The organism is Streptomyces sp. SKN60 (assembly GCF_026236535.1).
Classification (GTDB): Bacteria; Actinomycetota; Actinomycetes; order Streptomycetales; family Streptomycetaceae; genus Streptomyces.
Genome location: NZ_JAHTMW010000005.1, coordinates 110,407 through 223,311, shown reverse-complemented (window position 1 = coordinate 223,311; position 112,905 = coordinate 110,407). Strand labels below are relative to the sequence as shown.

The following is a 112,905-nucleotide window of genomic DNA, read 5'->3' as shown; positions in this document are numbered from 1 at the left end:
GTATGTTCGTGATCAGTCGATACGACCAGGAGTAGGCGTTATGTCCCGAACGAAGCCGCGGATCCGTACCGACTTCCCTCACGAGACCCGGCACGAGGACCTCCGCATCCCTCTTCCGGACGGCACCCGGCTGTACGCGCGCGTCTGGCGGCCGGTCACCGACGACCCCGTACCGGCCCTGCTCGAATACCTTCCGGACCACCTCACCGACCGGACCGCGCCGCGCGACTGGCAGCGGCATCCCTGGTACGCGGGCCACGGCTACGCCTCCGTACGGGTGGACGTGCGCGGGCACGGCAACAGCGAGGGCCTGCCCGGCGACGCGTACGACGCGTACGACGCGGTCGAGCTCGCCGACGGCGTGGCCGTGGTGCGGTGGCTGGCCGAACAGCCCTGGTGCACGGGCAAGGTCGGGATGTTCGGGATCTCCCGGGGCGGCGCCGGCTGTCTGCAGGTCGCCGCGCTCGCGCCCGAGCCGCTGAAGGCGATCGTGACCGTCTGCGCGACCGACGACCCCTACGCCGGTGACGTGCACTACCGCGGCGGCTCGGTCCTCGCCGCCGGCCTGCCCGCCCGGGCGGCCGCCCTGCTCGCCGCCGTGTGCCGGCCGCCGGACCCGCGCTACGCCGACGACGCCGACGGCGACGGCGACGGCGACGGCGAGGAATGGCGCGAACTGTGGCTGCGACGCCTGGCGGCCGTGCGCCCGTTCGTGCACACCTGGCTGGCGCACCAGACCCGCGACGCGTACTGGCGGCACGGCAGCGTCCGCGAGAGCGTCCGCGAGGACCAGGGGGCGATCCGCGCCGCCGTGCTCGCCGTCGGCGGCTGGCACGACCCGCGCCGGGACACCGTGCTGCGGCTCGTCGAGCACCTGCCGCAGGACCGGGTGCGCGGCATCATCGGGCCCTGGTCGCACCAGTATCCGGACCGCTGCCTGCCGCCCGGGCCGGCGATCGGCTTCCTGCAGGAGACCCTGCGCTGGTGGGACCACCACCTCAAGGGCGTCGACAACGACGTGATGGCCGAGCCGCTGCTGCGCTCCTGGATCGGCGACTCGCACCCGCCGGCCACGGTGTACGAGGAGCTGCCGGGCCGCTGGGTCGCCGAACCGGCCTGGCCGTCGCCGAACGTCACCCCCGTGACGTACGCCTTCCAGGGCACCCCGGTCGTCGTGGACTCGCCACAGCGGACCGGGCTCGACGCCGGCCGCCTCGTGCCCCGCGGCGACGACGCGGACCTGCCGCCCGACCAGCGGGACGAGGACGCGTGCTCGGCCTGCTTCGACTTCCCGGTGCCGGAGGACGCGGACCCCGTCGAGATCCTGGGCCGGCCGGCGGCGCACCTCCGGCTGATGACGCCCGCGCCCACCGGCCAGGTCGTCGCCCGGCTCTGCGACGTCGCCCCGGACGGCTCCTCCACCCTGGTCACCCGGGGGATGCTGAACCTCTCCGCCCGTTACGGCGCGGACCGCGCGGTGGAGGCGCAGGTCGGCGAGTGGGAGTCGTACGTCGTCGAGCTCGACGGCATCGGCCACGCCTTCGCGCCCGGCCACCGGGTGCGGCTCGCCGTCTCCTCCACGTACTGGCCCTGGATCTGGCCCCAGCCGGACGCGGCGGGCTTCACCCTCGACCCGGCCGGCTCCGCCCTCACCCTCCCGGTCCGCGCCCGCACGGACGACGCGGTGGGCTTCGATGCGCCCGAGCAGTCCGAGCCCCTCGGCGTGAGCTACCCGCGCACGCTTGAGGAGCCGCGGCCGGCGCGGGTGGTGGTGCGGGACGTGGCCAAGGGCGAATGGCGCCTGGAGCTCGACCCGCGCCCCGGCGGCACCCGGGTCCATCCGGACGGCCTGGAGTACACGGAGGAGGCGACCGAGACGTACACGATCGCCGAGTCCGGCCCCCTGACCGCCCGCACCCGCGCCGACCGGACGATCCGGCTGCACCGCCCGGAGCTCGCGTGGGACGTGCGGATCGAGACCCGCTCGGAGGTCGCCTGCGACGCGGACGCCTTCCTCACCTCGGACGAGGTGATCTGCAAGGAGGGCGACGAGGTCGTCTTCCACCGCACCTGGGAGGAACGCATCCCCCGCACGTCCGGCTGACGACGACCCCGCCGCCCTGCCCCCTGCCCCTGACTCTGACGTGGTTACGCGCCGGCGCCGGCCTTCCGGCGCCGCATCACGACCACGGCCCCGGCCCCGAGCACCACGGCCGCGCCGCCCGCGAGGGCGATCGGCATGGTGGCGGAGCCCGCACCGGTGCTGGCGAGGTTCCCACCGGTGGAGCCGGCAGAGCCGGAGGTGCCGGAGGTGCTGCCGCTGCTCACGGCGGTGTCGGACTGGCCGCCCTGCTGGGAGGTGTTCCCGTTGCCACCGGTCGAGCCGCCGGTGGAACCGGAACCGGAGCCGCCGGTGGAGCCGCCGGGCTTGCCGCCCTTGCCCGCGTGGACGACGAAGGCCGCAACGTTCGGCTCGGGGTTGTAGCCGCACGAGCCGTCCGCGTTGTCGTACCCGGCGCCCAGAACGAACGCGCCCTCGCCGTCCGGCACGGTGGAGTCGACCGTCAGCCGCAGCTTGACGTCCTTGTGCGCCTTCGCCGGGATGGATCCGACGTACAGGTATCCGTCGTCGTCCAGGTTCTTCCAGGTGCCGTTCTCCGACCACTGGACCGACAGGTGCCCGCTGATGTCCTCGTGGTCCTTCGTGTCGAAGGCGACCGCATCCGCGAAGGTTCCGGCCTCGTCCACGGCGGTGGCACGGCCGTTGGTGATGCGGAGGGTGTAGACGTACGACTTGCCACCGTAGACGTCACCGGCCCCGGGGAGGACCTGCGAGTCGATCGCCCGGTCTATCTTGCAGGGGCTGCCGGCCTCGGCCGCCTTGAGGGCGTCCTTCGCCTTCTGCAGCTCACGCGCCGCCGCATCCGAGGCCGCGTTCGCCGCGTCGGAGTCCCGCTTGGCGGCGGTGATCGCGTCGGCGAGCTTCTGCTCGGCCTGCTTCTGCGCATCCTCGGCGGTCGTGAGGGCGCCGGCGGCGGTCGCCGCCTTCGTCTTCGCCTCGTCGAGGGCGAGCTGCGCGGCGGCCTTCTCCTCGTCCGTGGTGGCGGCGTCCAGCTTGGCCTGCGCGGCCGTCACGGCGTCGTCGGCCACGCGCTTCTCGGTGCGCGCGAGGTCCGCGGCCTCGGTCTTGGTCTTCACGGCCTCGTTGAGCGGGCCCTTGCCGGCCTCCAGGTCGTCGAGCACGGCCTGGGCCGCACGGGCGGCCTCCTCGGCGGCTTCGACGGCCATCTTGGCCTTGGTGACGGCCTCACGCAGCTTCTGCAGCTCGTCCTGCTGCTCCGCGCGGGCGGCGGGGCCGGACGGCTTGGTGTCGGCGAACGCGGGCGCGGCCGAGAGGAGCACGACCGGCGTGGTCACGGCGGCGGCCACGGCGGTCGCGAGGATGCGACGAATCTTCACAGTGGACCTTTTCTGGTCGAACGAGAAAAGCGAATGAAGTGTGTGTGGGGGTCGCGCGCCTGCGGCTACTTCACGCGGGCGCGACGCTGTTCCCGATCCTAGGCTCGAAAACGCCTCCGGCCAGCTGGAATTCACCGGGTCCCGGATGCCCTGACCGGCCGCCCGACCGGCAAGGCATGCGAATCCGGACAGTTGCCCACGAGGTCCGTACTTTGTCGGTGATTCATGTCACAGGATCCTCACAGCCATTCCCATGCACAGGAAAGGCCCGCATTCCGTGCGGAATGCGGGCCTCCCTCGCGAGCCGTGGAGCGTCAGGCGTCCGAACCGGCCTTACGGCGCCGGACGACGACCATCGCCCCGGCACCGAGCACCACGGCCGCACCGCCCGCGAGGGCGATCGGCATGGTGGCGGAGCCCGCACCGGTGGCGGCCAGCGTGCCGCCCGTGTGTGTCGTCACCGGAGTGGTGGACGAGCCGCCCTGCGCGGTGGTGTTGCCGTTGCCCTGGGCGGGCTTCGCGGGCTTGCCCGGCTTCGCGGCGCCCTTGGTGATCGTGAAGTCGGCCTCTCCTTCGCCGCCCCAGCCGCACGTGCCGTCCTCGGCGTCGTAGCCGACCGAGGCGGTAAGGGTCGCGAAAGCCTTCGGAGCCTTGGAGTTCACCGCCACGCGCACCTTGACGTCGGCCGTCGCGCCATTCTTGATCGGCTTCAGGAAGACGAGGCCGGAGTCCTCGTCCAGGTCCACCCACGGCGCACCGCCGACGGAGGCCTTGAGGTCGAACCACTCGTCGAGGTTGCCGCCCCCGGAGGCCACGTCGATCAGGTTGAGCAGGGCGTCCGGCTCCTCGACGGTGGCCCCGGTGCGGTTGGTGACGCGCAGCGAGAAGTCCCCGCTCGTGCCGGCGGCGATCTCCTTGGGACCGTCCAGATGGACGGTGAGCGTCTTGGAGACGTCCTCGCAGCCGTCGGGCTCCCCCGCCTCCTCGGCCTCCCTCAGCGCGTCCTTGGCCTCGTCGAGCTCCTTGGCAGCCTTCTTCTTGGCATCCTGGGCCTTCGTGAGCTCACCGAGGGCGGCCATCCGTGCGTCGTTCAGGGCCTTGAGCGCCTGCTTGGCGGCGGCGGCCTTGGTCTCGGCGGTGGTCTTGGCCGTGGCGGCCTCGGTCTCCGCGGCGGTGACGGCCTGGCGAGCGGCGGTCTTCTGCTCCTCCGTCGCTTCGGCGGGCAGGGCGGCCAGGTCCTTCTCGGCCTGCTCCAGCTTCGCGTCGGCGGCGGTCTTGGCGGCTGCGGCATCCTTGGAGGCCTTCTCGGCATCAGCGAAGGCGACCACCAGCGGGTGTTTGTCCCCGGCCAGTTCGTCAAGGGTGGCGGTGAGCTTGGCCGCGGCCACGACGGCGGCGTCGTACGCGGCCTGGGCCTTGGCCACCGCGAGCTTCAGCTTCTCGATATCCGTGTTCTGGTCCTGCGTCTGCGTGGCCGGCTTCTGGTCGGCGAAAGCCGGCGCTGCGGAAAGGAACACAACAGGCGTGGTGACTGCGGCGGCGACGGCCGTCGCCAGAATGCGGCGCAACTTCATGAGAGACCCCCGGGTCGAGCGATGAAGCGAACAAGGCGAAGAGAGTGCGGACGGGGCGCCTGCGGATACCTCACGCGGCGCGACATCGGCACGGTCGCATTGATCGTATGACCGTGAGAAAGCCCGGGAAGAGCCGGATTGGCAGGCGCACGACTGGCGCTATGTCGACACAGCGCCTTCACAGGCTCCATAAAGCACGCCAACCCGGACAGTTGCCCACGGAGGCCGCACTTTCTGTGTGACACATGTCATCAGCGCCTCGGCGCACGCCCCGTAACGTGTCCCCCACACACCTGGAAAGCGAGGCAAGCACCGATGCCCGAGCAGAGCCCGCTCGACCTGCCCGAGGGCGACCCCTTCGGCCCGCACAACCTTCCGTACGGCGTCTTCTCGACCGTCGACGAGCCGGACCGCCGGAGGGTCGGCGTCCGGATCGGCGGGTACGTGCTCGACGCCGGGGCCGCCGCGCACGCCCTCGGGTCGCCGTATGCCGCGCTGCTCGACCGGCCCAGCCTCAACCCGCTGCTCGCGGCCGGCCGCACCGCCTGGCGGGATGTGCGGCGGGCGCTCGTCGGGTGGGTCACCGTGCCGGCGCACCGGCCGGTCGTGGAGCCGCTGCTGCACCCGCTCGACGCGGTGACCCTGCACCTGCCGTACGAGGTTGCCGACTACGTCGACTTCTACGCGAGCGAGCACCACGCGACCAACGTCGGCAAGATGTTCCGCCCCGACGGCGACGCGCTCACCCCGAACTGGAAGCACCTGCCGATCGGCTACCACGGGCGCGCCGGCACCGTCGTCGTGTCGGGTACGGATGTCGTACGGCCCGCCGGGCAGCGCAAGACCCCGGCCGACCCGGCGCCCGTCTTCGGGCCCTCGGTGAAGCTGGACATCGAGGCGGAGGTCGGCTTCCTCGTCGGCACCCCGTCCACGCTCGGCACGCCCGTCCCGCTCGCCGAATTCCGCGAGCACGTCTTCGGCCTGACCCTGCTCAACGACTGGTCGGCGCGGGACATCCAGGCCTGGGAGTACGTGCCGCTCGGCCCGTTCCTCGGCAAGTCGTTCCAGACCTCGGTGTCGGCCTGGGTGACCCCCCTGGAGGCCCTGGACGCGGCCCGGGTCGCGCCGCCCGCGCGGGACTTCGCGCTCCAGCCGTACCTGGACGACTCCGCCGACGAGGAGCCGGGCGGCTTCGACCTGCGGATCAGCGTCGCCATCAACGGCGAGGTGGTGGCCGAGCCGCCGTTCGCCTCCATGTACTGGACGGCGGCCCAGCAGCTCGCCCACATGACCGTCAACGGCGCCTCGCTCCGTACCGGCGACCTCTACGGCTCCGGTACGGTCTCCGGCCCCGAGGTCGCCCAGCGCGGCTCGCTCCTCGAACTCACCTGGAACGGCCGCGACGCCCTCGACCTGCCCGACGGCAAGCGCACGTTCCTGGAGGACGGCGACGAGGTCACCCTGACCGCCTGGGCCCCCGGCCCGGACGGCACCCGCGTCGCCCTCGGCGAGGTCACCGGCCGGATCGTGCCGAACCCCGCCTAGGAAGCGGCTTCCGCCATGTGTGCCTCGCCCGTGAGGCACACATGGCACAGGCAGTGCTCCGGGTGCGGGCTGTACGGCGAGACGGCGGCCCGGTACCGGCGGGCGTACCGCTCCAGCGTCGCGGCCACCTCGCCCGCCGCCTCCGCCGTGCCGAAGCCGCCGCCGTACCGGTGCGCGGCGATGCGCTCAAGCACGCGCGGGCTGTGCACCTGCTTGGCCCGGAAGTCGAACAGATGGCGCGTCGCCAGATCGAGGACGATCCACCGGCTCGTGTGGCGCTCACGGCCGAGCGCCGTGAGCCGCTCGCCCCCGGGCCCCCAGTAGGCCCGGAGGACGTACACCTTCGCCCCGCCGCGGAACGCCTTCGTGCCGTTGCGCAGCTCCTGGCCGCCCTCGCCACACCGGCGCCAGGTCACCACGTTCGCGGCCACCAGCCACATCGGTTCCATCGTCATCCGCCCACCCCCTGTTCTCCGCGACAGCGTAGGGCGGACTCCCTGGACGTACGACGGGTTGACCGCGTCCCCTCACACCGCCCGCCACAGCGCCGGGACGGCCGGCGGCTCCCAGCCCGGCTGGGCCGTGTGCGCCTGGAGGCAGACATAGCCCCGCCCGGCGTACGTGACGGCGTCCCCGGCCCGGTACGCGGTGCCGACCGCCCACGTTCCGCCCGGGGCCGTCGAGGTCGGCGTGGGGGTCGGGGTGGGGCCCGGGTCCTGGGGGACGTCGAGGACGAAGTCGAAGGCCGCCTCCTTGCCGCCGCCGCCCGCGTCCCGCACGCTCATCAGGAGCCGCGCGTCGAAGATCGAGTCGGTGTTGTTGCGGGGCTCGCCCGGGAAGTACAGCTGGGTGGTGAGGATCGGGCGGCCCGGCGCCTGCACCTTGACGTGGATGTGCCGGGTGCGGCCGGGATAGAGGCCCGGCACGATCGTGGTGAGCGCGAAGGCGCCGTCCGCGCCGGTGAACTGGTGGCCGCGGAAGCGGAATCCGGTGTTGTCGTAGGCGCCGTTGGTGTCCGCCTGCCAGAAGTCGAGCAGCGCCCCGGAGATCGGCCGGCAGGCCCGCCCGAAGACATAGCCGCTGAGCGTGAGCCGCACGCCCGCCGTGCCCGGCTCCAACAGGCTCGTGCGCAGTGGGGAGTTGGGCTTGAAGTAGGGGCCCTCGATCTGCGCGACGGTCGGTTCGTCGCCGTCGTCGCACGCGGGCGTCAGCGGCACGGTGCCCGTGCCGTCGGTGAGCGTGCGGGCGAGCGCCGGGACGCCCATGAGCACCGCGGGCGCGGCCATGCCGGCGGCGAGTGCGGCGCGCAGCACGGTCTTGCGGGTGACGTGTCCGGTACTGGTCTCGCGGTCCATGCGGTCCACGCGGTCCTTGCGGTCCATGCCTGCTCCTCCTGTGGGGGGATCGAGCGGTCGACCAGAAACCTAGGCGCGGGACACGGGCCGCTTCGATGGACGGAGCGCGGTGGTCATGGTGCTTTCTTCCGGAAGTCGCCGGGGCTCATGCCGGTCTCCCGGCGGAAGAAGCGGCAGAAGTACGCGGGGTCCTCGAAGCCGGTCCGCGCCGCGATCTGCCGTACCGTCAGTTCGGTACGGGCGAGCAGGCGTTGGGCCTCCCGGGTGCGGGCCTCGCGGAGCAGCCCGGCCGGGGTGCGGCCGACGGCCGCCCGTACCGCCTCGGTGAGATAGCCGGGCGTGACGCCGATCCGCTCGGCGCAGTCCCGGACCGAGCGCGGTACGTCCGCCCCGCCGTCCTGTCCGGTACGGGCGATCAGCCGGGCGAACTCCTCGGCGACGGCCGCGGGCCGCCCGGGCGGGGCGGGCGCCGGCGGAGCGTCCACCGGGCCGCCGAGCCGGGCCGTGCGCACCAGCAGGACGTGGAGCAGCGAGCGCAGCACGGTCGCGAACCCGGCGTCCCCGTGCCCGTACTCCTCCCTCAGCTCGGCGATCAGGCGTCCGGTGCGGGTGTGCGCGGCCGGGTCGAGGCGGAGCCAGGGGCGTTCGCCGATGCGGCGCAGGAGGTCCCGGTCGCCGGGGTGGTCGACGAGGAACTCGGGGGTGAAGAGGACGACGGAGCCGTCGAGGCCGTGGACGTCCTCCCAGTGGTGCAGCTGCCCGGGCAGGATCAGGCCGAGCTGCGGCGGGCGGAGCTCCCAGCGGTTCAGGTCGACCACATGGGTGCCGGTGCCGTGGGTGACGTGCACGATCTCGTAGAAGGTGTGCCGGTGCGGGAACGCGGCCCGGGACATCGGGCCGATGGTGTCGAAGCTGCCGACGGCGAAGGGCACGTCCTCGGGCAGCCGCACCTCCAGCCGGTGCACGGGCGGTTCGCCGCGCCGGGACGCGGTGCAGGGGCTGTCGGGCAACGCGGTGGTGCCGCGCATCGTGCGGCCTCCCTCTCCTCGGCGGGGTCGAGTCGACGCGGTCGAGCAACAGAGCCGAGCCCAATGGTCGAGACCAATCCGGGCGGTTACTCACGATGACACGGTGACCCCCAATGGGTCACCCCCGCGTGCGGCCTCCCCGGCCCGCGGGTGAGGCTGCAGGGGACGGCGGGCGCCGGGGAGAGCAGCCCGCCCGCGTCAGGCGGCCCGATCGGGCACGCCCACCCCTCCCGAGGAGCAGACACACATGTCCGCACGACCCCGCCCCCTCATGGCCGCGCTCGCGCTGGCCGCCGCGACCTCGCTGGCCCTGGGGGCCGCCCCGGCCGTCTCGGCCGCCGCACCCGTGGCGAAGGCGAAGGACCCGAAGGGCCACGACTTCCCGCACCCGGACCTGAAGAAGACGTACGAGGCCACCAAGAAGTACAAGTCCGAGCAGGCCGCCATCGACGACGGCTACCTGCGCACCGACGACTGCGTGGAGGACCCGGAGCTCGGCGGCATGGGCTACCACTACGTGAAGCCCGCGAACCTCGGCTCCACCGACCCGACCCGGCCCGCCGCCATCCTGTACGCGCCGGACCACAAGACCGGCAAGCGCGAGCTGGTCGCCGTCGAGTGGGTCGTCCCCAACACGGGCCAGCCCGTGCCGCGGATCTTCGACCGGAACTTCGACGGGCCCTTCGACTTCCCGCCGGTCGGCCCCCACTACTCGCTGCACGCCTGGATCTTCAAGAAGAACCCGAAGGGCGTCTTCACCCCGTACAACCCGCGCGTGCACTGCACCCCGTGCACGGAGGACAAGCAGCAGTCCGAGCACAAGCAGAAGCCGTAGCGCGTACGCCGAAGGGCCCGGCCCCCACACGGGAGACCGGGCCCTTCGCCGTACCGATCAGCGCACGAACACGCTCGCCTGGCTCGCCAGGTCCAGGAAGTACTGCGGCGCGAAGCCGAGCACGAGCGTCACGACCACACCGGCCGCGATCGCCACCGAGGTGAGTCCGGAGGGCACGGCGACCGTGGGGCCGTCCGCCTTCGGCTCGCTGAAGAACATCAGCACGATCACCCGGATGTAGAAGAACGCGGCGACCGCCGAGGAGATCACACCGATCACGACGAGCCCGCCCGCGCCGCCGTCCGCCGCCGCCTTGAAGACCGCGAACTTGCCGGAGAAGCCGGAGGTCAGCGGGATGCCGGCGAAGGCGAGCAGGAAGACCGCGAAGACCGCGGCGACGAGCGGCGAACGGCGCCCGAGTCCGGCCCACTTGGACAGGTGGGTGGCCTCGCCGCCCGCGTCCCGCACCAGGGTGACGACGGCGAAGGCGCCGATCGTCACGAAGGTGTAGGCGCCCAGGTAGAACAGGACCGAGGAGACGCCGCTGGGCGTGGCCGCGATGACACCGGCCAGGAGGAAGCCGGCGTGCGCGATCGACGAGTAGGCGAGCAGCCGCTTGATGTCGGTCTGCGTGATGGCGACGATCGCACCGCCCAGCATGGTGACGATGGCGACGCCCCACATGACCGGCCGCCAGTCCCAGGTGAGGCCCGGCAGCACCACGTACAGCAGGCGCAGCAGCGCGCCGAACGCGGCGACCTTGGTGGCCGCGGCCATGAAGCCGGTGACCGGGGTCGGGGCGCCCTGGTAGACGTCCGGGGTCCACATGTGGAACGGGACGGCGCCGACCTTGAAGAGCAGGCCCATGAGCACCATGGCGAAGCCGATGAGCAGCAGCACGTCGTTGCCCATGGTGCCGGCGAGCGCCGGGTCGATCGCGGGGACGGCGCCGCTGACGACGTCCGCGATCGTGGCGTACGAGACGGAGCCCGCGTAGCCGTAGAGCAGGGCGATGCCGAACAGCAGGAACGCCGAGGAGAAGGCGCCGAGCAGGAAGTACTTGACCGCGGACTCCTGCGACATCAGCCGCTTGCGACGGGCGACGGCACACAGCAGGTAGAGCGGCAGCGAGAAGACTTCCAGGGCGATGAAGAGGGTCAGCAGGTCGTTGGCGGCCGGGAAGACCAGCATGCCGGTGACCGCGAACAGGAGCAGCGGGAAGACCTCGGTGGTGGTGAAGCCGGCCTTCACGGCCGCCTTCTCCTGCTCGCTGCCGGGTACGGCGGCGGCCTCGGCGGCGAAGGAGTCGACCCGGTGGCCGTGGTCGGCCGGATCGAGCCTGCGCTCGGCGAAGGTGAGCACCGCCAGGACGGCGGCGAGCAGGATGGTGCCCTGAAGGAACAGGGCGGGTCCGTCGACGGCGACGGCGCCCATGGCCGCGATGTGGGCCTTGGTGGAGCCGTAGCCGCCGGCGGCGAGGCCGACGACGGCCGCGAAGGCGGCGGCGAGCGCGAGGACGCTCAGGAACACCTGGGCGAAGTAGCGGCCCTTGCGCGGCACGAAGGCCTCGACGAGGACGCTGAGCACGGCGGCGCCGACCACGATGAGGACGGGTGCCAGCTGGGTGTACTCGATGTGGGGTGCCGGGATCTTGTCGATCGGCCCGGCGGCCGTCGTCCACAGGGTGTGGACAGCGGGTGCGACGGCGGATGCGCTCACTTGGCCGCCTCCACTTCAGGCTCGGGGTCCGTCTGCTGGACATCGGACATGGTGTGCTGGACCGCCGGGTTGACGACGTCCGTCAGCGGCTTGGGGAAGACCCCGAGGAAGATCAGCACCGCGATCAGCGGGGCGACCACCGCGAGCTCGCGGACCCGCAGGTCCGGCATGGACCGGGTCTCCTCCTTCACCGGGCCGGTCATCGTCCGCTGGTAGAGGACGAGGACGTAGAGCGCGGCGAGGACGATGCCGGTGGTGGCGATGATGCCGGCCACCGGGTAGCGGGAGTACGTGCCGACCAGGACCAGGAACTCGCTGACGAACGGGGCGAGTCCGGGCAGCGACAGGGTCGCCAGACCGCCGATCAGGAAGGTGCCGGCCAGGATCGGCGCGGCCTTCTGCACACCGCCGTAGTCGGCGATGAGCCGCGAGCCGCGCCGGGAGATCAGGAAGCCGGCGACCAGCATCAGGGCGGCGGTCGAGATGCCGTGGTTGACCATGTAGAGCGTGGCGCCGGACTGGCCCTGGCTGGTCATCGCGAAGATGCCCATGATGATGAAGCCGAAGTGGGAGATCGACGCGTAGGCCACCAGGCGCTTGATGTCACGCTGGCCGACGGCGAGCAGCGCCCCGTACACGATGCTGATCAGCGCCAGGGCGACGATCACCGGGGTGGCCCACTTCGACGCATCCGGGAAGAGCCCGAGGCAGTAGCGGAGCATCGCGAAGGTGCCGACCTTGTCGACCACCGCCGTGATGAGGACGGCGACCGGGGCGGTGGACTCCCCCATCGCGTTGGGCAGCCAGGTGTGCAGCGGCCACAGCGGCGCCTTCACCGCGAAGGCGAAGAAGAAGCCGAGGAACAGCCAGCGCTCGGTGCTGGTCGCCATCTCCAGGCTGCCGTTGGCGCGCGCCTCGGCGATCTCCGTGAGGGAGAAGTTGCCGGCGACGACGTAGAGCCCGATGACGGCGGCCAGCATGATGAGCCCGCCGACCAGGTTGTAGAGCAGGAACTTGACCGCCGCGTACGAGCGCTGGGCCGCCGCGTTCTCGTCGGTGCCGCTGTGCGCGCGGTCGCCGAAGCCGCCGATGAGGAAGTACATCGGGATGAGCATGGCTTCGAACAGGATGTAGAAGAGGAAGACGTCGGTGGCCTCGAAGGAGAGGATCACCATCGCCTCGACCATGAGGATCAGGGCGAAGAAGCCCTGGGTGGGCCGCCACCGCTTGGACGCGGTCTCCAGGGGGTCGGCGTCGTGCCAGCCGGCGAGCACGATGAACGGGATGAGCAGCGCGGTGAGCCCGATGAGGGCCACCCCGATGCCGTCCACGCCGAGCTCGTAGCGCACGCCGAAGTCCTTGATCCAGGCGTGCGACTCGACCAGCTGGTAGCGGTCGCCGCCCGGCTCGAAGCGGACGAAGACGACCGCGGCGAGCGCGAGGGTGACGAGCGAGATCAGCAGCGCCAGCCACTTGGCGGCGGTGCGGCGGGCCGCCGGGACGGCCGCGGTGAGCACCGCGCCGACCGCCGGCACGGCCGCCGTGACCGTCAGGAGCGGGAAGCCCGCGTTGACCACTTGGGACATGGCAGTCACACCGCCCTCATCAGCAGGGTCGCGGCGATGAGCACGGCCGTGCCTCCGAACATGGAGACCGCGTACGACCGGGCGTAGCCGTTCTGGAGTTTGCGCAGCCGGCCGGAGAGTCCGCCGACGGAGGCCGCGGTGCCGTTGACCACGCCGTCGACGAGGCTGTGGTCGACATAGACCAGGGAGCGGGTCAGGTGGGTGCCGCCGCGGACGAAGACGACGTGGTTGAAGTCGTCCTGGAGCAGGTCGCGGCGGGCGGCCCGGGTGAGCAGGGAGCCGCGCGGGGCGACGACCGGCACCGGGCGGCGCCCGTACTGCAGCCAGGCGAGTCCGACGCCGAGGAGCATGACGACGACGGTGGAGGCGGTGATCGCCCCGGCGCTGATCGGCGGGTGCCCGTGCTCGAAGGAGGTGACCGGCTCCAGCCAGGTGACGAAGCGGTCGCCGATGCCGAAGAAGCCGCCCGCGAACACCGAGCCGACGGCCAGCAGGATCATCGGGATCGTCATCACCTTGGGCGACTCGTGCGGGTGCGGCAGCTCGCCGTTGGCGTCGGGCTGCCAGCGCTTCTCGCCGAAGAAGGTCATCAGCATCACGCGGGTCATGTAGTACGCGGTGATGGCGGCGCCCAGGAGGGCGCAGGCGCCGAGGATCCAGCCCTCGGCGCCGCCCTTGGCGAAGGCCGCCTCGATGATCTTGTCCTTGGAGAAGAAGCCGGACAGGCCAGGGAAGCCGATGATCGCGAGGTAGCCGAGGCCGAAGGTGGCGAAGGTGACCGGCATGTACTTCCGCAGGCCGCCGTAGTGCCGCATGTCGACCTCGTCGTTCATGCCGTGCATGACCGAACCGGCGCCGAGGAACAGCCCGGCCTTGAAGAAGCCGTGGGTCACCAGGTGCATGATCGCGAAGGCGTAGCCGATGGGGCCGAGGCCGGCCGCCAGGACCATGTAGCCGATCTGCGACATCGTCGAGCCGGCCAGCGCCTTCTTGATGTCGTCCTTCGCGCAACCGACGATCGCACCGAAGAGGAGCGTGACGGCGCCGACGACGGTGACGACGAGCTGGGCGTCCGGCGCCGCGTTGAAGATGTCGGCGGAGCGGACGATCAGATAGACACCGGCGGTCACCATGGTCGCGGCGTGGATGAGGGCGGAGACCGGGGTCGGGCCCTCCATCGCGTCGCCGAGCCAGGACTGCAGCGGCACCTGGGCGGACTTGCCGCAGGCGGCGAGCAGCAGCATCAGCGCGACGGCGGTCAGCTTGCCCTCGCTCGCCCCGCCGTCGGCCGCGGACTGCAGGACCGGGCCGAAGGCGAAGGTGCCGAAGGTGGTGAACATCAGCATGATCGCGATCGACAGGCCCATGTCGCCGACCCGGTTGACCAGGAAGGCCTTCTTGGCGGCGGTGGCCGCGCTGGGCTTGTGCTGCCAGAAGCCGATCAGGAGGTACGAGGCGAGGCCGACGCCCTCCCAGCCGAAGTAGAGCAGCAGGTAGTTGTCGGCGAGGACCAGCAGCAGCATCGCCGCGACGAACAGGTTGAGGTAGCCGAAGAAGCGGCGCCGGCGCTCGTCGTGCTCCATGTACCCGACCGAGTACAGGTGGATGAGCGTGCCGACTCCGGTGATGAGCAGCACGAAGGTCATCGAGAGCTGGTCGAGCTGGAAGGCGATGTCCGCCTGGAAGCCCTCGACGGGGATCCAGGTGTACAGGTTCTGGTACAGGGTCCGGTCGTCGGCGCTCTTGGAGAGCATGTCGGCGAAGAGGACCAGGCCGATCACGAAGGACGCGCCGGCGAGCAGGGTGCCGAGCCAGTGCCCGGCCTTGTCGAGCCGCCGTCCGCCGCACAGCAGGACCGCCGCTCCGAGCAGGGGCGCCGCGACGAGCAGCGCGATGAGGTTGTCCACGGTCAGCCCCTCACAGCTTCATCAGACTGGCGTCGTCGACCGAGGCCGAGTGACGGGCACGGAAGACGGACACGATGATCGCGAGTCCGACGACGACCTCCGCGGCGGCCACGACCATCGTGAAGAAGGCGATGACCTGGCCGTCGAGGTTGCCGTGCATTCGGGAGAAGGTGACGAGCGCGAGGTTGCAGGCGTTGAGCATCAGCTCGACGCACATGAAGAGCACGATCGCGTTGCGCCGGATGAGCACCCCGGTGGCACCGATGGTGAACAGCAGTGCGGCGAGGTACAGGTAGTTGACGGGGTTCACCGCGAGGCCTCCTCTCCGTCACGGGCCTTCCGCCCCAGGCGCTCCGCGGAGCGCTGCTCCAGGGCCTTGAGGTCGGCGAGGGCCTCGCCGGACACGTCGCGGATCTGGCCCCGCTTGCGCAGGGTGGAGATCACGGTCAGCTCGGCGGGGGTGCCGTCGGGCAGCAGGCCGGCGATGTCCACCGCGTTGTGCCGGGCGTAGACGCCGGGTGCGGGGAGCGGCGGCAGGTGCTTGCCGTCCCGGACCCGCTGCTCGGCCAGCTCGCGCTGGGTGCGGGCGCGTTCGGTGCGCTCGCGGTGGGTGAGCACCATCGCGCCGACGGCGGCGGTGATGAGCAGGGCGCCGGTGATCTCGAAGGCGAAGACGTACTTGGTGAAGACGAGGGCGGCGAGACCCTCGACGTTTCCGCCGTAGGCCCCGTTGGCCGCGCCGAGCCCGTTGAACTCCTTCAGGGCGGCGTTGCCGATGCCGGCGGCCAGCAGGACGCCGAAGCCGAGGGCGCAGGCGGCGGCCCACCAGCGCTGTCCCTTGATGGTCTCCTTCACGGAGTCGGCGGCGGTGACGCCGACGAGCATGACCACGAAGAGGAACAGCATCATGATCGCGCCGGTGTAGACGACGATCTGCACGATGCCCAGGAAGTAGGCGCCGTTGGCTAGGTAGAACACCGCCAGGACGATCATGGTGCCGGCGAGGCAGAGCGCCGAGTGGACGGCCTTGCGCATCAGGATCGTGCACAGCGCGCCGATGACGGCGACGGCGCCGAGCACCCAGAACTGGAAGGCCTCGCCGGAGGACGTCGTGTAGGCGGCGAGGGTGTTCGCGGCGAGCGCGCTCATGCGTCCACCTCCTCCGGTTCGCCCTTCTCCCCCTTGGAGACGGCGACCTGACGGACGGTCCCGGGCGCGGCCTCGGTGACCAGGCCCCGGTAGTAGTCCTGCTCGTCGGTGCCGGGGTAGATGGCGTGCGGGCTGTCGACCATGCCCTCTTCCAGGCCCGCGAGGAGCTGCTCCTTGGTGAAGATCAGGTTCTCGCGGGAGGAGTCGGCCAGCTCGAACTCGTTGGTCATCGTGAGCGCCCGGGTGGGGCAGGCCTCGATGCAGAGTCCGCACAGGATGCAGCGGGCGTAGTTGATCTGGTACACCCGCCCGTACCGCTCGCCCGGCGAGTAGCGCTCCTCGTCGGTGTTGTCCGCGCCCTCCACGTAGATGGCGTCGGCCGGGCAGGCCCAGGCGCACAACTCGCAGCCGACGCACTTCTCCAGACCGTCGGGGTGACGGTTGAGCTGGTGCCGGCCGTGGAAGCGGGGCGCCGTCGTCTTCTGCTGCTCCGGGTACTGCTCGGTCAGCCGCTTCTTGAACATGGCCTTGAAGGTCACGCCGAAACCGGCCACCGGATTCTGGAAATCAGACACCGTCCGTCCCCCTTTCATCACTCTCGGTAGCAGTATCGGGGCCGCCACTGACAATCAGCTCCCGCTCGCCGCGGGACCGGCGCCGCGGTACGGGCGGCAGGGACTGTCCGGGCTTGGGCGGTACGGGGAAGCCGCCCGCCATCGGGTCGAACTCGCGGGCTTCGGCGGCCGAAGGGGCCTGCCCCTCGGCGCCCTTGGCGCCCTTGGCGCCCTTGCCCTTCCGGTCGCGGAACACGTCCGCCAGGAAGGACAGCAGCAGCACCGCGAGCACGGCTCCGGCGACGTACAGCACGATCGTCTGGAAGCCGTAGTTCTCGTTGCGCAGCGCCCGGACGGTGGCGACCAGCATCAGCCAGACCACCGAGACCGGGATGAGCACCTTCCAGCCGAGCTTCATCAGCTGGTCGTAGCGGACGCGGGGCAGCGTGCCGCGCAGCCAGATGAAGAAGAACAGCAGCAGCTGGACCTTGAGGACGAACCAGAGCATCGGCCACCAGCCGTGGTTGGCGCCCTCCCAGAATCCGGAGATCGGCCACGGGGCGCGCCAGCCGCCCAGGAAGAGGGTGGTGGAGACGGCGGAGACGGTCACCATGTTCACGTACTCGGCGAGCATGAACAGCGCGAACTTGATGGACGAGTACTCGGTGTTGAAGCCGCCGACGAGGTCGCCCTCGGACTCCGGCATGTCGAAGGGGGCGCGGTTGGTCTCGCCCACCATGGTGACGATGTAGATGATGAAGGAGACCGGCAGCAGGATGATGTACCAGCGGTCGGCCTGCGCCTCCACGATCGCCGAGGTCGACATGGACCCGGAGTAGAGGAAGACGGAGGCGAAGGCGGCGCCCATGGCGATCTCGTACGAGATCATCTGCGCGGCCGAGCGCAGTCCGCCGAGCAGCGGGTAGGTCGAGCCGGAGGACCAGCCGGCGAGCACGATGCCGTAGATGCCGACGGAGGCGACCGCGAGGACGTACAGCATCGCGATCGGCAGGTCGGTGAGCTGCATCGTGGTGCGCTGGCCGAAGATCGAGACCTCGTTGCCGGCCGGGCCGAACGGGATCACCGCGATCGCCATGAAGGCCGGGATGGCCGCGACGACCGGGGCGAGCACGTAGACGACCTTGTCGGCCCGCTTGACGATCACGTCCTCCTTCAGCATCAGCTTGACGCCGTCCGCGAGGGACTGGAGGAGGCCCCAGGGGCCGTGCCGGTTGGGGCCGATGCGCAGCTGCATCCAGGCGACGACCTTGCGCTCCCACACGATGGAGAAGAGCACCGTCACCATGAGGAACGCGAAGCAGAAGACTGCCTTGATCGCGACGAGCCACCAGGGGTCCGTGCCGAACAGGGAGAGGTCTTCCGCGGCGAGGACGCTGCGCTGTGCGTCCGCGAGTGGAGCGAGGGCGGTCATGCGCGCACCTCCCGTGCGGGGGCGGCCAGGGCGTCGCCCGGCCGGACGGGGTGGATTCGGGGACCCGGCCCCGCGGGCCACCGGCCCGCGACGGCCAGGGCTGCGCCCGGCCGGGCGAGGTGCGCGCTCATGACCGCACCTCCACCGCGTCCGTGGTGACCGCCGGGCCGATCCGGACCGGGTCGCCGGGGCGGGCGCCGGTGTCGGCGAGGACGCCGTGGCCCGTGGAGTTGAGCGGGAGCCAGACGACGCGGTCGGGCATCTCGGTGACGGCCAGCGGGAAGGTCACCGCGCCGGCCGGGCCGGTGACTTCGAGCTGGTCGCCGTCCTTGACGCCGGTGTCCTCGGCGGTCCGGGCGGAGAGCCGGGCGACGGCGGCGTGCCGGGTGGCGGCGAGGGCCTCGTCGCCCTCCTGGAGCCGGCCGAGGTCGAGCAGCAGCCGGTGGCCGGCGAGGACGGCCTCGCCGTCGCCGGGGCGGGCGGCGGCCTGGCCGGGCTCGGCGGGCTCGGTGGCCCGGTCGCCGGTCCAGCCGCCGAGCCGGTCCAGCTCGCCCCGGATCGACCGCAGGTCGGGCAGGCCCAGGTGGGCGTCCATGGCGTCGGCCAGCATGTGCAGGACCCGGGCGTCGGTCGGAGCCAGCGACCTGGTCATCTGCTCGGGCTTGAGCGCGGCCTCGAAGAGGCGGGCGCGGCCCTCCCAGTTGAGGAAGGTGCCGGGCTTCTCGGCGACCGCAGCGACCGGCAGGACCACGTCGGCCCGCTCGGTGACCGCGCCGGGGCGCAGCTCCAGGGAGACGACGAAGGCCGCGTCGAGCGCCTCACGCGCGCGTGCCGGGTCCGGCAGGTCGTCGACGTCGACGCCGCCGACGAGCAGTGCGGTGAGTTCGCCGGTGGCGGCGGCCTCGACGATCTGGCCGGTGTCGCGGCCGTAGCCGTGCGGGAGTTCGCGTACGCCCCAGACGGCGGCGACCTCCTCACGCGCGCGTGGATCGGTCGCGGGCCGTCCGCCGGGCAGCAGGGCCGGGATGGCGCCCGCCTCGACGGCGCCCCGCTCACCGGCCCGGCGCGGGATCCACACCAGCTCGGCGCCGGTGGCGGTGGCGGCCCGTACGGCCGCGGTGAGCGCGCCGGGCACTCCCGCGAGCCGCTCGCCGACGGCGATCACGGCGCCGTCCTCGCGCAGCGCCTCGGCGGCGGCCAGGCCGTCCTCGGAGAGGCCGACCCGGGAGGTGAGGGCGTCGAGCCACTCGGTCTCGGTGCCGGGCGCGGCCGGAAGGAGCGTGCCGCCCGCCTTCTCCAGGCCGCGGGTGGCGTGCGAGGCGACCGCGTAGGTCCGCTGGCCCTTCTTCCGCCAGGACTTGCGGAGCTTCAGGAAGACGCCGGGCGCCTCCTCCTCGGACTCCAGACCGACCAGGAGCACCGCCGGGGCGGCCTCCAGGGACCGGTACGTGACCCCGCTCCCGTCCAGGTCGCGGCCCCGCCCGGCGATGACGGAGGCCAGGAAGTCGGCCTCCTCGCCGGAGTGGACACGGGCCCGGAAGTCGACGTCGTTGGTGTCGAGGGCGACCCGGGCGAACTTGGCGTACGCGTAGGAGTCCTCGACCGTGAGCCGTCCGCCGCTCAGGACGCCGGTGCGCCCGCGGACGAGCCCGCGCGCGGCGGTCTCCAGGGCCTCGGGCCAGGACGCGGTCTCCAGCTGACCGGTCTCCGGGTTGCGGACCAGCGGCGTGCTGAGCCGGTCGCGCTGCTGCGCGTACCGGAACGCGAACCGCCCCTTGTCACAGATCCACTCCTCGTTGACCTCGGGGTCCTCGGCCGCGAGCCGCCGCATGACCTTGCCGCGCCGGTGGTCGGTGCGGGTCGCGCAGCCGCCCGCGCAGTGCTCGCAGACGCTCGGCGACGACACCAGGTCGAAGGGCCGGGAGCGGAAGCGGTACGCCGCCGACGTCAGGGCCCCGACGGGGCAGATCTGGATGGTGTTGCCGGAGAAGTACGACTCGAAGGGGTCGCTGTTGCCGATGCCGACCTGCTGGAGCGCACCTCGTTCGAGCAGCTCGATCATCGGGTCGCCGGCGACCTGCTGGGAGAAGCGGGTGCAGCGCGCGCACAGCACGCACCGCTCGCGGTCGAGCAGCACCTGCGGGGAGAGCGGGATCGGCTTCTCGAAGGTGCGCTTCTTGCCCTCGAAGCGGGTCTCGGCCTGCCCGTGGGACATGGCCTGGTTCTGCAGCGGGCACTCGCCGCCCTTGTCGCAGACCGGGCAGTCCAGCGGGTGGTTGATGAGCAGCAGCTCCATCACCCCGTGCTGGGCCTTCTCGGCGACCGGCGACGTCAGCTGCGACTTGACCACCATGCCGTCGGTGCAGGTGATGGTGCAGGAGGCCATCGGCTTGCGCTGGCCCTCGACCTCGACGATGCACTGGCGGCAGGCACCGGCCGGGTCGAGCAGCGGGTGGTCGCAGAAGCGCGGGATCTCGATGCCGAGCTGCTCGGCGGCCCGGATGACCAGCGTCCCCTTGGGGACGGAGATCTCGATGCCGTCGATGGTCAGCGTGACCGCATCCTGGTCTGTCATGCGTTCACCTCCCGGTGCTTGTCCGCCCAGGCGGTGGACTTGGCGGGGTCGAAGGGGCAGCCCTTGCCCGTGATGTGCTGCTCGTACTCCTCGCGGAAGTACTTGAGCGAGGAGAAGATCGGCGAGGCGGCGCCGTCGCCGAGGGCGCAGAAGGACTTGCCGTTGATGTTGTCGGCGATGTCGTTCAGCTTGTCGAGGTCGGCCATGACGCCCTTGCCGGCCTCGATGTCGCGGAGCAACTGGACCAGCCAGTAGGTGCCTTCGCGGCAGGGCGTGCACTTGCCGCAGGACTCGTGGGCGTAGAACTCGGTCCAGCGGGTGACGGCGCGGACCACGCAGGTGGTCTCGTCGAAGCACTGCAGCGCCTTGGTGCCGAGCATGGAGCCGGCGGCGCCGACGCCCTCGTAGTCGAGCGGGACGTCGAGGTGCTCGTCGGTGAACATCGGGGTGGACGAGCCGCCCGGGGTCCAGAACTTCAGCCGGTGCCCGGGCCGCATCCCGCCGCTCATGTCGAGCAGCTGGCGCAGGGTGATGCCGAGCGGGGCCTCGTACTGGCCGGGCGAGGCGACGTGCCCGCTGAGCGAGTAGAGCGTGAAGCCCGGGGACTTCTCGCTGCCCATCGAGGTGAACCAGTCCTTGCCGCGGTTCAGGATCGCGGGAACCGAGGCGATGGATTCGACGTTGTTCACCACAGTGGGGCACGCGTACAGACCGGCGACCGCGGGGAAGGGGGGTCGCAGCCGGGGCTGGCCGCGGCGCCCTTCGAGCGAGTCGAGCAGGGCGGTCTCCTCACCGCAGATGTACGCGCCGGCGCCCGCGTGCACGGTGAGCTCGACGTCCAGGCCGCTGCCCTGGATGTTCTTGCCGAGGTAGCCCGCCTCGTACGCCTCCCGCACGGCCTCGTGCAGGCGGCGCAGTACGGGGACGACCTCGCCGCGCAGATAGATGAAGGCGTGGCTGGAGCGGATCGCGTAGCAGGCGATCACGATGCCCTCGATGAGGGAGTGCGGGTTGGCGAAGAGCAGCGGGATGTCCTTGCAGGTGCCCGGCTCGGACTCGTCGGCGTTGACGACGAGGTAGTGCGGCTTGCCGTCGCCCTGCGGGATGAACTGCCACTTCATGCCCGTCGGGAAGCCGGCGCCGCCGCGTCCGCGCAGACCGGAGTCCTTCACGTACGCGATGAGGTCGTCGGGCGACATCGCCAGGGCCTTGCGCAGGCCCTCGTAGCCCTCGTGCCGGCGGTAGGTCTCCAGGGTCCAGGAGTTCGGCTGGTCCCAGAAGGCCGACAGGACGGGTGAGAGCAGTTTCTCGGGGCTGCTGTTGTTGATCTCGGCCGCCAAGGTCATCACTCCCCCTCCTCACTGGCTGCCTCGCCGCGCGGATGGACGATTCGGGTGTGCGGGGCCTCGCCCTTGGCGAGGCGGAGGCCGACCAGGGAGGCCGGTCCGGCGCCGCCGGAGGCCTCGACGGCGCCTTCGCGCTCGTCGGGGAAGCCGGCCAGGATGCGGGCGGTCTCCTTGAAGGTGCACAGGGGCGCGCCGCGGGTGGGCGAGACGGGCCGCCCGGCGACCAGGTCGTCGACGAGCCGCTTGGCGGACTCGGGCGTCTGGTTGTCGAAGAACTCCCAGTTGACCATCACGACGGGCGCGAAGTCGCAGGCCGCGTTGCACTCGATGTGTTCGAGGGTGACCTTGCCGTCCGCGGTCGTCTCGTCGTTGCCGACCCCGAGGTGCTCCTTGAGCTCCTCGAAGATGGCGTCGCCGCCCATGACCGCGCAGAGCGTGTTGGTGCAGACGCCGACCTGGTAGTCGCCGGACGGCTTGCGCCGGTACATGGTGTAGAAGGTGGCGACGGCGGTGACCTCGGCGGTGGTGAGGTCCAGCATGTCGGCGCAGAACCGCATGCCCGTACGGGTCACATGGCCCTCCTCCGACTGCACGAGGTGCAGCATCGGCAGGAGCGCGGAGCGGGACCCCGGGTAGCGGGCGATGATCGCCTTCGCGTCCTCCTCCAGGCGGGCGCGGACCTCGGCCGGGTACTCGGGGGCGGGCAGCTGGGGCATCCCGAGACTGACGTTCTCCGTCATCGGTCGACGCCTCCCATCACGGGGTCGATGGAGGCGACGGCGACGATGACGTCGGCGACCTGGCCGCCTTCGCACATCGCGGCCATGGCCTGCAGGTTGGTGAACGACGGATCGCGGAAGTGGACCCGGTACGGGCGGGTGCCGCCGTCGGAGACGACATGGACGCCGAGCTCGCCCTTGGGGGATTCGACGGCCGCGTAGGCCTGCCCGGCGGGGACCCGGAAGCCCTCGGTGACCAGCTTGAAGTGGTGGATCAGGGCCTCCATGGAGGTGCCCATGATCTTCTTGATGTGGTCGAGGGAGTTGCCGAGGCCGTCGGGGCCGAGGGCCAGCTGGGCGGGCCAGGCGATCTTCTTGTCGCCGACCATGACCGGGCCTGGCGCCAGGCGGTCCAGGCACTGCTCGACGATCCGCAGCGACTGGCGCATCTCCTCCAGGCGGACGAGGAAGCGCCCGTAGGCGTCGCAGCTGTCGGCGGTCGGGATCTCGAACTCGTAGTTCTCGTAGCCGCAGTACGGGTCGGTCTTGCGCAGGTCGTGCGGGAGGCCCGCGGAGCGCAGGATCGGCCCGGTGGCGCCGAGCGCCATGCAGCCGGTGAGGTCGAGGTAGCCGACGTCCTGCATGCGGGCCTTGAAGATGGGGTTGCCGGTGGCGAGCTTGTCGTACTCCGGCAGGTTCTTCTTCATAGTCTTCACGAACTCGCGCACGGCGTCGACGGCGCCCGGCGGGAGGTCCTGGGCGAGGCCGCCGGGGCGGATGAACGCGTGGTTCATGCGCAGGCCGGTGATCAGCTCGTACAGGTCCAGGATCATCTCGCGGTCCCGGAAGCCGTAGATCATGATCGTGGTGGCGCCGAGCTCCATGCCGCCGGTGGCGATGGCGACCAGGTGCGAGGAGAGCCGGTTGAGCTCCATGAGGAGCACCCGGATGACGCTCGCCCGGTCCGGGATGTCGTCGGTGATGCCGAGCAGCTTCTCCACGCCGAGGCAGTACGCCGTCTCGTTGTAGAACGAGGTGAGGTAGTCCATCCGCGTGACGAGGGTGGTGCCCTGCGTCCAGGTGCGGAACTCGGCGTTCTTCTCGATGCCGGTGTGGAGGTAGCCGATGCCGCAGCGGGCCTCGGTGACGGTCTCGCCGTCGATCTCCAGGATGAGCCGGAGCACGCCGTGGGTGGACGGGTGCTGGGGGCCCATGTTGACGACGATGCGCTCGTCGTCGGCCTTGGCGGCGGACCGGACCACCTCGTCCCAGTCGCCGCCGGTGACGGTGTAGACGCTGCCCTCGGTCGTTTCGCGGGGGTTCGATGCGGTGTTCACGAGTACGACCTCCGCTGGTCCGGAGCCGGGATCTGGGCGCCCTTGTACTCGACGGCGATGCCGCCGAGGGGGTAGTCCTTGCGCTGCGGGTGGCCCTGCCAGTCGTCCGGCATCATGATCCGGGTGAGGGCGGGGTGGCCGTCGAAGACGATGCCGAAGAAGTCGTACGTCTCGCGCTCGTGCCAGTCGTTGGTCGGATAGACCGGGACCAGCGACGGGATGCGCGGCTCGGCGTCGGGCGCCGAGACCTCCAGGCGGATCAGCCGGCCGTGGGTGAGCGAGCGCAGGTGGTAGACCGCGTGCAGCTCGCGGCCCTTGTCGCCCGGGTAGTGGACGCCGGAGACGCCGGTGCAGAGCTCGAAGCGCAGGGCGGGGTCGTCGCGCAGGGTGCGGGCGACCCGGACGAGGTGCTCGCGGGCGATGTGGAAGGTGAGCTCGCCGCGGTCGACGACGGTCTTCTCGATGGCGTTCCCGGGGACCAGACCCTGCTCCTCCAGGGCGCCCTCCAGCTCGTCGGCGACCTCGTCGAACCAGCCGCCGTACGGGCGGGTGGCCTCGCCGGGGAGCCGGATCGAGCGGACCAGGCCGCCGTAGCCGGAGGTGTCGCCGCCGTTGTTGGCGCCGAACATGCCGCGCTGGACGCGGACCTCCTCGCCGTGCTCCCCGCGCTGGCCCGGCAGGTTCTGGGCGCTGAGCTCCTTCTCGGGGTTCGGTGTCTCGTCGCTCACCGGAGCAGACCCTTCATCTCGATCGTGGGCAGCGCCTTGAGCGCCGCCTCCTCCGCCTCGCGGGCCGCTTCCTTCGCGTTCACGCCGAGCTTGGAGCCCTGGATCTTCTGGTGGAGCTTGAGGATCGCGTCCATCAGCATCTCGGGGCGGGGCGGACAACCGGGCAGATAGATGTCGACCGGGACGATGTGGTCCACACCCTGCACAATGGCGTAATTGTTGAACATTCCGCCCGACGAGGCGCAAACGCCCATCGAGATGACCCACTTGGGGTTCGGCATCTGGTCGTAGACCTGCCGCAGGACGGGCGCCATCTTCTGGCTCACCCGGCCGGCCACGATCATCAGATCGGCCTGGCGCGGCGAGCCGCGGAAGACCTCCATGCCGAACCGCGCCAGGTCGTAGCGGCCGGCGCCGGTCGTCATCATCTCGATGGCGCAGCAGGCGAGGCCGAAGGTCGCGGGGAAGACGGAGGCCTTCCGGACCCAGCCCGCGGCCTGTTCGACGGTCGTCAGCAGAAAGCCGCTCGGCAGCTTCTCTTCGAGTCCCATGGGTACCCCTCAGCCCCTCAGTCCCATTCCAGGCCGCCGCGCCGCCACACGTACGCGTAGGCGACGAAGACGGTGAGCACGAAGAGCAGCATCTCCACGAGCCCGAAAAGCCCCAGGGCGTCGAAGGTGACGGCCCAGGGGTAGAGGAAGACGATCTCGATGTCGAAGACGATGAAGAGCATCGCCGTCAGGTAGTACTTGATCGGGAAGCGACCGCCCCCGGCCGGCGTCGGGGTGGGCTCGATGCCGCACTCGTACGCCTCAAGTTTTGCCCGGTTGTACCTCTTTGGCCCGATAAGCGTGGCCATGACCACGGAGAAGATCGCAAACCCCGCTCCCAGGGCACCGAGCACGAGGATGGGCGCGTACGCATTCACGCTCCTCGCTCCTTCCAGTCGTCCTTGACCGTTGGACCGCACCGTCGGATCCGCGAGGCCCTCACCGAGTCGCTGAAGATCGCTCCCATGTGAGGCAGTTCACAAGCCCGACGTCCGCGTATCTTAAGCCCGCCTCTCTGTGATCTGCGACACGGGGTACGCCAAGGACTTTGTGATCTCCACCACCTGACGAACGATCATGAAGTCGGATGAGCGGTGATCTTGCCACTCGAAGCGCCCAGGTGATCACCAGATGTGACATCCACACCGGAAATCGCTGGTCGGAGGGGTGTTGCACTACCAAGCGTTGGGACCTACAAGCAAATTGGCGATGGAACGCGAGCGAGTGATAAAGGATCCGGCCGTCGCCCGGTCGAGGGGTCGCGCGGACACGGGTGGACACGTGCACGCGTTCACGAGCGGGACCGTGACCCGAATGTGACCTGTGCCACACCGTCCCGCCCGCCGGAAGAACAGGGCTTGGCCATGGACGTGAAGAGGTGGTAAGTGGCGGGCAATTCGGACCTTTCCTCGAAAACCCGTGATCAAGGCCCCAATGAGCTGCGCCCGATTTGCCCGTTACGGCGTCAATAAGGGCGCACAAGAAGCGGATTCGGCGGTTCCGAACGTAACTGTGGCGCAACCCACGTTTCTTGAAGGGAACCCTGAAGCCCTGATAGCGGTTGTTCCCATGTCCCAGACCGCTCCCATACGTAGCCACCGGAAGCCCCGCCAGAGCGCCTCGAAGCTCGCGCTCCGCGCCGGAGTTGCCGGTGGCGTCCTCAGCACCATCGCGGTGGCCGGCGCCGCCGGCCCCGCGAACGCCGAGCCGCTGACCGAGAAGACCCTCGAGATGCCCACCCTGGGCTCCCTCGACGCCGACCTCGCCAGCGCCGTCTCCGCCTCCGCCGAGGCGAGCCAGCAGGAGGCGCTGGACCAGAGCCTCGCGGCCCAGGAGGACGCGGCGCTGAAGAAGGCCGCCAAGGACGCCAAGAAGGCCAAGGCGGAGGCCGACCGCAAGGCCGAGGCGGAGAAGGCCGAGAAGGCCCGCGCCGAGGCCCAGGAGCGCGCTTCCCGCGCTTCGGCCCGAACCACGCTGTCGGCGAAGTCGTCGTCCTCCTCGGACTCCGTGGGCAGCTCCTCCAGCAGCTCGCAGGTCGCCACCGGCTCCGCCGCCGCGATCGTGGCCTTCGCCAAGGCCCAGGTCGGCGACGCCTACGTCTCCGGCGGCACCGGCCCCAACTCCTGGGACTGCTCCGGCCTCGTCCAGGCCGCCTACCGCCAGGCCGGCATCGACCTGCCGCGCATCTCGTACGACCAGTCGAGCATGGGCACGTCGGTCTCCCTGAGCAACCTGCAGCCGGGCGACATCCTCTACTGGGGCTCGCGCAGCGGCTCGTACCACGTCGCGATCTACGTCGGCGGCGGCAAGTACGTCGGCGCGCAGAACCCGTCGACCGGTGTCGTCGAGCGCGACCTGGACTGGGACCCGCCGTCGGGCGCCGTGCGCATCCTCTGATCGCACCCCGCGTACGCGGAAGGGCCGTCACTCCTCGGGGGAGCGACGGCCCTTCGCCGTTTGTACCGTATGGGCGTTCTTGAGGATTACTTCCGGAATGCCTCGATGATCCGGGCGTACGAGTCGGCGCCGTGTCCGGCCGCCACCGCCTCCTTCATCATCGCCAGGTGCAGTTCCGGCAGACGGTTGTCCACGCCGCGGGTCTCGGCCGCGTGGAGGAGGTGTCCGACGGCCGCGACCTGGATGTCGATGGTGGCGTCGTCGCCCGGGTACTCCCCCGTGTCGATCTGGCCGGCGTAGGCGCTGAGGAACCAGGCGACCGTGCGCAGCCAGCGCACCGCGATCGCCGTGAAGTCCTCGGCCCGCACCCCGTCGGCCCCGGTGAGCGCGGCGGCGTGGAGCCAGCCGCCGAAGACCGACCACATGAGGCCGAGCAGGCCCGCGTCGTACAGCGAGGCGAGCCCCGCGTCCGGGCCCAGGTCCACCGGGTCGCCGAGGACGGCGAGCGCCGGGCGGTGGGTGGCGAGGAGCTCCGGGGCGCCCGCGTAAAGGATCATGCTGGCGCTGTCGCCGATGCCGGGCGGGGTGGTCATGATGCCGCCGTCGAGGTAGCCGATGCCGTGCCCGGCGGCCCACTCGGCCTCGGCGCGGGCCTGCTCGGGCGAGCCCGAGGTGAGGTTGACCAGCGTCTTGCCGCGCAGGGCGGCGGCGACCGGGTCGAGCAGCTCGCGGACGGCGGGGTAGTCGAGGACGCAGACCACGACGAGCTCGCTCGCCGCGACCGCCTCGGCGACGGTCTCGGCGCGGCGGGCGCCGCGGGCGACGAGGGGTTCGGCCTTCCCGGGGCTGCGGTTGAAGACGGTGGTGGGGTGGCCGGCGTCGAGGAAGGCGGCGGCGAGGGCCGTGCCCATCCGGCCGAGCCCGATGACGGTGACGTTCTGCTTGTCGCCGGCGTTGCTGTGGGTGCTGTGGGTGCTGTGGGTGCTGTGGGTGCTGTGGGTGCCGTGGTTGCTGTGGGTGTTCGTGGTGGTCATGGCTCCACGCTCGCAGTGGCCGGATCCCGCCGACAGGAGCAGGACTGACGCCCGGCGCACGATTCCTGCCATAGGCTCGCGGCTATGAAGGCAACCGGCACCGGAGTCGTCGCCGTCGCCCTCGTACCCGACGAGCAGGGCCGCGTCTCCCCGTACGACCTGTACGAACTCTCCACCGTGGGCATGGTGTTCGGGATGCCGCACACCGATCTGGCCGACCCCTGGTACGAGCTCCGGGTCTGCGGCGGCCCGGCCCCGCACGCCACCCACGGCCTGGACGGCCTCTCGGGCGCGGACACCGTGATCGTGCCGTCGGTGCCGGACGCGGTGGTCGAGGGCCGCCAGGAGCTGTCCGCCGGGCTGCTCGGCGCGCTGAGCGCGGCGGCGGACGCCGGGGCGCGGATGGTGTCGATGTGCAGCGGCGCCTTCGCGCTGGCCGCGGCCGGGCTCCTGGACGGGCGCCGGGCCACCCTCCATCACGCGTATGGGGCCGAACTCGCCGCCCGGCACCCGCGGGTCACCGTCGACACCGACGTCCTCTTCACGGACGAGGGGACGGTGCTCACCGGCGCGGGCGCCGCTGCCGGCCTGGACCTGTGCCTGCATCTCGTACGGAAGGACCTGGGCGCGGCGGTCGCGGGCGCGCTCGCGAGCCGGCTCGTCGTCCCGGCGCAACGGGCGGGCGACCGGCCGCAGTTGGTCGAGGCGCCGCTGCCGGCGGAGCCGGCCGACCCGTTCGGGCCGGCGCTGCAGTGGGCCGTGGAGCACCTCCACGAGCCGCTGACGGTCGAGGAGTTGGCCCGCCGGGCGCGGATGAGCGCGCGCACCTTCCACCGCAGGGTGCGCGAGGCGCACGGCACCACGCCGCTGCGGTGGCTGCTCGACCAGCGGGTGGCGCGGGCGCAGACGCTCCTGGAGTCCACCGATCTGCCGGTGGAGCGGATCGGCGAGGCGAGCGGGCTCGGCTCGGCGGCGAACCTGCGCCGTCACTTCACCCGGGCGGTCGGGGTCTCCCCGACCGCCTACCGGACCGCCTACCGGGCCCGCTTCACCGGTGCGGCGCTCAGGCCTTCGGGGCCACCTTCGACAGGCCGTTGATGATCCGGTCCATGGCGTCGCCGCCCGTCGGGTCGGTGAGGTTGGCCAGCATCTTCAGGGTGAACTTCATGAGCAGCGGGTGGGTCAGACCGCGCTGCGTCGCGATCTTCATGATCTTCGGGTTGCCGATGAGCTTCACGAAGGCGCGGCCGAGGGTGTAGTAGCCGCCGTAGGTGTCCTTGAGGATCTGCGGGTAGTTCCGCAGGGCGAGTTCACGCTGGGCGGGGGTGGCGCGGGCGTGCGCCTGGACGATGACGTCGGCGGCGATCTGGCCGGATTCCATCGCGTAGGCGATGCCCTCGCCGTTGAACGGGTTGACCAGGCCGCCGGCGTCGCCGACGAGCAGCAGGCCCTTGGTGTAGTGCGGCTGCCGGTTGAAGGCCATCGGCAGGGCCGCGCCGCGGATCGGCGTGGTCATGTTGTCCGGCGTGAAGCCCCAGTCCTCCGGCATGGAGGCGCACCATGCCTTGAGGACCTCGCGCCAGTCCAGCTCGCGGAAGGCCTTCGAGGAGTCGAGGATGCCGAGGCCGACGTTGGAGGTGCCGTCGCCCATGCCGAAGATCCAGCCGTAGCCGGGCAGCAGCCGGTCCTGCGGGCCGCGCCGGTCCCACAGCTCCAGCCAGGACTCCAGGTAGTCGTCCTGGTGCCGCGGCGTCGTGAAGTACGTGCGGACGGCGACGCCCATCGGCCGGTCCTCGCGCCGGTGCAGGCCCATCGCGAGGGAGAGGCGGGTGGAGTTGCCGTCGGCGGCGACGACGAGCGGCGCGTGGAAGGTGACCTCGCGCTTCTCCTCGCCGAGCTTGGCGTGCACGCCGGTGATCCGGCCGGTGCGGTCGTCGATGACCGGCGCGCCGACGTTGCAGCGCTCGTAGAGCCGGGCGCCCGCCTTCTGCGCCTGGCGGGCCAGCATCTCGTCGAAGTCGTCGCGCTTGCGGACGAGTCCGTAGTCCGGGTAGGAGGCGAGATCCGGCCAGTCCAGCTGGAGCCGCACGCCGCCGCCGATGATCCGCAGGCCCTTGTTGCGCAGCCAGCCGGCCTCTTCGGAGATGTCGATGCCCATCGACACCAGCTGCTTGGTGGCCCGCGGGGTGAGCCCGTCGCCGCAGACCTTCTCGCGCGGGAACGCGGTCTTCTCCAGGAGCAGGACGTCGAGCCCGGCCTTGGCCAGGTAGTACGCGGTGGTCGAACCGGCCGGGCCGGCCCCGACGACGATCACGTCCGCGCTGTGCTCGGAGAGGGTCTGCTCGGTCACGGCGGGGTCTCCCGAAGACTCGACGGTAGGGGGGCGGTAGGACGTACCGGGGCAGTCTATGGGGGCCCGTAACCCGCTGTCGGGAGGGCCACCCCACCGGCACGACCGTGCGCACCCCGCCGACGGACACCGAGAACGGCGTGAAGGTGCACCGCAAGGTGGCCGACGCGGTGTACACGGGGGTCGGCGGCTACGGGATGTACATCAAGCCGTAAGCAGGGGGAAGCGCTAGGACTGCTTGAAACCCCGGTGCATCGCCACGATGCCGCCCGTCAGGTTCCGCCAGGCCACCCGCTCCCAGCCGGCCTTCCGCATCGTGGACGCGAGGGCCGGCTGGTCGGGCCAGGACTGGATGGACTCGGCGAGGTAGACGTACGCGTCGGGGTTGGACGACACCGCGCGCGCGATCGGCGGCAGCGCGCGCATCAGGTACTCCTCGTAGACCGTGCGGAACGGGCGCCAGGTGGCGTGCGAGAACTCGCAGATGACGACCCGGCCGCCGGGCTTCGTCACCCGGTACAGCTCGCGCAGCGCCTGGTCGGTGTCCTGGATGTTGCGCAGGCCGAAGGAGATGGTGACGGCGTCGAAGACGTCGTCCTTGAAGGGCAGCTTCGTGCCGTCGCCGGCCGTGAACGGCATCCACGGGTGGTTCTTCTTGCCGACCCGCAGCATGCCGAGCGAGAAGTCGCAGGGCACGACATAGGCCCCGGCGCGCGCGAAGGGCTGCGAGGAGGTGGCGGTGCCGGCGGCCAGGTCCAGGATCTTCTGCGCGGGGCGCGCGTCGACCGCCTTGGCGACCTCCTTGCGCCAGCGCCGGTCCTGGCCGAGCGACAGCACGTCGTTGGTGAGGTCGTAGTTCGCCGCGACGTCGTCGAACATCGAGGCGACCTCGTGCGGCTGCTTGTCCAGGGTTGCGCGGGTCACTGGCGTTCGCCTCACCTTGTGTCGTACGGCCGGAGCGCGCGGAGCGCGTCCGGATGACGTTACGCCCGCATTGTCGCAGGGCACTTCGGACGGAGGAGTCGGCGGGCCCGGTCAGCGGGCCCGGTACACGAGCCGTCCGCCCAGGACCGTCGCCACGCAGGTGGCCGGGCCCCGGCGGACCAGGTCCGCGCGGTCCCGCACGTCGAAGACGGCGAAGCGGGCGGGGCCGCCCGCCGCCAGGGCGGGAAGCAGCACGAGGGGGGCCGGCGTCAGGGACGGCGGGCCCGGGAGGTTCGGCGGGCGCTGCCCGACGGCGAGCCCGGCCCGCCGCACCGCGTCCTGGGCGGCCCGCCCGCGCAGCTCGCCGCCGATCGCGACGGTGCCGTGCGCGAGGAGCCGCTGCACCCCGCGCCGGGCGCTGGCGCCGAGCCGTACCGGGTCGGTGCGGAAGATCTCCCGCGCCCGCTCCCCGACGATCGGCTCGGTGCCGTACGTGTCGGCCTCGCGCGGATCCGGGTGGTAGGTCCCTTCGAGCAGCTCGGGGCCGTACGGGTTGAGCAGTCCGGGCGTCAGGATGCCGGGCCACAGGCGCAGCCGCGCGTCCTGGTGGGCGGCGGCCAGCTCCTCGTACGGGCCGACGGCCGCGAGGAGGGCCCCGTCGACGAGGACGGCGGTCTCGGGCGAGGCCTCGGCGGCGTGCAGGGTGAGCACGTGGGTCCCCAGGCCTCAGTTGGCGTCGAGGAGCTTCAGCTCCGGGTGCGCCGTGCCGCCCTCGATCGCGATCGAGGAGATGTGCGAGACCACCCGCTCGTCGACCGGGTCGTTCGCCGGGTCCTCGTGGACGACGAGGTGCTCGTAGGTCGTCGAGCGCTGCGCCGGCACCCGGCCCGCCTTGCGGATCAGGTCGATGATCTCCAGGCGGTTGGAGCGGTGCTTGGCGCCGGCCGAGGAGACCACGTTCTCCTCCAGCATGATCGAGCCGAGGTCGTCCGCGCCGTAGTGCAGCGACAGCTGGCCGACCTCCTTGCCGGTGGTGAGCCAGGAGCCCTGGATGTGCGCCACGTTGTCGAGGAAGAGGCGGGCGATCGCGATCATCCGCAGGTACTCGAAGAGGGTGGCCTGGGTCCGCCCCTTCAGGTGGTTGTTCTCCGGCTGGTACGTGTAGGGGATGAAGGCCCGGAAGCCGCCCGTCCGGTCCTGCACGTCACGGATCATCCGCAGGTGCTCGATGCGCTCGGCGTTGGTCTCGCCGGTGCCCATCAGCATGGTGGAGGTCGACTCGACGCCCAGGCCGTGGGCGATCTCCATGATCTCCAGCCAGCGCTCGCCGCTCTCCTTCAGCGGGGCGATCGCCTTGCGCGGCCGCTCCGGGAGCAGCTCGGCGCCGGCGCCCGCGAAGGAGTCCAGACCGGCCTGGTGGATCCGGGTGATGGCCTCCTCGACGGAGACCTTGGAGATCCGGGCCATGTGCTCGACCTCGGACGCGCCGAGGGAGTGGATGACCAGCTCCGGGAACTCCTTCTTGATGGCCGAGAAGTGTTCCTCGTAGTACTCCACGCCGTAGTCGGGGTGGTGGCCGCCCTGGAACATGATCTGGGTGCCGCCGAGCTCCACGGTCTCCGCGCAGCGGCGCAGGATGTCGTCGAGGTCGCGGGTCCAGCCCTTCTTGGTGTCCTTCGGCGCCGCGTAGAACGCGCAGAACTTGCACGCCGTCACACAGACGTTCGTGTAGTTGATGTTGCGCTCGATGATGTACGTCGCGATGTGCTCGGTCCCCGCGTAGCGCCGGCGGCGCACCGCGTCGGCGGCGGCGCCGAGCGCGTGCAGCGGCGCCGAGCGGTAGAGGTCGAGCGCCTCCTCGGGGGTGATCCGGCCACCCGCGGCGGCGCGGTCGAGAACGGCTGTGACATCAAAAGACGTGAGATCGGCCTTCTCGGTCACCGGGTGTGTCCCTTTCGGAGGGGGTTCGGACGCGTACTTCGGGCGTGCTGATCGGACCCGGCCAGCCTACGCCAGGGCCCTCCGGCGGATTCGTGCCGGTCCCGAGCCAACCGAACCGCCGCCGCGGCCCTCTCCTTCTCCGGAATCCTCCGTATCGCCCGAATCGCACCCGGAGCACGTCATGACACGTCGTCGCCGCCCGACCCGGACCCTCGCGGCCTTCGTCGCGCTCGGTTCCTCCCTCGCGCTGGTCACCGGCTGCGCCTCCTCCGACGAGGGCGATCCGGTCTCGTTCGACACGCCCCGGAGCACCCGTCATCCGCAGCAGCAGGCCGCCCAGCAGCAGCACGGGAAGGGCGGCGCGGGCCACGGGAAGGGCACCGGGCACGACGGCAAGGGCACGCCGACGGGGCACCCGGACAGCGGCGGCAAGCCGGGCGGGGGCGTGCCCGAGACCGTCTTCCCGACCGGCCCGAAGGCCTCCTTCACGGTCCAGCGCGACCTCGACGACGGCACCAAGATCGGGGTGACCGAACTCCAGGGCGAGAAGTCGGGATTCACCGGGCGGGTGTGGGTGTGGGCACCCAAACAGTATTTCGACCCGGCCTACGCGGAGACCGGCTTCCCGGTCCTCATCACCCTGCCCGGCGGAAAGGGCTACCCGACGAATTACTGGACGGGCAAGGGCATCGACTTGCCGGGCCACATCAACGAGTGGGTCGAGGAGGGAAAGAGCCTTCCGTTCATCGTCGTGATGCCCGTGCTCAACCCGGACGCCAACTTCTACTACGACGGAAGCGATATTCCGGGCCATCCGAAAATCGGCAGCTGGCTGACCGAGGACGTGCCGGATTTCGTCCGGGCCAATTTCCGCACCTTCGCCTCCCGGGACGGCTGGGCCTTCATGGGTTCGTCCTCGGGCGGCTTCGTCGGCCTCAAGTCGGTGCTGCAGAAGCCGGACCGGTTCAAGGCCGTGATCGCCTCCGGGCCGGACCTCGTGCCCGACTCGCCGCTGTGGAAGGGGCACGAGCGCGAGCGGCAGGCCAACAACCCGGAGCGGATGGCCGCCGCGCTCGGCCGGAAGCCCGACACGCCCGGCAACCAGGTGTACGTCGCCTTCCAGATCGGCACCAAGGAAGTGGGTGTGGCGAAGAAGGTGCGGGCCTTCATGCGCACGTACACCAAGGGCCCGCTCAAGACCCGGCTCCAGGTCATCCAGGACGGCGAGCACAACGCGCGCTCGTACATGCGGGGCATGGACGAGGGCACGATGGCGTGGCTGAGCGCGCACCTGCAGGGCCCGGTGCCGATGGAGACACCGGAATCCGCGTCGTAACGACTCCTGCAGAGGGGCTTACGCGCGCGGGGCGAGGAGCTCCACGCGTACGTCCGGCGGGAAGCCGGTCGTCGGACCGGTCCGGCGGGCGAACTCCCGCACGCCGGCGAGCTGCTCGGGCCCGAAGCGGAAGTCGAGCGTCCGGAAGTACCGCTCCAGCAGCTCCGCGTCGAAGGACTCCCAGCGCGCCGCCTGCTCGGCCACCTTGGTGACCTCCTCAAGCGACAGGTCGCGCGAGGCCAGGAACGCCCGGTGCACATCGCGGACGACCTCGGGCTCGCGGGCCAGGAAGTCCTTGCGGACCGCCCACACCGCGAAGACGAACGGCAGGCCCGTCCACTCCTTCCACATCAGGCCCAGGTCGTGGACCTGGAGCCCGAGCCGCGGCGCGTCGTGCAGCGAGGCCCGCAGCGCGGCGTCGCCGATCAGCACCGCCGCCTCCGCCTCCTGCATCATCAGCCCCAGGTCGGGCGGGCAGGTGAAGTAGTCGGGCGCCACTCCGTACGACTCCGCGAGCAGCAGCTGCGCCAGCCGCACGGAGGTGCGCGAGGTGGAGCCGAGCGCGACCCGCGCGCCGTCCAGCTCCGCCAGCGGCCGCTGGGAGACGATCACGCACGACATGACGGGCCCGTCGCAGCCGACGGCGATGTCCGGCAGCGCGACCAGCTCGTCCGCATGCCGGAGGTATTCGACGAGGGTGATCGGGCCGATGTCGAGGTCGCCGCGGACCAGCCGCTCGCTGAGCTTCTCCGGGGTGTCCTTCGTCAGCTCCAGGTCGAGCAGCGTTCCCGTGCGGGCCAGGCCCCAATAGAGGGGCAGGCAGTTCAGGAACTGGATGTGGCCGACCCGGGGCCGGCTCCGCTGGTGGTCATCGGTTGCATTGTCCACATCGCGAGGCTAGACCCGTCTCGTACGGTGGACATCGCCGGGGCCGGGCCGGGCGCGCCGCCCCGCCGTCAAACATGTGAGTGACGTGATCTTTCCCTCTACCGCTTCGCGCACGCTGCGTGCTACGCTCGACGCAAGTTGCAGTTTGGTTTCCCTTGCAGTACAGAGCCTGCGGAGCATGTGACCCGCAGGCTTTTGTAGTTTTCAGACTTGGTTGCAGGTTCTGGAGCAGGGCGACCCTTTGGCCCATAGGAGGGCTCATGGCTACCGGAACCGTGAAGTGGTTCAACGCTGAAAAGGGCTTCGGCTTCATTGCCCAGGAAGGCGGCGGCCCGGATGTCTTCGTCCACTACTCCGCGATCAACGCCTCTGGCTTCCGCTCCCTCGAGGAGAACCAGCAGGTGAACTTCGACGTCACGCAGGGCCCGAAGGGCCCGCAGGCGGAGAACGTCACCCCGGTCTAAGTGACCCCGGGGTCGACGATCGCGATCCTCTAGAGCTGTACCCAAGGAGCTCCGCTCCGTGCGCGCGACGCGCACGAGCGGGGCTCCTGCCCGTTTCCGGGTCGCACACCGGGTCGTACGCTGGACGCATGACCGAACGGAAACCGCCCGGAGTCAGCTTCGAGTCATTCGTCGACAAGCAGATCCGCGAGGCCGCCGAGCGCGGGGACTTCGCCCGCCTGGAGGGCTTCGGCAAGCCCCTCGGCGACGACACCGCGCCGTACGACGAGCTGTGGTGGATCAAGCGCAAGATGCACCGCGAGGGCATGGCCGCGCTGCCGCCCGCCCTGGCCCTGCGCAAGGAGGCCGAGGACGCGGCCGAGGCGGCCCGGGCCGCCGGCTCCGAGTCCCAGCTCCGCCGGATCCTCGGCGAGATCAACACCAAGATCGCCGAAGCCCTGTTCCGCCCGCCGGCCGGCCCGCCGCTGAACCTGCGCCCGTTCGACGTGGAGGCGGCGGTCGAGGAGTGGCGAAAAGCCCACCCCGAGCGAAAGGCGCACCCCGGGCGATAGCGGGACAGCGCCCGGCCGGCCCGTCCGGAACCGGCATCCCTTCCTCGTGAGCCCTCATCTACCCTGAGGCGCGTTCGACTTGACCATGCATCAGGTGTGACGACCAGGGGGACCGGACCGGCATGAGCGGCGAGAGCGAGCGCAAAAACGGGAGCGGGAGCGGGGACGCGGGCGGCAGCGGGATGGAGCCGCTGCGGGCCGGTGATCCGCGGGTCATCGGGCCGTACCGGCTGCTCGGGCGGCTCGGGTCCGGCGGGATGGGGCGGGTGTATCTGGCGCGCTCCGGGGGCGGGCGGACCGTCGCGGTCAAGGTCGTGCACGCCGAGCACGCGCAGGACCCGCAGTTCCGGGCCCGGTTCCGCCGGGAGATCGCGTCCGTACGGAAGGTCGGCGAGCACTACACCGCGCCCGTCCTGGACGCCGACCCCGAGGCGGACCGGCCCTGGGTGGCCACCGGCTTCGTGCCCGGGCCGTCCCTGGAGCAGGTGGTCCGGGAGCACGGGCCGCTGCCCGCCGACTCGGTCCTGGCGCTCGCGCTGGGCCTGCTGCGGGCCCTCCAGGGCATCCACGGCGCCGGGATCCTGCACCGGGACCTCAAGCCGTCCAACGTGATGCTCACCGTCGAGGGCCCCAAGGTGATCGACTTCGGCATCGCGCGGGCCCTGGAGCCCTCCGTCGAATCACTCCTGACCAGCACCGGCATGGTCGTCGGCTCGCCCGGCTTCATGGCCCCCGAGCAGGTCCGCGGCGAGTCCCTGGGCCCGGCGGCCGACGTCTTCGCGCTCGGCTGCGTGCTGATGTACGCGGTGACCGGGCGGCTGCCGTTCGGGCACGGCGCCAGCAACCAGCACGCGATCATGTTCCGGATCGTGGAGGCCGAGCCGGAGCTCGACCGGGTGGAGTCCGAGGCGCTGCGCGCCTTCCTCGCCCGCTGTCTGATCAAGGACCCCGCCGAGCGCCCCGGCATCGCCGCGCTCCTCGCCGACCCCGCCCTCCCGGGCGAGGAGTCCGGGCGCGGCCCGGTGGCGGGCGGGGCGTGGCTGCCGCCCGAGCTGGTGGCCCGGCTCGCCCGGCAGGCGGCCCGGCTGCTTGACGTCGAGGCGCTGTCGGAGGAGCTGGAGCGGGAGGCGGAGACCGAGGCGGAGACCACTGACACGGGGACGGTCGGGCTGCGCCCGAAGGCCCCGGGGGCCGGGGACACCCCGGACGCGGTGGGCGCGGTAGGCGCGACCCCGGTCACCGTGCGCCGCGAGCCGCGCCGTGCCTCCCGGATCTGGACGATCGTCGCGGCCGTCTTCGTCGTCCTGGGCATCAGCGGCACCGTCGTGAAGCTCATCGACGACAACGCCCGCCAGCGCGACCTCCAGGGCGCCCCCGCCCCCCCCGGCGGCAGCCCGGGCGCCCCGGGTACCTCGTCCGGCGCCCAGAGCTCCGCCCCGCCCGCGACCACGACCGCCGGCCCCACGTCCGCTCCCCCGCCCGGCACCGCCACCGTGCCCCCGGGCGGGCAGCAGCCGGGGCAGGTCCCGCCCCCGGCCGGTTCCTCCGGGGGCTCCTCCGGGGGCTCCGCCGGCGGGGGTACGCAGCCCAGGCCGCCCGCGACCACCACCACGGCCGCGCCGAAGCCCGCGCCGGCCCCGGCGCCCGCGAAGACCACCGCGCCGAGCAGCACCGGCCAGGTCCCGTCGGGCTTCGTCGGCACCTGGACGTACACGAGCGCGTACAACATCGGCCAGCCCAAGACCGTCTACCTGTACCGCGTCGCTCCCGGCCAGATCGCCGCCCGGATGATCACCGAGATCAACGGCGCCCACTGCGAGCACGTGGCCAAGCTGGTCTCGGTCACCGACGGCGGCAAGCGCGTCAACCTGGGCAGCGCCATCCTCGACCAGGCCAGGTCCAGCGGCTACCCGTCCTGCACGAACGGCGACGCGTCCGCGTTCGTCCTCGCCGTGCCGACCGGGCTCACCCACGACGTCGGCCCGGCCCACGGCGAGGGCTACCACTACGAGCGGGCCTGAGCGCGTACCGTGACGCCATGAAGAGCGCCGAGCTTCTGACCGATGCGTTCGGCCGGGTCCAGGAGGCCGTGCACCAGGCCGTCGAGGGACTGTCGGACGACGAGCTGACCGCCCGTGTCGACCCCGACGCCAACTCGATCGCCTGGCTGGTCTGGCATCTGACGCGGATTCAGGACGACCACGTGGCCGACGCGTTCGGCACGGAGCAGATCTGGACCTCGGACGGCTTCTCCGGCCGCTTCGGCCTCCCCTTCCCGGAGGACGCCACCGGCTTCGGCCACAGCAGCGCCCAGGTCGCCGCCGTCCGCGCCCCCGCCGACCTGCTCCTCGCCTACTACGACGCGGTGCACGCCCGCACCCTCTCCCACCTCGGCTCCCTCACCGACGCCGATCTCGACCGCGTGGTCGACACCCGCTGGACCCCGCACGTCACCCTCGGTGTCCGGCTCGTCAGCGTCATCGCCGAGGACAACCAGCACGCGGGGCAGGCGGCGTACGCACGGGGCGTCGTCGAGCGGACGGCGGGCTAGGGCCTGTCCGGTGGATCAGGGTCGGGCAGGCCCTGGACACCCCCCTGGGGGCGCGCCCGGGGCGCTCGGGCGGGCCGCGGGCGCCTCTCGCTCTCCTGCGGTAACGCTGCGTGACCGCCGGGCCGGCCGGGTCGTTCCCCGGGCATGAACCTCACCACCACGTCCCGCGGCCTCGTCGCCGCCCTCGCCCTGACCGCCGGGCTGCTCGCCTTCGGCGGCACGGCCACGGCGTACGCCGCCACCACCGCCACCGCCGTCGTCCTGGAGGACGGGCCGGAGCCCGTCGAGCTCAACGAGCTGGGCCTGCCGGACCTCCTGGACGACTGACGGGCGACTGACGGGCGACTGACGGGCGACCGACGGAACCAGCGCGAAACGGCCGGACACCACGAGGGCGGTGTCCGGCCGTTCTCGTATGTCCGAGGGGCTAGGCGTCGTCGGGGGCGCCGATGCGGCCGACCAGGGCCTGGACGGCCTCGACCGCGCTGCCGTCGTGGTCACTGCCGGCCGTGCCGCTGCTGCCGTACTGGACGTTGGCCGCGCGGTCGATCTCCACGAACGCGTCCGTCTCGTTCTGCGAGTGGGAGTTGTCGATCACGGTGACGAGGCTGCCGCTCGCGGCGGCGGGCGCCGCGCCGGCGGCCAGCAGGGCGGCCGCGAGCCCCAGGGCCTTCAGCCGGATCACGCGCCCACCCGCTCACGGTCCCCGTGGTGCTCGTGGTGGCGGGTGATGTTGCGCTCCAGGAGGCGGGTGGAGGCGGCCACGCCGACGCCGCGGTCCGGGTCGAAGGAGGGCAACCGGCCGTCCGCCGACCTGAGTTCGGCCAGCGCCGAGTCCATCGCCTGGTGCGCGGCGAAGAGACACGGCGTGCTGTAGATCGCCACGTCGACGCCGAGCTCGGAGAGTTCGGAGAGCGAGAGGCGCGGCGACTTGCCGCCCGCGATCTGGTTGAAGAGCAGCGGCTTGCCGTCGACCACGTCACGGATCCGCCGGATCCACTCGACGCTCCGCACCCCGTCCACGAGCACGACGTCGGCGTCCGTCGCCGCCAGGCACTTCGCGCGCCGCAGGATGTCGTCCTCGTCCGTCGCGTCCGTCCGCGCCACGACCACCATGTCCCGCCGGGTCTGCAGCACCATCTCCAGCTTCGCCAGGTACTCGTCGAGCGGCAGCACCTGCTTGCCGTCCGCGTGCCCGCACCGCCGCGGCCGCTTCTGGTCCTCCAGGATCACCCCGGAGGCCCCGATCCGCTCCAGGCCCTCCACGACGTGACAGGCGACCTCGGGGTCGACGTAGCCGTCGTCGATGTCCACCAGGAGGTGGTGCCGCGGGAACGCGCCGCGCAGCCGCTGCACGAAGGCGACCATGTCCGGCCATGCGATGAACCCGATGTCCGGAAGGCCGTAGTACGAGGCGGCGAAGCCGAAGCCGGACACGAACATGCCGTCGTAGTGCTCGGCCGCGACGGACGCCGAGTACATGTCGTAGACCCCGATGAGCGGGGTGGTGCCGGGCGCGGCGATCCGCGCCCTGAGCTCGTTGCCGTAACCGATGTGAACCACTGGCTGACTCCTCCGAAGCTTCTGACGTGTCGTCGACACGCTGGCTCTTTGCCAAAACCAGATGCTTTCGGGAGGAGCCGGAGAAAATCCCGTGAGGAGCGCTTTACTCACTCTCCAGGCGGACGGCTTTCACCTGCGGAATCGTCACCGCGTGCGTCCGGCCCGCCCGTCACAGGAACGACCGCACCACCGGCACGAGCAGCGGCGAGAACATCAGGTCGTAGTGCGTGGCCCCCGGGATCACGGCGAGGCGGGACGCGGGCCGGTCGGCGCCGTCCCAGCCCGGGTCCCTGTGGCCGCCGCCGAGCAGCCCGTAGAACTCCACCATGTGCACCGGGCTGATCCCGTCCGCGTCGGCGAAGACGAGCAGCACGGGTGCGGTGACCGCGCTCAGCTCCTCGGTCCAGTCGTAGTCGCGGCGGTTCATCGACGCGACCTTGTCGACGAACACCGGCCAGTCCTCCGGCCGCGGCGCGAGCCGCTCGTACAGCTCGTACATCGGCGACTGCTTCAGCGCGTCAGCCGCGCCCTCGTGCATCGCGTCCATCTGCGCCCGCACGCCCGGGAACCACCCCTCGCGCCGTGCCGGCATCGACACCAGCACCACCCGGTGCACCAGATCCGGGTGCTGCACCGCGAGCCGGGCGGCGGTCCCGGCCCCGAGGGAGTAGCCGAGGACGTCGACGGCGGGCAGCCCGAGCTCCTTCACGAGCCCGGCCACGTCGTCGGCCATCGCCTCCATCGACATCGGCCGGCCGACGACGTCCGGCGTCCGCCCGTGCGCCTGCAGATCGACGGTGATCACCCGGCGCCCCTCGCCGAGCCCGGCGGCCAGCAGCGGCTGGAACATCTCCCCGGCGCCGAAGCCGCCGTGGAGCAGGACGAGCGGCGGAACGGTGTCCTCGCTCGCGCCGTGCTCCTCGAAGTACAGGGACATTCCGTTGACTTCGGCGTAGGGCATCTCTTCGTCTCCTCCGTGCTGCTGCCGGCTTGGCTTGGCTTGGCTTGGCTTACGAGGGGTAGACGGCGGCGGCCCCGAAAACTCATCGGAGTACTCTCCCCGCGTGACAAGCGAGAACAACTTCGTCCTCTTCGACGTCGACGGCACCCTCATGGACGCCGTCGAGAACCAGCGGCGCGTCTGGCACGCGTGGGCCGGGCGGCACGGGCTCGACGGGGCCGAGGTGTACGCCGTCGCTTTGCGGACGCGGCCGGTGGAGACGTTCGCGGCCGTGGCGCCCGGGGCGGATCCGGCGGAGTGTCTGGCGCTGCTGCACGCGCTGGAGGACGAGGACGTGCGGACGGGGGTGTACGGGGCGTTCGCCGGGGCCGGCGAGCTGTTGAAGGCGCTGCCCGCCGGGCGGTGGGCGCTGGTGACGTCGAACTACGAGCACCGGGTGCGGGGGCGGTTCGAGCGGACCGGGCTGCCCGTGCCCGAGGTCGTGGTGGACGCGGCGTCGGTGGCGGAGGGCAAGCCGTCGCCCGTGCCGTATCTGCGCGCGGCGGAGATCCTCGGGGCGGACCCGGCTCGGTGTCTGGTGATCGAGGACGCGCCGACCGGCGTACGGGCGGGGCGGGCGGCCGGGATGACCGTCTGGACCGTCAACACGGCATCCCCGGCGGAAGGTTCGCAGCGGCACTTCGCGACGCTCGCGGAGGCGGCGCCGGAGATCCTGGCCTGGGTGTGAGCCGGCGCCCCTGACGCGCGCGGGCCCGGGGCGAGGCCGTGATCGCCTCGCCCCGGGCCCGGGAGTGGCAGCGTGGTGCGCGCGCCGCGGACTCAGCCGCCGATGGGCAGGCCACCGAGGACCGGGAGGTTCTTCACCGGCAGGTTGCCGAGGCCCGAGGTCGTCGCGCCGTCCAGCGGCAGGGTCTTGGCGACGTTGCCGACACCACCGACGCTGTCCGTCACCTGCGCGAGCGGCAGCGCCGACTCCGCGGCGCTCGCGGCGGGCGCGACGGCACCGGCGACGGCGAGGGAACCGAGTACGACGGCGGCGGCCTTCAGCTTCTTCATGGGGATCCTGCCTCTCTGGGGGACGACCGGGCGCGGGCCCGGCGATCGATACGCCGTGGATAACGACAAGGTCACGGCGCAGACACCCCCTCCCCTCCGGCTTTCTCCTGCGCGGCCATCACCTCGTCCCCGTGCTCGAAGGCCCACGCGCCGATCAGATCGATGGCGGGCAGCAGGGTCCGGCCCAGCGGGGTCAGGGCGTAGGCGACGTGCGGGGGCGAGGCCCCGGGCCGGGGGCGGCGGTCGATCAGGCCGTTGAACTGGAGGCGGCGGAGGGTCTCGTTGAGGACCTTGGAGCTGATCCCGCCGATGCGGTCGCGGAGTTCGACCGGGCGCAGGGGCACGTCACGGAGGGCCCAGAGGACCACCGCGTTCCAGGTGTTGGAAAGCAGGTCGAAGGCGAGGCGGGCGCGGCAGTCCGCGAGATAGGCGTCGGGCGTCACGTACCGAATGGTGCCCGAGCGGCTCTCTAGCGTCGGTGTCATCGGCTCGTCGGCCGACGGAGAGGCCGACGGAGAGAGGGGAACCATGATGCGGATCGGCGTACTGGGAACGGGCAACATGGCCGACGCGCTCGCCACGCAATGGGTGCGCGCCGGGCACGAAGTGACCATCGGCGGGCGGGACTTGGCGCGTGCGGCCGGGCTCGCCGCACGGCTCGGGGGCGGGGCGCGGGGCGGCGGGCTGCGGGCGGCCGCCGAGTTCGGTGAGGTGGTCCTGGCCGCCCTGCCGTACGGGGCGGGCGCCGGCGTCGTACGGGAGCTGCGCACCGCCCTCGCGGGCCGGACGCTCGTCGACTGCTCCAACCCCGTCGGGCCGGGCTTCCGGCTGCTGACGGAGGGCGGCCCGTCGGCCGCGCGGCAGCTGGCCGAGGCGGCACCGGAGGCGCGGGTCGTGAAGGCCTTCAACCTCTGCCACGAGGACGTCTGGCGGCTGCGCCCACCCGTCTTCGACGGGCGGCCCCTCGCCGTCCCGGTCTGCGGCGACGACGAGGCCGCCCTCGCCCGCGTCCAGGCCCTGGTCGCGGACCTCGGCTGCACCCCGCTCGCGGCCGGGGGCCTGGACCGGTCGGGCCTCCTGGAGGCCACGGCCGCGCTCTTCATCGCGCTCTGGGTCGGCGAGGGCGCCGACGTGCAGGCGATCGCCCCGCCGCTGGGCTAGCGCGAAGGCCCCGCCTCCCGCGCTCCCGCCTCCCGCGCGTCAAGGGCCTCGTCCAGCGTCGTCGCCGCCATGATCAGCGAGAGATGGGTGAACGCCTGCGGGAAGTTGCCGAGTTGCTCGCCGCTTGGCCCGATCTCCTCGGCGAAGAGGCCGACATGGTTGGCGTACGTGAGCATCTTCTCGAAGGTGAAACGGGCCTGCCGCACCCGGCCGGCCCGGGCGAGCGCGTCCACGTACAGGAAGGTGCACAGGCTGAAGGTGCCCTCGGCGCCGCGCAGGCCGTCCGGGGAGGCGGCGGGGTCGTAGCGGTGCACCAGGCTGTCCTGGACGAGGCTGCGCTCGATGGCGTCGAGGGTGCTCAGCCAGGCCGGGTCGGTGGGGCTGAGGAGGCCGGAGCGCGGGATGAGCAGCAGGGACGCGTCGAGGACGTCACCGCCGTAGTACTGGACGAGGGCCTGTCGGCTGTCGCTCCAGCCGCGCTGCATGACCTGGGCGTAGATCGCGTCGCGGGCCGTGCGCCAGGCGTCGAGGGCGGCGGGGCGGCCGAACTCCTCGGCGAGCCGCAGGCCGCGGTCGAAGGCGACCCACGACATCACCCGGCTGAAGGTGAAGTCGCGCTGCCCGCCCCGGGTCTCCCAGATGCCCTCGTCGGGTTCGTCCCAGGACTTCGCCAGCCAGTCGAGCAGCCCGGAGACCGCCCGCCAGCCCTCGTGGGTGGGCTGGGTGTCGAGGCCGCGGCCCTGGGCGAGGGCGTAGAGGGCCTCGCCGTAGATGTCGAGCTGGAGCTGGTCGGCGGCGCCGTTGCCGACGCGTACGGGCGCGGAGCCGCGGTAGCCCTCGAAGTCGGTCAGGATCTCCTCGGGCAGCCACGGGTCGCCGTCCACCCGGTACATGATCTGGAGCGGGCGTACGGCCTCCGCGCTCTCGGTGCGCTCCTTCACGCGGTCGGTCAGCCAGTCCGTGAACGCCGCCGCCTCGTCCACGAACCCGAGGTCGAGGAGGGCCCGGACGGCGAGCGAGCCGTCGCGGATCCAGGTGTAGCGGTAGTCCCAGTTGCGTTCGCCGCCGACGAGTTCGGGCAGGCCGAGGGTGCCGGCGGCGATCGGGGCGCCGCTGGGCAGATACGTGAGGAGCTTGAGGGTGATCGCGGAGCGGTGCACCATGTCGGGCCAGCGGCCCCGGTAGCGGGCCGTGCGCACCCAGCCCTGCCAGAAGTCGACGGCGTCCCACAGGGCCGCCTCGACCTCCTCGGGGCCGGGCAGCGGCGGGACGGGGTCCTGCGGGCCGGTCACCGTGAAGGCGGCGCCGGCGACGGCGCCCTCGGTGAGGGTGAGGCGGCCGCGTACGTCGAACTCGCCGTCCCGCTCCAGCGGGACGTTCGACTGGAGGTACGCGGCGACGCCGGGCGCGCGGAAGGCGGCGGTGGGGCCGTCGAGCGTGGTCTCGTGCGGGTCGCGGCCGAAGCCGAAGCGCGGCCGGCACTCCAGGGTGAAGGTGACGGTGCCGCGGGTGCAGCGCATCACACGCAGGATGGCGTGCCGGTCGGTGGCGCGACCGGTGCGGTCGGGCGGCATCCAGTCGATCAACTCGCCGACGCCGTCGGGGGACATGAAGCGGGTGACGAGCAGGGCGGTGTCGGGGTAGTAGAGCTGTTTCGTCGTCACCTCGCCGCCGTCCGCGGGGTCCACCGAGAGGCGGAACCAGCCGCCGCGGTCGTGGTCGAGGAGCGCGGAGAAGACGCCCGGGGAGTCGAAGCGCGGGACCGCGAACCAGTCGACGACGCCCTCGTCCGAGACGAGCGCGCACGTCTGCAGGTCGCCCACCAGGCCGTGCGCGGCGATGAGCGGATACCGCTTCACGCTTCCACTATCGGGCACAGCGCCGCGCACCGCACCGCGCCGCACACCGCACCGCGTCGGAACCCGATCGTTCCGGGCACGGATCGTCGGGTGCTGGGAGGGTGGGGGTTCCTACGGTGAAGACACCCCGGAAGAACCGGGGTGGAAGGAAAGGCGGAGGGGCTGACGTGCTGGAGGGGCTCAACCGGGCGCTGGACCATGTGGAGCGCCATCTCGCGGACCGCGAGGTGGACGTCGCCGAGGCCGCGCGGATCGCGGCGACCTCGGAGTACCACTTCCGGCGCCTGTTCTCGGCGCTCGCCGGGATGCCGCTCTCGGTGTACGTACGGCGCCGGCGCATGACCCTGGCCGGGGCCGAGGTGCTGTCCGGCGAGCGGACGCTCCTGGACGTGGCCGTGTCGTACGGCTACGGCTCGGGCGAGGCCTTCGCCCGCGCGTTCCGCTCCGTGCACGGCATCGGGCCGGGCGAGGCCCGGCGCGACGGCGCCGCGCTCGTCTCGCAGCCGCGGATGTCCTTCCGAGTCGTCATCGAAGGGAGCAGCAGCATGCGATACCGGATCGTCGAGCAGGACGCGTTCCGTCTGGTCGGGCGGAAGGCCCGGATCCCGCTCGTCCACGAGGGGGTGAACCCGGCGGGCGCCGCGTTCGTGGAGAGCCTGGGCGTGGAGACGATCGTACGGATGAAGGCGCTGTCCGACCGGGAGCCGGCGGGGGTCCTGTCGGCCGTGGAGCATCTGTCCGAGAGCCGTGAGGAGGGCGCCGAGGTGGACTACTGGATCGGCGTCGCGACCGGCCCCGAGGCGGAGCTGTCAGAAGATTCCGACGCGCTCGACGTCCTCGACGTGCCGGCCGGGACCTGGGCGGTCTTCGACGACCACGGCCCCTACCCGAGCGCGCTGCAGGAGCTGTGGCGGGACGTGTTCACGCAGTGGTTCCCGTCCAACCCGTACACGAGCCGGCCGGGTCCGGAGCTGCTGCGGACCCAGCCGGTGGAGATCGGCACGAACACGGACTCCCAGCTGTGGATCCCGGTCGAGCGGATCACGCGTTCAGAGGCCTGAAGACAGGCACCTGGAACTCGCCGTTCTCGCCCTCCGGCCTGAAGGCGAGTTCCAGGTCCATGCCGATCCGGAGCTCCACCTCCGGGCAGTCGACGATCTCGGTCATCATCCGGGGGCCCTCGGCGAGGTCGACGACGGCGGCGACGTACGGGACGCGGTCGCCGAACGGCGGGAGGTCGTTGCGGTGCACGACGGACCAGGTGTAGAGCACCGCGCGCCCTTCCGCCCGGCGCCATTCGACCTGCTCGCTCCAGCAGTGCGGGCAGAACTCGCGCGGGTAGTGGTGGGGCCGGTCGCAGACGGTGCAGTGGCGGATCAGGAGACGGCCCTCGGCGGCGGCGTCCCAGTACGGCCGGGTGAAGGCGTCGACTTCCGGCGTCGCTGTCATCGGAGGGGTCCCATCAGAAGAGTCCGATCGCATGGTCGAGGGACCAGGTCTGCCAGGACATCGCGAAGAGGGCGACGACCGATATCAGCGCCATCATCGCGTTCTGCCCCTGCTCGGCCCAGTCGTGGATCATCAGGACGAGGTAGAGGAGGTTGAGCAGCAGGCCGCCGACGAGGGCGACGGGGGTCAGCAGGCCGGTGATCAGGCCGAGGCCGAGGGCGAGTTCGGCGTACACGACCACGTACGCCATGAGCTTGGGGCGCGGGGTCACCACGCTCCGGAAGCCGGTGCGCACCGCCGCCCACTTGTGCTTGCCGGCGACGTCCGCCGCCCAGGCGATGCCCGTGCCGCGTTCGAACCAGCCCTTCTTGTCCTTGTGGCGCCAGCTCTCCAGCCACCACAGGCCGAGGCCGATGCGGAGGACGGCGAGCCATTCGGCGCCGGTGAGCCAGATCGTCTGCATGTGCCGTGCCTCCCCGAGCCCGGAACAACCAAAACTGACAGACCGTCAGTTCACCGGATCCCGACACATCTCCGCAAGACCTCTGTCGGACCCCTGCCAGACCTCTGCGCGCGTGATCGATTCGCAACCGAACTCCCTCTTGACCGAGACCCACGGCGTGTACGCGTCATTACGCTCAGCATTCATGACCGTCACCCCCCAGCCCCACCCCGTTTACGTCGTCGGCGCCGGCCCCGGCGGCCTCGCCGTCGCCGCCGCCCTGCGCGCGCGGGGCGTACGGGCCGTCGTCCTGGAGAAGTCGGACGCCGTCGGCGCCTCCTGGCGCCACCACTACGACCGGCTGCGGCTGCACACCACCCGGCGCCTCTCCTCGCTGCCCGGGCTTCGCATACCCCGCTCCTTCGGACGGTGGGTGGCCCGCGCGGACGTGGTGCGCTACCTGGAGAAGTACGCGGAGTTCCACGACCTGGAGATCGTGACGGGGGTGGAGGTGACCCGGATCGAGCAGGAGCAGGAGGAGTGGATCCTGCACGCGACGGGCGGGCGGCGGCTCGTCGGCTGCGCCGTCGTGGTCGCCACCGGCTTCAACCACACGCCCCGGCTGCCCGACTGGCCCGGCCTGGACGCGTACACGGCGAAGGCGGAGCTCGTCCACGCGAGCGCGTACCGCAACCCCACGCCGTACGAGGGCCGGGACGTCCTCGTCGTCGGCGCGGGCAACACCGGCGCGGAGATCGCGGCGGACCTGGCCGGCGGCGGCGCCGCGCGGGTCCGGCTCGCGGTGCGCACGCCCCCGTACATCGTGCGCCGCTCCACCCTCGGCTGGCCCACCCAGCGCAGCGGCATCCTGATCCGCCGGCTCCCGGTGGGCCTGGTCGACCGGCTGACCGGGCTGCTCGGGCGCTTCATGACCGCCGACCTCTCCGCGTACGGGCTGCCCCGGCCCACCGGCGGCCTCTACTCGCGCGTGCGCGCCGGGGCGATCCCGGTGCAGGACGTGGGCCTGGTCGCGGCCGTACGCGCCGGGAAGGTCGAGCCGGTGGCCGCCGTCGACTCCTTCGAGGGCGGCGAGGTCGTCCTCGCCGACGGCTCTCGCATCACCCCGGACGCGGTCATCGCGGCGACCGGCTACCGCCGCGCCCTGGAGCCGCTGCTCGGGCACCTCGGCGTGCTCGACGAGCGCGGGCGGCCGGTCACGGGCAAGGCCGGGAAGACAGGGAAGGGCGGCAAGGACGGGAAGGCGGCACTGCCGCAGGGGCTGTACTTCACCGGGTTCACCAATCCGATCAGCGGGATGTTCCGGGAGATGGCGCTCGACGCCGAGCGGATCGCGGGCCGGATCGCCCGGCGGCCGGCGAAACGCCGGGCGTAGCGGACGACTTGGCGCGCCCGGGCGCCGTAGGTTCGGAGCTGACCGGTCTCCGTTCGAAAGGCACCCGATCATGCGCCACACCCACCGTCGCAGCCGCCGGACCGTCCTCGCCGCCGGCGCCGGGGCGGCCCTCGCGGCCGCCCTGCCCGCCGCCTCCGCCCATGCCGCACCCCGCGAGGACGGCCGGGCCCGGCAGCGGTTACGCGCCCTGGAGCGGGAGCACGGGGCGCGCCTCGGGGCGTACGCGTACGACACCGGGAGCGGGCGCCTGGTGACGTACCGCGCGGACGAACTCTTCCCGATGTGCTCGACGTTCAAGACGCTCTGCGCGGCGGCGGTGCTGCGGGACCTCGACCGGGACGGCGAGTTCCTGGCCCGGCGCATCCGCTACACGCAGGAGGACGTGACGCGTTCGGGCTGGTCGCCGATCACGAAGGACCATGTCGGCGACGGGCTGACGGTCGCCGAGCTGTGCGAGTACTCCCTCACCCACAGCGACAACACGGCCGCCAACCTGCTGCTCCGCGAGCTGGGCGGCCCCACGGCGATCACCCGCTTCGCCCGCTCGGTCGGCGACCCGGTCACCCGCCTGGACCGCTGGGAGCCCGAGCTGAACTCGGCCGAGCCGTGGCGCACGACGGACACGACGAGCCCGCGCGCCCTGGGCCGTACGTACGGCCGGCTGGTCCTCGGTGACGCCCTCGCCCCGGCCGACCGGCGCCTGCTCACCGGCTGGCTGCTCGCCAACACGACCAGCGAGCAGCGCTTCCGCAAGGGCCTGCCGGCGGACTGGACCGTCGCCGACAAGACGGGCGGCGGGCGCTACGGCGGCAACAACGACGCGGGCGTCGCCTGGCCGCCCGGGCGCCCGCCGGTGGTCCTGACGGTCCTGACGACGAAGCCGGCCGAGGACGCGGCGGCCGACGACGTACTGGTGGCGCGGGCGGCGGAGGTCCTGGCGGACGCGGTGAGCGCGGGCTAGCCCCGATGCCGGTCAGGCGCCCAGCGCCGCCGCCGTCGCCCGTACGAAGGCCTCCGGGTTGTCGAGCATGATGTTGTGGCCGCAGTCCGGGACGGCGACGACCGAGACGCCCGCGTCGCGCAGTCCCTCCGCGCCGGCGGGCGGGCCGTCGACGGCGGGGTGCAGGAAGGTGCGCGGGATCGGCAGCGCCGTGAGCTGCGCGCGCAGCGTCGGCTCGGTGCCGCGGGCGAGGTGGACCCCGCTGCGGTGGAGCGCGGTCAGCCCGGCCAGGCGCATCGTGGACCACCAGTGCGGGCCGACCCGGTCGCGCACCTCCTGCCAGCCGCCACCGGAGAGGAACTCCGCCTCGGTGTAGCCCGCGATCCCGCTCCCGGCGCGGCGCCGCTCCGCGGGCACCGGGTCGAGGCCGGAGTCCACCAGGACCAGGCGGGCCACCAGGTCCGGGTGACGGCTCGCCAGCACGATGGCCACCGCTCCGCCCATGCTGTGCGCCACCACGTCCGCGGCCCGGACCCCGGCCGCCTCCAGCGCGGCGGCGACGGCGTCGGCGTGGGCCTCCATCGTGTAGGGGAAGTCCTCGGGGCGGTCGCTGATGCCGAATCCGAGCAGATCGATCAGCAGCGAGCGGTGCCCGCGCGCGGCCAGGGCGGGGTGGACGGCGGCCGCGGTGAAGTACGGCCCGGACGAGGCGCCGAGCCCGTGCAGATAGACGCGGGTGCGGCCGTCCGGCCCGCCCTCCCCCGGTAGCTCGACCCAACGGATTCGTGCCCCCTGTGGCGTCACCTGGGCGTCGCGCATGTCGGTCCCCTCCCCGATCGATCCTCCATACAACGCTGAGACTATACCTCGACGACGATGTATAGCGAGCGTGAGGGATTGAGGGATACTGCTGCGATGCTGGAATTGGCGATCCTGGGTTTCCTCTACGAGCAGCCGTTGCACGGCTACGAGCTCAAGCGGCGCGTCGCGCACCTGACCGGCCACGTCCGGCCGATCGCCGACGGCACGCTCTATCCCGCGATCAAGCGCCTTGAGCGGTCCGGCTGGCTGACCCGCCAGACGGAGCCCGGCACCCGGGCCGCACCGCGGCACGTCCTGATCCTGACCGAGGAGGGCCGCGAGGAGCTGCGCCGCCGGCTGCGGGAGGCCGACGGCGTGGAGATCAGCGACGAGAACCACTGGTTCACCGTGCTGGCCTTCCTGCGGCACCTGGGCGACGCCGGGCAGCAGGCGGCGGTGCTGCGGCGGCGCCTGGCCTTCCTGAGCACGCCCAGCAGCTTCTTCTACGACGGCGAACGCCCGCTCGGCGCCGAGGAGTTCGACGACCCCTTCCGCCGCGGCCTGCTCGCGGTGGCCCGCGCGACCAGCACCGCCGAGCTGCACTGGCTCGACGCCACACTCCGACGACTGGACGCTGACACGGACGCTGACGCGGACACGGACGCCTCGGCCGGGTAATCCGAACGACCCCGGCCCGCACCTATTCCTGACTGACCGTCAGTTGAGTAATCTGACTCATCGTCAGATCAAAGCCGGGACACGGCTCGGCTCCGGTCTTCGGGATGGGCGGTGCGGACGACGATGCTGGGATCGACTCACGGGACCTTCACCACCGACCTCCGGGCGCGGGTCGTCGCCTGCGGGGAGCAGCCCGACCGGACCGTCGTGCACGGCGTCACCGCCGTCGAGGGCGACACGGACGTCAGCGGGCGCCCGCTGTACGCGCCGGTGCCCGAGCTCGACCGGTTCTTCCGGCCCGAGGTGGTGGCGGTGGTCGGGGCCTCGGACACCGAGGGGCGGCCCAACACCGGGATCACCAGGCAGCTGCTCGACTGGGCCGGGCGGGTCGGGGCGCGGGTGGTGCCCGTGCACCCGACCCGTACCGCCGTGTTCGGGATCGACTGCGTGCCGTCGGTGGCCGAGCTCGACGAGCTCGGGGTGCCCGTCGACCTGGCCGTGCTGCTCGTCGGCGATCCGCTCCCGGTGATCGAGCAACTCGCCGAGTCCAAGGTGAAGTTCGCCGTCGCCTTCGCCTCCGGCTTCGCCGAGACCGGGGAGGCGGGCGCCCGCGCCCAGGAGCGGCTCGCGGCGGCCGTCGAGCGCTCCGGGATCCGGCTCCTCGGCCCCAACACCAACCTCAACGCCTTCGAGCGCTTCCGCGACGACCTCGAAGGCCCGGCGGTCGCGCTGATCACCCAGTCCGGGCACCAGGGCCGGCCCGTGTTCACCCTCCAGGAACTGGGCGTCCGGCTCTCGCACTGGGCGCCCACCGGCAACGAGGCCGACCTGGAGACCGCCGACTTCATCTCGTACTTCGCGCACCGGCCCGAGGTCGGCGCCATCGCCTGTTACGTGGAGGGGCTGAAGGACGGCCGGTCGTTCCTGCTCGCCGCCGACCAGGCCGCGCGCAACCAGGTGCCCGTCGTCGCCGTGAAGGTCGGCCGCACCGAGGCCGGCGCGCGGATGGCCGCCTCGCACACCGGGAAGCTCACCGGGGCGGACCAGGTCGTCGACGCGGCCATGCGCCAGTTCGGGGTGATCCGGGTCGACGGGCTCGACCAGCTCCAGGACACCGCCGCGCTGCTCGCCCGGGCCCGCAGGCCGGTCGCGGACGGGGTCGTCGTCTACTCCATCTCCGGCGGCACCGGCGCCCACTTCTCCGACCTGGCCACGGCCGCCGGCCTGAGCCTGCCGAGGCTCTCCGACGCCAAGCAGGACGAGCTGCACCAGTGGATCCCGGAGTACCTGAGCGTGGCCAACCCGGTCGACAACGGCGGGCACCCGGTGGGCGACTGGCGCGGCCGGAAGATCATCGACGCGATCCTCGCCGACCCGTCGGTCGGGGTGCTGATCTGTCCGATCACCGGCCCCTTCCCGCCCATGAGCGACAAGCTCGCGCAGGACCTGGTCGACGCGGCCGAGCGGACGGACAAGCTGGTGTGCGTGGTGTGGGGCTCGCCGGTCGGGACCGAGGACGCCTACCGCACCACCCTCCTCGGCTCCTCCCGTGTCGCCACCTTCCGCACCTTCGGCAACTGCATCGGCGCGGTCAAGGCCTACCTCGACCACCACCGCTTCACCACCGGCTACCGCTCCCCCTTCGACGAGGCCCCGCGCACCCCGTCCCCGTCCCTGCGCAAGGCGCGGGCCCTGCTGCGGCCCGGCCACCGGCTCAGCGAGCACGCGGCGAAGCAGCTCCTTCGCGCATACGGGGTACGGGTGCCCCGCGAGCAGCTGGTGACCAGCGCCGCGGCGGCGGTACGGGCGGCCGGGCTCGTCGGCTACCCGGTCGTGATGAAGGCCTCCGGCCCGCAGCTCGCGCACAAGACGGAGCTCGGCCTGGTGAAGGTCGGGCTGACCTCGGCGAGCCAGATCCGGGACGCCTACCGGGAGTTGACCGACATCGCCCGTTACGAGGGCATCGACCTGGACGGCATCCTGGTGTGCCAGATGGTCGGGCGCGGGGTCGAGATGGTGGTGGGCGTGACGCACGACGCGCTCTTCGGGCCCACGGTCACGGTGGGCCTGGGCGGGGTCCTGGTGGAGGTACTGAACGACGCCGCCGTGCGCGTACCGCCGTTCGGCGAGCGCGAGGCCCGCGACATGCTCGGCGAGCTGCGCGGCCGGGCGCTGCTCGACGGGGTGCGGGGGGCGCCGCCGGCGGACGTGGACGCGCTGGTGAAGGTGGTCCTGCGGGTGCAGCGCATGGCGCTCGAACTCGACGGGGACCTGGCCGAGTTGGACATCAATCCGCTGATGGTGCTGCCGCGGGGGCAGGGGGCGGTGGCCCTGGACGCGCTCGCGGTCTGCCGGTAGTCGAAGGGGCTCGCGTGTCGGACGTTCTGCACTCCGCCGAGAACGGCGTCTCATGGATCACGCTCAACCGCCCGGAGGCGATGAACGCGGTCACCTGGGACCAGCGGGAGCGGATCATCGCGCTCCTCGCCGAGGCCTCCGCCGATCCGGCGGTCCGGGCGGTGGTGATCACGGCCACCGGCCGGGGCTTCTGCGCGGGCGCGGACCTGCGGGGCGGGCCGCCGGCCGGCGCGGAGCGGGTGCAGGGCGACGTGGCCCGGATGATCCGGCAGGGCGCGCAGCGCTTCATCGCCGCCGTCCTGGACTGCGAGAAGCCGGTGATCGCGGCGGTGAACGGCACGGCGGCCGGGATCGGGGCGCATCTGGCCTTCGCGTGCGACCTGGTGCTCGCCGCCGAGTCCGCGAAGTTCGTGGAGGTGTTCGTACGGCGCGGGATCGTGCCCGACGGCGGCGGGGCGTATCTGCTGCCGCGGCTGATCGGCCCGCAGCGGGCGAAGGAGCTGATGTTCTTCGGCGACGCGCTGCCGGCGGCGGAGGCGCGGGCGATGGGCCTGGTGAACCGGGTGGTCCCGGCCGAGGAGCTGGCGAAGACGGCCCGCGAGTGGGCCGAACGTCTCGCCCAGGGCCCCACCCGGGCCCTCGCCCTCACCAAGCACCTGGTCAACGCCTCCCTGTCCACCGACCGCGCCACCGCCTTCGCGGCGGAGGCGACGGCGCAGGAGCTGTGCATGACGACGCGGGACGCGCAGGAGGGGGTGGCGGCGTTCGTGGAGCGGCGGACGCCGTCGTACGAGGGCAGGTAGCCGCCGTCACGCCCTTCTCTTCTGACGGTCCGTCAGCTTCAATGAGGGACATGATGGGACACGCTGGGATGGCGGCCACCGCCGTCCGATACCTCAGGTCGGCCGGGGCGCCCACGGCCGTGGATCCGCTCCCCCGCCCGGCGCTCCGGGCGGTGCGGGACGACGAGCGGATGCCCGTCGATCCGGGGGAGTTCCGCCGCGTCCTCGGCCACTTCGCGAGCGGCGTCACGATCGTCACGGCGGTCGACGAGACCGGCCCGACGGGCTTCGCCTGCCAGTCCTTCGCCTCGCTCTCCCTCGACCCGCCCCTGGTCGTCTTCATGGTCGCCCGTACGTCGACCACCTGGCCCCGCATCGCCCGCGCGGGCCGCTTCTGCGTGAACATCCTCGGCGCGGACCAGGGCCCGCTCTGCCGCGCCTTCGCGGTCAGCGGCGCGGACAAGTTCGCGGGCGTGCCCTGGACCCCCGCCCCGACCACCGGCTCCCCGCGCCTGCCGGGCGCCCCGGCCTGGGTGGACTGCGAGATCGCCGCGGTCCACACGGGCGGCGACCACCTGATCGTGGTGGGCCGCGTGGAGGCCCTGGGGGCGACGGACGAGACCGGCGACCCGCTGCTCTTCCACCGGGGCCGGTTCGGCCGCTTCGACGGCTAGGGCGCGTCAGGAGCCGACGACGCCCGCCCACAGGCCGAGCCCACCGAGGCCGAACACGGCGAGGAGCGTAAGCGTCCCCCACCCCAGCACCCGCACGAAGAGGCCCCGCCGCGCGTGCCGGGCCACGGCCCCCGCCACGCCCAGGCACGCCCAGGCCACCAGCCAGCCGCGCCACCCGGCGAGCGGCCACACGAGCACGCACGCGGCGCCCGCCAGGAGCAGCTGCCACCCGAGCGCCCGCCCCCCGAAACGGCCCCCGATCCGGCGCGCGGCAGCCTCGCCGAGCAGCACGGAGGGCGCCACCACCGCCGCCGACACGGCCGCCGTGGCCAGGAGTGCGAACACCGCGAAGAACGGCAGGAACACGAGCGTCAACGCGCTGATCGGCTCCTCCCCCGGCTCGGGCTCCCGGCTCTCGCCGAACACCACCCCGAGGATCAGGGCGAGCGCCGCCTCCAGGAACAGCACGAGCATCGAGACCCGGAGCATCCGCCAGAACGTGCGGTCTTCCGGCACTGTCCTCACACCGTGCCCAACGGCGCGGGCTCGTGGCCGGCCCCGGCCCACACGGCGAAGCCGGCGAGCGCGAACGCGGTGACGAGGGCGAGCGTTCCGTACAGCACCACCCAGCCGAACATCGCGCCGCCGGTGACGTACGGGCGGTCCGGAAGGAGCAGTCGGCGGGCGACCAGGCTCGGGACCGTGAGCGCCGCCGTGGTTCCGAGCCACCACACCGGGCTCCACAGCGGCCCGGCCCCCAGCGCCGCGGCCCCGCCGAGGACCGGCAGGAGGGTGACGACGGCCGTCACCGCCGGCACCCAGTACCAGGAGTCGCACCCGTCGATACGGCGGCCGGCCCAGCGGGCGAGCGCGAGCAGCGGCGCCACCACGGCGACCGACAGCAGAGCCCCGACGGCGGTGCCGGCCACCGCGGAGATCGGCACGAACAGCAGCAGGGCGAAGACCGTCCCCGGTGTGTAGGTCAGGCTCGGGATCCACACGGACAGCGCGGTCACGCCGATCACCGCCTCGATGCCGAGCACTGTCATCGACACGATGAGGATCGCGCCGAGCCGGTCCCGCACACCCAACAGCCGTTCTGAACGCATTCAAATCCCCTCCGCCCCGCATACTAGGCCACGGCGACCACCGGCTCCGGCTCCGGCTTCGGTTCCGGCTTCCGCCGGATCACCAGGGCCATCAGCGCCGCCGCCGCGCACAGCGCGCCCGAGGCGTACCAGACGAGGTCGTACGAGCCGAAGACGTCCCGCGCCAGGCCGCCCGCGAAGGCGATGACGGCGGCGCCGACCTGGTGGGAGGCGAGGACCCAGCCGAAGACGATGGCGCTGTCCTCGCCGTAGTGCTCGCGGCAGAGCGCGATGGTGGGCGGGACGGTGGCGACCCAGTCGAGGCCGTAGAAGACGATGAAGAACAGCATCGGCGGGTGCACGGCCGGCGCGAGCAGCATCGGCAGGAAGAGCAGCGAGATGCCGCGCAGCGCGTAGTAGACGGCGAGCAGGCGGCGCGCCTCGAAGCGGTCGGTGAACCAGCCGGAGGCGATCGTGCCGACGACGTCGAAGACGCCGATCACCGCGAGGAGCCCGGCGGCCGCCGTCACCGGCATGCCGTGGTCGTGGGCCGCGGGCACGAAGTGGGTCTTGACCAGGCCGTTCGTCGAGGCGCCGCAGATCGCGAAGGTGCCGGCGAGCAGCCAGAAGGGGCCGGTGCGGGCCGCGCGGAAGAGGACGGTGACGGCGCGGCGGGCGGCGCCGGTGACGGGCGCGGGCTTCGGCGCGTACTCCCCGCCGTACGGGGCGAGGCCGACGTCCGCCGGGTGGTCGCGGAGCAGCAGCCAGACGAACGGGACGACGGCGAGCGCGGCGAGCGCCACCGTCACGGCGGCCGGCTCCCAGCCGTGATGCTCGACCAGCCACGAGAGCAGCGGCAGGAAGACCAGCTGGCCCGAGGCACCGGCCGCGGTGAGGATGCCGGTGACCAGACCGCGCCGGGCGGTGAACCAGCGGTTGGTGACGGTCGCGGCGAAGGCCAGCGCCATGGAGCCGCTGCCGAGGCCGACGAGCACGCCCCAGTAGAGGACCAGCTGCCAGGCCGCCGTCATCCATACGGTGAGCAGCGAACCGGCCGCGATGACCGTGAGCGCCACGGCCACCACCCGGCGGATGCCGAACCGGTCCATGAGCGCGGCGGCGAACGGCGCCGTCAGGCCGTACAGCGCGAGGTTCACCGACACCGCGAAGCCGATCGTGCCCCGCGACCAGTGGAACTCCTCGTGCAGCGGCTCGATGAGCAGCCCGGGCAGCGAGGCGAAGGCGGCCGCGCCGATGATCGTGACGAAGGTGACGGCCGCGACGAACCACGCGCGGTGGATGCGAGGGGTACGGACGGGCGGGCGGGCTGTCGCGGCAAGGGGCTCGGTTGTCTGGGTCACGTCACTCAGCATCCCGAGCCGGCCGCACACTCACCATTGGCCCGAATGACAGCTTTCCAAAGGATCGGGCCACGCCCCTTGGCCGGGTCAGATGCGCGGCAGCGTCCTGATCGGGCGCACCACCAGCAACGCCCCCACCACAAGCACCGCGATCCCCGCCCCCACGAGCAGCACCCGCTCCGCCCCGACCACCACCGCCACCGGGCCCGAAAGCGCCCGCCCCACGCCCATCATCAGCAGCGATCCGGCCACGTCGTACGCGTGCATCCGGTTCAGCGCGTCCTGCGGGACGTGCGTCTGCACCGACGTCGACCACATCACCAGCCAGAACGCGAAGGCCGCCCCCGCCAGGAACGCGCCTGTGTGCAGCAGCGGCACCGGCGCCCCGGTCCCGAGCAGCAGCAGGTTCACCGGCAGGCCGAGCAGCGCCACCGCGCCGGCGGCGAGCGGGCGCACCGGGCGCAGCCGGAGCGCGAGGAGGCCGCCGACGGCGCTGCCCGCGCCGTTGACGGCCATCAGCACGCCGTACGTGGCCGAGCCGTACTCCTCGGTGATCAGGCTCGCGGTGAGCGGGACCATCGGCCCGGCGACCGTCAGGCCGTACACCGTCCAGATCGCGATGACCCCCCACAGCCAGCTGCGGGCCCGGAACTCCCGCCATCCCAGAGCCATTTCGGCGAGCAGCGAGCCGCGCGGGGCGTCGTCGGACGGCACCGGGGCCACGCGCAGCAGGGCGAAGCAGACGGCGCTGACGGCGAAGGTGGAGGCGTTGACGGCGAAGGCGGCGCCCGCGTTCCAGAGCGCGACCAGCAGACCGGCGAGGGCCGGGCCCGCCATGGTCATCAGCGCCTCGACGACCCGCAGCACGGCGTTGGCCCGCTGCACGTCGGGCGCGATGCGCGGAATGGTCGACGCGACGCCCGGCTGAAACAGCGCGGCGCCGACGCCGGCGACGGCGGACAGCACGTACACCGCCCACAGCGGCGGACTGCCGAGCGCGAAGGCGATCGCGAGGAGCAGCGCCCCGGGGAGGCGCAGCAGATCGGCGACGATCATCATCCGGCGGGCGGTGAAACGGTCCGCGAGGACCCCGCCGAACAGCACGAAGACGGCGAAGGCCGCCGTCCACAGGCCGAGCGCGTAGCCGACGGAGGAGCCGGAGTGGCCGGCGCCGATGAGGCCGGCCGCGAAGGCGACCGGGACCATGCCCTCGCCGAGGACGGCGACGGCGCGGGCGACGAAAAAGAGCCGGAAGTTGCGGTTCCAGAGCGCGGGCGGCGCGGATATCCGTTCGGGAATCCGCTCGGGAATCTGCTCGGCGGCCTCAGACTTGTACGTGTTGTCCGTCACGGACACACACGTACCAGCAAGGTGGTCTGGACCACCACTGCTTTACGCAACCGCTTTCCGAAGGGAGTCCAGCATGCGGGCGCACCGCGTCGCCGTCCTCGCCCTGCCCGGGCTGCTCCCCTTCGAACTGGGCATCCCGCACCGGATCTTCGGCCGCGCCAAGGACCCGGCGGGCCGGCCGCTGTACGAGATCGTGACCTGCGCCCCGGTCCCCGGCCCGGTCCAGACGGACGCCGACTTCGCCATCCACGTCGAGCACGGCCCGGAGGCGCTCGCCACCGCCGACACGGTGGTCGTGCCCGCCTCGTACGAGCTGGGGCCGGTGTACGAGGAGGGGCGGCTGACCGAGGAGCTGGCCGCCGCGCTCGCACGGATCCGGCCCGGCACGCGGCTGGTCTCCATCTGCACCGGCGGGTACGTGCTGGCCGCGGCCGGGTTCCTCGACGGGCGCCCGGCGACCACGCACTGGGCCTCCGCCGAGCACTTCCAGCGGGTCTTCCCAAAGGTGCGGGTCGACGCGGACGTGCTGTTCGTGGACGACGGGGACGTGCTGACCTCGGCCGGGGTGGCCGCCGGGATCGACCTGTGCCTGCACATCGTGCGCCGCGACCACGGCACGGCCGTCGCCAACGAGGTGGCCCGGCGCACGGTGGTGCCGCCGCACCGGGACGGCGGGCAGGCGCAGTACATCGCGCGGCCCGTGCCCGAGCCGGGGAGCTCGACCACGACCGCCGCCCGGGCCTGGGCGCTCGCCCACCTCCACGAGCCGATCCAGCTGCGCGACCTGGCCGTACGGGAGTCGATGAGCGTACGGACCTTCACCCGCCGGTTCCGCGACGAGGTCGGCGTCAGCCCCGGCCAGTGGCTCACCCAGCAGCGGGTGGAGCGCGCCCGGCACCTGCTCGAGTCCACGGACCTGCCGGTCGACCAGATCGCCCGCGACGCCGGCTTCGGCACCGCCCAGTCGCTGCGGACGCACCTCCAGGCGGCGATCGGGGTCACGCCGACGGCGTACCGGCGCACCTTCCGTACGGCGACGGCGGCGGGTGCGCCGGCAACGGGTGTCAGAACGTGAGCACGCCCCTCGCCACCTTCCCCTGCTCCGCGTCCTCCACGGCCCGCGCGAACTCCTCCACCGGGTAGGTGGCGGTGACCAGTTCGTCGAGCAGGAGGCGGCCCGAGCGGTACAGCTCCGCGTACAGCGCGATGTCCTTCTGCGGGCGCGAGGAGCCGTAGCGGCAGCCGAGGATCGACTTGTCCAGGAACATCGCGGCGGGCGGGAAGCTCGCCTCGGCGGTCGGCGCGGTCATCCCGAGCAGGATGGCCTGGCCGTGCCGGTCGAGCAGGTCGATCGCGGTGCGGACGAGTCCGGTGTGGCCGACGCACTCGAAGACGTGGTCGGCGCCGGTGGGCAGCACGTCCCGTACGGCGTCCGTGGACGTCAGGAAGTGCGTGGCGCCGAAGAGGCGGGCCGCGTCCTCCTTGGCCGGGTTGGTGTCGACGGCGACGATCGTGGGTGCGCCGGCGATCCGCGCGCCCTGGATCACGTTGAGGCCGATGCCGCCGGTGCCGATGACGACGACGGTCTCGCCGTGGGCGACCTTGGCGCGGTTGAGGACCGCGCCGACGCCGGTCAGGACGCCGCAGCCCATGAGGGCGGCGGAGGTGAGCGGGATGTCCTCCGGGATCTTCACCGCCTGGACGGCCTTGACGACGGTCCGCTCGGCGAAGGAGGAGTTGGACGCGAACTGGAACACCGGCGCCCCGGCGCGCGAGAACGGCCGGCCGGGCCTGCCGATGGCCTTGCGGCACATGGTGGGCCGGCCCCGGTCGCAGTCGGCGCAGGCGCCGCAGTTCGCGAGCGTGGACAGCGCGACGTGGTCGCCGGGCGCGACGTGCGTGACGCCGGGCCCGACGGCCTCGACGACCCCGGCGCCCTCGTGTCCGAGGACGACGGGCGCGGGGAACGGGATCGTCCCGTCCACGACGGACAGATCGCTGTGACACAGCCCCGCGGCCCTGATGCCGACGAGCACCTCGCCGGGCCCGGGCTCGCGCACCTCCAGGTCGTCGACGACCCGGACCTCCTTGCCGTCGAACACGACGCCTCTCATGCTGCATGCACCTCCGTCGTGGGCGGGGCCTGGGGATTTCCCCCACCCCACCCCTTCCCGAAACTCTGACGAGACTGCCGAGCCCTGCGGGCCCGGCGGGACCTGCGGCGCAGCCCCGGTCCGCGGGCACCCCGGGCGAACCGGGCACAGCCCGGGGCCCGCTCGGGCCCGGCTGACGCGGGTCAGGGCAGCCGCCCGCCGGGCCCGGCGGCGCGGGGCCGGCCCACGGCACGCCCCACCCCCTACGCGTTCGGGCGCGAGCCCCGGGCCGCCGCGCGGGCCATTTCCTCCAGTTGCTGGAGCATCGGCATGGGGTCGATGCCGACCGTGCCCGGGAGGAAGTCGGCTATGCGGTCCGGGGTCCAGGCGCCGGACTCGGCGTAGGCGGCGCGGAGTTCGCGGGGTTGGGACCAGACGGCGATCTTGGGGCCGGCGATCGTGTAGACCTGGCCGGTGATGCGCTCGGCCTTGGCGCGGTCGGACAGGAGGTAGACGACGAGGGCGGCGACGTCCTCGGGTTCACCGATCTCCTTGAGCTCCATGGGCACGTTGGCGGACATGCGGGTGCGGGCGACCGGGGCGACGGCGTTGGCCGTGACGCCGTACTTGTGCAGGCCGAGGGCGGCACTCCGCACGAGCGAGATGATGCCGCCCTTGGCGGCGGAGTAGTTGGCCTGGGCCACCGACCCCGCGTGGTTGCCGCTGGTGAAGCCGATGAGGGTGCCGGACCCCTGGCGGCGCATCACGGCGGAGGCGGCCCGGAAGACGGTGAAGGTGCCCTTGAGGTGGGTGGCCAGGACCGGATCCCACTCCTCCTCGGACATGTTGAAGAGCATCCGCTCGCGCAGGATGCCGGCCACGCACACCACCCCGTCGATCCGCCCGTACTCGGCGAGCGCCACGTCCACCAGGCGCTGCCCGCCCGCCATCGTCGAGATGTCGTCGGCGACGGCCACCGCCGCGCCGCCCGCCGCCTCGATCTCCTTCACCACCGCCTCGGCGACCGCGCTCGTCGGCTCGCCGCCCTCGATGGAGACCCCGTAGTCGTTGACGACGACCTTCGCGCCCTCGGCGGCGCAGGCGAGGGCGACCGCACGGCCGATCCCCCGCCCCGCGCCCGTGACGGCGACGACCTTCCCTGCCAAGAAGTTCCCCACGCCCGGCCCCTTCCCGCGGTTTCTGACGGTCCGTTAGATTCATTCGTCAGCGGGATTCTACGACCCGTCAGATACCGGAGAACAAGACCTCGGAGGCCCCGATGTCACTTCCCGTCGAGTTCCACGAGATCGCCAAACGCGTGAACAACTGGGGGCGTTGGGGGCGCGACGACGAGATCGGCACCCTCAACCTGATCACCGACGACGTCGTGCGCGCGGCCGCCGCGACCGTCCGGACCGGCCGCCGCGTCCCGCTCGCCGTCGACCTCAAGCAGGACGGCGTGCAGACCGACATGATCGCCGGCCGGGTCAACCCGCTGCACGTCATGGTGCAGATCAACCAGGAGCTCTTCGGCCCCGGCACGGTCGCCACCAGCGACGACGCGGTGACCATGGGCCTGCAGGCCGGCACCCACTGGGACGCCCTCACGCACGCCTCCCACTCGGGCCGGATCTACAACGGGCGCCCTGCCGCCACCGTCACCGCGCACGGGCGCTCCGAGTTCAGCGGCATCCACACCGCCCGGCACGTCGTGAGCCGCGGGGTGCTGCTCGACGTGGCGGCGGCCAAGGGGGTGGACCGGCTGCCCGGGGACCACGCGGTGACGCCCGAGGACCTCGACGAGGCCGCCGAGTTCGGCGGGGTGACCGTACGGTCCGGGGACGTCGTGCTCGTACGCACCGGGCAGATGCAGGTGTATCTGGCCGGCGACAAGCACGGCTACGCCTTCCCGTCGCCCGGCCTGTCCGTCCGTACGCCCGAGTGGTTCCACGCCCGGGACGTGGCGGCGGTCGCCGACGACACGCTCACCTTCGAGATCTTCCCGCCGGAGATCGAGAACCTGTGGATGCCCGTCCACGCCCTCGATCTGGTCGAGATGGGCATGCTGCAGGGCCAGAACTGGAATCTTGAGGAGTTGTCCACAGCCTGTGCACAGGAGCGGCGTTACGCGTTCCTGCTCTCCGCGATGCCCGAGCCCTTCGTCGGCGGCACGGGCACACCGGTGGCACCGGTGGCCGTTTTTTAGAAACCGGAAGCGAGGAGATCGCGGGTGGCGGCACACTCGCGCGCGCCCCGAGCACGGCACGATCGCCGCCACCCGTCACGACCCGCGCACGCCGAGGGGCATGGCGCGGCCCCTCGACTCCCCTCGCAGAACGAATCGCTCACCCAAGGGTGATCAATTCACCACGAACCGTCAACAGCGCACCCGTGAGGGTGACACCGCCGCGACGGACTCCCCCGCCGGTGCCCGGTCCACCTCGCACCAGATGCTCTTGCCCGCGCCCTCGCGCTGCCAGCCCCACCGGTCGGCGAGCCCGTCCACCAACTCCAGGCCGCGCCCGTTGGTGTCCTCGCCCTCCGCGTGCCGGGGCCGCGGCGGCCGGTCGCTCGTGTCGGCGACCTCGACCCGCACCCCGCCCCCGCCGAACAGCATCCGGAGCACCGCCGGACACCCCGTGTGGACCACGGCGTTGGTCACGAGCTCGGAGATGAGCAGCACCAGCGTCTCCGCCAGCGGCTCGTCCTCCCCTATGCCGGACCCGGCCATTCGCGAACGCGCCCAACGCCTGGCGCGCCCCACCTCCGCCGGGTCGGGCCCGACCTCCAACTGCACCTGAAGCACCTGCACCGTTCACACCATCCGAACCGGCGGACACACCTTTACGGAACGTGATTCCCTTGTGGGACAGCATGGTTGACGTACAGTCACGGCAACAAGCGCTTCGGGCATATTCCAGCGCGAAGGAGTACGCATGGTCCATACTGTGCGACGCACGCCCCGAGGAGTCGAACGCGGGGCGCGCCGGCCTGTCCGAGCGGCGGGCATTCCCGGCCGCGGAGCCACCGCATCGGCGGCACCGGCGCGGTCCGGGCCCACAAGCACTCGCATCCCACGGAGCGTACCGGAGCGGACCGCCGACTCCGGCGCGTGACGACCCCCGCGAAGGACACAACACGGTATCGACGCTGTGTGACCCGACGGGCACGACGCGGCACCGAGAGCGCACCCCTACAACCGGGCCGCGACCAGCTCCTCGGCCGCCGCCCCGCCGAGGCCGCGTTCGGCCCGTACCCAGGCCCGTTTCAGATGCAGATGCACATCGGCCTCCCAGGTGAAGCCCATTCCGCCGTGCACCTGGAGGCAGTCGCGGGCGCCGGCCACGGCGGCCTCGTCGGCGAGCAGCCGGGCCCCGGCGATCTCGGCGGGGTCGGCGGTGACGGCGGCGGCGTAGACGGCGGCGCGGGCGAGCTCGGTCCGTACGAGCATTCCGGCGCACAGGTGTTTCACGGCTTGGAATCCGCCCACGGGCTGTCCGAACTGTTCGCGGGTACGGGCGTGGGCGACGGCCAGTTCGGTGCTGCGGGCGGCGCTGCCGAGCTGCTCGGCGGCGGTGAGCAGGGAGACCAGGTCCGCGTCCAGCACGCCAATGGTCCCCGCGGGCACCCGGTGCAGCGGCGTCAACGGATCGACCGACCGGATCGGGACGGCGCCCTCGGCCGGACCCAGCACCACGTCCGCCGCGTCCAGCCATTCCACCACCGCGCTCCCACCGTCCACGCTCGTCACCACGAGCTCCCCCTCCGCGGCCCCCGGCACCTCGCCCGCCGCCAGGTGCGTGGCGATCAGCGGCCCGGGCAGCAGCGCCCGCCCGGCCTCCTCGAAGAGGAGCACCGCCTCGGGCAGTCCGAGCCCGACCCCGCCCGCTGCCTCCGGCAGCCGCAGCGCGAAGAACCCGGCCGCGCCGAGCTCCCGCCACAGCGCGCGGTCGAGCGCCCCGCCCGCGTCCACGGCCGCGCGGAGGGCCTCCCGCCCGAAGCGGGCGGCGAGCAGCTCCCGTACCCCCCGCTGGAGCGCCAGCTGGTCCTCGGTCAGTCGGAAGTCCACGGTGTCGGTCACCGGCCCTTCGGCAGGCCGAGGATGCGCTCGGCGACGATGTTCCGCTGGATCTGGGAGGTGCCCGCGGCGATCGTGTACGACAGCGAGGACAGCCGGTCCAGGTTCCAGTCGCGCCCGAGGTCGAGCGCGTCGGGTCCGAGGACGGCGGCGGCCGTGTCGTACAGCTCCTGACGGGCGTGCGAGTAGCGCAGCTTGAAGACGGAGCCGCCGACACCGGGGACGCCGCCGGTGGCCTGGGCCTCGCTGACGTTCCACTGCGTGAGCCGCCACAGGGCCTGGAACTCGGCGCCGAGCCTGCCGAGCCGGCGGCGCAGGACCGGGTCGTCCCAGCGTCCGTTCTTCCGGGCCTCGCGGGCGAGTTCGCCGAGGACGCGGCGGCAGGCGACGACCTCGCCGACGAAGGCGGTGCCGCGCTCGAAGGAGAGCGTCACCATGGTGACCCGCCAGCCGTCGTTCTCCTCCCCCACCCGGTTCGCCACCGGCACCCGCACCTCGTCGAGGAACATCTCGGCGAACTCGGTGGACCCGGCGAGGGTGCGCAGCGGCCGTACGGTGATCCCGGGGGCGTCCATCGGCATCGCGAGCCAGCTGATCCCGCGGTGTTTCGGGGCCTCGGGGTCGGTCCGTACGAGGAGTTCGCACCAGTCGGCGGCCTCGGCGTGCGAGGTCCAGATCTTCTGCCCGGTGACGACGTACGCGTCCCCGTCCCGTACGGCCCTGGTCCGCAGCGCGGCCAGGTCGGAGCCGGCCTCGGGCTCGCTGAAGCCCTGGCACCACACCTCGTCGCCGCGCAGCACCGGCTCCAGCCAGCGGGCCCGCTGCTCGGCCGTGCCCTCGGCGGCGATGGTCGGTCCCGCGTGGAGGAGGCCGACGAAGTTGGCGCCGACGTAGGGGGCCCCGGCCCGTTCGGTCTCCTCCAGGAAGATCAGCCGCTGGGTCGGGGAGGCGTCCCAGTGCACGTGCCCGTACCCGGCGTCGTACAGCCGGCGCTGCCAGCCGCAGTCGTAGGCGCGGCGGCCGGGCCAGTCGAGCGGATCGGGCTTCGCCGGCAGCTTCGGCAGCTCGGCGGCGAGCCACTCCCTGAGCCCCGCCCGGAACTCATCCTCCGCCTCCGAGTAGGTGAGCTCCATCAGACGATGCCCAGGCCCAGCATGCGGATGGCGTTGCCGCGCATCAGTTTGTAGACGGTCTCGTCGTCGAGTCCCTTGACGTGATCGAGGGCGACTTCCTTGGTGTGCGGGAAGGTGGAGTCGACATGCGGGTAGTCGGTCTCGAAGGTGGCGTTGTCGCGCCCGACGACGTCCAGGGACGCGATGCCGTGCTTGTCGCGGAAGAAGCAGCAGAAGATCTGCCGGTAGTAGTACGTGGACGGCGGCTCGGGGATCAGATCGCGCACCCCGCCCCAGGCCCGGTGCTCCTCCCACACGTCGTCGGCGCGCTCCAGGGCGTACGGGATCCACCCCATCTGCCCCTCGCTGTACGCCAACTTCAGTCGCGGGAACTTCACCAGGACCCCACTGAAGAGGAAGTCCATCATCGAGGCCATCGCGTTGTTGAAGCTGAGGCTGGCCTGGACGGCGGGCGGGGCGTCGGGGGACGCGGCGGGCATCTGGCTGCTGGAGCCGATGTGCATGTTGACGACGGTCCCGGTCTCCTGGCACACGGCGAAGAAGGGGTCCCAGTAGCCGGAGTGGATCGACGGCAGCCCGAGGTGGGTGGGGATCTCGGAGAAGGTGACGGCCCGGACCCCGCGCTCGGCGTTGCGCCGGATCTCGGCGACGGCCAGGTCGATGTCCCACAGCGGGATGATGCACAGCGGGATCAGCCGGCCGCCGCTGTCGCCGCACCACTCCTCGACCATCCAGTCGTTGTAGGCGCGGACGCAGGCCAGGGCGACCTCCTTGTCCTTGGCCTCGGCGAAGGTCTGCCCGCAGAAGCGCGGGAAGGTGGGGAAGCAGAGCGAGGCCTCGACATGGTTGAGGTCCATGTCGGCGAGCCGGGCCTCGGGGTCCCAGCAGCCGCGCCGCATCTCCTCCCGGGTGATCCCCTCCAGGGTCATGTCGTCCCGGTCGAAGCCGACGGCGGCGATGTTGCGCTTGTACGGGAACTTCAGGTCCTCGTAGATCCACCAGTCGGTGGGCGGCCCGTCGGGGTCCATGGTGATCTGGTACTTCCCGCCGACGTACGCGAGCTCCCCGATGCCGGCCGTGAGGGGCTGCGGCCCCCGGTCGCGGTACTTGGCGGGGAGCCAGGTCTCGAAGAGGTGCGCGGGCTCGATCACGTGGTCGTCGACGCTGATGATGCGGGGCAGTTCCGTCATGACCCCTCCGGTTTCCGATCCGGTTTCTGATGACCCGTCAGATACGGGCTCCGCATCAGGCTATCCCCGCACCCCTGGACCGACAAGGACCGGCCCTCTACGCTCCCCTCACGATCTGACGGACAGTCAGCTACCGGGAGTGGTCATGACCGAAACCGCACACGCCCTGGGTGCCTCCCGCACGCTCTGGGAGCTCGTCGCCCGCCGCGCCGCGCTCACCCCCGACCGGCCCGTCCTGCTCCAGGAGGACCGGGTGCTCACCTTCGGGGAGCTGCGCGAGCGGGCCGAGCGCTGTGCCGCCGGGCTGTACGGGAAGGGGGTGCGGGCCGGGAGCGTGGTGGCGTGGCAGCTGCCGACCCGGATCGAGACCGCGGTGCTGTCCTTCGCGCTGGCCCGGCTCGGGGCCGTACAGTCGCCGGTCATCCCGTTCTACCGGGACAAGGAGGTCGGCTTCGCGCTGCGCGCGTCCGGCGCCGAGTTCTTCGCCGTGCCCGGGGTGTGGCGGGGCTTCGACCACACGGAGATGGCGCGGCGGCTCGGTGCGCGCGGGGTCTTCGAGGCGTACGAGAGCCTCCCGGACAGCGACCCGGCGGTGCTGCCGCCTCCGCCCCCGCCCGCCTCCGGCACCGATGTGCGCTGGATCTACTGGACCTCCGGCACCACCTCCGACCCCAAGGGCGTGCTGCACACCGACCGCTCGCTGATCGCGGGCGGCTCGTGCCTGGCCCACGCGCTGCACCTGAGCGAGAGCGACGTCGGCTCGATGGCCTTCCCGTACGCGCACATCGCCGGCCCCGACTACACGGTCATGCTGCTGCTCTACGGCTTCCCGGCCGTCATGTTCGAGCAGTTCGCGCTGCCCGACGCGCTGGAGGAGTACCGCAAGCACGGCGTCACGGTGGCCGGCGGCTCCACCGCCTTCTACTCGATGTTCCTCGCCGAGCAGCGCAAACAGCCGGGCGAGCCGATCATCCCGACCCTGCGGCTGCTCGCGGGCGGCGGCGCGCCCAAGCCGCCGGAGGTCTACCACGCGGTGGTCCGCGAGCTGGGCTGCCAGCTCACCCACGGCTACGGCATGACCGAGGTCCCGATGATCACCATGGGCGACCCGGGCGACACCGCCGAGAACCTGGCGACGACGGAGGGCCGGCCGCCCGCCGGGATGGAGATACGGATCGCCGAGGGCGGCGAGGTCAGGCTGCGCGGCGAGGCGGTGTGCCGGGGCTATCTCGACCCGGCGCAGACCGCCGCCGCCTTCGACGAGGACGGCTTCCTCATCACCGGCGACGTCGGGCACCTCACCGCGGGCGGGCACCTCGTCCTGACCGGCCGGCTGAAGGACATCATCATCCGCAAGGGGGAGAACATCTCCGCCAAGGAGATCGAGGACCTGCTGCACGAACACCCGGGTGTCGGCGACGCCGCCGTCATCGGCCTCCCGGACGCCGAACGCGGCGAGCGGGTCTGCGCGGTGATCGAACAGCCGGCAGGCGCCGCCCCGCTCACGCTGGAGGAGCTCACCGCCTTCCTCCGCACGGCCGGCCTGTCCGTCTTCAAACTGCCGGAGCAGCTGGAGGTGGTGGACGCCCTGCCGCGCAACGAGACGCTGCGGAAGGTCCTCAAGTACAAGCTGAGGGAGCGGTACGCCTAGGGCGTCTCCTCGGGCGCCGGCTCCTCCTTGCGCTTGTCGCGGCGCCCTCGCCACCAGGCGACGAGCGCGACGATCCCCGCGAAGGCGGCCACCCCGCCCTTGATGCCGAGCTTCACCGCCAGGTAGCCGACGAACAGGTGCCTGGGCCAGTCGAGCGCCCAGAGGACCCCGACGATCAGCGCGGCGACGGCGACCGCGATCAGTACCCCGATGAGCGTGCGGGTCGCCTTCGTGGGCTCGCCCGCATCCGGCTCGCCCGGCTCCTTCTTCTCTATCCCCGTGTCATGCACAGATCTACGATCGGGCCGACTTTCCGTATTTCCGTACGACTTCAGGAGGATTCACGCCGACAGAGGCGCGGCCGTGTCGTCGAGGGCGGCGGGGACGTCCGCGTACACCTCGAAGAGGCGGCGGACGCCGAGCGCGGCGAGGACGCGGTTGACGTGGGCGCCGTCCTCCGCGCCGCGGGCGGGCAGGATCAGCCGGAGCCGGCCGCCGCAGGACCGCATCAGGCGGCGGGCGGCGACGAGCACGCCGACGCCGCTGGAGTCGCAGAAGCGGACCGCGGAGAGGTCGAGGACCACGTCGTGGCGGCCGCCCGCGACCGCCTCGTGGAGCCGTCTGCGGATCAGCGGCGAGGTCACGAGGTCGAGCTCCCCGCTGATCCGCAGCACGGTCCATGGTTCCTGCCGGTCCTCGTCGACCTGGATCGTCACGGGCGGCGCCTTTCAGACGTGGGGGGGGAATCACCGGAGCGATCACCGGTCTTCACCGAGGGCGATCAGAGGGCGATCAAACGGAGGGGTGCCTTCCTGTCTCCTCCCGCTGCCCCGACACACCGCTCCGAAACCCCCGGATCCAGGGTTGTCGCTTTCCTTACCATCCGCCGGGCCCGTCAAGAGGGCACTTGCCGCAAACCATCGTGCATGCGGTCTCCGCGCATTACTTTGGAGTTCTGAAGTCGGGTCGGGAAGGTGTCGGAGGATGGCGACGAAGGACACACCGCCGCGCTGGGACCGCAGGATGCAGCAGCGTCTTGCGCGCGGCGAGGCCGCGGCGCTCGGCGAGTTCTACGACCGCTTCGCCTCGCTCGTGCACAGCCTGGCCCACCGGGTCCTCGACGACGACGAGGCCGCCGACCAGGTCACCCGCGAGGTCTTCGGCTACATCTGGGAGAACCCGACGCCTACGACCCCAAGCAGGGCAACATGCGCGCCTGGGTCGCCCGGCTCGCCCAGCGGCAGGCCGTCCACCGGCTGCGCCAGGCCGAGGCGCTGGCCTTCGCGGAGAGCGGCGAGGGCACGGCGGAGGAGCTGGAGCAGAAGGTGCGGCGGGCCTCGGTCGCGGCCCGTGCCGACTACATCGTGACCTCGATGCCGACGCCGTTGCGGCAGGCGCTCGAACTGGCGTATTTCCAGCGCCGCGACTACCGGCAGACCGCGGCCGACCTCGGGGTCACCGAGGACGAGGCGCGCCGCCGGCTGCGGCTCGGGCTGCAGTTGCTCTCCACCGCCAACACCCGCCCGCTGGAGGGCTCGCCGCCCGGCGGCGGCGGTTACGGGCGGACGCCGTGAGCGGGGCGAACGACGACCCCGAGGAGGTCGCACGCGCTCCGTGGATACCGGGCCCGCGCCGGTCGGCGGACGACCACGCGGACCTGACGTCGCCGTTCGGCGGGGCGTACGAGGAGCCGGAGGTTCCGGAGCGGGAGCCGTACGGGGCGGAGCCCGAGCCCGAGCGGCAGGAGCCGCCGCGGGCCCCGGCACCCGCGCCCGAAGCCGAACCCGCCCCCGAGCCCGCGCTCGAACTGCCGCACCGCGTGCTGAAGTCGCTGCTCGGCGCGTGGGCGCTCTCCGCCTGCTCGGCCGCCGAGACCCGGGCCGTCGAGGACCACCTCACCGAGTGCGCCCCGTGCGCGGAGGAGGCGCTGCGGCTGCGCGACGCGGTCGGGCTGCTGCACGCCGAGCGCGATCTGGACCTCGACCCGCTGCTGCGCTCGCGGGTCCTGGAGAACTGTCTGGGCCGCCGCCCGGCCCGTATCCCCGTACCGGCGTGGGCGACTCCGTACGACGCGGAGACCGCCCGGCTCGACGCGCTGCTCCGCGACATCGGCGAGTCGGAGTGGCACGCGCCGGTGCGGCTGCGGTGGTTCGAGGGCGAGCGGGCGGTGAACCGGAAGACCACGGTGGCCGGGGTGATCGGGCACCTGCTCGCCGTGGACGGTCTGGTGGCGGCCTCGCTCGGCCTGGACGACCCGCTGGGGAAGGGGATCGGCGAGCTGGCGCCGGCCGAGCGGACGGAGACGTACTGGAAGACCGCGCACCTGCCGCCGACCCGCGCGATCCGCGAGCCGTGGCGGGAGCAGAGCCACACCCTGATCCGCACGGTGTCCTTCGCCGGGCGCGGGGTGGCGGACCTCACGGTCACCTACGGCGACTTCGCGCTGCCGCTGCAGGACTCGCTCCTGGAGCGGGCCTTCGAGTGCTGGCGGCACGCGGAGGACATCGCGAACGCGGTGGCCTATCCGTACGACCCGCCGAGCGGCAGCCATCTGCACGGCATGATCGACCTGGCCGCCCGGCTCCTCCCGGCGGCCCTCGCCGACCGCCGCCGCACCGGTCTCGCGGGCCCGCCCCGCGAACTCGTCACGGCCGGCGCTCCCGGCCGCTCGGTGCACCTGGAGATCGAGGGCGCGGGCGGCGGCCACTGGTACATCGCCCTGGACTCCCCCGCCGCCCTCGGCTCCCCGGACCACACGGTGGCCCAGGTCGCCATGGACGGCGTCGAGTTCTGCCAGCTCATCGCCGGCCAGGTCCCGCCCCAGGACGCGGCGGCGGGCCAGGACGGCGACCGCGAGGCGATCCGCGACGTCCTGTTCGCGGCGGCCTCGCTGAGCCGGATGTAGCTGTCGCAGCCCTCCGGGGGTTACGCGAAGACGACCGTCCGGCGCCCGTTCAGCAGGATCCGGCGCTCCGCGTGCCACTTCACGGCCCGCGCCAGCGCCTGGCACTCCACGTCGCGGCCGATCGCGACGAGCTGGTCGGGGGTCACCTCGTGGCCGACGCGCTCGACCTCCTGCTCGATGATCGGGCCCTCGTCGAGGTCGGCCGTCACGTAGTGCGCGGTGGCGCCGATGAGCTTCACGCCGCGCGCGTGCGCCTGGTGGTAGGGCTTGGCGCCCTTGAAGCTGGGGAGGAAGGAGTGGTGGATGTTGATGATCCGGCCGGAGAGCTGCTTGCACAGGTCGTCGGAGAGGACCTGCATGTAGCGGGCCAGGACGACCAGCTCCACGTTCTCCTCGCGGACCAGCTCCAGAAGCTCCGCCTCGGCCTCCGCCTTGGTGTCCTTGGTGACCGGAATGTGGCGGAACGGAATGTCGTACGAGCCCACCAGTTCGGCGAAGTCGGTGTGGTTGGACACCACCGCGACGATCTCGACCGGCAGCGCGCCGATCGAGGAGCGGAACAGCAGGTCGTTCAGGCAGTGGCCGAACTTCGACACCATCAGGACGACGCGCATCCGCTCGTCGGCCCGGTCGATGTGCCAGTCCATCCCGAAGGAGTCCCCCACGGCCGCGAAGCTCGCCCGCAGCTTGTCCACCGTGACCGGCGCCTCGGCGGAGAAGTGGACCCGCATGAAGAAGAGACCGGTGTCACGGTCTCCGAACTGCTGGCTGTCCTCGATGTTGCAGCCGGTGATGAAGAGGTAGCTCGACACGGCGTGCACGATGCCCTGTTTGTCGGGGCAGGAGAGGGTGAGGACGTACTGGTCGGTCATTCGCCTAGCCTGCCACACGCGCGCGTACGGGCCGGGCCACGTCCGTCAGCCGGACCGCCTCACGGACCGCCTCGCCCGGACCGCCTCACCCGGACCGGGTCACGCCGCCCGCGTGATGATCCGCAGCACTTCCAGCGAGCGCGGCGGCTCGTCCGGGTCCTCCCCGTCCGCCGTCGCCATCCGTACGTGCGCCTCGCGCGCCGCCCGGACCGCCTCCGGCCAGGCGTGGTGCTCCATGAACGCGGACACATGGGCGTCCGCGCCCACCTGGTGCATGATGCGCAGCACCCGCAGCACGGCCACGTCGACGAGGGCGGCCTCGCCGGAGTCGCGGAAGATCGTTCCCACGTACTTCTCTGCTGACCAGCTGTCCAGCCAGGTGTCCTCGACGAGGCGGTAGACGGCGTCGGTGACGTCGCCGTACCCGTCCTGGCCGGCCAGCCAGGTCGTCTCGTGGAAGCCCGGGTCCGAGAGCATGTGCAGCGCGGAGCGCACATTGGCGCGCCAGCGCCACCACGGCATGTCGTTGAGCGGCATGCCGCCCATGGTGGAGGAGCGACGGCCGCGACGGGAAGAGTTCATGGAAGGGGAGGTGCTAGCGGACACCGTTCGATCGTACGTTCCCGCAGATCCGGGATCGCGCGACCCCCGTAATTCACCTTCACGTCACCCCGCGTTGATTCTCGCTCACTGCCACGTTACCCGTGGGGCGGAATTGTGCATGCCCATGACCGGTAGGCGACTTACTTCCCTTCTCGCGTACGTCACGACAGCGGCGGCCGCAGCGTCGCTGCTCACCGGCTGCGGCGTACTCCCTGGAGCCACGGGGGGCTCCAGGGAGCCCGTCACCGTCATGACCTGGGCTCCCGACCAGACCCGCGCCACCAATATGCCCGGAATGCCCGCCATGGCCCAGGCCTACGCCCGCTGGGTCAACGCCAACGGCGGCCTCGACGGGCACGAACTCCGCGTCCTGACCTGCAACGATCAGAACACCAACGCGGGCGCCGCCGCCTGCGCCCGCCGCGCCGTCCACGAGGGCGCGGTCGCCGTCGTCGGCTCGTACAGCCAGTTCGGGCGGTCCTTCATGGCCCCGCTGGAGTCGGCGGGCATCCCGTACATCGGCGGCTACGGCATCTCCGAGGACGAGTTCACCAGCTCCCTCTCCTACCCCGTGAACGGCGGCCAGGCCTCGCTCCTCGCCGGGCACGGCATGCAGCTCGCCGAGAGCTGCCGCAAGGTCTCCCTCGTCCGCCCCGACAACATCGCCGGCGACCGGCTGCTCAACCTGCTGAACTCCGGCCTCCGCAAGGCCAGTCACCACGGCGCGGTGGACATCCCGGCGCGCGAGGACTCCGCCGAGTACACCGAGCCGGCCGCCCGCGCCCGTACCAGGGCCGGCTCCGACGAGGGCTGTGTCACCGCCGTCCTCGGCGAGCGCACCCAGACCTTCTTCGACTCGTTCCGCCGCCTGCCCGAGCCCTCCGCGAAGAAGGACGGCGACGCCACCGCCGTCCGGATCTCCTCGGTCCTCGGCAGCGTCGGACAGCCGCTCATCGACCGCTCGGGCGGCGCGCACAGCCCCTTCGAGGGCGCCTACGTCACCGGCTGGTACCCCTCGGCCGACAGCAAGGCCTGGGAGCCGATGCGGAAGGTGATCAAGGAGCACGCCTTCGTCGACAACCGGGTCGACCCGACGGACGCGGGCGTGCAGACCACCTGGATCGCGTACACCGTGCTCAAGCAGGTCGTCGAGTCGCTCGACAGCGACAAGATCACCTCGCTGCAGATCAGCCACGCCCTCAACCAGGGCGCGAAGATCGACACCGGCGGTCTCACCCCGCCGCTGCGCTGGCGCTACGACGACCTCCTCGGCGCCCGCGACTTCCCCCGGATCGTCAACCACGACGTGACCTTCCAGGTGGTACGGGAAGGTCAGCTGGTGGCCCAGAAGCCCGGCTTCGTCGACGTGGGCGAGACGGTCCTGGCCGCGCCGTGACGGTGACGGTGACGGTGACGGTGACGGTGACGGTGACGGCCAGGAGCCTCCCTCAGCTCGCCTACAGCTGGGTGTAGGTGCGCTTCGTCAGTCCGTACTTGTCGGCGGTCGGGTTCCAGAGCCCGGCCGCCTGCTTCTTGGCGGCCGTGGCCTCCTGGCTCTTCTTGTCGGCCTCGTTGGTCTGGCTGGTGTTGCGGGCGCGGTCGTCCTTGCAGACCTTCTTGTTGCTCTTCGCCTGGTCCGCCCACAGCGCGTAGTGGTCGTCGGCGGAGGCCGAGGCCTGCCAGGCCTTGACGAGCGCGGCGGACAGGGCCGCGTTGTTCGGCAGCTTGTCGATGGTCAGGCCCTGGAGGCGGGTGACCAGTTCGCGCCGCTGCTTGGCCGCGCCGCGCAGATCGCTCGCCGCCCCGTCGAGGTTCTCGCACTTCCGGATCGACGCGACAGCGCTGATCACCGCGTCACGGCTGTTGTTGCTGTCCGCGAGGAGCTTGTCGAGCTCCTCGGCCTGGCCCTTGGCCGGGTCGGCCGCCGGCTCGCCCGACGGCTGGCCGGACGGCGCGGCGGAGCTCGCGGCGACGTTCTGGTCGCCCTTCCCGGTCGCGTTGTCCTTCGTGTCGTCGTCCCCGCCGCTGAGCAGCATGCCCGCGCCGAGGCCGACCACCGCGCAGCCGATGACGACGGCGGCGATCAGCGCGACCGGCGACTTGCGGCGCGGCGGCTCGGGCTCGTCGTCGTAGTAGGCGTCCTGGTAGGCCTGCTGCTGGTACTGCTGCGGAGGCTGCTGGTAGCCGTACCCGGGCTGCTGCTGGTGCTGCGGCGCAGGCGGCTGGTGCGGGTAGCCGTACCCGGGCGCGGGGGCCGGGGCCTGCGGCGGGTTCGGGGTCTCGCTGCGGAAGAGGTTGTCGAAGTCGGCCAGCGGCGGCCGCTCACCCGGTACGGGCGCGATGTACTGGGTCGCGGCCTCCTGCGGGGCCTGCGGCATCGGCGGCTGCTGCGGCGGCGGCACCGGCGGCAGGTACTGCGTCGCCTGGTCCTGCTGGGGCTGCGGCGGCACCGGCGCGATGTACTGCGTCGCCTGCGCGTCCGGCCCCGGGTACCCGTACCCCGGCTGGGGCTGGGGCTGAGGCTGGGGGTACCCGTACGCGGGCTGTCCCCCTGGGCCTTGCGGCCCGGGAGGTGCCCCCAGCGGCGGGACCGGCGGCAGGTACTGCGTGGCCTGGGCGTCCGAGGGGCCACCAGGGGTCACCTCAGGGGGGAGGGGCTGAGCGGCCGGATAGTGCTGCTCCGGCCCCTGTCCGCTGTGCGTCACCGGGACTCCTACTGATGGACCTACGAAATCGTCGGTTCACGCTACCGGGTGCGCCAAGGCGTCCGCACACACGTGTGACAGAGGTGTGACGTTCACCGCTCCGCCATCCCGCCGCCCCCGCCGGCCCTCACGCCGCGTGCAGATCGAGCCGCGCACCGAACTCGCGGACCGCCGCCTCCGCCGCGTACGGCTCAAGGCGGTCGCGGAGGTCGCCGAGGTACTCGACGCCCCGGCTGGACCGCAGGGTTCCGAGGAGTTCCAGGGCCCGGGTACCGGTCTGGCAGGCCTCCTCGACCTCGCGCTGCTGGACCTGGGCGGCGGCGAGCAGGGCGAGCCCGATCGCCCGGCGGCGGGCCCGCGACGCGGGGTGCCCGGCGAGCGAGCGCTCGGCCGCGCGGGCCGCCTCGTGCGCCTGCCCCAGGTCGCGGTGGCAGTGCGCCAGCTCGTCCGCCAGATAGGCCTCGTCGAAGTGGGCGATCCAGACCGGGTCGTCGCCCGACTCCGGGTCCGCCCGGTCCAGGGCCTCCTCGGCGCGCGCCGCGACGTGCGCGAAGGAGCGGGCGTCGCCGAGCAGCGCGTGCCCGCGCGCCTCCGCCGCCAGGAACATCGCCTCCGCGCGCGGCGGCACCTGCCCCCGGGCGCCCTCCTGCGCGGCCCGGGCGAGCTGCGCGATCTCGCGCGGGTTGCCGAGCTGGGCGGCGAGGTGGCTCATGGACGCGGCGAGCACGTAACCGCCGTACGCCCGGTCACCGGCGGCCTGCGCGAGCCGCAGGGCCTGGATGTAGTAGCGCTGGGCGAGCCCGGCCTGCCCGGTGTCCACGGCCATGTAGCCGGCCAGCTCGGTCAGCCGCGCGGCCGCCGCGAACAACTCGCGCCCCACCGCCTCCCGGTAGGAGCCGGACAGCATCCCGGACACCACGCTGTTGAGGTAGTGGACGAGCACCGGCCGCACGTGCCCGCTGCCGAACTGCCGGTCCAGCTCGACCAGCGCACCGGTCATCGCCCGGACCGCCGCGACGTCCGAGGCGCCGACCCGCGCCCCGGCGTGCCGCGCGACCTGCGGGTCGGCGCCGGTGATCAGCCAGTCGCGGCTGGGCTCGACGAGCGCGGACGCGGCGACCGTGGACCCGGACAGGAAGTCCCGCCGCCCGACGTCGCTCCGCCACAGCTCGCAGACCTGCTCGATCGCCCCGAGCACGGTCGGCGCGAACTGCAGACCGACCCCCGAGGCGAGATTGCGCCCGTTGGCCATCCCCACCTCGTCGATGGTGACCGTCCGCCCGAGCTTGCGCCCGAGGGCCTCGGCGATGATGCCGGGCGCCCGGCCGCGCGGCTGCTGCCCGCGCAGCCAGCGCGCCACGGACGTCTTGTCGTACCGCAGGTCGAGGCCGCGCTCCGCGCCGACCATGTTGACCCTGCGGGCGAGGCCGGCGTTGGAGCACCCGGCCTCCTGGATGAGCGCCTGCAGCCGTTCGTTGGGCTGGCGGGCGACGAGTGGCCTGGCTGCCATGGTGAACCCCCTGAGGCCGGTGCGGTGATCGGCTCCGGCCCTTGAGCGCGGTGACGGAACGGCTGATCACTGCCCGGCGGATATCCGGTCAATGCCGATGTGAACACGCGAAACCGGACACGCCGGTCGACACGACCGCACAGCGGCCCGGCGCCGACGCCCCCCGTCCCCTTCCGTACCCGCCCGCCGCTCCCCGGTCCCCCGCGCGCCCCCGCCCGTGCACCTGTGCGCCCCACATGCAGGATCGATGCGCCACACCGCTGTCCACGACGCCCGTAACCCCAGGTGACGTGGGGAGTTGTCTTCGACGTGGAAGAGACCATGGGAGTCACGGAAGCCGCACAGATCCCCAAGCAGCGGGGCGAGCTGCTGCTGGACAACGCGGTGCGGTACGCGGAAGAGCGGCACTGGGACGTGTTCCCCGGGACCTGGCTGGAGGCGGTCGAGGGCAGGGAGCGCTGCTCCTGCGGCGCCGAGGACTGCCCGGCGCCCGGCGCGCACGCGGCCCGTCCCGACTGGTCGACGCAGGCGACGGGCAGCGCCGTGGGGGCGCGGCGGATGTGGTCGAAGCAGCCGAAGGCGTCGATCCTGCTGCCCACCGGCCGTACCTTCGACGCGATCGAGGTCCCCGAGTCGGCCGGCTTCCTCGCCCTGGCCCGGATGGAGCGGATGGAGCTGACGCTCGGCCCGGTGACCTGCACGCCGGACCGCCGGATGTACTTCTTCGTGCTGCCGGGCGCCGCGGTGAAGGTGCCGGACCTGGTGCGGAAGCTGGGCTGGGTGCCGTCGTCGATCGATCTCACCACCCGCGGCGAGGGTTTCTACGTGGCCGCCCCGCCCACCCGCGTCGGCGGGTCGGGCGCGGTGCAGTGGGCCCGCAAGCCCACGCCGGCCAACCGCTGGCTGCCGGACGCGGAGGAGCTGATCAGCCCGCTCGCGTACGCGTGCGGCCGAGAGGCCGCGGACACCCGGACGCGCCGGTCCTAGAGCCGGGCGCGCCGGTCCTGGAGCCGTTCGCGCCGGTCCCGGAGTCGGTCCCGGGACCGGAGGCGTCCGGACGGACCTCGGTGGGCGGTCCGTTGCCCGGTTCCGGCAATGTCCGGGGGCGGGTCGTGGCCGTGTCCTGGCCATGTGGCGCGATCACGTTCAGCCGTAAGGTGGTTTCCGACTACACGGGGACAACCGAAGGGTTGACGCAGCATGGTGCCTGACCAGGCATTCGAGGGAGAGTTCGCGGCGGCGGGCGGTGCACCGGAACACGGTGCGCCGCCCGCTGTACATGTCGAGGGGCTCTGGAAGCGTTTCGGACAGCAGATCGCGGTCAACGGCATCGATCTCGTCCTGCCGGCAGGCAAGTTCATCGGTCTCGTCGGCCCGAACGGCGCCGGCAAGACCACCACCCTGTCGATGATCACCGGTCTGCTGCGGCCCGACGCCGGACGCATCCGGGTGGCCGGCCACGACGTGTGGGCCGACCCCGAGTCCGTCGCCCAGGTGAAGGCCCGGATCGGCATCCTGCCCGAGGGCCTGCGGCTCTTCGAGCGCCTCTCGGGCCGTGAACTCCTCGCGTACAGCGGCCGGCTGCGGGGGCTGCCGGGTGCCGAGGTCGACAAGCGGGCGACGCAGCTGCTCGACGTGCTCGACCTGGCCGGCGCGCAGCACAAGCTGGTCGTGGACTACTCGACCGGCATGCGCAAGAAGATCGGTCTCGCGGCGGCGCTGCTCCACAACCCGGAAGTGCTGTTCCTGGACGAGCCGTTCGAGGGCGTCGACCCGGTGTCGGCGCAGACCATCCGCGGTGTCCTGGAGCGCTACACCTCCTCCGGCGCCACCGTCGTCTTCTCCAGCCACGTCATGGAGCTGGTGGAGTCGCTGTGCGACTGGGTGGCCGTGATGGCCGCCGGCCAGATCCGCGCGCAGGGCCCGCTGGAGCGGGTACGGGGCGAGGCGCCGTCGCTGCAGGCCGCGTTCCTCGAACTGGTCGGCGCGAACGGGCGGGACGCCGGCGAGTCGCTGGACTGGCTGGGCGGCGGTTCGGCCCGATGAGCACCACCACGACTTCCGTGGCAGTACCGTCCCTGACCTCGGTCTTCGTACGGCTCAAGCTGTCGCTCCTGAAGAACGGCCTGAAGCAGTCGGGCGGTCGGACCGCCGCCTATGTCGCGTCGATCGTCGTGTCGGCGCTCTTCGCCGCCGGTATGACGCTCGCCTTCCTGCTGCTGCGCGGCAGCGCCGACGCCGCCCTCGTGACGGTCCTGATCGCGGGCGTGCTCGCGCTGTCCTGGACGTTCATGCCGCTGTTCGTGCCGAGCGGCGACGAGACCCTCGACCCGTCGCGCCTGACGATGCTGCCGCTGCGGCCGCAGCCGCTCGTCCGCGCGCTGCTCGTGGCCTCGCTGGTCGGCGTCGGCCCGGTCCTCACGCTGTGCCTCGCGGTCGGCTCGGCCCTCGCGCTCGCGCACGGCCCGGCCGGCGTGATCGTCGCCGTGCTCGCCGTACCGCTGCTCGTCCTCGGCTGCGTGGCGCTCTCGCGGTCCGTGGCAGCCGCGAACGTACGCCTCCTCACCTCCCGCAAGGGCCGCGACCTGGCCGTGCTCTCCGGCCTGGTCATCGCGGTCGGCATGCAGCTGGTCAACTTCGGCGCCCAGCGGCTCAGCCGGGCGGGCGGCCTCTCCAGCCTCGAACCGGCCGCCGAGTTCGTCGGCTGGCTGCCGCCCGCGTCCGCGATCTCCGCGATCGACGCGGCGAGCACCGGCGACTACGCGGTCGCCGCCGCCAAGCTGCTGCTCTCGGCCGCGGCCCTGGCCGGCCTCGTGTACTGGTGGCAGCGCTCGCTGGTCCGCCTGATGGTCGAGCCGGACGGCTCCACCATCGGCGCCGCCGCCGACTCCGCCGCCAAGGACAAGTCGGCCTCATCCGGCCTCCTCGGCCGCATCCTGCCCGGCGGGCGCACCGGCACGGTCATGGAGCGCAGCCTGCGCTACATCTGGCGCGACCCGAAGACCAAGGGCGCGTGGGTGACCTCGCTGGCGATCGGCCTGATCGTCCCGCTCTTCAACGCGATGCAGGGCACCGGCTCGCTGTACTTCGCCTGCTTCGCCACCGGCATGCTCGGCGTGCAGATGTACAACCAGTTCGGCCAGGACACCTCCGCCTTCTGGATGGTCGCCCAGACCATCTCGACGCCCGCCGACGCGTACGCCGAACTCCGCGCCCGCGCCCTGGCCATACTGATGGTCACCCTGCCGTACACGCTCCTCGTGGTCGTCGCCACCGCCGCCGTCCTCGGCGACTGGGGATCCTTCCCCGAGGCGCTCGGCACGGCGCTCGCGCTGCTCGGCGCGATGATGGCGACGGGCGCGTTCGCCTCGGCGAACTTCCCGTACTCGATCCCCCAGGACAGCGCGTACAAGAACGTCGCGCCCGGGCAGGGCGGCCTCGCCTGGATCTCCATCTTCGGCGGCATGATCGCGGGCGCGATGCTCTGCGCCCCGGTCATCGTCGCCAACGTCGTCCTCCACCTCACGGACCAGGAGTCCCTCCTCTGGCTCCTCCTCCCGGGCGGCCTGCTGTACGGCGCGCTCCTCGTCTGGGGCGGCCTGAAGCTGGCGGCCCCGCGGGTGGCGAGCCGGCTGCCGGAGATCCTGGCGGCGGTGAGCAAGGGCTGAGCCCGTAGCTGGAGCCGTCTGTACGTCGTGGGGCCCGGTCCGGGGATGCGGACCGGGCCCCACGGCGTTCCGTGGCCCTCCGCGACCTCCCGAGGGCGGCGGTTCCGGACGATCATGGAAACGACCGTTTCGGAATCGTCGCAGGTCAGACGATTGTTTCGGCTTGTACGGCCCTGGCGCGCGACCCGTCCGGAGAGCGGAACACCGCCTCCCAACTGCCCGAACGACCAGTCGGTCGCAAGGCGGGGCGACTCGCACACGCGTGCGGCCGGATCCTTGCGACCGGATGTGCGATCACGTTCCGCGTCGACAAGACTCCGGACCGCAGTCGACGGACGCCGCGCCTGACCATCGCGGCCGAGCCGTCGACCCGCATCCCCCGATACCCCGTGAAGGGACAGCCCCGTGCGTTACTTCCGTACCCTCGGCGCGACCGCGTTCGCCACCGCGACCGGCCTCGCCCTGCTCAGCACCGCGTTCACCGGCTCGGCCACCGCCGAACCCGTCTCCGCGGACTCCGCCACGACGCCCGGCCTGTACGCGCCGACGGCCCTGGTCCTCACCGTCGGCCAGGGCGAACACCGCAGCTCCGCCACGATCGTCCGCGCGGTCACCCTCGCCTGCTCCCCGACCCCCTCCGGCACCCACCCGGCCCCGGTCGAGGCCTGCCGCGAACTCACCGAGGCGAAGGGCGACTTCACCCGCCTGGGTACGGATTCGGGCTCGCGCCACCGCCCCTGTACGCGCGAGTGGGAACCGGTCACGGTCACCGGCGACGGCGTCTGGCAGGGCAAGCGGGTCCGCTGGACGGCGACGTACGGCAACGGCTGCGAGCTGCGCGCGGCGACGGGCGAGGGCACGGTCTTCGCGTTCTGATCCGGCGGCCGTCCGCGCCCTCGCCCTACGCGAGCGCGCGGACGGCCATCTCGCACAGCAACCCCGGCTCCACGAACGGCTCCTCCTCGGTCGGCCGCGACCGCCACCCGAGCGGCCACGTCACCCCGTACAGCGCCGGAATCCCGACAAAGGCCTCCCCGCCGCCGGCGCCCCCGCTCCGGCCCAACGCCCGGGCCGGAGCGGGCCACGCGTGCCCGGCGGCCGCGCCTGGCGGGAGCAGAAAGTAGTGGTACTGCGGCCCCGTCTCGGCGCGCACGATGGGCCCGGCACGGAAGTCCGTGAACTCCATGAGCCGGTACGCCACGTCCTCCCCGAGGAACCCGGCGATGCGGACGGCGTCGAAGTGGACGCCGACGTGACGGAGAGCGTGCCCGGTCGCGGGTACCCAATGGGGCAGCGTGTCAAGTGACTTGCGCGAATTCATGCGGTCAGCTTGGTGGCCCCGCTGTACTTGTGACCAGCGCCACAGGCACCTTGTGGCGGACTGTGAGATCAGGGAGGTCGGGTGTGAGCAAGGTGAGCCCAGGGGCCGCGAAGGCCTTCGGGAGGCTGCTGCGCTTCTACCGGGAGCGGGCTGGTGTTTCGCAGGAGAAGCTGGGGTTGGCGACCGGGTATTCCAAGTCTCAGGTGGCCATGATTGAGCGCGGCGAGCGCAAGGCAAGCGCGAGTTTCGTCGAAACGTCAGACCCCTTCCTAGGTGCACAGGGTGCACTGCTTGAGGTCGCGGAGGAGGTGACGGAGAGCGGTGTAGCAGCGTGGTTCGAGGACTACTTGGAGGAGGAGCTGAAGGCCACGGCCATCCACAAGTACGACAACCACCTCGTCCCCGGGCTGCTCCAGACCTCCGACTACGCGCGCGCAGTCTTCGAAAGCGCCGTCCCGGCGTTGGACGACGACGAGATCGTGCCGCACGTCACCGCTCGCATGGAGCGGCAGAAGCTGTTCTTCCGTACACCTGCGCCGCTGGTCACCTTCGTCCTGGAGAAGTCGGCACTCACCAAGCCGCTCGGCGGCAAGGAGGTCCTCCGGAAGTGCCTTCTGCAGGTACGCGAGCGCGCAGACCTGCGCAACGTCACCATCCAGGTCATGCCGGACGGCCGCGAGACCCACGCAGGGCTCAGCGGGCCCTTCACCCTGCTGGAGAGCGACGAGGGACGGAAGCAGCTCGTCTATGTCGAGGGGCAAGTCGGACGGTACTTTCTCAGCGAACAGCCCGACATGGGGGTCGTTTTCGCCCGCTACAGCATGCTGCGGGCGCAGGCCCTCACGCCGGAGGACTCCGTACGACTGATCGAACAGGTGGCACGAGAGCTATGAGCAGCGACCTCAACTGGTTCAAGAGCAGCTACAGCAGCGAGCAGGGCGGTGACTGCGTCGAGGTCGCCGCCTGCCCCCACGCCGTTCACGTCCGCGACTCCAAGGACACCGCCCTCCCCTCCCTCACCCTCTCCCCCACCGCCTGGGCGGCGTTCGTCGACTCCGCCGCCCGCTGACGCGGGGACGACTCCCCGACGACCGGGAACCGCCGGGCCTTAGGCTCGGTGGTTCCTGATCGTTTTCAGTGTCACCGTCCGAGGAGTCGTACGTGATCAAGCTCGCTTCCCCCGTCAGACCGGTCCTCGTCGCCGGCGCGCCGCTCGCCACCGAGGCGGCCGTCGCGCAGGCGATCTACTGGGACCCGGTCGACCAGCTCTGGTACGTGTCGCAGAGCGACGGCACGCCGGGGAACGAGACCCGCGTCATCATTTCGCGGTACACCGTGGACGGGACCCCCAAGGACGCGATGTACCTCGTCAACTCGGGGCACGGGGTGAGCCTGGGGGTCGAGCAGACCCCCACCGGGGTCCACGTCTGGACCGACGCCCTGCCGGACGGCGGCTGGGCGACGGCACTGGCCCGCGTACCGTACGTGCCCGGCAGCAACACCCCCGGCACCGAGGTGGACGTCTCCGCCTCGTCCGTCACCACCTTCCGGCCGCGCACCGGTGTCTTCCGGGTCTCGGCGAAGATCGACCCGACCCGGAACGAGCTGATCTTCCGCTGGCAGTCGGACGACAAGTCGTCCGGCACCGCCTCCGGCGGCTATGACCGCTACGACCTGGCGGCCGCCGCTGCCGGAACGTTCACTCCGCTGCAGACGGTGGCCTTCGGCCCCTCCGGGAAGACCCTTCAGGGCTACACCAGCCTGGACGGCCACCTGTACCAGTACTACGGCCAGCAGGAGGTCGACAACGCGACCGTGACCTGCACGGACTGGGCGACCGGCGTCCAGCTGCAGTCCGTCCTGCTCAGGGACTTCCCCGGGCTCAACAACCGGGAGCCGGAAGGGCTCTGCACGTACGTGGGCACGCCCGGCGACCCGGTCGGCTCACCCGGCACCGTCGCCTTCGGCATCGCCGCCAAGCCCGCGACCGGGCGGCAGATCAACATCGCGCGCTTCCCGCACGCGGGCACGAACCCGTGGGTGAAGGTCCCGTACGACACCGCGCTCTACCAGCCGAACAGCGCCAACTACGACCCGCAGTACCGGATATCGGGCGACCAGGTGCACGTGCACTTCTCGCTGTCGAAGAAGCCCGTGCCGCCGTCCACCACCGTTCCCGCGTGGGGGCAGACGGAGACGCTGTTCGTGCTGCCGCCGCAGGCCCGGCCGCACCGGACGCAGCGGCTGGTCGGCGTGGTGAGCGGGGGTGCGGTGGACGGGGACACGCAGACCGTGCGGTTCGAGGTGACGACCGACGGCGCGGTGACCCTCTTCGACGAGCGGAACCTGGTCGGCTGGGTCGGCGGCGACTTCTCCTTCTGGCTCTGCTGAGACCGGGAGGGGTGACGGCCCGGATGCTGTCCTACAGCGTCAGGCGCCAGTCCTGGCCCACCAAGTCCTGGCCATAGCTGTGGTGTGGCTTCTCCGCGACGAGCTCGAAGCCGGCCCGGGTGTAGATCTTGCGCGCGGCGGCGAGCACGTCGTTGGTCCACAGCACCAGCTCGCGGTAGCCGGCCTCCCGCGCGAACTGGATGCACGTGTGGACGAGTCGGTCCCCGAGCCCGTATCCGCGCGCCGCCGGGTCCAGCAGGAGCAGCCGCAGCCGGGCGGTGTCCGGAGCCGCGTCCCGTACGCACATCACGCTGCCGACCGGTCTGCCGTCCAGCTCGGCGATCCACACCCGCTCAAGGAGCGGGTCATGGTCCTCGGCGAAGTCGGCGACGATCCGCGCCACCAGGGCCTCGAAGTCGGCGTCCCAGCCGAACTCCCGGGCGTACAGCGCCCCGTGCGCCTGGACGATCCACCCCAGCTCCCCGGGGGCCGGCTCGCGCAGCCGGATCTCCGACCGGGCGGGCGGGCCGGTGAGCGTGGCGCGCACCGTGCGCAGCGCCTCGGTCAGATTCCGGATCCTGACCCCGCCGCGGCCGCGCAGCAGGTCGGAAATGGCCTCCTTGGACCGCTCGTCCAGCTCGGCCGCCGCGGCCCGCCCGGCCTCGGTCAGCCGGACCTGATGGTGGCGCGCGTCGTCGGCGTACCGCTCCCGGGTGATCAGCCCCTGCTCCTCGAACCGGCTGAGCATCCGGCTCAGGTGCGACGCCGCTAGCCCCAGATCCTGGCGGATGCTCTGGACGTGGGTGCGGTCGCGGCGCGCGAGCTCGTAAAGCACCCGCGCCTCGGTGAGGGAGTACGGGGTGCGGAGCTTCTCCGGGTAGTCCAGCGCGCCGATGAGCCGGGTGTACACGCGGTTGAACTCCCGCACCTCGGACACCGCCGCCTCGATGTCGTCCAGGCCACCCATGGTTCCACCCTCTTCCCCACGAATTGCTTGACCCAATACTTGCTCTGAGTCAAGCATTTCGCAAGCGGCAGGTGCTCCGACTCACGAGGGCGTGGTGGCGCGGCGCCCGGCCGGCAGCACGCCGTCGAGGAGCGCGGCGGCCTGCCGGCGGGCCTCCGGGTCGATGTGGCCGGGCTCGGCCAGGGCCAGCGGGCGGCGCAGCGCCACGGATCCGGGGACGGCGGCCGAGGAGTGGACGACGGCGCGGTGGCGGCGCGGGTCGACCCGGCGGGCCCGTACGTCCTCCTCGGTGGCGTACGTGACGTCGTAACCGGCCTCCTCCAGCCAGCGGTAGGCGCTGACCTCGGCGCCGAAGGCCGCGGGCATGCCGAGGCCGGGGTGGGGGCGCGGGCCCGGGTAGGCGAGGGGGACGACGGCGAGGACGTCGGAGCAGCGGGCGGGTTCGCGGACGACGAAGGGGGCGTAGGCGCGGTAGCCGTCGGCGGTGAGGACGGCGAGGAAGACGCCGGACACCCAGGTGCCGGGGACGGGCAGCCGCCAGGGGCGGTCGACGGGGACCTCGGCGGCCGTGTGGAGGAGGCGGGAGCGCTCGCCGCCGTAGAACCCGAAGCGGTGGATCTCGATCTCGCAGGTACGGGCGGTGCGGGCGGTGGTCGTCGCCGACAGGTGGAGGGTGAGGGTCTCGCCGGGCGCGACGGACGCGGAGGCGGGGCGGCCCTGGATCTGGGGCCGGCGGAGGTCCACCCCGCGGGTCTCCTTGGCGCCGATGATCCAGCGGCCGGAGCCGGGATTCCGGTTCTCCCGTACGACGGGGTTGTCGCCGGTACGGGGCGGCGCGGGGGCGGCAGCGGCCGGCCCGGACGTCAGCACGGCGGACGCGGCGCCCGCCGCACCCGCCGCGATCAGGACCGTACGGCGGGTGGGCCCCACCGGAAGTCTGCTTGTCATGGAACGATCATCGTATGGGCGCGGCAGCCCTGTCGATCACGCCCACCGGGGCCGTCATCGACCGGGGCCGTCATGAGGTGAGGACGCCGTTCAGGAACGGGGCGACGGCCTCCCACCACGCGTCGGCGTGCTCGTAGTGGAGGAGGTGGCCGGCGTCGGGGATCTCCGCGTACGCCCCGTGGGGCAACACCCTGACCATCTCCTGGGCCTCGGCGCGGCCCAGTTCGCCGTCGAGGCCGCGGACGACGAGGGTGGGGCAGCGGACCTGGGCGAGCGAGTCCCAGTGGGCGTCGTGGACCCAGGTCTCGCGGGAGGTGAGCATCTGGGCGGGGTCGAAGACCGGGCCCCAGCCGCCGTCGGGCCGCTCGGTCATCACCTCGGCGAAGAAGGCGCCACGGGCCGGGTTCGGGCGCTCCACCCACGGGTCGTCCTCGCCGAACCACTGGCGGACGGCGTCGAGGGAGGGGAACGGGGTCGGCCAGCGGCGGAACCAGTCCTGCCACTCGCGCTGCGAGGCCGCGCCGAGCGCGGAGGCCCGCATGTCGCAGATGACGAGCGCGTGCACCAGGTCGGGGTGCTCGGCGGCCAGCTGCCAGGCGGTGAGGGCGCCCATGGAGTGCCCGACGAGGGTCACCGGGCCGAGCCCGAGCCGCTCGACGGCGGCGAGCGCGTCCGCGACGTACGCCTCGCGCGTGAAGGGGCCGGACACGGGCTTCTCGCTCGCGCCGTGGCCGCGCTGGTCGAGGGCGATCGTGCGGTGCCGGGCCGCGAGCCGGCCGGCCGCCGGGGCCCAGTGGGAGGCACGGCCCATCAACCCGTGGAGCAGTAACACGCCCGGCCCGGTCTGCGGTGCCGTCCGTTCCGTGAAGTCCCAGGCCGCCAGGCGTACGCCGTCGGCTCCCGTGACGTCGAGTCGTCGCACCATGCTGCTCGGCACCCCCTCTTTCCCGTGGAACTGCGCCAGACTATCGAACCTGTATTCGAAAATGCGCTTCTGCCGCTCAACACCCCACGTTCGAGTGACAGCGCTCAAGGATTGACGGCTGCGGCCGAGGGGAGATCTTTTGCGGGAGGCGGACCGCTCGGGGAAAACGGTCCGAGGGGATTGACCCTGGGAGCTCGGGGCTCCGGGTCAGCACAGGGGAGGACGGACCCCGGCGCCTGCGGGCGCCGGGGTTCTTCGTCTCGTCCCTCGTCTCATGGGCGACGACCCTCATCGCACCAGCGTGGCACGGGAGGGCCTGCGGGCGTGGCGATTCCGCCGTAAAACGGGCCCGGCGTGAACCGGGCGCGTCAACGGGGCGCGTCAACGCGTCCGGGCGCGAGGCGGCGCCGCGCGCCGTGCGCCGGGCGGCAACCGGGTCGGGGCGCCGGGGCCGCAGCGGGCCGGGCGGCAACGCGCGGGGCGCCGCCCTTCGCAGCCGGCCCGTGGCACCCGGCCGCCTGGCGTCAGCCCTCGGCGGCACCTGGCCCGGCGTCAGCCTCGGCGTCAGCCTCGGCGTCAGCGCTTGGCGACGAAGACGTGCGCCGCGACCTCGCTGTCCAGCTCGGCGGCCTCGCCGCTGCTGCCCACGAGGACACCGCCCGGCGACTCCGTCACCGACACCACGGAACCGGGCTGCACGCCCGCGCGCCGCAGCGTGTACATCAGCTGGGCGTCCGTCTGGATCGGCTCGCCGATGCGGCGGACGATCACGGTCTTGCCCTCGCCGCCGGCCTCCAGGTCGGCGAGCGAGACCATCGAGTCGTCGAGGAAGGACTCCGCCTCGGCCTTCTCGCCCAGCTCCTCCAGGCCCGGGATCGGGTTGCCGTACGGCGACTCCGTCGGGTGGCGGAGGAGCTCCAGGACGCGGCGCTCCACGGCCTCGCTCATCACGTGCTCCCAGCGGCAGGCCTCGGCGTGGACCTGCTCCCACTCCAGACCGATCACGTCGACGAGCAGGCACTCGGCCAGCCGGTGCTTGCGCATCACCCGGGTGGCCAGGCGGCGGCCCTCGTCCGTGAGCTCCAGGTGGCGGTCGCTCGCGACGGCCACCAGGCCGTCGCGCTCCATGCGGGCCACGGTCTGGCTCACGGTCGGACCGCTCTGGTCCAGCCGCTCGGCGATCCGGGCGCGCATGGGGACCACACCTTCTTCCTCGAGCTCAAGGATGGTGCGGAGATACATCTCCGTGGTGTCGATCAGTCCGGACATACGTGCCCCTCGATGAGTCGTGCGCTGGCCCTGCACCAATTCTGACGCATCCCACCTACAACCGGGGCTCGTCGGTGCGAGGCGGTATTGACAGAGCAATGGTCCAGACCGCACCGTGATCGGCGACCACGACGAGAAGGAGCCGCCGCCATGGGCGAGAGCAAGCTGGCCGGACAGTTCTTCGACGCCGCGATCGGCCTGCTCCAGAAGGTGCGGGACGAGGACGCGGACGACATCGCGGCCGCGGGCACGGCCATCGCCGAGGCCGTCGCGGCGGGCGGCCGGCTCTTCGCGTTCGGCGCGGGGCACTCCTCGCTCGCCGCCCAGGACGTGGTCTACCGGGCCGGCGGCCTGGCCCTGATGAACCTGCTCGCCGTGCCCGGCGTCGTCGGCGTCGACGTGATGCCTGCGACCCTCGGCTCCGCCCTGGAGCGGGTCGACGGCCTGGCCGGCGCGGTCCTGGACTCCTCCCCGGCCCGGGCCGGCGACGTCCTGATCATCATCTCCCTGTCCGGCCGCAACGCCCTGCCAGTCGAGATGGCGATGAACGCGCGCGCCCTCGGCCTCACCGTGATCGGCGTGACCTCGGTCGCGTACGCCACGGAGACGAAGTCCCGGCACGTCTCCGGTACCTATCTCAAGGACCACTGCGACATCGTCCTCGACTCCAAGATCGCGATCGGCGACGCCGAACTCACCCACGAGGGCATCGAGGCCCCCTTCGCCCCCGCCTCGACCGTCGTCACCAGCGCCCTCATGCAGGCCACCATGGCCGCCGCCGCCGAGGAGCTGGTCCGCCTCGGCATCGAGCCGCCGCTGCTTCGCTCGGGCAACGTGGACGGCGGCCACGAGTGGAACGGCCGCGTGATGACCGAGTACGGCGACCGCATCTTCTTCCGCCACTGATTCCGCCACTGAGACCGGAAACGCACCGGGGGCCGCGGCGAGAACTCGCCGCGGCCCCCGAGTTATGTGTCAGGTCCTAGGAGACGTAGTAGCCGGCGACATCCGCCAGCAGATCCACGGACCCGTTCTTGTTGTAGAAACTCACCTTCCCGTTCACCACGGGCACCACGACGAGGTTGGGGATCGTGGTCCCGGCGGTGAAGTTCAGGTTCGACGCGGAGGTGCGCTGCGTCCCGTCCGGGAAGACGGCCACGAAGCTGCCCGCCGTCGGCGCGACCGCCGTCACGTTCATGACCACGGCCGTCACCCCGGTCGCCGGTATCCCGCCCTGCCCGGCCACCACCAGCGTGACCGTCCCGTCCGGCCCGACCTTCGCCTTCGGCACCCCGAGCCCGCTCCGGGTGTCCATGAGCCGGGTCGGGGCCATCGGCTTGTAGGCGGATCCCGTCGCGTCCATGGTGAAGTAACCGGCCACGTCGGCGATCAGGTCCACGGACCCGTTCTTGTTGTAGAAGGTCACCTTGCCGTCCGCGCCGACGGGGACGACGACGAGGTTGGGGATCGTCTGCCCGGCCGTGAAGTTCAGGTTCGACGCGGACGTACGAGCCGTCCCCGACGGATACACGGACACGAAGCTCCCCGCCGTCGGCCCGGTCGCGGTCACGTTCATGACCACGGCCGTCACCCCGCTCGCCGGCACCCCGCCCTTACCGGTCACCTGGAGGTCGACGCTCTGCCCCGCCCCGACCTTCGCCTTGGCGACCCCGAGCCCGGACCGGGTGTCCATCAGGCGGTTGGGGGTGACGGGCTGGTACGTGGCGCCCGAGCCGTCGGTGACGTAGTAGCCGGCGACATCCGCGATCAGATCGACGGACCCGTTCTTGTTGTAGAACGCGACCTTCCCGTCCGCGCCGACCGGGACGACGACGAGGTTGGGGATCGTCTGCCCGGCGGTGAAGTTGAGGTTCGACGCCGAGGCCCGAGCCGTACCCGACGGATACACGGACACGAAACTGCCCGCCGTCGGCCCGGTCGCGGTCACGTTGAGGACGACGGCACTGACCCCGGCGGACGGAATCCCCTGCCGACCGGTCACCGGGAGGGTGACCGTGCCACCCGGGCCGACTCTCCCCTTCGGCACGCCGAGGCCCGACCGCGTGTCCATCAGGCGGGCCGGCGTGAGCGCCTTGAAGCTGCCGAGGCCGGCGGCGGAGGTCTTGACGACTGTGAACGAGCCGAGCGGAAACACCTTCTCCCCGTCCACCGCCGAAAGGGTCCAGATCCCCACCGGTGCACCGGTCAGATCGAACTCAGCGACGAGCGAACGCCGATCGGCCGCCACGGACACGGTCCTGCCCTCGACCCTCGCGCCCGACGGGTGCTCGATCCGCACCTTGTGATCCGCCTTCAGCGCCGTCCCGGTCATCGTCACCAGCGCCATGGTGTCGCTGGCCCCAGCTCTGGGCGCCACATCGGTGAAGGAGACCTTGTCGGCGCCGCAGACGTTCCGGGTGCAGACGAGTTCGGCGGAGTACGTGCTGTCGGCCGCCCTCTCCGGCATGCCGAGAATCAGGACGGTCGGCTGCGCCGTCCCCGCAGTGCCGCCGACGCTGCACGTGTAGCCCGGTCGCATGTCCTCGCACGAAGCGCCGCCGGCCAGGCCTATCAGCGACGGAATCGGCGGGTAGTAGCCGCGGACCGTGTCGCTGATCCGTGCCTCGAAGGTGTCGCCCGCGAACGTCGGCAGCGCAGCGCACGTGGTGCTGTGCTGCTCGTCGAGAACACCGGTGACGGGACCGTAGCCGTAGCTGACGTTCACGGCCTTCGCGCACTCGGGCGCCGGGCCAGCAGACGTGGCGACACGCACCGCGTCGAAGTGGTACGCCGTCGGCTTGACGGCGCCGTAGCGGTCTCCTGCGAACACAACCTGGTAGCGCGTCGAGCCGCGCGGCGAGCACGCGGATCGCGACGGATAGCAGGCGGTGCTGCCGTCCGGCCGGTAAGCGGCGTGGGTGACGTTGTCGAGGCCGTCACGCACGTTCAAGTGGATCACGTCTCCGGCATCCGCCGCAGTCACCTGTCGGCATCGAAGCACGCCCTGTGGGGCCGGTGTGCTCTCGTAGGAAGGGCCACCGGCGGCCGTGGCCGGTGTGCTCTCACAGCCGCGTGCAGTCGCTGTGATGTCCTTCCTACTGAGGTCGTAGACAATGTGGCCGCCGTTGCCGACGGCGATCACGGTGTGCGCCACGCCGGGTGCGAGCGCGCAGACCTGCCACCCGTCGTACTGCCTGCCCCGGGCGCAGACCTCCCGGCCCTGTTCATCGAACACGGTATAAGCGAGGGTCGAGTTCCATCCGTCGGTGGTACGGACCGTCTGGAAGATCTCCTTAGCGGCATGATCGGCGGCCGGTATCCGCAGGCAGTGAGAAGTCTGTGCGGTCAGATCGAGCAGGACCGCCGGGCTGGTCGGGGTGAAGTCGCCGGACGGCAGAACGGCGCACGTGTTCGGGCCGTCCAAGCGGTACAGCCGGACCGTGTAGGAGCCGCCCGGGTACGGAGAAGCTGTGGCGTACGACGTGTCCTGCGCGTCGACGAGAACGCGGAACGGCGCCTGCCCGGTCAGGGTGCACGCCCCCGAATTCCGGTAGTCGTCACAGACGCTCGCGCCGTTCGCGTCGACAACCATGACCCGGCTGACGTACGGCTGGGCGATGTCCGCGATCGCGGCGATCTTCGCGCCGGCCGGGTACGGCAGCAGGAAGCAGTCACGCTCGCCGAGGGCAGCGAAGGAGCCCGTGTTGGCCCCGAACACGGCCGGGGTGCACCCTTCGGTCGCCGTGGCGTCGAGCACCAGCAGGGGCTTGTTCGTGAAGACCGTATAAGGGCCCGGCGCCGCGAGGGAGCAGTATTCCTCCTTGCCACAGCGGCGCTCGCCCGCGCGGTCGTACACGGAGGAATCCGTAAAGGCGTCTCGCGCGAGCATGATGCTGTACGCGCCCGCCGCAGGGACCGAGAAGGTCTTACACGGCGCGGGCGGGTCCTGCTGGGACGGTGCGGAGCCGTACGAGCCGATGGGCACGGTGGCGCACGGGACCGGGTCGGAGTACCGGCGGACGGTCAGTTCGTACGTGTGCGGATACGCGGTGTTCCAGGGCCTGGTGTGGCCGATGACGCGGTACGGGCCGTCGCCGGGCAGAACGCAGCCCGAGCTGGAGCGCCGGTCGCAGATGTCGGCGCCCGTCTCATCGGTGATCCACTGATAGTCGATGCCGCTGCCCGCGAAGTTCGTCTGCACCCGCTCGCCGGGACGGGCCGCGAAGGGATGGCACACCGCTTCCAGCGAGTGCTCGACGACTCCGGTGATGGGCGGCAGGTCCCAGGACGTGCCGGTCTCCGGGGCGCAGCCGTCCGTCGTGGCGAGCGGGAAGACGGAGACGAAGCCGTGCGCCGGATCGGAGGAGTAGTTGGTGAGCCGCAGCGTGTACGAACCGGCCCTGGGCAGGGGGCAGGACATCACCTCGCCGAACGAATCCCCGTCGATGCACGTGACGGCCGTCGTACCGTCCAGCATGACGGCCCGCATGATGTGCGGATCGGTCTCCACGAGCACCCGGTGCAGGCCCGGCCGGGTCGTGTCGACTGTGAAGCACGTGCTGCCGCCCGCGGACACCTCGGGTATCGGAACCCGGCCCTCGGCGGAGCCGAATCCGGCCAGCTGCAATACCGCGCACTCCTCCCCCTCGGCACCCCCGGCTGGCTGGACCGGAGCCGCCCAGGCCGTCCCGGCGGGGGCGATCAGGGCGAGTAGCAGGGACAGCAGAAGAAAAAGAGCAAGCGGGAGCGAGCGCGCGCGAGAAAGCACGCTGTGGAACATTCCGGTCCCCCCAGGGCGGTGATGTCTCAGTCGGCCGATTCAGCCGCGTCAGCCGCGATGATCGCACAGGCGAGCGACATCGTGGATCGAGTTATCCACAGGGGGTGTTCAAGCCACTCACCAACCCGTTCAAGCCAGACCCGCGCCCCACTCCCCCGCCCCGTCCAGCGCCGCCGCGACCCGGGCCGCGACCGTCTCCGCGTACTCCGTGTCCTCGCGTTCGAAGGCGGGGCGGGCCGGGGAGCGGAGGAAGGTGGTGATGCCGAGGGTGCGGGCGCGGGAGCGGAGGGGGACGCAGAGGGCGTGGGCGGCGTCGGGGGGCCAGAGGCGGTCGGTGCCGGGGGTGGTGCTGGTGCGGGTGGTGCCGGGGCGGGCGAGGGCCCGGAGGGCGGGGTGGGAGGGGGCGTAGCGCAGGGGGATGCCGGCGGTGGTGAGCGGGGCGACCGGGCCGGGGGCGCCGGAGGGGGTGGCGAGGGCGCGGACCAGGCGTCCCTCCGGGGTCGCGCGGTCCACCAGGACGTGGTCGGCGAAGCCGGCGAGCGCGAAGTCGAGCAGCACGGCGGCGGCCCGCACCGGGTCCTCGACCTCGGCGGCGGCCGCGCCCGCCCGGTGCAGCTGGCTCCAGCGGAAGCGCAGCCGGTCCGCGTCCTGCGCGGCCAGCCGGTCCTCCGTGACGTCCTGGAACAGCCACGCCACCCCCAGCGGCACCGGCTCCGGCCCCTCCGCCAGCGGCGAGGCGAGCCGGACGAAACCGCAGCGCCAGCAGCGGCGGCGCTCCCCGCGCGCACCGCGCAGGGTGACCCACACGTCGGCGGGCGCGGCCGGCGAGCCCGCGGCGAGCACGTGCTGGAGGGCGCCCTCCAGCTCCTCCACGCCCTGGGTGACCAGCTCGCCGAGCGGCCGCCCGAGCAGCGAACCGCGCGCCGCGCCGAGCGCCCTGGCCGCGTGCGCGTTCACCACGGCCGGCCGCAGGTCCACGTCGACCAGGACCACACCCCACGCGGCGTCCGCGAACAGCGCCTCGCTCAGCGCGAGCGAGCGCTCCAGGTCGATCTGTACGTGCACCTCGCTGAACGCGCAGTACACCCCCGCCGGGCCGCCGTCCGCGCCCCGTACCCCCGCCGTCTGGGTACGGACCAGGACCCGCCCGCCGTCCTTCCGCAGCAGCGCGAACTCGTGCACCTGGCGGCCCGGTGCGGTCATCGCGCCCCGCAGCCGCGCCGCGATGTCCGCGGCGTCCGCGCTGCGCGCCGCCCAGCCGTCGAAGCCCTGCCGCCCGACCGCCTCGCCGGCGCTCCAGCCGAGGATCCGCTCGGCCTCCCGGTTCCAGTGGGTCACTCTGCCCGTGGCGTCGAGCGCGCACAGCGCCGCGTCCATCCCGTCGAGCAGGGCGGCCAGCAGGTCCGCCCCGGGAAGATCCGCCCCAGGAACACTCGCCGTCGAAGCAGTCATCGACACCCCCGCTTCATTCAACTGGAAACGTGACCCAGGACACAGCCCGTTCCCGAAAAAACAGGTTCCCGAAAATGGGTTGAGCGAGCGGAAGAGGCTTCTTAGTGTGTGGTCACACGCGAAAGGAGGTGATCCGAAAAAATGGTTTCTTTTCGGACTCGTGAGGTGACTGCGGGCTAAGGCCTGCCGTCGCACTCTTGTGCACCTCGGCAGGCCTTCTGCCGACACCATCGCAGTCACCCGACCCGTGGGCCGCCGGTCAGTCCGGCCGGCTCCCGCCCGACCTAGGCGCCTAGGCGGACGGGACCAAGGCCCACGGGTCGCCTGCGTTTCCGGGCCCGGATCAGCTGTGGCGGGCGTCACAGGGAACGTTCCGTGCGCTCGCCTCCTCCTCTGGGTGTCGGTTCGACACGCTCGACCAGAGGGGGCAACGGTGGTGAAGGAACGCATGGCCGCGCGGGGCGGGGCAGTGCTGCTCGGGGTGCTCGCGCTCGTGCACGTGTACTGGGCGACGGGGGCCGTCTGGCCCGCGGCCGACGAGCGGGGGCTCTCGCTCGCGGTCCTGGGGAGCGTGGTGTCCTTCGGGCCCGCGGTCGTCCTGCCGCTCGCCGCGATCGAGGCCGTGGGGGCGGTGTGCGTGGGGGTGTACGGGTGGGGGCTCGGGCCCGAAGGCCGCATGGCGCGGTTCGCTCGGCTCGCCCGGCTCGGGGCCGCCGTCTTCGCCGGCGGGCTGCTGCTGCGCGGCGCCGTCGGGGTCGTCTGGATCGTGGCCGGAAAGGACGGGTCGGGTGCCGTGTTCCCGTGGCTGAACGCGCTCGCGTACACCCCGCTCTGCCTCGCACTCGGCTGGGCGGTGGCCCGTGAACTCCGGCGCTGAGCCGCGTACGAGGGACCGCCGTACGCGGGACCGGGGCGTCGCGCTCGCCCGGGCCGCCCGGCGCGGCGACACCCTCGCCCTGCACGAGCTCCTCGACCACCTCACCCCGTACGTCACGCGCGTGTGCGGCCCGATCGCCCTCGACGACGGCCCCGACGCCGCCCAGGAGGCGCTCCTCGTCGTCTTCCGCTCGCTGCGCAAGCTGCGCGATCCGGCGACGCTGTACGGCTGGGTGCGGACGATCGCCGTACGGGAGGCGGTACGGGTGGCCCGGCGGGCCGCCCGCGAACGGCCCGCGCCGGACGGGCTCGCCGAGGTGCCGCAGCGGGGCGATCCGCAGCTGGCCGCCGACATCGGGGACGTACTCGCCCGGCTGTCGCCCGAGCACCGGGCCGTGCTCGTGCTGCGCGATGTCGAAGGGCTCGACGAGGAGGCCGCCGCGGCCGTCCTCGGCATTCCCGCCGGTACCGCCAAGTCCCGGCTGCACCGGGCCCGGCAGAGCTTCCGAAAGGCGTGGTCCGCATGACGGATGACACCCCCACCGATGTTCTCGATCCCGTGCGGCGGCTGCACGTCATGGCCGGCGCCGTCCGCGGTGCGCGCCTCGTCGAACGGGTGCTGCCCGCCGACCCCGCCGACGTGTGGGCCGTCATGAGCGACCTCGAAGGCGGCTTCGGCGACTTCCAGCCCGACATGCGGACCGTGCGCGTGCTGCGCGTCGACGGCGAGCGCGTCGAGGCCCTCGCCCGCAGCCGTTACGGGATGCGCGCCCGGCTCCACGGGGTGCTGCGGCCCGGCTGGTGCTGGCTGCAGAGCCGGTTCCTGGTGGTCGGCATGGCCGCCGCGGCGGAGGACGGCGGGGGCACGCGGGTGGCGCTCACCGGGGGCGTACGGGTGCCCGGGCGCGCCGCGCTCGTACCGTTCGGCGCGCGCCGGGAGCTGGAGCGGGGGATGGCGCGGCTGGCGGCGCGTTTCCCGGGACCGTGAGCCCCGGAGCCGTGAGCGCCGGGGCCGTGAGCCCCGGGGCCGTGAGCCCCGGGACCGTAAGCCCCGGGACCGTGAGTTCCAGGGCCGTGACTCCTCGGGCCCTCAGGGCGAGAGGCGCTCGACCCGCCACGTACCGTCGGGCGTGTCCCGTACGTATCGCAGCCGGTCGTGCAGCCGGTTCTCGTGGCCCTGCCAGAACTCGACCGCGTCCGGCACCACCCGGAAGCCGCCCCACTCCGGCGGCACCGGCACCTGCTCGCCCTCCGGGTAGCGGGTGTGCAGCTCCTCGTAACGGGCGAGCAGCTCGGCGCGGGACTCGATCACCGTGGACTGGCGGCTGGCCCAGGCGCCCAGCTGGGAGCCGTGCGGCCGGGTGCGGAAGTAGGCGACGGTCTCGTCCCGGCCGGTGCGCTCGGCGCGGCCGGTGACGATCACCTGGCGGGCCAGCGGGTGCCAGGGGAAGAGCAGCGAGACGTACGGATTGGCCGTCAGCTCCCGGCCCTTGCGCGAGCCGTAGTTGGTGAAGAAGACGAAGCCGGCCTGGTCGTAGTGCTTGAGCAGCACCGTACGGGAGGACGGGCGGCCGTCGGGGGCGGCGGTGGAGACGACCATGGCGTTCGGCTCGTGGATCGCCGGGTTGGCGGCGGTCTCCTTGAACCAGTGCGCGAACTGCTCGATCGGGTCCGGGGCGAGATCGGCCACGGTCAGCTCCATGGTCCGGTACACCTCGCGCATGTCGGCGGGATCGAGAGCATCAGGATCGAGAGCGTCTGTCACGGGCTCCATCCTGCCGCAGTGGCGGAGTTTGCCCGGCACCGCGTGCCGTTAACCCTCCGTCCCCGGAACGGCGCAGTGTGCCGGATGTCACGCTTCCCCGCATCATCGGAACCGTACAGACTCATGCGCTGGATCCCTGTTGCGTCCTGCCAACCAACGGCCGAATGATTGATCATCGATCAGTCGTTCCCCGAACGACCGATCCCCACGATTGAGGAGCCGCCCCATGTCCGACTTCGTACCCGGGCTCGAAGGAGTCGTCGCGTTCGAGACGGAGATCGCCGAACCCGACAAGGAAGGCGGCGCGCTGCGCTACCGCGGGGTCGACATCGAGGACCTGGTCGGTCACGTCTCGTTCGGCAACGTCTGGGGCCTGCTCGTCGACGGCGCCTTCAACCCCGGTCTGCCGGCCGCCGAGCCGTTCCCGATCCCGGTGCACTCCGGCGACATCCGGGTCGACGTGCAGTCCGCGCTCGCCATGCTCGCGCCGGTCTGGGGCCTGAAACCGCTCCTCGACATCTCCGCCGAGCAGGCCCGCGACGACCTCGCCCGCGCCGCCGTCATGGCCCTCTCGTACGTCGCGCAGTCCGCGCGCGGCCAGGGCCTGCCGATGGTGCCGCAGAGCGAGATCGACAAGGCGCAGTCCATCGTCGAGCGGTTCATGATCCGCTGGCGCGGCGAGCCGGACCCGAAGCACGTCAAGGCCGTCGACGCGTACTGGACCTCGGCCGCCGAGCACGGCATGAACGCGTCCACCTTCACGGCGCGGGTCATCGCGTCCACCGGCGCCGACGTCGCCGCGGCGCTTTCGGGCGCGGTCGGCGCGATGTCCGGGCCGCTGCACGGCGGTGCGCCGTCCCGCGTGCTCGGCATGATCGAGGAGATCGAGCGGACGGGCGACGCGACGGCGTACGTGAAGCAGGCCCTCGACAAGGGCGAGCGCCTGATGGGCTTCGGCCACCGCGTCTACCGCGCCGAGGACCCGCGCGCCCGCGTGCTGCGCCGCACGGCGCGCGAGCTGGCCGCGCCGCGCTTCGAGGTGGCGGAGGCGCTGGAGAAGGCCGCCCTGGAGGAGCTGCACAACCGCCGCCCGGACCGCGTCCTGGCGACGAACGTCGAGTTCTGGGCGGCGATCGTCCTCGACTTCGCCGAGGTCCCGGCGCACATGTTCACGTCGATGTTCACCTGCGCCCGTACGGCGGGCTGGTCGGCGCACATCCTGGAGCAGAAGCGCACCGGGCGGCTCGTGCGCCCCTCGGCCCGCTACACGGGCCCCGGCCAGCGGGACCCGCGCGAGATCGAGGGCTACTCCGACATCGCGAGCTGACCGCCGGACGCGCTGAGCAGGTCCGCGTGGTGGCGGGCCGCGGCGAGGGGGTGGGCGCGGAGCTTGCCCTTCAGCTCATTGCGGCCGTACTCGGCGAACAGCGGGTTCGCCGGGTCGGCCGTCACGCCGGGCGCGGCGGCGGCGTACGGGAACTCCAGCGGGGTGATCCGGGCGTCGAGCCGCGGGTTGTAGAAGAACGGCACGGAGAAGCGTTCCGTCGCGCCGGGCGGTGACACCACGCGGTGGTTGGTGGCGACCAGGTAGCCGTCGGTGGCCACCTCCAGGAGCTCGCCGAGGTTGACGACGAACGCGCCCGGCAGCGGCGGCACGTCGTGGAACAGACCGTCCTCCCGCTCCACCTGCAGCCCGCCCACCTGGTCCTGCAGGAGCAGGGTCAGGAACCCGTAGTCCTTGTGCGCCCCGACGCCCTGGTCGTCGCCCGCGTCGCCGCTGCTGCCCGGGTAGCGGACCAGCTTGAGGTGCGGGTGGGCGTGGCGGCCGAAGGCCGCGTCGTAGAAGTCCGGGCGTGCGCCGATCGACAGCAGCAGCTCGTGGAGCAGCCGCTCGGCGACGCCGGAGAGGCGCTCGATCCAGTTCAGCGCGGCGAGCCGCAGCTCGGGCAGTGCCTCGGGCCACTGGTTCGGCCCCTGCAGCCACCAGTACGGGGGCTCCCCCGGCCCCGGCAGATGCGCCGGCCGCTCGGCCCCGATGTCCAGCTGGTCCCGCCAGTCCCGGGCTCCGGCGGTCCGCTCGTCGCCGACCCGGGTGTAGCCGCGGAAGTGCGGCGAGTTCGTGGTGTCGAGGGCCAGCCGGTCGGCCTCGGGCAGCGCGAAGAAGGCGTGCATGGCGTCGGTCAGCGCGCGGGTCTCCGCCTCCGTCACGCCGTGCCCGACGAGCTGGAAGAAGCCCACGTCATGGGCGGCCGAATGCAGCTGCGCGTGCAGCAGGCGGCGGGCCTGCGGGCCGCGGTCGGCGGCGGAGAGGTCGACGATGGGGAGCTGGGAGGGGTACGAGGCGTTCGAGGGGTTCGAGGCGTTCGTACGGTCCGAGAGGTACGAGGGGTCACTCATGGTGTGCGTCCGCGTGGGGTGTACGGCGCCCGGCGCGTCGCGGGGGTGTGCGGCGGTTCCGGGCGAGGGGTGGGGGTGTCCTTGACGGTCTGGTTCAGCGGTGACCGGGACAGCCCATGCTCGCGACGCGGAGCAGATCCACGTGGCGGCGACGTACGAGCGAAAGCATGCGACCAGCGTACTGCGGGGGCGGGGCGGGCGATGTGACGGCGGTCATGCGGGCCCGCCGGCCGGGGCTCGGCCCAGGGGCGTCAGCCCAGGGCCTCGTCCAGGAGCTGCGCCCATTGGGCGACCACGCGCTCGCGACGCGCGCGGTCGTCCGTCAGGAGGGTGGCGAGGCCCAGGCCGCGGGCCATGTCGAGGAGGCCCTGGACGGATTCGCGGACGCCGGGGCGGGACTCGTCGGCGGCGAGGAGGTCGACGGCGATGCGGTGGGACTCGCGGCCGACGCGGGCCTCGAGTTCGGTGACGCGGGGGCGGAGCTGGTCCTCGTTGGAGGCGGCGACCCAGAGGTGGAGGGCGGCGCGGAAGAGGGGGCCGGTGTAGAGGTCGACGAGGGCGGCGACGACGGCGCGGCGGTCCTGGGTGGGGATGGTGCGCAGGGCCTGGGAGCGTTCCTCGGCCACGTACTCGACGGCCGCCGTGAAGAGGTCCTCGCGGGTCGGGAAGTGGTGCTGGGCGGCGCCCCGGGAGACCCCGGCCCGCTCGGCGACCACCGCGACGGTGGAGCCCGCCCAGCCGTGCTCGGCCAGGCAGGCCACCGCCGCCTCCAGGAGCCGCTGCCGGGTGGCGCGGCTCCTGTCCTGTTTGGGGCCGGTCACAGTCGCCACGAAGGGTCCCGTCGTTCGAGGAAGGCCGTCATCCCTTCGCGCGCCTCGGCCGAGGCGAACAGCGAGGCCGACAACTGCACCAGCTCCTCCGCCTCGCGTTCGAAGGTTTCCAGGACTCTAGCCGTGACCAGGCGCTTCGCCTCCCGCAGGCCCTGCGGGGAGGCCCGGCGCAGGCCGTCCAGGATCGGGTCGAGGTCGGCGGTGGGCCCCGTCACCAGGCCCATCGCCCGCGCCTCCGCCGTACCGAAACGCTCCCCCGTCAGGTAGTGGCGGGCCGCCGCCCGCGGCTCCAGCTTGGGGAGGAGGGTGAGCGAGATGACCGCGGGCGCGACCCCGATCCGTACCTCCGTGAGCGCGAAGTCCGACCCCTCCGACGCCAGGACGACGTCGCACGCGCCGAGCAGCCCCAGGCCGCCCGCCCGCGCGTGCCCGTCGACCACGCCCACCACCGGCTTCGGCAGCTCGACGATCTGCCGGAGCAGGTCGACGAAGGCGTACGGCCCGGGCGGCGCCTTCAGGTCCGCGCCCGCGCTGAACGTACCGCCGGTGTGGGTCAGGACCACCGCCCGTACGCCCGGGTCCTTGCCGCAGGCGGCCAGCGCGTCCGCGAGCGCGGTCACCAGCGGCGCCGAGAGCGCGTTGCGGTTGGCCGGGGAGTCCAGGGTGAGCGTGGTGATGCCCCGGTCGGACCCTGTCTGGATGAGGCTCATGCGCGGTTCCTCAGTTCCCGGCGCAGGATCTTGCCCGACACCGCTCGGGGCACGGTGTCGATGAACTCCACCTGCCGGATCTTCTTGTACGGGGCGACCCGCTCGGCCACGTACGCCATGACGTCCTCGGCGCCGAGCTCCGGCCGGCCGGGCGCCGCCGCCTGACGCACCACGAAGGCCTTCGGGACCTCCGTGCCGTCGCCGTCCACGACCCCGATGACGGCCGCGTCGGCGATGCCCTCGTGCGTGAGCAGCAGTGCCTCCAGCTCGGCCGGGGCGACCTGGAAGCCCTTGTACTTGATGAGTTCCTTCACCCGGTCGACGACATACAGCCAGCCGTCCTCGTCGACCCGCCCGATGTCGCCGGTGTGCAGCCAGCCGTCCGCGTCGATCATCGCGGCGGTGGCGTCCGGCCGGCCCAGATAGCCCTTCATGACCTGCGGGCCACGGATGGCGATCTCGCCCTCCTCGCCCGACTCGCCCCCCGGGACGTCCTTCGCCGGGTCGTCGAGCGCGACCAGCCGCATCTCGGTCGACGGCAGCAGCTTGCCGACCGTGCCCGGTGGGGGGTTCTCGGTGGCGAGCGGGACGAGATGGGTGCCCGGGGACAGCTCCGTCATGCCGTACGCCTGGAGGATCGGCGGCAGCCCGAGCCGCGCCGAACAGGACTCGGCGAGGGCGGCGTCGAGCGGGGCGGCGGAGCAGACGATGTACTTCAGGGACGACAGGTCGTAGTTCGCGACCGCCGGGTGCTTGGCGAGCGCGAGGACGATCGGCGGCGCCACGAACAGGACGTCGATGCGGTGCTTCTCGATGGCGGCCAGGAAGCCGTCGAGCTCGAAGCGGGGCAGGACGACGACGGTGGCGCCCTGCCGCAGCGGGGCGTTCATCAGCGCCGTCAGGCCGTACACGTGGAAGAACGGCAGCACGGCGAGGATGCGTTCGCCGGAGCCCATCGGCATCAGGGGTTCGAGCTGGGCGAGGTTGGTGGCGATGGAGGTGTGGGTGAGCATGACGCCCTTGGGGACGCCGGTGGTGCCGGAGGAGTACGGGAGGGCGGCGACGTCCGAGTCCGGGTCGATGTCGAGGACCGGCTCGGGGGCGGTGGAGGCGAGGAAGGACTGGAGGGACCGGGTCGCGTCCCCCTCCGGCGTCGCGTCGCAGAGGAGGATCTCCTCGACGCCGCCCGCGAGTTCGGCGGCCGCGCGGGCCGTCGCAAGCAGCGGCGACACGGTCACGATCCAGCGCGCGGCGGAGTCGCGGAGCTGCTTGGCGAACTCCTCGGGCGTGGCGAGCGGATGGACGGTGGTCACGGACGCGCCGGCGCGGGTCGCCGCGTAGAACGCGACCGGGAACAGCACCGTGTTGGGGCTGTGCAGGGCGAGGACGTCGCCCTTGCGCACCCCGGCCTCCGCGAGGCCTGCGGCCACCCGCCGGTGGAAGGCGTCCACCTGCGCGTACGTGAGGGTGAGCGCCCCCTCGCCGCCGGTGCCGTCGATCAGCGCCGGGCGCTCGCCGAACTCTGCGGCACGGCCGAGGACGGCGTCGTGGATGGGACGGGAGACGACCGGAACGTCGGCGAATTCACTGCGGAACACCATGCGTACATGCCCCCTGAGCGACAGGATGTCTGGTGCGCGTGCGTTGTGGGGAGATCTGGGCCGACCTTGGCAGCACTACGAGAAACAAGCAAGCGTGCCTGCATGATTCAGGATTTACCCTGGCGGGTCGTGACCGCGTGTGGTTACGATCGGCGCGATGACGACTCATTCTGCTCTCAGATTGGGGGTCCCGTCCGCGCAAGGTGAGTGCTGATGACCACTCACATCGCGAACGGTGCCACCCGTTTCCCCGCTTCTTCGCTTTCCGCTTCTTCGCTTCCCGCTTCCTCGCATTCCGCTTCCTCGCTTCCCGCCTTCTGGTCGCGCGTGCGCGCTTTCGCCGTGCCGGCCGCCATGATCGAGACCGCCACCGCCCGCCGCCTGCGCGGCGACTGGGCCGGGGCGTGCGCCACCGCGGGCTTCGACGTCGACCTGGACCTCAAGCTGCTCGTACGGGCCCGAGGCCGCGAACTGGCCGCCCGCGTACGGGCGGACCTGCGGCACCTGGCGCCGGACCTGCTGCGCTGGCACCTGCCCCGGGTCGCGCCCGACGGGCTGCTTCGACCCGGCCTCACGATCGCGCTCGCGCGGTACGACGACCTCACGGGCGACCGGCCTCCCCTGCACCTCGTGGTGCGCACCCCGCCCGCCTGGGCCGGGGGCGGACAGCGCGTCGCGCTCGCCCTGTGGGACGGGGTGGACCCGACTTGGGACGACCCGGCCGTCCACCCCGCCGTACATCCGCATCCCCGGCCCAGCCGGCGCTTCCGGCTCGACCTGCACCGACATCTGTGGGACGCCCGCCGGGCCGGTGAGCTGCGGGAACGCTCCGGGGCCGGGCTGGGCCCGGACCTGCCGCCGCGGCCCGAGGCCGAGCGCTGGGCGGCCGAGGCCCGGATCCTGCTCGCCGCCGAGGGGCGGACGGCCGGTGCCGTGGCCGTACGGGCCGGGGAGCGGCGGCTGGTCCTCGACGTCGGCGGTTCCGGCAGCGGTTACGGCTCCGTACGGGCCGTAGGCGGTTCGGGTACGCGGCTTCCGCTGCTGCCCGACGCGGCGACCTGGCTGCCGCCCGACCTAGAGCTGCTGCGCGCCGGGGCGGTCGAGCCCGGGCGGCTGCATCCGCTGGTCGCCGCCGCTCTCGCGCCGGGGGCCGCCCCCGCCGTACGGGTCCCGGACGACCCGGGCGCGCCGCGCATCGTGGAGTGCCGGGGCGCCCGACACCGGATCGCGCTGGTCGACGGCGTCCTCGCGCCGCTCGACCACGATCCGGCGCAACTACGGCGCGAGGAACTGCTCTTCGCACTGTCCGGCCCCCCGCTGCCCTGTCTGCGGGCCATCGACGAGGCGCACCGGCGCCCGGACTGCCTGGACGGGGTCCGGGACCGGATCGTCCACGGCGACGTGGCCGGGGCGCTGGCCGTCGTCGAGGGACTGCTCGGTCCGGCGGCGGTGCTGCGGGACGGGCCGCTGCGCGGCGCGCTGCACAGCGCGAAGACGCAGCGGCTCTCGTACGGGCTCTACCGGGCGGGGCTCGCCGGACCGCCGCCGCCCCGCTTCCTCCACGAGTTCCGACTGGGCGGCAACCCGCACACGCGCCATCGCCCGCGCCACGCGTCTTTCTAGGCCCGAGCCGGCCTGAGCCGACCCGTGCCCTCCCCTTCCCTCCTCACACACCACGGTGACCCTTATGACCACATTTGCTAAGCCTTCGGCCGAGCTGGACATCGCCGCCGACCTCCTCACCCTCCTCCGCACCACCGCCACCGAACCCCGCCCCAACCCCCAACTGGAGGCCGTGACCCTCGCCGTCGCCGCCGACCTGCCCGTCCTGCTGTGGGGCGAGCCCGGCATCGGCAAGACCGCCGCGCTGCACCAGCTGGCCGAGTCGCTCGACCTGCCGCTCACCACCGTGATCGCCAGCGTCCACGAGCCGTCCGACTTCTCCGGCCTGCCGATCGTCGGCGACGACCCGGCCGAGCAGGGCGTGCCGCTCGCGCCGCCGGACTGGGCGGTGCGGCTTGTCCGTGCCGGGCGGGGGCTGCTGTTCCTGGACGAGCTGTCCACGGCCACGCCCGCCGTGCAGGCGGCGCTCCTCCGGCTCGTCCTGGAGCGGCGCATCGGCTCCCTCCAACTGCCGCCCGGGGTACGGATCGTGGCTGCCGCCAATCCGCGCGCCTCGGCGGCGGACGGGTGGGAGCTGAGCGCGCCGCTCGCCAACCGTTTCGTGCATCTGCAGTGGACCCATGACCCGGAGGTGGTGGTACGGGGCCTCGGCGGCACCTGGCCGCGCGCCACGCTGCCCCAGCTCGACCCCGAACTGCTGCCCGGCGCCGTCGACTTCGCACGGCGGGCGGTGACCGGGCTGCTCACCGCCCGGCCCACCCTCGTCCACCGGCTGCCGGGCAGCGAGACCCGCAAGGGCGGCGCGTGGCCGTCGCCGCGCAGCTGGGACATGACGCTGTCCCTGATCGCCTTCGCGACGGCCGCCGGGGCGACCCGGGACGTGCTCGCGCAGCTGGTGCGGGGGACGGTCGGCGACGGGCCCGGGCTCGAACTCCTCGCCTGGATCGACCGGATGGACCTGCCGGACCCGGAGGTGCTGCTCGCCGACCCGGCGGGCGCGGAGCTCCCGGAGCGCGGGGACCGGCGGCAGGCCGCCCTGGAGGGCGTGGTCGCCGCGGTCAACGCCCGGCCGGAGCGGGCCCGTTGGGACGCGGCCTGGGAGCTGCTCGTGCGGGCGGCGGAGACCGGGCCGCCGGACCTGGTGGTGGTGCCGGCCACGACGCTGGCCGCGCTGCGGCGGGAGGAGTGGGAGGTGCCGGTGGCGATCGAGCGGCTGGCGGGCGTGGTGGACGTGTCCCGGCGCGCGGACCGCGTGCCGGCGGGGGCGGGCCGCGTGACGGCGGGGGCGGGCCGATGAGCGCCCCCACCGAGGCCACGGCCCCGCTCTCCCTCGACCGGGAGAAGCTGTACGCGGCGCGGCTGCGGGCGGTGCGGGCGCGCCCGTACCTGGCGACGGCCCTGTTCGCGCTGCGGGTGGTCGAGTCGCGGCGGGTGCCGACGATGGCGGTCGACCGGTACTGGCGGTGCTACGCCTCGCCGGGCTTCGTGGCGCGCACGTCGGTCGACGAACTGGCCGGGGTGTGGGTGCACGAGGTGGCGCACCTGATCCGCGACCACCACGGGCGCGGCGACCGGATCGCCCGCCGCGAGGGCTTCGAGGGGCGGCCGGCCGACCGGCTGCGGCTCAACATCGCCGCCGACTGCGAGATCAACGACGACATCTACGGGGACGGGCTCGACACACCGGAGGGGATCGTCACCCCGGCGCTCCTGAACGTGCCCAAGGACGAGCTGATGGAGGACTACGTCCGGCGGATCCGCCTGGAGTCCCTGCCCGGCGGGCTGCACCTGTGGCTGGACTGCGGCAGCGGCGCCGACGGCCTGGAGCGGGAGTGGGACCTCGGCCCGGACGGCGCGGACGGGCTGAGCGAGCAGGAGCAGGACGCGGTGCGCTTCAAGGTGGCACAGGGGCTCACCGGGCCGCCGGGCGAGGCGCCGGCGGGGTGGCGGCGGTGGGCCGAGGAGGCGTTCCAGCCACCGCAGCCGTGGCGGGAGTTGCTGGGCTCGGCGATCCGCGCTGCGGTGGGCGGCGCCGGGGCCGGCGACGACCACAGCTACGGGCGGCCCTCGCGCCGCTCGGTCGCCCTGCCCGGCACGATCCTGCCGAGCCTGCGGCGCCAGCCGCCCCGGGTGTCGGTGGTCATCGACACCTCGGGCTCGGTCAGCGACGCGGAACTCGGCGCCGCGCTCCTGGAGGTGGCGGCGATCTCCCGCGCGGTCGGCGGGCGGCGCGACCTGGTGCGCGTGGTCTCCTGCGACGCCGCCGCCCGGGTCGCCGACCCGCTGTGCGCGGCGGAGGGCATCACCCTGATCGGCGGCGGCGGCACCGACCTCCGCTCCGGCTTCACCACCGCCCTGCGCCGGCACCCCCGCCCGGACGTCGTGGTCGTCCTCACCGACGGCCAGACCCCCTGGCCCGCCACCGCCCCGCCCTGCCGCACGATCGTCGGCCTCTTCCCCCGCCCGTACTACCGCCTCCGCCCGGGCGACGACGGCTACGTCCCGGACACCCCACCGGACTGGGCCCGCACCGTCCGCATCAACTGACCCGGCGGCTCACCGCCGCCTGCCCCAGGGCCAGCCAGCGCACCGGCCAGTGCAGGAGGACGGCCAGGCAGAGCAGCCAGCCGAGGGAGTGGACGGCCCAGACGCCGGCGAGGGTGGGGCCGCCCCAGGCCTGGTGGTAGTCGGTGTCCGCGTACCAGAGCGGGTAGCCGAGATTGCGCACGGTGTTGAAGGCGGCGTACGCGAGGAGGACGAAGGCCGTCACGTCCAGGGGCAGACCGAGGACCGTCCGGGCCAGAACCCGGGGGCCGGTCCAGCGCCCGGGTCCGGCGGGCGAGAGGCGGGACCGGAGACGGGCGGCGCGGGTGGGCTGCCCGACGAGGACGAGGACGCTCGCCGCGAGGCCGACCGGGAGGGCCAGCAAGGCAAGCCCGGAGGTGCGCAGGTCGGCAGCGGCGATGGTACGGATCGAGGTGGCCATGGCCGCACCTTCGCGGCCGGACGGCGTCCCCGTCGTCGTACCGGGGAGCCAGATCCCGCCTCGTACCGTCGTACGACCCTCGACCCTCATCCCTGTCCGGGACAGGGCCGGGCCCGTCCGGGACGGCGGGTGTCCCTTGCCCCGCCGGCCGGACCGCCCGGACGCTGGTGCCCTCCCACCGTCACCGACCGAAGGGGTACGCCATGCCCGCATCGCTCACCGCCGCCCGCACCGCGCTCGCGGCGCTGCTGCTCGCCGCGCCCGCCGTCGTCGTGGCCGCGCCGGCCGAGGCCGCCGAGGCGGCGGCGACCGCCTGTCCCTGGAGCCAGGGCGCGCCGCCGAGCAATCTGAACCCGTACAGCAGTACGGACTACGCCGCCGGCAGCGCGCCGATCAGGGTCGGCCCCTACGGGGCCTGCACGGCCGTGACCACCAAGCCGTCCGGGACGGCGATCACGGTGAACTGCTATGTCACCAACAGCTACGGCAACACCTGGTCGTACGTCCGCGGCAGCGGCTGGGTGTACGACGGGAACCTGCGCAACGGCGGGTCCACCCACCCCTGCCGGTTCTAGAACCGCCGGCCAACCGGTCTGCCGGTCAGCCGGTCAGCCGGTCAGCCGCTCAGTACGACTTCGGCAGGCCCAGGGTCTGGTGCGAGACGAAGTTGAGGATCATCTCGCGGCTGACCGGGGCGATCCGGGCCACCCGGGCCGCCGTGATCAGGCGGGCGAGGCCGAACTCGCGGGTCAGGCCGTTGCCGCCGAGGGTGTGGACGGAGGTGTCGACGGCCTTCACGCACGCCTCGGCGGCGGCGTACTTCGCCATGTTCGCCGCCTCGCCCGCGCCCAGGTCGTCGCCCGCGTCGTACAGGGCGGCGGCCTTGCGCATCATCAGGCGGGCGAGTTCGAGTTCGATGTGGGCCTGGGCGAGGGGGTGGGCGATGGCCTGGTGGGCGCCGATCGGGGCCTTCCAGACCTGGCGCTCCTTCGCGTACTTCACGGCCTGCGCGAGCGCGTAGCGGCCCATGCCGATCGCGAAGGCGGCCGTCATGATCCGCTCGGGGTTGAGGCCCGCGAAGAGCTGCAGCAGGCCCGCGTCCTCTCCACCACGGCCTCCGGCGTGGGAGGTACCCCCACCGACCAGCGCGTCGGCCGGCAGGTGCACGTCGTCGAGGGTCAGCTCGAACTGCTTCTCGTTCGCGTCGAGTTCCATCTCGATGTGGCGCCGCCCGAAGCCCGGCGTGTCGCGCGGCACGATGAAGAGACACGCCTTGAGGCTGCCGGTGCGGGCGTCGGAGGTGCGGCCGACGATCAGGGTCGCGTCGGCGATGTCGACGCCCGACACGAAGACCTTGCGGCCGTTGAGGACCCAGCCGTCCTCGGTGCGGGTCGCGGTCGTCGTGATCCGGTGGGAGTTGGAGCCGGCGTCGGGCTCGGTGATGCCGAAGGCCATGGTGCGGGTGCCGTCCGCGAGCCCCGGCAGCCAGGCCCGCTTCTGCTCCTCCGTGCCGAAGCGCGCGATGACCGTGCCGCAGATCGCCGGCGACACGACCATCATCAACAGCGGCGCGCCGGCCGCGCCCGCCTCCTCCAGGACGATGGACAGCTCGGTCATGCCGCCGCCCCCGCCGCCGTACTCCTCGGGCAGGTTCACGCCCAGATAGCCGAGCTTGCCGGCCTCCGCCCAGAGCGTGGCGCGGTCGAAACCGGGGCCGTGGCGGTGGCCGAGGGCGGAGACGGCGGCGCGGAGGGCGGTGTGTTCCGGGGACTCTATGAGCGTGCTCATGCGGGGTCTTCCTCCTGGGCTTCGGTCGATACGACGGCGGGCTGTACGACGGCGAGCAGGGCGCCGACCTCGACCTGGCGGCCGGGGGCGGCGTGGAGCGCGGTGAGCGTGCCGGAGGCGGGTGCGACGACCCGGTGCTCCATCTTCATGGCCTCCAGCCAGAGCAGCGGCTGCCCGGCCTCGACCCGGGCGCCTGCTGCCAGGCCCTCGGCGATCCGGACGACGGTGCCGGGCATGGGCGCGAGCAGGGAGCCGGGCGCCCGGCTCTCGGAGGGGTCGGTGAAGCGGGGTCGGGCGGTGAGCCGGTGCGGGCCGACGTGGACGACCCCGCCGGGGTAGCGGGTGATCTCGAAGTCCCGTACGACTCCGGCGACTTCGAGCCGTACGCGGTGCGGGGAGGCGGACACGACCGTGACGCCCTCCGGGGCGGTGACCTCGTGGCCGCCGGTACGGGTCGGGCGGTACCGGACCTCGTACGCGCCCCCGGCCCCCTCGTACGTCCGCGTCTCGTCCTGCGAGCGGACGTTTCGCCAACCGCCCCCGAAGCGGCCCGCGTTACTCGCGGCCTCCGCGAGCGCCGCCGCCACCGCCGCCTGCTCCACGGAGGCCCCGGCGGGCGGGGCGGCGGTCAGGGCGTCCAGGTGCCGGTCGTAGAAGCCGGTGCCGAGCCGGTCCGGGTCGGCGAAGTCGGGGTGCCGGAGGGAGGCGACGAGCAGGTCGCGGTTGGTGGCGGGGCCGTGGAGCCGGGCCCGTTCCAGGGCGCGGGCGAGCTTGCGTACGGCCTCGGCGCGGGTCGGCGCGTGGGCGACGACCTTGGCGAGCATGGCGTCGTAGTGGACGCCGACCGTGTCGCCGGAGGCGTAGCCCGTGTCGACGCGCAGGCCGGGCCCGGCGGGGAACTCGACGGCGTGCAGCACGCCCGTCTGCGGGGTCCAGCCGCCCGCCGGATCCTCGGCGTAGAGCCGGGCCTCGACGGCGTGGCCGCCGCGGGGCGCGGGCGGCTCCGGTGGCAGCGGACGCCCCTCGGCGACGGCGAGCTGGAGGGCGACCAGGTCGAGGCCGTGGACCTCCTCCGTCACCGGGTGCTCGACCTGGAGCCGGGTGTTCATCTCCAGGAAGTGCGCCCTGGGGGTCCCCCCTGCTCGGGCGAAGCCGAGAGCTTGGGGGACGTCGGCGACCAGGAACTCGACGGTGCCCGCGCCGACGTACCCGACGGCCTTCGCGGCGACCGCCGACCGCGCGTACAGCTCCTCGACCAGCGCGTCCGGGAGGCCGGGCGCCGGGGCCTCCTCGATGACCTTCTGGTGCCGGCGCTGGAGGGAGCAGTCGCGGGTGCCGAGGGTCCAGACGGTGCCGTGGGTGTCGGCGAGGACCTGCACCTCGACGTGCCGGCCGTCCTCGACGTACGGCTCGACGAACACCTCGCCGTCGCCGAAGGCGCTCAGCGCCTCCGCCGACGCCGCCTTCAACTCCGCTTCCATGGAGCTCAGTTCGCGTACGATCCGCATGCCTCGGCCACCGCCGCCGGCCGCCGCCTTCACCAGGACCGGCAGGTCGGCCTCGGTGAGCGCGGCGGCGTCGAGCGGCGCGACGCCGAGGAGTTCCTTGGCCCGGGTCTTGGACGCCATCGCCTCGATCGCGGCGGGCGGCGGCCCGATCCACACCAGGCCCGCCTCGGTCACGGCCCGCGCGAAGTCGGCGTTCTCGGAGAGGAAGCCGTAGCCGGGGTGCACGGCGTCGGCGCCCGCCGCGAGCGCGGCCGCCACGATCAGGTCGCCGCGCAGATACGTCTCCGCGGGCGTCGCGCCCGGCAGCCGTACGGCCGCGTCGGCCTCTCGTACGTGCAGGGCGTCGGCGTCCGCGTCGGAGTGGACTGCGACGGTGGCGATGCCCAGGTCGCGGCAGGTGCGGAAGACCCGGCAGGCGATCTCGCCCCGGTTCGCCACCAGGACAGCGGTAATCAGCTCGGTCATCAGCGCAGGCCTCACATTCGGAAGACGCCGAAGCCGCCGCGCGCGCCCTCGACCGGTGCCGTGTGGATCGCGGACAGGCAGAGCCCGAGGACCGTGCGCGTGTCGCGCGGGTCGATGACCCCGTCGTCGTACAGCCGCCCGGAGAGGAACATCGGCAGCGACTCGCTCTCGATCTGCGCCTCGACGAACGCCCGCATCCCGGCGTCCTGCTCCTCGTCGTACGGCTGTCCCTTCGCCTCCGCCGAGGCGCGCGCCACGATCGACAGCACGCCGGCCAGCTGCTGCGGGCCCATGACGGCCGACTTGGCGCTCGGCCAGGCGAAGAGGAAGCGCGGGTCGTACGCCCGGCCGCACATGCCATAGTGCCCGGCCCCGTACGACGCACCCATGAGCACGGAGAGGTGCGGCACCTTCGAGTTCGAGACCGCGTTGATCATCATCGCGCCGTGCTTGATGATGCCGCCCTGCTCGTACTCCTTGCCGACCATGTAGCCGGTGGTGTTGTGCAGGAAGAGCAGCGGGATGTCGCGCTGGTTCGCCAACTGGATGAACTGCGCGGCCTTTTGGGACTCGGCGGAGAACAGCACGCCCTGCGCGTTGGCGAGGATGCCGATCGGGTAGCCG

General features: G+C 72.4%; 108 protein-coding genes and 1 pseudogene (1 of these 109 only partly in view). 42 read left to right on the top strand and 67 right to left on the bottom strand.

The genetic code is table 11. The annotated features are described in order from the left end of the window. Positions 1–40 precede the first annotated feature (40 nt). Entirely contained in the window at positions 41–2,104 is a 2,064-nt protein-coding gene (locus KV205_RS10790; RefSeq protein ID WP_265863923.1) for a CocE/NonD family hydrolase, read from the top strand. Between the two features lie 44 nt (positions 2,105–2,148). Here the strand turns inward: KV205_RS10790 and KV205_RS10785 are convergent, their stop codons facing one another. Together KV205_RS10785 and KV205_RS10780 are read right to left on the bottom strand one after the other, a co-directional pair. After that, positions 2,149–3,459 (bottom strand): LPXTG cell wall anchor domain-containing protein, encoded by a 1,311-nt coding sequence (locus KV205_RS10785; RefSeq protein ID WP_265863922.1) that lies wholly within the window; start codon positions 3,457–3,459, stop codon positions 2,149–2,151. A gap of 314 nt (positions 3,460–3,773) precedes the next feature. Continuing rightward, complete coding sequence (locus KV205_RS10780; protein ID WP_265863921.1) at positions 3,774–4,976, bottom strand: LPXTG cell wall anchor domain-containing protein; 1,203 nt, start codon at positions 4,974–4,976, stop codon at positions 3,774–3,776. A gap of 372 nt (positions 4,977–5,348) precedes the next feature. Here KV205_RS10780 and fahA point away from each other — a divergent pair, with 372 nt between their 5' ends. Then, positions 5,349–6,578 carry a fumarylacetoacetase gene (gene fahA / locus KV205_RS10775; RefSeq protein WP_265863920.1) on the top strand — a complete coding sequence of 410 codons (1,230 nt, stop codon included), beginning with the start codon at positions 5,349–5,351 and terminating at the stop codon, positions 6,576–6,578. Here fahA and KV205_RS10770 read toward each other — a convergent pair. From KV205_RS10770 to KV205_RS10760, 3 genes are all read right to left on the bottom strand, one after another. Beyond that, positions 6,575–7,033: a hypothetical protein gene (locus KV205_RS10770; protein ID WP_265863919.1), complete on the bottom strand. Its 459-nt coding sequence runs from the start codon at positions 7,031–7,033 to the stop codon at positions 6,575–6,577. The genes fahA and KV205_RS10770 overlap by 4 nt on opposite strands. 72 nt (positions 7,034–7,105) lie before the next feature. Then, positions 7,106–7,960, bottom strand: coding sequence for a carbohydrate-binding protein (locus KV205_RS10765; protein WP_374214656.1), 855 nt, complete (start codon positions 7,958–7,960; stop codon positions 7,106–7,108). Positions 7,961–8,046: 86 nt separating this feature from the next. After that, entirely contained in the window at positions 8,047–8,961 is a 915-nt protein-coding gene (locus KV205_RS10760) for an AraC family transcriptional regulator (protein ID WP_265863918.1), read from the bottom strand. Between the two features lie 247 nt (positions 8,962–9,208). Here KV205_RS10760 and KV205_RS10755 point away from each other — a divergent pair, with 247 nt between their 5' ends. Beyond that, positions 9,209–9,796, top strand: a complete 588-nt coding sequence (locus KV205_RS10755) for a hypothetical protein (RefSeq protein ID WP_265863917.1) — start codon at positions 9,209–9,211, stop codon at positions 9,794–9,796. 57 nt (positions 9,797–9,853) lie between these two features. On the opposite strand, the gene nuoN is transcribed toward KV205_RS10755, so the two are convergent. From nuoN to KV205_RS10685, 14 genes are all read right to left on the bottom strand, one after another. Next, positions 9,854–11,515 carry an NADH-quinone oxidoreductase subunit NuoN gene (gene nuoN, locus KV205_RS10750; RefSeq protein ID WP_265863916.1) on the bottom strand — a complete coding sequence of 554 codons (1,662 nt, stop codon included), beginning with the start codon at positions 11,513–11,515 and terminating at the stop codon, positions 9,854–9,856. Further along, entirely contained in the window at positions 11,512–13,101 is a 1,590-nt protein-coding gene (locus tag KV205_RS10745) for an NADH-quinone oxidoreductase subunit M (protein ID WP_265863915.1), read from the bottom strand. The genes nuoN and KV205_RS10745 overlap by 4 nt, the downstream gene beginning before the upstream one ends. Positions 13,102–13,106: 5 nt before the next feature. Next, positions 13,107–15,008, bottom strand: a complete 1,902-nt coding sequence (gene nuoL, locus KV205_RS10740) for an NADH-quinone oxidoreductase subunit L (protein ID WP_265863914.1) — start codon at positions 15,006–15,008, stop codon at positions 13,107–13,109. Between the two features lie 10 nt (positions 15,009–15,018). Next, the gene (nuoK, locus tag KV205_RS10735) at positions 15,019–15,318 is read right to left on the bottom strand and encodes an NADH-quinone oxidoreductase subunit NuoK (protein ID WP_265863913.1); all 300 of its coding nucleotides are present in this window, start codon (positions 15,316–15,318) and stop codon (positions 15,019–15,021) included. Then, positions 15,315–16,157, bottom strand: coding sequence for an NADH-quinone oxidoreductase subunit J (locus KV205_RS10730; RefSeq protein ID WP_265863912.1), 843 nt, complete (start codon positions 16,155–16,157; stop codon positions 15,315–15,317). Before KV205_RS10730 ends, nuoK begins: the two co-directional genes overlap by 4 nt. Beyond that, entirely contained in the window at positions 16,154–16,750 is a 597-nt protein-coding gene (gene nuoI / locus KV205_RS10725; protein ID WP_265864077.1) for an NADH-quinone oxidoreductase subunit NuoI, read from the bottom strand. The genes KV205_RS10730 and nuoI overlap by 4 nt, the downstream gene beginning before the upstream one ends. Next, positions 16,725–18,143 (bottom strand): NADH-quinone oxidoreductase subunit NuoH, encoded by a 1,419-nt coding sequence (nuoH, locus tag KV205_RS10720; protein ID WP_265863911.1) that lies wholly within the window; start codon positions 18,141–18,143, stop codon positions 16,725–16,727. Before nuoH ends, nuoI begins: the two co-directional genes overlap by 26 nt. Positions 18,144–18,270: 127 nt before the next feature. Then, positions 18,271–20,718 (bottom strand): NADH-quinone oxidoreductase subunit G, encoded by a 2,448-nt coding sequence (locus KV205_RS10715; protein WP_265863910.1) that lies wholly within the window; start codon positions 20,716–20,718, stop codon positions 18,271–18,273. After that, positions 20,715–22,064 (bottom strand): NADH-quinone oxidoreductase subunit NuoF, encoded by a 1,350-nt coding sequence (gene nuoF, locus KV205_RS10710; protein WP_265863909.1) that lies wholly within the window; start codon positions 22,062–22,064, stop codon positions 20,715–20,717. The genes KV205_RS10715 and nuoF overlap by 4 nt, the downstream gene beginning before the upstream one ends. Continuing rightward, positions 22,064–22,804, bottom strand: coding sequence for an NADH-quinone oxidoreductase subunit NuoE (gene nuoE / locus KV205_RS10705; RefSeq protein ID WP_265863908.1), 741 nt, complete (start codon positions 22,802–22,804; stop codon positions 22,064–22,066). Before nuoE ends, nuoF begins: the two co-directional genes overlap by 1 nt. Then, on the bottom strand, positions 22,801–24,120 hold the full coding sequence (locus KV205_RS10700) for an NADH-quinone oxidoreductase subunit D (protein ID WP_265863907.1): 1,320 nt from the start codon (positions 24,118–24,120) through the stop codon (positions 22,801–22,803). The genes nuoE and KV205_RS10700 overlap by 4 nt, the downstream gene beginning before the upstream one ends. Beyond that, positions 24,117–24,848 carry an NADH-quinone oxidoreductase subunit C gene (locus KV205_RS10695; protein ID WP_265863906.1) on the bottom strand — a complete coding sequence of 244 codons (732 nt, stop codon included), beginning with the start codon at positions 24,846–24,848 and terminating at the stop codon, positions 24,117–24,119. Before KV205_RS10695 ends, KV205_RS10700 begins: the two co-directional genes overlap by 4 nt. After that, entirely contained in the window at positions 24,845–25,399 is a 555-nt protein-coding gene (locus tag KV205_RS10690) for an NADH-quinone oxidoreductase subunit B family protein (RefSeq protein ID WP_265863904.1), read from the bottom strand. Before KV205_RS10690 ends, KV205_RS10695 begins: the two co-directional genes overlap by 4 nt. A gap of 17 nt (positions 25,400–25,416) precedes the next feature. Then, entirely contained in the window at positions 25,417–25,776 is a 360-nt protein-coding gene (locus KV205_RS10685) for an NADH-quinone oxidoreductase subunit A (protein ID WP_030494815.1), read from the bottom strand. 691 nt (positions 25,777–26,467) lie between these two features. Here KV205_RS10685 and KV205_RS10680 point away from each other — a divergent pair. Further along, positions 26,468–27,295 carry a C40 family peptidase gene (locus KV205_RS10680; protein ID WP_265863903.1) on the top strand — a complete coding sequence of 276 codons (828 nt, stop codon included), beginning with the start codon at positions 26,468–26,470 and terminating at the stop codon, positions 27,293–27,295. Between the two features lie 86 nt (positions 27,296–27,381). Here the strand turns inward: KV205_RS10680 and KV205_RS10675 are convergent, their stop codons facing one another. Then, positions 27,382–28,329, bottom strand: coding sequence for an NAD(P)-binding domain-containing protein (locus tag KV205_RS10675; RefSeq protein ID WP_265863902.1), 948 nt, complete (start codon positions 28,327–28,329; stop codon positions 27,382–27,384). A gap of 84 nt (positions 28,330–28,413) precedes the next feature. On the opposite strand from KV205_RS10675, the gene KV205_RS10670 reads away from it, so the two are divergent. After that, positions 28,414–29,427, top strand: coding sequence for a helix-turn-helix domain-containing protein (locus KV205_RS10670; RefSeq protein WP_265863901.1), 1,014 nt, complete (start codon positions 28,414–28,416; stop codon positions 29,425–29,427). Here KV205_RS10670 and KV205_RS10665 read toward each other — a convergent pair. From KV205_RS10665 to mqnC, 4 genes are all read right to left on the bottom strand, one after another. After that, positions 29,393–30,679: a geranylgeranyl reductase family protein gene (locus KV205_RS10665; RefSeq protein WP_265863900.1), complete on the bottom strand. Its 1,287-nt coding sequence runs from the start codon at positions 30,677–30,679 to the stop codon at positions 29,393–29,395. The genes KV205_RS10670 and KV205_RS10665 overlap by 35 nt on opposite strands. A gap of 228 nt (positions 30,680–30,907) precedes the next feature. Continuing rightward, the gene (locus KV205_RS10660) at positions 30,908–31,603 is read right to left on the bottom strand and encodes a demethylmenaquinone methyltransferase (protein WP_265863899.1); all 696 of its coding nucleotides are present in this window, start codon (positions 31,601–31,603) and stop codon (positions 30,908–30,910) included. 111 nt (positions 31,604–31,714) lie between these two features. Beyond that, entirely contained in the window at positions 31,715–32,314 is a 600-nt protein-coding gene (locus KV205_RS10655) for a hypothetical protein (protein ID WP_265863898.1), read from the bottom strand. 15 nt (positions 32,315–32,329) lie between these two features. Continuing rightward, a complete protein-coding gene (mqnC, locus tag KV205_RS10650; RefSeq protein WP_265863897.1) occupies positions 32,330–33,544 on the bottom strand; it encodes a cyclic dehypoxanthinyl futalosine synthase in 1,215 nt (404 codons plus the stop codon). Positions 33,545–33,725: 181 nt separating this feature from the next. Here mqnC and KV205_RS10645 point away from each other — a divergent pair, with 181 nt between their 5' ends. Continuing rightward, positions 33,726–34,880 (top strand): esterase family protein, encoded by a 1,155-nt coding sequence (locus KV205_RS10645; protein ID WP_265863895.1) that lies wholly within the window; start codon positions 33,726–33,728, stop codon positions 34,878–34,880. Positions 34,881–34,898: 18 nt separating this feature from the next. On the opposite strand, the gene KV205_RS10640 is transcribed toward KV205_RS10645, so the two are convergent. Further along, positions 34,899–35,768 carry a menaquinone biosynthetic enzyme MqnA/MqnD family protein gene (locus KV205_RS10640; RefSeq protein ID WP_265863894.1) on the bottom strand — a complete coding sequence of 290 codons (870 nt, stop codon included), beginning with the start codon at positions 35,766–35,768 and terminating at the stop codon, positions 34,899–34,901. A 260-nt stretch (positions 35,769–36,028) separates the two neighbouring features. On the opposite strand from KV205_RS10640, the gene KV205_RS10635 reads away from it, so the two are divergent. From KV205_RS10635 to KV205_RS10615, 5 genes are all read left to right on the top strand, one after another. Further along, on the top strand, positions 36,029–36,232 hold the full coding sequence (locus KV205_RS10635) for a cold-shock protein (protein WP_046908818.1): 204 nt from the start codon (positions 36,029–36,031) through the stop codon (positions 36,230–36,232). Between the two features lie 128 nt (positions 36,233–36,360). After that, a complete protein-coding gene (locus tag KV205_RS10630) occupies positions 36,361–36,783 on the top strand; it encodes a DUF1992 domain-containing protein (RefSeq protein ID WP_265863893.1) in 423 nt (140 codons plus the stop codon). 122 nt (positions 36,784–36,905) lie between these two features. Then, entirely contained in the window at positions 36,906–38,804 is a 1,899-nt protein-coding gene (locus KV205_RS10625; protein WP_265863892.1) for a serine/threonine-protein kinase, read from the top strand. A gap of 17 nt (positions 38,805–38,821) precedes the next feature. Beyond that, complete coding sequence (locus KV205_RS10620; protein WP_265863891.1) at positions 38,822–39,334, top strand: DUF664 domain-containing protein; 513 nt, start codon at positions 38,822–38,824, stop codon at positions 39,332–39,334. Positions 39,335–39,478: 144 nt separating this feature from the next. Continuing rightward, complete coding sequence (locus tag KV205_RS10615) at positions 39,479–39,661, top strand: hypothetical protein (RefSeq protein WP_265863890.1); 183 nt, start codon at positions 39,479–39,481, stop codon at positions 39,659–39,661. Positions 39,662–39,761: 100 nt separating this feature from the next. Here the strand turns inward: KV205_RS10615 and KV205_RS10610 are convergent, their stop codons facing one another. The 3 genes from KV205_RS10610 to KV205_RS10600 form a co-directional block, all read right to left on the bottom strand. Next, positions 39,762–40,019 carry a hypothetical protein gene (locus tag KV205_RS10610; RefSeq protein WP_265863889.1) on the bottom strand — a complete coding sequence of 86 codons (258 nt, stop codon included), beginning with the start codon at positions 40,017–40,019 and terminating at the stop codon, positions 39,762–39,764. Continuing rightward, positions 40,016–40,888 carry an oxaloacetate decarboxylase gene (locus tag KV205_RS10605; RefSeq protein WP_265864075.1) on the bottom strand — a complete coding sequence of 291 codons (873 nt, stop codon included), beginning with the start codon at positions 40,886–40,888 and terminating at the stop codon, positions 40,016–40,018. The genes KV205_RS10610 and KV205_RS10605 overlap by 4 nt, the downstream gene beginning before the upstream one ends. A gap of 178 nt (positions 40,889–41,066) precedes the next feature. Continuing rightward, the gene (locus KV205_RS10600) at positions 41,067–41,858 is read right to left on the bottom strand and encodes an alpha/beta fold hydrolase (RefSeq protein WP_265863888.1); all 792 of its coding nucleotides are present in this window, start codon (positions 41,856–41,858) and stop codon (positions 41,067–41,069) included. A 103-nt stretch (positions 41,859–41,961) separates the two neighbouring features. Here KV205_RS10600 and KV205_RS10595 point away from each other — a divergent pair, with 103 nt between their 5' ends. Further along, positions 41,962–42,585: an HAD-IA family hydrolase gene (locus tag KV205_RS10595; RefSeq protein ID WP_265863887.1), complete on the top strand. Its 624-nt coding sequence runs from the start codon at positions 41,962–41,964 to the stop codon at positions 42,583–42,585. A 92-nt stretch (positions 42,586–42,677) separates the two neighbouring features. Here the strand turns inward: KV205_RS10595 and KV205_RS10590 are convergent, their stop codons facing one another. Both KV205_RS10590 and KV205_RS10585 read right to left on the bottom strand, forming a co-directional pair. Further along, positions 42,678–42,914 (bottom strand): hypothetical protein, encoded by a 237-nt coding sequence (locus KV205_RS10590; protein WP_265863886.1) that lies wholly within the window; start codon positions 42,912–42,914, stop codon positions 42,678–42,680. Positions 42,915–42,985: 71 nt separating this feature from the next. After that, entirely contained in the window at positions 42,986–43,357 is a 372-nt protein-coding gene (locus KV205_RS10585) for a helix-turn-helix domain-containing protein (protein ID WP_265863885.1), read from the bottom strand. A gap of 88 nt (positions 43,358–43,445) precedes the next feature. Between KV205_RS10585 and KV205_RS10580 the strand changes: the two genes are divergently transcribed. Next, complete coding sequence (locus KV205_RS10580) at positions 43,446–44,075, top strand: NADPH-dependent F420 reductase (RefSeq protein WP_265864074.1); 630 nt, start codon at positions 43,446–43,448, stop codon at positions 44,073–44,075. On the opposite strand, the gene KV205_RS10575 is transcribed toward KV205_RS10580, so the two are convergent. Further along, a complete protein-coding gene (locus KV205_RS10575) occupies positions 44,072–45,934 on the bottom strand; it encodes a glycoside hydrolase family 15 protein (RefSeq protein ID WP_265863884.1) in 1,863 nt (620 codons plus the stop codon). The genes KV205_RS10580 and KV205_RS10575 overlap by 4 nt on opposite strands. A 167-nt stretch (positions 45,935–46,101) precedes the next feature. On the opposite strand from KV205_RS10575, the gene KV205_RS10570 reads away from it, so the two are divergent. Then, a complete protein-coding gene (locus tag KV205_RS10570; RefSeq protein ID WP_265863883.1) occupies positions 46,102–46,995 on the top strand; it encodes an AraC family transcriptional regulator in 894 nt (297 codons plus the stop codon). Here KV205_RS10570 and KV205_RS10565 read toward each other — a convergent pair. Both KV205_RS10565 and KV205_RS10560 read right to left on the bottom strand, forming a co-directional pair. Beyond that, on the bottom strand, positions 46,976–47,383 hold the full coding sequence (locus KV205_RS10565) for a Zn-ribbon domain-containing OB-fold protein (protein ID WP_265863882.1): 408 nt from the start codon (positions 47,381–47,383) through the stop codon (positions 46,976–46,978). The genes KV205_RS10570 and KV205_RS10565 overlap by 20 nt on opposite strands. Positions 47,384–47,396: 13 nt before the next feature. Beyond that, complete coding sequence (locus KV205_RS10560) at positions 47,397–47,846, bottom strand: DoxX family membrane protein (protein WP_265863881.1); 450 nt, start codon at positions 47,844–47,846, stop codon at positions 47,397–47,399. A gap of 184 nt (positions 47,847–48,030) precedes the next feature. Between KV205_RS10560 and KV205_RS10555 the strand changes: the two genes are divergently transcribed. After that, positions 48,031–49,218 (top strand): NAD(P)/FAD-dependent oxidoreductase, encoded by a 1,188-nt coding sequence (locus tag KV205_RS10555; RefSeq protein WP_265863880.1) that lies wholly within the window; start codon positions 48,031–48,033, stop codon positions 49,216–49,218. 70 nt (positions 49,219–49,288) lie between these two features. Continuing rightward, positions 49,289–50,200 carry a class A beta-lactamase gene (bla, locus tag KV205_RS10550; RefSeq protein WP_265863879.1) on the top strand — a complete coding sequence of 304 codons (912 nt, stop codon included), beginning with the start codon at positions 49,289–49,291 and terminating at the stop codon, positions 50,198–50,200. A 12-nt stretch (positions 50,201–50,212) separates the two neighbouring features. Here bla and KV205_RS10545 read toward each other — a convergent pair whose 3' ends face one another. Continuing rightward, positions 50,213–50,998, bottom strand: a complete 786-nt coding sequence (locus KV205_RS10545) for an alpha/beta fold hydrolase (RefSeq protein WP_265863878.1) — start codon at positions 50,996–50,998, stop codon at positions 50,213–50,215. 96 nt (positions 50,999–51,094) lie between these two features. Here KV205_RS10545 and KV205_RS10540 point away from each other — a divergent pair, with 96 nt between their 5' ends. The 4 genes from KV205_RS10540 (at position 51,095) to KV205_RS10525 (ending at position 55,472) form a co-directional block, all read left to right on the top strand. Further along, positions 51,095–51,658, top strand: coding sequence for a PadR family transcriptional regulator (locus tag KV205_RS10540; protein ID WP_265863877.1), 564 nt, complete (start codon positions 51,095–51,097; stop codon positions 51,656–51,658). Between the two features lie 123 nt (positions 51,659–51,781). Continuing rightward, positions 51,782–54,016: an acetate--CoA ligase family protein gene (locus KV205_RS10535; RefSeq protein WP_265863875.1), complete on the top strand. Its 2,235-nt coding sequence runs from the start codon at positions 51,782–51,784 to the stop codon at positions 54,014–54,016. Positions 54,017–54,030: 14 nt separating this feature from the next. Then, positions 54,031–54,819 (top strand): enoyl-CoA hydratase-related protein, encoded by a 789-nt coding sequence (locus tag KV205_RS10530; protein ID WP_308404075.1) that lies wholly within the window; start codon positions 54,031–54,033, stop codon positions 54,817–54,819. Positions 54,820–54,887: 68 nt separating this feature from the next. Beyond that, a complete protein-coding gene (locus KV205_RS10525) occupies positions 54,888–55,472 on the top strand; it encodes a flavin reductase family protein (protein WP_265864072.1) in 585 nt (194 codons plus the stop codon). Between the two features lie 6 nt (positions 55,473–55,478). Here KV205_RS10525 and KV205_RS10520 read toward each other — a convergent pair whose 3' ends face one another. The 4 genes from KV205_RS10520 to KV205_RS10505 all read right to left on the bottom strand — a co-directional run bounded on the left by KV205_RS10520 (position 55,479) and on the right by KV205_RS10505 (position 59,232). Then, entirely contained in the window at positions 55,479–55,988 is a 510-nt protein-coding gene (locus KV205_RS10520) for a hypothetical protein (RefSeq protein WP_265863874.1), read from the bottom strand. Positions 55,989–55,993: 5 nt separating this feature from the next. Beyond that, positions 55,994–56,581, bottom strand: a complete 588-nt coding sequence (locus KV205_RS10515) for a hypothetical protein (protein WP_265863873.1) — start codon at positions 56,579–56,581, stop codon at positions 55,994–55,996. A 23-nt stretch (positions 56,582–56,604) separates the two neighbouring features. Next, entirely contained in the window at positions 56,605–57,933 is a 1,329-nt protein-coding gene (locus tag KV205_RS10510) for an MFS transporter (RefSeq protein ID WP_265863872.1), read from the bottom strand. Positions 57,934–58,008: 75 nt separating this feature from the next. Continuing rightward, on the bottom strand, positions 58,009–59,232 hold the full coding sequence (locus KV205_RS10505; protein ID WP_265864071.1) for an MFS transporter: 1,224 nt from the start codon (positions 59,230–59,232) through the stop codon (positions 58,009–58,011). A gap of 112 nt (positions 59,233–59,344) precedes the next feature. On the opposite strand from KV205_RS10505, the gene KV205_RS10500 reads away from it, so the two are divergent. Then, positions 59,345–60,346, top strand: coding sequence for a GlxA family transcriptional regulator (locus KV205_RS10500; protein ID WP_265863871.1), 1,002 nt, complete (start codon positions 59,345–59,347; stop codon positions 60,344–60,346). Here KV205_RS10500 and KV205_RS10495 read toward each other — a convergent pair. Further along, positions 60,336–61,385, bottom strand: coding sequence for a Zn-dependent alcohol dehydrogenase (locus KV205_RS10495; protein ID WP_265863870.1), 1,050 nt, complete (start codon positions 61,383–61,385; stop codon positions 60,336–60,338). The genes KV205_RS10500 and KV205_RS10495 overlap by 11 nt on opposite strands. Before the next feature lie 242 nt (positions 61,386–61,627). Beyond that, positions 61,628–62,542, bottom strand: a complete 915-nt coding sequence (locus KV205_RS10490) for an SDR family oxidoreductase (protein WP_265863869.1) — start codon at positions 62,540–62,542, stop codon at positions 61,628–61,630. Positions 62,543–62,643: 101 nt separating this feature from the next. On the opposite strand from KV205_RS10490, the gene KV205_RS10485 reads away from it, so the two are divergent. After that, complete coding sequence (locus KV205_RS10485; protein ID WP_265863868.1) at positions 62,644–63,570, top strand: cyclase family protein; 927 nt, start codon at positions 62,644–62,646, stop codon at positions 63,568–63,570. A 171-nt stretch (positions 63,571–63,741) separates the two neighbouring features. On the opposite strand, the gene KV205_RS10480 is transcribed toward KV205_RS10485, so the two are convergent. From KV205_RS10480 to KV205_RS10465, 4 genes are all read right to left on the bottom strand, one after another. Then, the gene (locus KV205_RS10480) at positions 63,742–64,176 is read right to left on the bottom strand and encodes an ATP-binding protein (RefSeq protein ID WP_265863867.1); all 435 of its coding nucleotides are present in this window, start codon (positions 64,174–64,176) and stop codon (positions 63,742–63,744) included. Between the two features lie 381 nt (positions 64,177–64,557). Further along, positions 64,558–65,433 (bottom strand): acyl-CoA dehydrogenase family protein, encoded by an 876-nt coding sequence (locus tag KV205_RS10475; protein ID WP_265864070.1) that lies wholly within the window; start codon positions 65,431–65,433, stop codon positions 64,558–64,560. Positions 65,434–65,441: 8 nt separating this feature from the next. After that, a complete protein-coding gene (locus KV205_RS10470) occupies positions 65,442–66,575 on the bottom strand; it encodes an acyl-CoA dehydrogenase family protein (RefSeq protein ID WP_265863866.1) in 1,134 nt (377 codons plus the stop codon). Next, on the bottom strand, positions 66,575–67,765 hold the full coding sequence (locus KV205_RS10465) for an amidohydrolase family protein (RefSeq protein WP_265863865.1): 1,191 nt from the start codon (positions 67,763–67,765) through the stop codon (positions 66,575–66,577). Before KV205_RS10465 ends, KV205_RS10470 begins: the two co-directional genes overlap by 1 nt. A gap of 145 nt (positions 67,766–67,910) precedes the next feature. Between KV205_RS10465 and KV205_RS10460 the strand changes: the two genes are divergently transcribed. Beyond that, the gene (locus KV205_RS10460; protein WP_265863864.1) at positions 67,911–69,416 is read left to right on the top strand and encodes a class I adenylate-forming enzyme family protein; all 1,506 of its coding nucleotides are present in this window, start codon (positions 67,911–67,913) and stop codon (positions 69,414–69,416) included. On the opposite strand, the gene KV205_RS10455 is transcribed toward KV205_RS10460, so the two are convergent. Beyond that, positions 69,413–69,706: a phage holin family protein gene (locus tag KV205_RS10455; protein ID WP_265863862.1), complete on the bottom strand. Its 294-nt coding sequence runs from the start codon at positions 69,704–69,706 to the stop codon at positions 69,413–69,415. The two genes, KV205_RS10460 and KV205_RS10455, sit on opposite strands and share 4 nt — an antisense overlap. A 51-nt stretch (positions 69,707–69,757) precedes the next feature. Further along, positions 69,758–70,132, bottom strand: coding sequence for an STAS domain-containing protein (locus tag KV205_RS10450; RefSeq protein ID WP_265863861.1), 375 nt, complete (start codon positions 70,130–70,132; stop codon positions 69,758–69,760). A gap of 268 nt (positions 70,133–70,400) precedes the next feature. On the opposite strand from KV205_RS10450, the pseudogene KV205_RS10445 reads away from it, so the two are divergent. Both KV205_RS10445 and KV205_RS10440 read left to right on the top strand, forming a co-directional pair. After that, a pseudogene (locus KV205_RS10445) lies at positions 70,401–70,990 on the top strand (sigma-70 family RNA polymerase sigma factor). Further along, positions 70,987–72,321, top strand: a complete 1,335-nt coding sequence (locus tag KV205_RS10440; RefSeq protein ID WP_265863860.1) for a zf-HC2 domain-containing protein — start codon at positions 70,987–70,989, stop codon at positions 72,319–72,321. Before KV205_RS10445 ends, KV205_RS10440 begins: the two are co-directional and overlap by 4 nt. Before the next feature lie 20 nt (positions 72,322–72,341). Here KV205_RS10440 and purU read toward each other — a convergent pair whose 3' ends face one another. Next, positions 72,342–73,193: a formyltetrahydrofolate deformylase gene (gene purU, locus KV205_RS10435; RefSeq protein WP_265863859.1), complete on the bottom strand. Its 852-nt coding sequence runs from the start codon at positions 73,191–73,193 to the stop codon at positions 72,342–72,344. Between the two features lie 99 nt (positions 73,194–73,292). Next, positions 73,293–73,739, bottom strand: coding sequence for a hypothetical protein (locus KV205_RS10430; protein WP_265864068.1), 447 nt, complete (start codon positions 73,737–73,739; stop codon positions 73,293–73,295). Positions 73,740–73,920: 181 nt separating this feature from the next. Here KV205_RS10430 and KV205_RS10425 point away from each other — a divergent pair, with 181 nt between their 5' ends. Further along, entirely contained in the window at positions 73,921–75,192 is a 1,272-nt protein-coding gene (locus tag KV205_RS10425) for an ABC transporter substrate-binding protein (protein ID WP_265864066.1), read from the top strand. Between the two features lie 61 nt (positions 75,193–75,253). Here the strand turns inward: KV205_RS10425 and KV205_RS10420 are convergent, their stop codons facing one another. Together KV205_RS10420 and KV205_RS10415 are read right to left on the bottom strand one after the other, a co-directional pair. Then, entirely contained in the window at positions 75,254–76,246 is a 993-nt protein-coding gene (locus KV205_RS10420; protein WP_265863858.1) for a hypothetical protein, read from the bottom strand. Positions 76,247–76,628: 382 nt separating this feature from the next. Then, positions 76,629–78,011: a transcriptional regulator gene (locus tag KV205_RS10415; protein WP_265863857.1), complete on the bottom strand. Its 1,383-nt coding sequence runs from the start codon at positions 78,009–78,011 to the stop codon at positions 76,629–76,631. 321 nt (positions 78,012–78,332) lie between these two features. On the opposite strand from KV205_RS10415, the gene KV205_RS10410 reads away from it, so the two are divergent. The 4 genes from KV205_RS10410 (at position 78,333) to KV205_RS10395 (ending at position 82,555) form a co-directional block, all read left to right on the top strand. Then, complete coding sequence (locus tag KV205_RS10410) at positions 78,333–78,998, top strand: bifunctional DNA primase/polymerase (protein ID WP_265863856.1); 666 nt, start codon at positions 78,333–78,335, stop codon at positions 78,996–78,998. 213 nt (positions 78,999–79,211) lie between these two features. Then, positions 79,212–80,057, top strand: a complete 846-nt coding sequence (locus tag KV205_RS10405) for an ABC transporter ATP-binding protein (protein ID WP_265863855.1) — start codon at positions 79,212–79,214, stop codon at positions 80,055–80,057. After that, positions 80,054–81,679 (top strand): transporter, encoded by a 1,626-nt coding sequence (locus KV205_RS10400; RefSeq protein ID WP_265863854.1) that lies wholly within the window; start codon positions 80,054–80,056, stop codon positions 81,677–81,679. The genes KV205_RS10405 and KV205_RS10400 overlap by 4 nt, the downstream gene beginning before the upstream one ends. 405 nt (positions 81,680–82,084) lie before the next feature. Next, on the top strand, positions 82,085–82,555 hold the full coding sequence (locus KV205_RS10395) for a subtilase-type protease inhibitor (RefSeq protein WP_265863853.1): 471 nt from the start codon (positions 82,085–82,087) through the stop codon (positions 82,553–82,555). A 25-nt stretch (positions 82,556–82,580) separates the two neighbouring features. Here the strand turns inward: KV205_RS10395 and KV205_RS10390 are convergent, their stop codons facing one another. Further along, entirely contained in the window at positions 82,581–83,000 is a 420-nt protein-coding gene (locus KV205_RS10390) for a hypothetical protein (RefSeq protein WP_265863852.1), read from the bottom strand. An 83-nt stretch (positions 83,001–83,083) separates the two neighbouring features. Here KV205_RS10390 and KV205_RS10385 point away from each other — a divergent pair, with 83 nt between their 5' ends. The 3 genes from KV205_RS10385 to KV205_RS10375 all read left to right on the top strand — a co-directional run bounded on the left by KV205_RS10385 (position 83,084) and on the right by KV205_RS10375 (position 85,391). Beyond that, positions 83,084–83,893 carry a helix-turn-helix transcriptional regulator gene (locus KV205_RS10385; RefSeq protein ID WP_265863851.1) on the top strand — a complete coding sequence of 270 codons (810 nt, stop codon included), beginning with the start codon at positions 83,084–83,086 and terminating at the stop codon, positions 83,891–83,893. Next, positions 83,890–84,069: a DUF397 domain-containing protein gene (locus tag KV205_RS10380; RefSeq protein ID WP_265863850.1), complete on the top strand. Its 180-nt coding sequence runs from the start codon at positions 83,890–83,892 to the stop codon at positions 84,067–84,069. The genes KV205_RS10385 and KV205_RS10380 overlap by 4 nt, the downstream gene beginning before the upstream one ends. Positions 84,070–84,161: 92 nt before the next feature. Next, complete coding sequence (locus tag KV205_RS10375; protein ID WP_265863849.1) at positions 84,162–85,391, top strand: hypothetical protein; 1,230 nt, start codon at positions 84,162–84,164, stop codon at positions 85,389–85,391. Between the two features lie 31 nt (positions 85,392–85,422). On the opposite strand, the gene KV205_RS10370 is transcribed toward KV205_RS10375, so the two are convergent. The 4 genes from KV205_RS10370 to KV205_RS10355 all read right to left on the bottom strand — a co-directional run bounded on the left by KV205_RS10370 (position 85,423) and on the right by KV205_RS10355 (position 89,500). Beyond that, positions 85,423–86,358 (bottom strand): helix-turn-helix domain-containing GNAT family N-acetyltransferase, encoded by a 936-nt coding sequence (locus tag KV205_RS10370; RefSeq protein ID WP_265863848.1) that lies wholly within the window; start codon positions 86,356–86,358, stop codon positions 85,423–85,425. Positions 86,359–86,439: 81 nt separating this feature from the next. Then, positions 86,440–87,306, bottom strand: coding sequence for a N,N-dimethylformamidase beta subunit family domain-containing protein (locus tag KV205_RS10365; protein WP_265863847.1), 867 nt, complete (start codon positions 87,304–87,306; stop codon positions 86,440–86,442). A 70-nt stretch (positions 87,307–87,376) separates the two neighbouring features. Next, positions 87,377–88,231: an alpha/beta fold hydrolase gene (locus KV205_RS10360; protein ID WP_265863846.1), complete on the bottom strand. Its 855-nt coding sequence runs from the start codon at positions 88,229–88,231 to the stop codon at positions 87,377–87,379. 576 nt (positions 88,232–88,807) lie between these two features. After that, the gene (locus KV205_RS10355; protein WP_265863845.1) at positions 88,808–89,500 is read right to left on the bottom strand and encodes a metal-dependent transcriptional regulator; all 693 of its coding nucleotides are present in this window, start codon (positions 89,498–89,500) and stop codon (positions 88,808–88,810) included. A gap of 150 nt (positions 89,501–89,650) precedes the next feature. On the opposite strand from KV205_RS10355, the gene KV205_RS10350 reads away from it, so the two are divergent. Next, the gene (locus KV205_RS10350) at positions 89,651–90,406 is read left to right on the top strand and encodes an SIS domain-containing protein (RefSeq protein WP_265863843.1); all 756 of its coding nucleotides are present in this window, start codon (positions 89,651–89,653) and stop codon (positions 90,404–90,406) included. Between the two features lie 76 nt (positions 90,407–90,482). On the opposite strand, the gene KV205_RS10345 is transcribed toward KV205_RS10350, so the two are convergent. Both KV205_RS10345 and KV205_RS10340 read right to left on the bottom strand, forming a co-directional pair. After that, positions 90,483–94,127, bottom strand: coding sequence for a cell surface protein (locus KV205_RS10345; RefSeq protein ID WP_265863842.1), 3,645 nt, complete (start codon positions 94,125–94,127; stop codon positions 90,483–90,485). 282 nt (positions 94,128–94,409) lie between these two features. Further along, positions 94,410–95,732: a PAS domain-containing protein gene (locus tag KV205_RS10340; RefSeq protein ID WP_265863841.1), complete on the bottom strand. Its 1,323-nt coding sequence runs from the start codon at positions 95,730–95,732 to the stop codon at positions 94,410–94,412. Between the two features lie 433 nt (positions 95,733–96,165). Here KV205_RS10340 and KV205_RS10335 point away from each other — a divergent pair, with 433 nt between their 5' ends. The 3 genes from KV205_RS10335 to KV205_RS10325 are packed head-to-tail and all read left to right on the top strand — an operon-like array spanning position 96,166 to position 97,596. Next, complete coding sequence (locus KV205_RS10335; protein ID WP_265863840.1) at positions 96,166–96,609, top strand: DUF3995 domain-containing protein; 444 nt, start codon at positions 96,166–96,168, stop codon at positions 96,607–96,609. Next, complete coding sequence (locus tag KV205_RS10330; protein ID WP_265863839.1) at positions 96,593–97,135, top strand: RNA polymerase sigma factor; 543 nt, start codon at positions 96,593–96,595, stop codon at positions 97,133–97,135. Before KV205_RS10335 ends, KV205_RS10330 begins: the two co-directional genes overlap by 17 nt. Beyond that, positions 97,132–97,596: a hypothetical protein gene (locus tag KV205_RS10325; RefSeq protein ID WP_265863838.1), complete on the top strand. Its 465-nt coding sequence runs from the start codon at positions 97,132–97,134 to the stop codon at positions 97,594–97,596. The genes KV205_RS10330 and KV205_RS10325 overlap by 4 nt, the downstream gene beginning before the upstream one ends. A gap of 102 nt (positions 97,597–97,698) precedes the next feature. Here KV205_RS10325 and pdxH read toward each other — a convergent pair whose 3' ends face one another. Then, positions 97,699–98,331, bottom strand: a complete 633-nt coding sequence (gene pdxH / locus KV205_RS10320; RefSeq protein WP_374214660.1) for a pyridoxamine 5'-phosphate oxidase — start codon at positions 98,329–98,331, stop codon at positions 97,699–97,701. A gap of 268 nt (positions 98,332–98,599) precedes the next feature. Between pdxH and KV205_RS10315 the strand changes: the two genes are divergently transcribed. After that, positions 98,600–99,700, top strand: coding sequence for a citrate synthase 2 (locus KV205_RS10315; RefSeq protein WP_265863836.1), 1,101 nt, complete (start codon positions 98,600–98,602; stop codon positions 99,698–99,700). Here KV205_RS10315 and KV205_RS10310 read toward each other — a convergent pair. The 5 genes from KV205_RS10310 to KV205_RS10290 all read right to left on the bottom strand — a co-directional run bounded on the left by KV205_RS10310 (position 99,679) and on the right by KV205_RS10290 (position 104,282). Continuing rightward, a complete protein-coding gene (locus tag KV205_RS10310; protein WP_265863835.1) occupies positions 99,679–100,770 on the bottom strand; it encodes an isopenicillin N synthase family oxygenase in 1,092 nt (363 codons plus the stop codon). The two genes, KV205_RS10315 and KV205_RS10310, sit on opposite strands and share 22 nt — an antisense overlap. A 251-nt stretch (positions 100,771–101,021) precedes the next feature. Further along, complete coding sequence (locus tag KV205_RS10305) at positions 101,022–101,600, bottom strand: TetR/AcrR family transcriptional regulator (protein WP_265863834.1); 579 nt, start codon at positions 101,598–101,600, stop codon at positions 101,022–101,024. Continuing rightward, the gene (locus KV205_RS10300; protein WP_265863833.1) at positions 101,588–102,310 is read right to left on the bottom strand and encodes an enoyl-CoA hydratase family protein; all 723 of its coding nucleotides are present in this window, start codon (positions 102,308–102,310) and stop codon (positions 101,588–101,590) included. The genes KV205_RS10305 and KV205_RS10300 overlap by 13 nt, the downstream gene beginning before the upstream one ends. Continuing rightward, positions 102,307–103,911, bottom strand: a complete 1,605-nt coding sequence (locus KV205_RS10295) for an AMP-binding protein (protein WP_265863832.1) — start codon at positions 103,909–103,911, stop codon at positions 102,307–102,309. Before KV205_RS10295 ends, KV205_RS10300 begins: the two co-directional genes overlap by 4 nt. A 221-nt stretch (positions 103,912–104,132) precedes the next feature. After that, the gene (locus KV205_RS10290) at positions 104,133–104,282 is read right to left on the bottom strand and encodes a hypothetical protein (protein ID WP_265863831.1); all 150 of its coding nucleotides are present in this window, start codon (positions 104,280–104,282) and stop codon (positions 104,133–104,135) included. Between KV205_RS10290 and KV205_RS10285 the strand changes: the two genes are divergently transcribed. From KV205_RS10285 to KV205_RS10275, 3 genes are all read left to right on the top strand, one after another. After that, positions 104,266–105,534 carry a hypothetical protein gene (locus tag KV205_RS10285; RefSeq protein ID WP_265863830.1) on the top strand — a complete coding sequence of 423 codons (1,269 nt, stop codon included), beginning with the start codon at positions 104,266–104,268 and terminating at the stop codon, positions 105,532–105,534. The two genes, KV205_RS10290 and KV205_RS10285, sit on opposite strands and share 17 nt — an antisense overlap. 64 nt (positions 105,535–105,598) lie before the next feature. Beyond that, on the top strand, positions 105,599–106,831 hold the full coding sequence (locus KV205_RS10280; RefSeq protein ID WP_265863829.1) for a MoxR family ATPase: 1,233 nt from the start codon (positions 105,599–105,601) through the stop codon (positions 106,829–106,831). Then, entirely contained in the window at positions 106,828–108,081 is a 1,254-nt protein-coding gene (locus KV205_RS10275) for a VWA-like domain-containing protein (protein WP_265863828.1), read from the top strand. Before KV205_RS10280 ends, KV205_RS10275 begins: the two co-directional genes overlap by 4 nt. Here the strand turns inward: KV205_RS10275 and KV205_RS10270 are convergent. Further along, complete coding sequence (locus KV205_RS10270) at positions 108,074–108,520, bottom strand: hypothetical protein (protein ID WP_265863827.1); 447 nt, start codon at positions 108,518–108,520, stop codon at positions 108,074–108,076. The genes KV205_RS10275 and KV205_RS10270 overlap by 8 nt on opposite strands. 203 nt (positions 108,521–108,723) lie before the next feature. Here KV205_RS10270 and KV205_RS10265 point away from each other — a divergent pair, with 203 nt between their 5' ends. Next, positions 108,724–109,095 (top strand): hypothetical protein, encoded by a 372-nt coding sequence (locus KV205_RS10265; protein ID WP_265863826.1) that lies wholly within the window; start codon positions 108,724–108,726, stop codon positions 109,093–109,095. A 49-nt stretch (positions 109,096–109,144) separates the two neighbouring features. Here KV205_RS10265 and KV205_RS10260 read toward each other — a convergent pair whose 3' ends face one another. The 3 genes in view from KV205_RS10260 to KV205_RS10250 are tightly spaced (at most 20 nt apart) and all read right to left on the bottom strand, a layout consistent with a single transcriptional unit that may run on beyond the window. Then, on the bottom strand, positions 109,145–110,308 hold the full coding sequence (locus tag KV205_RS10260) for an acyl-CoA dehydrogenase family protein (protein WP_265863825.1): 1,164 nt from the start codon (positions 110,306–110,308) through the stop codon (positions 109,145–109,147). Beyond that, positions 110,305–112,272, bottom strand: coding sequence for a biotin carboxylase N-terminal domain-containing protein (locus KV205_RS10255; protein WP_274710309.1), 1,968 nt, complete (start codon positions 112,270–112,272; stop codon positions 110,305–110,307). Before KV205_RS10255 ends, KV205_RS10260 begins: the two co-directional genes overlap by 4 nt. Positions 112,273–112,292: 20 nt before the next feature. Next, positions 112,293–112,905 carry the final stretch of an acyl-CoA carboxylase subunit beta gene (locus tag KV205_RS10250; protein ID WP_265863822.1) on the bottom strand. It continues 998 nt past the right edge of the window, so the window shows 613 of its 1,611 coding nt (coding positions 999–1,611); its start codon lies beyond the right edge, outside the window — the gene reads right to left on this strand; it ends in the stop codon at positions 112,293–112,295.

Bases quoted from the DNA above. Each gene is read 5' to 3' on its own strand.
- KV205_RS10790 (WP_265863923.1), top strand. From the start codon at position 41: ATGTCCCGAACGAAGCCGCGGATCCGTACCGACTTCCCTCACGAGACC.
- fahA (WP_265863920.1), top strand. From the start codon at position 5,349: ATGCCCGAGCAGAGCCCGCTCGACCTGCCCGAGGGCGACCCCTTCGGC.
- KV205_RS10770 (WP_265863919.1), bottom strand. From the start codon at position 7,033: ATGACGATGGAACCGATGTGGCTGGTGGCCGCGAACGTGGTGACCTGG.
- KV205_RS10765 (WP_374214656.1), bottom strand. From the start codon at position 7,960: ATGGACCGCAAGGACCGCGTGGACCGCATGGACCGCGAGACCAGTACC.
- KV205_RS10760 (WP_265863918.1), bottom strand. From the start codon at position 8,961: ATGCGCGGCACCACCGCGTTGCCCGACAGCCCCTGCACCGCGTCCCGG.
- KV205_RS10755 (WP_265863917.1), top strand. From the start codon at position 9,209: ATGTCCGCACGACCCCGCCCCCTCATGGCCGCGCTCGCGCTGGCCGCC.
- KV205_RS10745 (WP_265863915.1), bottom strand. From the start codon at position 13,101: ATGTCCCAAGTGGTCAACGCGGGCTTCCCGCTCCTGACGGTCACGGCG.
- KV205_RS10730 (WP_265863912.1), bottom strand. From the start codon at position 16,157: ATGAGCGCGCTCGCCGCGAACACCCTCGCCGCCTACACGACGTCCTCC.
- nuoI (WP_265864077.1), bottom strand. From the start codon at position 16,750: ATGAAAGGGGGACGGACGGTGTCTGATTTCCAGAATCCGGTGGCCGGT.
- nuoH (WP_265863911.1), bottom strand. From the start codon at position 18,143: ATGACCGCCCTCGCTCCACTCGCGGACGCACAGCGCAGCGTCCTCGCC.
- KV205_RS10715 (WP_265863910.1), bottom strand. From the start codon at position 20,718: ATGACAGACCAGGATGCGGTCACGCTGACCATCGACGGCATCGAGATC.
- nuoF (WP_265863909.1), bottom strand. From the start codon at position 22,064: ATGACCTTGGCGGCCGAGATCAACAACAGCAGCCCCGAGAAACTGCTC.
- nuoE (WP_265863908.1), bottom strand. From the start codon at position 22,804: ATGACGGAGAACGTCAGTCTCGGGATGCCCCAGCTGCCCGCCCCCGAG.
- KV205_RS10690 (WP_265863904.1), bottom strand. From the start codon at position 25,399: ATGGGACTCGAAGAGAAGCTGCCGAGCGGCTTTCTGCTGACGACCGTC.
- KV205_RS10680 (WP_265863903.1), top strand. From the start codon at position 26,468: ATGTCCCAGACCGCTCCCATACGTAGCCACCGGAAGCCCCGCCAGAGC.
- KV205_RS10675 (WP_265863902.1), bottom strand. From the start codon at position 28,329: ATGACCACCACGAACACCCACAGCAACCACGGCACCCACAGCACCCAC.
- KV205_RS10670 (WP_265863901.1), top strand. From the start codon at position 28,414: ATGAAGGCAACCGGCACCGGAGTCGTCGCCGTCGCCCTCGTACCCGAC.
- KV205_RS10645 (WP_265863895.1), top strand. From the start codon at position 33,726: ATGACACGTCGTCGCCGCCCGACCCGGACCCTCGCGGCCTTCGTCGCG.
- KV205_RS10635 (WP_046908818.1), top strand. From the start codon at position 36,029: ATGGCTACCGGAACCGTGAAGTGGTTCAACGCTGAAAAGGGCTTCGGC.
- KV205_RS10630 (WP_265863893.1), top strand. From the start codon at position 36,361: ATGACCGAACGGAAACCGCCCGGAGTCAGCTTCGAGTCATTCGTCGAC.
- KV205_RS10625 (WP_265863892.1), top strand. From the start codon at position 36,906: ATGAGCGGCGAGAGCGAGCGCAAAAACGGGAGCGGGAGCGGGGACGCG.
- KV205_RS10620 (WP_265863891.1), top strand. From the start codon at position 38,822: ATGAAGAGCGCCGAGCTTCTGACCGATGCGTTCGGCCGGGTCCAGGAG.
- KV205_RS10615 (WP_265863890.1), top strand. From the start codon at position 39,479: ATGAACCTCACCACCACGTCCCGCGGCCTCGTCGCCGCCCTCGCCCTG.
- KV205_RS10600 (WP_265863888.1), bottom strand. From the start codon at position 41,858: ATGCCCTACGCCGAAGTCAACGGAATGTCCCTGTACTTCGAGGAGCAC.
- KV205_RS10590 (WP_265863886.1), bottom strand. From the start codon at position 42,914: ATGAAGAAGCTGAAGGCCGCCGCCGTCGTACTCGGTTCCCTCGCCGTC.
- KV205_RS10580 (WP_265864074.1), top strand. From the start codon at position 43,446: ATGCGGATCGGCGTACTGGGAACGGGCAACATGGCCGACGCGCTCGCC.
- KV205_RS10565 (WP_265863882.1), bottom strand. From the start codon at position 47,383: ATGACAGCGACGCCGGAAGTCGACGCCTTCACCCGGCCGTACTGGGAC.
- KV205_RS10560 (WP_265863881.1), bottom strand. From the start codon at position 47,846: ATGCAGACGATCTGGCTCACCGGCGCCGAATGGCTCGCCGTCCTCCGC.
- KV205_RS10555 (WP_265863880.1), top strand. From the start codon at position 48,031: ATGACCGTCACCCCCCAGCCCCACCCCGTTTACGTCGTCGGCGCCGGC.
- bla (WP_265863879.1), top strand. From the start codon at position 49,289: ATGCGCCACACCCACCGTCGCAGCCGCCGGACCGTCCTCGCCGCCGGC.
- KV205_RS10545 (WP_265863878.1), bottom strand. From the start codon at position 50,998: ATGCGCGACGCCCAGGTGACGCCACAGGGGGCACGAATCCGTTGGGTC.
- KV205_RS10540 (WP_265863877.1), top strand. From the start codon at position 51,095: ATGCTGGAATTGGCGATCCTGGGTTTCCTCTACGAGCAGCCGTTGCAC.
- KV205_RS10535 (WP_265863875.1), top strand. From the start codon at position 51,782: ATGCTGGGATCGACTCACGGGACCTTCACCACCGACCTCCGGGCGCGG.
- KV205_RS10525 (WP_265864072.1), top strand. From the start codon at position 54,888: ATGGCGGCCACCGCCGTCCGATACCTCAGGTCGGCCGGGGCGCCCACG.
- KV205_RS10515 (WP_265863873.1), bottom strand. From the start codon at position 56,581: ATGCGTTCAGAACGGCTGTTGGGTGTGCGGGACCGGCTCGGCGCGATC.
- KV205_RS10510 (WP_265863872.1), bottom strand. From the start codon at position 57,933: ATGCTGAGTGACGTGACCCAGACAACCGAGCCCCTTGCCGCGACAGCC.
- KV205_RS10500 (WP_265863871.1), top strand. From the start codon at position 59,345: ATGCGGGCGCACCGCGTCGCCGTCCTCGCCCTGCCCGGGCTGCTCCCC.
- KV205_RS10495 (WP_265863870.1), bottom strand. From the start codon at position 61,385: ATGAGAGGCGTCGTGTTCGACGGCAAGGAGGTCCGGGTCGTCGACGAC.
- KV205_RS10485 (WP_265863868.1), top strand. From the start codon at position 62,644: ATGTCACTTCCCGTCGAGTTCCACGAGATCGCCAAACGCGTGAACAAC.
- KV205_RS10470 (WP_265863866.1), bottom strand. From the start codon at position 66,575: ATGGAGCTCACCTACTCGGAGGCGGAGGATGAGTTCCGGGCGGGGCTC.
- KV205_RS10465 (WP_265863865.1), bottom strand. From the start codon at position 67,765: ATGACGGAACTGCCCCGCATCATCAGCGTCGACGACCACGTGATCGAG.
- KV205_RS10460 (WP_265863864.1), top strand. From the start codon at position 67,911: ATGACCGAAACCGCACACGCCCTGGGTGCCTCCCGCACGCTCTGGGAG.
- purU (WP_265863859.1), bottom strand. From the start codon at position 73,193: ATGACCGACCAGTACGTCCTCACCCTCTCCTGCCCCGACAAACAGGGC.
- KV205_RS10430 (WP_265864068.1), bottom strand. From the start codon at position 73,739: ATGGGCGGCATGCCGCTCAACGACATGCCGTGGTGGCGCTGGCGCGCC.
- KV205_RS10425 (WP_265864066.1), top strand. From the start codon at position 73,921: ATGACCGGTAGGCGACTTACTTCCCTTCTCGCGTACGTCACGACAGCG.
- KV205_RS10415 (WP_265863857.1), bottom strand. From the start codon at position 78,011: ATGGCAGCCAGGCCACTCGTCGCCCGCCAGCCCAACGAACGGCTGCAG.
- KV205_RS10410 (WP_265863856.1), top strand. From the start codon at position 78,333: ATGGGAGTCACGGAAGCCGCACAGATCCCCAAGCAGCGGGGCGAGCTG.
- KV205_RS10405 (WP_265863855.1), top strand. From the start codon at position 79,212: ATGGTGCCTGACCAGGCATTCGAGGGAGAGTTCGCGGCGGCGGGCGGT.
- KV205_RS10400 (WP_265863854.1), top strand. From the start codon at position 80,054: ATGAGCACCACCACGACTTCCGTGGCAGTACCGTCCCTGACCTCGGTC.
- KV205_RS10390 (WP_265863852.1), bottom strand. From the start codon at position 83,000: ATGAATTCGCGCAAGTCACTTGACACGCTGCCCCATTGGGTACCCGCG.
- KV205_RS10380 (WP_265863850.1), top strand. From the start codon at position 83,890: ATGAGCAGCGACCTCAACTGGTTCAAGAGCAGCTACAGCAGCGAGCAG.
- KV205_RS10370 (WP_265863848.1), bottom strand. From the start codon at position 86,358: ATGGGTGGCCTGGACGACATCGAGGCGGCGGTGTCCGAGGTGCGGGAG.
- KV205_RS10365 (WP_265863847.1), bottom strand. From the start codon at position 87,306: ATGACAAGCAGACTTCCGGTGGGGCCCACCCGCCGTACGGTCCTGATC.
- KV205_RS10360 (WP_265863846.1), bottom strand. From the start codon at position 88,231: ATGGTGCGACGACTCGACGTCACGGGAGCCGACGGCGTACGCCTGGCG.
- KV205_RS10355 (WP_265863845.1), bottom strand. From the start codon at position 89,500: ATGTCCGGACTGATCGACACCACGGAGATGTATCTCCGCACCATCCTT.
- KV205_RS10350 (WP_265863843.1), top strand. From the start codon at position 89,651: ATGGGCGAGAGCAAGCTGGCCGGACAGTTCTTCGACGCCGCGATCGGC.
- KV205_RS10340 (WP_265863841.1), bottom strand. From the start codon at position 95,732: ATGACTGCTTCGACGGCGAGTGTTCCTGGGGCGGATCTTCCCGGGGCG.
- KV205_RS10325 (WP_265863838.1), top strand. From the start codon at position 97,132: ATGACGGATGACACCCCCACCGATGTTCTCGATCCCGTGCGGCGGCTG.
- pdxH (WP_374214660.1), bottom strand. From the start codon at position 98,331: ATGCGCGAGGTGTACCGGACCATGGAGCTGACCGTGGCCGATCTCGCC.
- KV205_RS10315 (WP_265863836.1), top strand. From the start codon at position 98,600: ATGTCCGACTTCGTACCCGGGCTCGAAGGAGTCGTCGCGTTCGAGACG.
- KV205_RS10310 (WP_265863835.1), bottom strand. From the start codon at position 100,770: ATGAGTGACCCCTCGTACCTCTCGGACCGTACGAACGCCTCGAACCCC.
- KV205_RS10300 (WP_265863833.1), bottom strand. From the start codon at position 102,310: ATGAGCCTCATCCAGACAGGGTCCGACCGGGGCATCACCACGCTCACC.
- KV205_RS10295 (WP_265863832.1), bottom strand. From the start codon at position 103,911: ATGGTGTTCCGCAGTGAATTCGCCGACGTTCCGGTCGTCTCCCGTCCC.
- KV205_RS10285 (WP_265863830.1), top strand. From the start codon at position 104,266: ATGATCGAGACCGCCACCGCCCGCCGCCTGCGCGGCGACTGGGCCGGG.
- KV205_RS10280 (WP_265863829.1), top strand. From the start codon at position 105,599: ATGACCACATTTGCTAAGCCTTCGGCCGAGCTGGACATCGCCGCCGAC.
- KV205_RS10275 (WP_265863828.1), top strand. From the start codon at position 106,828: ATGAGCGCCCCCACCGAGGCCACGGCCCCGCTCTCCCTCGACCGGGAG.
- KV205_RS10270 (WP_265863827.1), bottom strand. From the start codon at position 108,520: ATGGCCACCTCGATCCGTACCATCGCCGCTGCCGACCTGCGCACCTCC.
- KV205_RS10265 (WP_265863826.1), top strand. From the start codon at position 108,724: ATGCCCGCATCGCTCACCGCCGCCCGCACCGCGCTCGCGGCGCTGCTG.
- KV205_RS10260 (WP_265863825.1), bottom strand. From the start codon at position 110,308: ATGAGCACGCTCATAGAGTCCCCGGAACACACCGCCCTCCGCGCCGCC.